This is a genomic window from Pantoea sp. EKM21T, assembly GCF_011800405.1.
Classification (GTDB): domain Bacteria; phylum Pseudomonadota; class Gammaproteobacteria; order Enterobacterales; family Enterobacteriaceae; genus Pantoea; species Pantoea agglomerans.
Genome location: NZ_JAALFV010000004.1, coordinates 230,687 through 343,304, shown reverse-complemented (window position 1 = coordinate 343,304; position 112,618 = coordinate 230,687). Strand labels below are relative to the sequence as shown.

At 50.4% G+C, this 112,618-nt stretch carries 124 protein-coding genes, 1 tRNA gene and 2 pseudogenes (1 of these 127 only partly in view); 66 read left to right on the top strand and 61 right to left on the bottom strand.

Annotated features, from left to right (window positions below; genetic code table 11):
* Positions 1–1,175: the 3' portion of an NCS2 family permease gene (locus HFD87_RS10570; RefSeq protein ID WP_212685931.1), read on the top strand. 124 nt of this gene lie to the left of the window's left edge; 1,175 of the gene's 1,299 nt are visible here — the last part of the coding sequence; its start codon lies beyond the left edge, outside the window; its stop codon occupies positions 1,173–1,175.
* A gap of 603 nt (positions 1,176–1,778) precedes the next feature.
* Here the strand turns inward: HFD87_RS10570 and HFD87_RS10565 are convergent.
* Together HFD87_RS10565 and HFD87_RS10560 are read right to left on the bottom strand one after the other, a co-directional pair.
* Complete coding sequence (locus HFD87_RS10565; protein ID WP_167423386.1) at positions 1,779–2,297, bottom strand: hypothetical protein; 519 nt, start codon at positions 2,295–2,297, stop codon at positions 1,779–1,781.
* A 101-nt stretch (positions 2,298–2,398) separates the two neighbouring features.
* Complete coding sequence (locus tag HFD87_RS10560; protein ID WP_167423385.1) at positions 2,399–2,599, bottom strand: hypothetical protein; 201 nt, start codon at positions 2,597–2,599, stop codon at positions 2,399–2,401.
* Between the two features lie 294 nt (positions 2,600–2,893).
* Between HFD87_RS10560 and HFD87_RS10555 the strand changes: the two genes are divergently transcribed.
* Positions 2,894–3,187 (top strand): hypothetical protein, encoded by a 294-nt coding sequence (locus HFD87_RS10555; protein ID WP_167423384.1) that lies wholly within the window; start codon positions 2,894–2,896, stop codon positions 3,185–3,187.
* Between the two features lie 1,201 nt (positions 3,188–4,388).
* The gene (locus HFD87_RS10550; RefSeq protein ID WP_124890062.1) at positions 4,389–5,933 is read left to right on the top strand and encodes a methyl-accepting chemotaxis protein; all 1,545 of its coding nucleotides are present in this window, start codon (positions 4,389–4,391) and stop codon (positions 5,931–5,933) included.
* A 103-nt stretch (positions 5,934–6,036) separates the two neighbouring features.
* Here HFD87_RS10550 and HFD87_RS10545 read toward each other — a convergent pair whose 3' ends face one another.
* The gene (locus HFD87_RS10545) at positions 6,037–7,491 is read right to left on the bottom strand and encodes an AMP nucleosidase (protein WP_010670874.1); all 1,455 of its coding nucleotides are present in this window, start codon (positions 7,489–7,491) and stop codon (positions 6,037–6,039) included.
* A gap of 466 nt (positions 7,492–7,957) precedes the next feature.
* Here HFD87_RS10545 and HFD87_RS10540 point away from each other — a divergent pair, with 466 nt between their 5' ends.
* The 6 genes from HFD87_RS10540 (at position 7,958) to HFD87_RS10510 (ending at position 25,962) form a co-directional block, all read left to right on the top strand.
* The gene (locus tag HFD87_RS10540) at positions 7,958–9,367 is read left to right on the top strand and encodes an EmmdR/YeeO family multidrug/toxin efflux MATE transporter (RefSeq protein WP_010670873.1); all 1,410 of its coding nucleotides are present in this window, start codon (positions 7,958–7,960) and stop codon (positions 9,365–9,367) included.
* A 196-nt stretch (positions 9,368–9,563) separates the two neighbouring features.
* Positions 9,564–10,676 carry a beta-propeller fold lactonase family protein gene (locus tag HFD87_RS10535; RefSeq protein ID WP_167423383.1) on the top strand — a complete coding sequence of 371 codons (1,113 nt, stop codon included), beginning with the start codon at positions 9,564–9,566 and terminating at the stop codon, positions 10,674–10,676.
* A 147-nt stretch (positions 10,677–10,823) separates the two neighbouring features.
* Positions 10,824–10,979, top strand: coding sequence for a hypothetical protein (locus HFD87_RS10530; RefSeq protein WP_010247735.1), 156 nt, complete (start codon positions 10,824–10,826; stop codon positions 10,977–10,979).
* 412 nt (positions 10,980–11,391) lie between these two features.
* Positions 11,392–13,059: a ShlB/FhaC/HecB family hemolysin secretion/activation protein gene (locus tag HFD87_RS10525; protein WP_167423382.1), complete on the top strand. Its 1,668-nt coding sequence runs from the start codon at positions 11,392–11,394 to the stop codon at positions 13,057–13,059.
* 15 nt (positions 13,060–13,074) lie between these two features.
* Positions 13,075–25,578 (top strand): hemagglutinin repeat-containing protein, encoded by a 12,504-nt coding sequence (locus HFD87_RS10520; RefSeq protein WP_243207475.1) that lies wholly within the window; start codon positions 13,075–13,077, stop codon positions 25,576–25,578.
* Positions 25,579–25,962 carry a hypothetical protein gene (locus HFD87_RS10510; protein WP_167423381.1) on the top strand — a complete coding sequence of 128 codons (384 nt, stop codon included), beginning with the start codon at positions 25,579–25,581 and terminating at the stop codon, positions 25,960–25,962.
* A gap of 240 nt (positions 25,963–26,202) precedes the next feature.
* On the opposite strand, the gene HFD87_RS10505 is transcribed toward HFD87_RS10510, so the two are convergent.
* Together HFD87_RS10505 and HFD87_RS10500 are read right to left on the bottom strand one after the other, a co-directional pair.
* Positions 26,203–26,367: a hypothetical protein gene (locus HFD87_RS10505; RefSeq protein WP_167423270.1), complete on the bottom strand. Its 165-nt coding sequence runs from the start codon at positions 26,365–26,367 to the stop codon at positions 26,203–26,205.
* Positions 26,364–26,594 carry a SymE family type I addiction module toxin gene (locus tag HFD87_RS10500; protein WP_167423380.1) on the bottom strand — a complete coding sequence of 77 codons (231 nt, stop codon included), beginning with the start codon at positions 26,592–26,594 and terminating at the stop codon, positions 26,364–26,366. Before HFD87_RS10500 ends, HFD87_RS10505 begins: the two co-directional genes overlap by 4 nt.
* Before the next feature lie 300 nt (positions 26,595–26,894).
* On the opposite strand from HFD87_RS10500, the gene HFD87_RS10495 reads away from it, so the two are divergent.
* Positions 26,895–27,683 (top strand): VENN motif pre-toxin domain-containing protein, encoded by a 789-nt coding sequence (locus HFD87_RS10495; protein ID WP_167423379.1) that lies wholly within the window; start codon positions 26,895–26,897, stop codon positions 27,681–27,683.
* 96 nt (positions 27,684–27,779) lie between these two features.
* Entirely contained in the window at positions 27,780–28,112 is a 333-nt protein-coding gene (locus HFD87_RS10490) for a DUF6572 domain-containing protein (RefSeq protein WP_167423378.1), read from the top strand.
* A gap of 469 nt (positions 28,113–28,581) precedes the next feature.
* On the opposite strand, the gene HFD87_RS10485 is transcribed toward HFD87_RS10490, so the two are convergent.
* Together HFD87_RS10485 and HFD87_RS10480 are read right to left on the bottom strand one after the other, a co-directional pair.
* Positions 28,582–28,962: a YidB family protein gene (locus HFD87_RS10485; RefSeq protein ID WP_010247730.1), complete on the bottom strand. Its 381-nt coding sequence runs from the start codon at positions 28,960–28,962 to the stop codon at positions 28,582–28,584.
* A gap of 26 nt (positions 28,963–28,988) precedes the next feature.
* Entirely contained in the window at positions 28,989–29,249 is a 261-nt protein-coding gene (locus tag HFD87_RS10480; protein ID WP_167423449.1) for a GlsB/YeaQ/YmgE family stress response membrane protein, read from the bottom strand.
* A gap of 157 nt (positions 29,250–29,406) precedes the next feature.
* Here HFD87_RS10480 and HFD87_RS10475 point away from each other — a divergent pair, with 157 nt between their 5' ends.
* The gene (locus HFD87_RS10475; protein ID WP_115765480.1) at positions 29,407–29,664 is read left to right on the top strand and encodes a LysM peptidoglycan-binding domain-containing protein; all 258 of its coding nucleotides are present in this window, start codon (positions 29,407–29,409) and stop codon (positions 29,662–29,664) included.
* A gap of 245 nt (positions 29,665–29,909) precedes the next feature.
* Here HFD87_RS10475 and HFD87_RS10470 read toward each other — a convergent pair.
* The 3 genes from HFD87_RS10470 to HFD87_RS10460 form a co-directional block, all read right to left on the bottom strand.
* A tRNA-Asn gene (locus tag HFD87_RS10470) sits at positions 29,910–29,985 on the bottom strand.
* 103 nt (positions 29,986–30,088) lie between these two features.
* A complete protein-coding gene (gene mtfA / locus HFD87_RS10465; RefSeq protein ID WP_171820333.1) occupies positions 30,089–30,865 on the bottom strand; it encodes a DgsA anti-repressor MtfA in 777 nt (258 codons plus the stop codon).
* Between the two features lie 179 nt (positions 30,866–31,044).
* The gene (locus tag HFD87_RS10460; RefSeq protein ID WP_010247721.1) at positions 31,045–31,722 is read right to left on the bottom strand and encodes a hypothetical protein; all 678 of its coding nucleotides are present in this window, start codon (positions 31,720–31,722) and stop codon (positions 31,045–31,047) included.
* 611 nt (positions 31,723–32,333) lie between these two features.
* On the opposite strand from HFD87_RS10460, the gene HFD87_RS10455 reads away from it, so the two are divergent.
* Entirely contained in the window at positions 32,334–33,038 is a 705-nt protein-coding gene (locus tag HFD87_RS10455) for a phosphohydrolase (RefSeq protein ID WP_010670862.1), read from the top strand.
* 71 nt (positions 33,039–33,109) lie between these two features.
* Complete coding sequence (locus HFD87_RS10450) at positions 33,110–33,391, top strand: Arc family DNA-binding protein (protein ID WP_010247717.1); 282 nt, start codon at positions 33,110–33,112, stop codon at positions 33,389–33,391.
* A gap of 356 nt (positions 33,392–33,747) precedes the next feature.
* Here HFD87_RS10450 and HFD87_RS10445 read toward each other — a convergent pair.
* Positions 33,748–34,011, bottom strand: a pseudogene (locus HFD87_RS10445) (DNA cytosine methyltransferase); the annotation flags it as partial.
* Positions 34,012–34,354: 343 nt separating this feature from the next.
* The gene (locus tag HFD87_RS10440; RefSeq protein ID WP_167423376.1) at positions 34,355–35,185 is read right to left on the bottom strand and encodes an HNH endonuclease; all 831 of its coding nucleotides are present in this window, start codon (positions 35,183–35,185) and stop codon (positions 34,355–34,357) included.
* A gap of 420 nt (positions 35,186–35,605) precedes the next feature.
* On the opposite strand from HFD87_RS10440, the gene dcm (HFD87_RS10435) reads away from it, so the two are divergent.
* Complete coding sequence (dcm, locus tag HFD87_RS10435; protein ID WP_305848813.1) at positions 35,606–37,015, top strand: DNA (cytosine-5-)-methyltransferase; 1,410 nt, start codon at positions 35,606–35,608, stop codon at positions 37,013–37,015.
* A gap of 43 nt (positions 37,016–37,058) precedes the next feature.
* On the opposite strand, the gene HFD87_RS10430 is transcribed toward dcm (HFD87_RS10435), so the two are convergent.
* From HFD87_RS10430 to dcm (HFD87_RS10420), 3 genes and pseudogenes are all read right to left on the bottom strand, one after another.
* Positions 37,059–38,519, bottom strand: coding sequence for a hypothetical protein (locus HFD87_RS10430; protein WP_167423375.1), 1,461 nt, complete (start codon positions 38,517–38,519; stop codon positions 37,059–37,061).
* Positions 38,519–40,684, bottom strand: coding sequence for an ATP-binding protein (locus tag HFD87_RS10425; RefSeq protein ID WP_167423374.1), 2,166 nt, complete (start codon positions 40,682–40,684; stop codon positions 38,519–38,521). Before HFD87_RS10425 ends, HFD87_RS10430 begins: the two co-directional genes overlap by 1 nt.
* 227 nt (positions 40,685–40,911) lie before the next feature.
* Positions 40,912–42,009, bottom strand: a pseudogene (gene dcm / locus HFD87_RS10420) (DNA (cytosine-5-)-methyltransferase); the annotation flags it as partial.
* Between the two features lie 189 nt (positions 42,010–42,198).
* Here dcm (HFD87_RS10420) and HFD87_RS10415 point away from each other — a divergent pair.
* The 5 genes from HFD87_RS10415 to HFD87_RS10400 all read left to right on the top strand — a co-directional run bounded on the left by HFD87_RS10415 (position 42,199) and on the right by HFD87_RS10400 (position 44,464).
* Positions 42,199–42,678, top strand: coding sequence for a very short patch repair endonuclease (locus tag HFD87_RS10415; RefSeq protein WP_010247714.1), 480 nt, complete (start codon positions 42,199–42,201; stop codon positions 42,676–42,678).
* A 52-nt stretch (positions 42,679–42,730) separates the two neighbouring features.
* Positions 42,731–43,006, top strand: coding sequence for a hypothetical protein (locus HFD87_RS10410; protein ID WP_010247711.1), 276 nt, complete (start codon positions 42,731–42,733; stop codon positions 43,004–43,006).
* A gap of 10 nt (positions 43,007–43,016) precedes the next feature.
* Entirely contained in the window at positions 43,017–43,928 is a 912-nt protein-coding gene (locus HFD87_RS10405) for a DUF808 domain-containing protein (RefSeq protein ID WP_033758176.1), read from the top strand.
* 33 nt (positions 43,929–43,961) lie between these two features.
* Positions 43,962–44,093: a hypothetical protein gene (locus tag HFD87_RS23070; protein ID WP_003854444.1), complete on the top strand. Its 132-nt coding sequence runs from the start codon at positions 43,962–43,964 to the stop codon at positions 44,091–44,093.
* Between the two features lie 191 nt (positions 44,094–44,284).
* Positions 44,285–44,464 (top strand): YodC family protein, encoded by a 180-nt coding sequence (locus tag HFD87_RS10400; protein ID WP_010247703.1) that lies wholly within the window; start codon positions 44,285–44,287, stop codon positions 44,462–44,464.
* A gap of 85 nt (positions 44,465–44,549) precedes the next feature.
* Here the strand turns inward: HFD87_RS10400 and HFD87_RS10395 are convergent, their stop codons facing one another.
* The 3 genes from HFD87_RS10395 to HFD87_RS10385 form a co-directional block, all read right to left on the bottom strand.
* On the bottom strand, positions 44,550–45,770 hold the full coding sequence (locus tag HFD87_RS10395; protein ID WP_010247700.1) for a glycosyl transferase: 1,221 nt from the start codon (positions 45,768–45,770) through the stop codon (positions 44,550–44,552).
* A gap of 30 nt (positions 45,771–45,800) precedes the next feature.
* The gene (locus HFD87_RS10390) at positions 45,801–46,592 is read right to left on the bottom strand and encodes a mannosyl-3-phosphoglycerate phosphatase-related protein (protein WP_159226519.1); all 792 of its coding nucleotides are present in this window, start codon (positions 46,590–46,592) and stop codon (positions 45,801–45,803) included.
* A 352-nt stretch (positions 46,593–46,944) separates the two neighbouring features.
* Positions 46,945–47,178 carry a DUF2525 domain-containing protein gene (locus HFD87_RS10385; protein ID WP_010247694.1) on the bottom strand — a complete coding sequence of 78 codons (234 nt, stop codon included), beginning with the start codon at positions 47,176–47,178 and terminating at the stop codon, positions 46,945–46,947.
* A 315-nt stretch (positions 47,179–47,493) separates the two neighbouring features.
* Between HFD87_RS10385 and HFD87_RS10380 the strand changes: the two genes are divergently transcribed.
* Together HFD87_RS10380 and dsrB are read left to right on the top strand one after the other, a co-directional pair.
* Complete coding sequence (locus tag HFD87_RS10380; protein WP_167423373.1) at positions 47,494–47,652, top strand: YqaE/Pmp3 family membrane protein; 159 nt, start codon at positions 47,494–47,496, stop codon at positions 47,650–47,652.
* Positions 47,653–47,714: 62 nt separating this feature from the next.
* Positions 47,715–47,909: a protein DsrB gene (dsrB, locus tag HFD87_RS10375; RefSeq protein WP_010670857.1), complete on the top strand. Its 195-nt coding sequence runs from the start codon at positions 47,715–47,717 to the stop codon at positions 47,907–47,909.
* Positions 47,910–48,017: 108 nt separating this feature from the next.
* Here dsrB and HFD87_RS10370 read toward each other — a convergent pair whose 3' ends face one another.
* From HFD87_RS10370 to fliF, 15 genes are all read right to left on the bottom strand, one after another.
* Positions 48,018–49,724 carry a methyl-accepting chemotaxis protein gene (locus HFD87_RS10370; RefSeq protein ID WP_159226518.1) on the bottom strand — a complete coding sequence of 569 codons (1,707 nt, stop codon included), beginning with the start codon at positions 49,722–49,724 and terminating at the stop codon, positions 48,018–48,020.
* Positions 49,725–49,865: 141 nt separating this feature from the next.
* Positions 49,866–50,501, bottom strand: a complete 636-nt coding sequence (rcsA, locus tag HFD87_RS10365) for a transcriptional regulator RcsA (protein WP_010247685.1) — start codon at positions 50,499–50,501, stop codon at positions 49,866–49,868.
* A gap of 628 nt (positions 50,502–51,129) precedes the next feature.
* On the bottom strand, positions 51,130–51,915 hold the full coding sequence (gene fliR / locus HFD87_RS10360) for a flagellar biosynthetic protein FliR (RefSeq protein WP_010247683.1): 786 nt from the start codon (positions 51,913–51,915) through the stop codon (positions 51,130–51,132).
* Complete coding sequence (gene fliQ, locus HFD87_RS10355; RefSeq protein ID WP_003854466.1) at positions 51,915–52,184, bottom strand: flagellar biosynthesis protein FliQ; 270 nt, start codon at positions 52,182–52,184, stop codon at positions 51,915–51,917. Before fliQ ends, fliR begins: the two co-directional genes overlap by 1 nt.
* Positions 52,185–52,210: 26 nt before the next feature.
* Positions 52,211–52,942, bottom strand: coding sequence for a flagellar type III secretion system pore protein FliP (gene fliP, locus HFD87_RS10350; protein WP_010247675.1), 732 nt, complete (start codon positions 52,940–52,942; stop codon positions 52,211–52,213).
* Complete coding sequence (fliO, locus tag HFD87_RS10345; protein WP_010247672.1) at positions 52,942–53,340, bottom strand: flagellar biosynthetic protein FliO; 399 nt, start codon at positions 53,338–53,340, stop codon at positions 52,942–52,944. Before fliO ends, fliP begins: the two co-directional genes overlap by 1 nt.
* Positions 53,341–53,351: 11 nt before the next feature.
* Positions 53,352–53,759, bottom strand: coding sequence for a flagellar motor switch protein FliN (fliN, locus tag HFD87_RS10340; RefSeq protein ID WP_033788434.1), 408 nt, complete (start codon positions 53,757–53,759; stop codon positions 53,352–53,354).
* On the bottom strand, positions 53,752–54,759 hold the full coding sequence (fliM, locus tag HFD87_RS10335; protein WP_003854473.1) for a flagellar motor switch protein FliM: 1,008 nt from the start codon (positions 54,757–54,759) through the stop codon (positions 53,752–53,754). Before fliM ends, fliN begins: the two co-directional genes overlap by 8 nt.
* A gap of 4 nt (positions 54,760–54,763) precedes the next feature.
* Positions 54,764–55,252 carry a flagellar basal body-associated protein FliL gene (fliL, locus tag HFD87_RS10330; protein ID WP_033778945.1) on the bottom strand — a complete coding sequence of 163 codons (489 nt, stop codon included), beginning with the start codon at positions 55,250–55,252 and terminating at the stop codon, positions 54,764–54,766.
* Positions 55,253–55,379: 127 nt separating this feature from the next.
* Positions 55,380–56,648 carry a flagellar hook-length control protein FliK gene (locus tag HFD87_RS10325; protein ID WP_167423372.1) on the bottom strand — a complete coding sequence of 423 codons (1,269 nt, stop codon included), beginning with the start codon at positions 56,646–56,648 and terminating at the stop codon, positions 55,380–55,382.
* A complete protein-coding gene (gene fliJ, locus HFD87_RS10320; protein WP_003854478.1) occupies positions 56,645–57,088 on the bottom strand; it encodes a flagellar export protein FliJ in 444 nt (147 codons plus the stop codon). The genes HFD87_RS10325 and fliJ overlap by 4 nt, the downstream gene beginning before the upstream one ends.
* A 28-nt stretch (positions 57,089–57,116) precedes the next feature.
* Positions 57,117–58,478 (bottom strand): flagellar protein export ATPase FliI, encoded by a 1,362-nt coding sequence (fliI, locus tag HFD87_RS10315; RefSeq protein WP_010247655.1) that lies wholly within the window; start codon positions 58,476–58,478, stop codon positions 57,117–57,119.
* Positions 58,478–59,173 carry a flagellar assembly protein FliH gene (fliH, locus tag HFD87_RS10310; protein ID WP_010247652.1) on the bottom strand — a complete coding sequence of 232 codons (696 nt, stop codon included), beginning with the start codon at positions 59,171–59,173 and terminating at the stop codon, positions 58,478–58,480. The genes fliI and fliH overlap by 1 nt, the downstream gene beginning before the upstream one ends.
* A complete protein-coding gene (gene fliG, locus HFD87_RS10305; protein WP_010670853.1) occupies positions 59,166–60,158 on the bottom strand; it encodes a flagellar motor switch protein FliG in 993 nt (330 codons plus the stop codon). The genes fliH and fliG overlap by 8 nt, the downstream gene beginning before the upstream one ends.
* Positions 60,155–61,894 (bottom strand): flagellar basal-body MS-ring/collar protein FliF, encoded by a 1,740-nt coding sequence (gene fliF, locus HFD87_RS10300; RefSeq protein ID WP_010247649.1) that lies wholly within the window; start codon positions 61,892–61,894, stop codon positions 60,155–60,157. The genes fliG and fliF overlap by 4 nt, the downstream gene beginning before the upstream one ends.
* A gap of 232 nt (positions 61,895–62,126) precedes the next feature.
* Here fliF and fliE point away from each other — a divergent pair, with 232 nt between their 5' ends.
* Positions 62,127–62,438 carry a flagellar hook-basal body complex protein FliE gene (gene fliE / locus HFD87_RS10295; RefSeq protein WP_003854485.1) on the top strand — a complete coding sequence of 104 codons (312 nt, stop codon included), beginning with the start codon at positions 62,127–62,129 and terminating at the stop codon, positions 62,436–62,438.
* Positions 62,439–62,469: 31 nt separating this feature from the next.
* On the opposite strand, the gene HFD87_RS10290 is transcribed toward fliE, so the two are convergent.
* The 19 genes from HFD87_RS10290 to HFD87_RS10200 form a co-directional block, all read right to left on the bottom strand.
* The gene (locus tag HFD87_RS10290; RefSeq protein ID WP_167423371.1) at positions 62,470–63,750 is read right to left on the bottom strand and encodes an Arm DNA-binding domain-containing protein; all 1,281 of its coding nucleotides are present in this window, start codon (positions 63,748–63,750) and stop codon (positions 62,470–62,472) included.
* Between the two features lie 30 nt (positions 63,751–63,780).
* Entirely contained in the window at positions 63,781–64,029 is a 249-nt protein-coding gene (gene xisR / locus HFD87_RS10285) for an excisionase family protein (RefSeq protein WP_033758164.1), read from the bottom strand.
* Between the two features lie 100 nt (positions 64,030–64,129).
* Positions 64,130–64,360, bottom strand: a complete 231-nt coding sequence (locus tag HFD87_RS10280; RefSeq protein ID WP_167423370.1) for a hypothetical protein — start codon at positions 64,358–64,360, stop codon at positions 64,130–64,132.
* Positions 64,357–64,563, bottom strand: coding sequence for a hypothetical protein (locus HFD87_RS10275; RefSeq protein WP_167423369.1), 207 nt, complete (start codon positions 64,561–64,563; stop codon positions 64,357–64,359). Before HFD87_RS10275 ends, HFD87_RS10280 begins: the two co-directional genes overlap by 4 nt.
* Positions 64,564–64,617: 54 nt before the next feature.
* Positions 64,618–65,190, bottom strand: coding sequence for a hypothetical protein (locus tag HFD87_RS10270; RefSeq protein WP_167423368.1), 573 nt, complete (start codon positions 65,188–65,190; stop codon positions 64,618–64,620).
* Positions 65,187–65,429, bottom strand: coding sequence for a DNA polymerase III subunit theta (locus HFD87_RS10265; protein ID WP_167423367.1), 243 nt, complete (start codon positions 65,427–65,429; stop codon positions 65,187–65,189). The genes HFD87_RS10270 and HFD87_RS10265 overlap by 4 nt, the downstream gene beginning before the upstream one ends.
* Positions 65,426–65,614 (bottom strand): hypothetical protein, encoded by a 189-nt coding sequence (locus tag HFD87_RS10260; protein WP_167423366.1) that lies wholly within the window; start codon positions 65,612–65,614, stop codon positions 65,426–65,428. The genes HFD87_RS10265 and HFD87_RS10260 overlap by 4 nt, the downstream gene beginning before the upstream one ends.
* A gap of 99 nt (positions 65,615–65,713) precedes the next feature.
* Positions 65,714–66,124, bottom strand: a complete 411-nt coding sequence (locus HFD87_RS10255; RefSeq protein ID WP_167423365.1) for a hypothetical protein — start codon at positions 66,122–66,124, stop codon at positions 65,714–65,716.
* 93 nt (positions 66,125–66,217) lie between these two features.
* On the bottom strand, positions 66,218–66,499 hold the full coding sequence (locus HFD87_RS10250; protein WP_147789070.1) for a hypothetical protein: 282 nt from the start codon (positions 66,497–66,499) through the stop codon (positions 66,218–66,220).
* Positions 66,500–66,611: 112 nt separating this feature from the next.
* On the bottom strand, positions 66,612–66,842 hold the full coding sequence (locus HFD87_RS10245) for a hypothetical protein (RefSeq protein WP_167423269.1): 231 nt from the start codon (positions 66,840–66,842) through the stop codon (positions 66,612–66,614).
* A gap of 11 nt (positions 66,843–66,853) precedes the next feature.
* Positions 66,854–67,756, bottom strand: a complete 903-nt coding sequence (locus HFD87_RS10240; RefSeq protein WP_167423364.1) for a RecT family recombinase — start codon at positions 67,754–67,756, stop codon at positions 66,854–66,856.
* Positions 67,753–68,571, bottom strand: coding sequence for a PD-(D/E)XK nuclease-like domain-containing protein (locus HFD87_RS10235; RefSeq protein ID WP_167423363.1), 819 nt, complete (start codon positions 68,569–68,571; stop codon positions 67,753–67,755). Before HFD87_RS10235 ends, HFD87_RS10240 begins: the two co-directional genes overlap by 4 nt.
* Complete coding sequence (locus HFD87_RS10230; protein WP_167423362.1) at positions 68,571–68,882, bottom strand: hypothetical protein; 312 nt, start codon at positions 68,880–68,882, stop codon at positions 68,571–68,573. The genes HFD87_RS10235 and HFD87_RS10230 overlap by 1 nt, the downstream gene beginning before the upstream one ends.
* On the bottom strand, positions 68,879–69,019 hold the full coding sequence (locus tag HFD87_RS10225) for a hypothetical protein (protein WP_167423361.1): 141 nt from the start codon (positions 69,017–69,019) through the stop codon (positions 68,879–68,881). The genes HFD87_RS10230 and HFD87_RS10225 overlap by 4 nt, the downstream gene beginning before the upstream one ends.
* Positions 69,016–69,153, bottom strand: coding sequence for a protease FtsH-inhibitory lysogeny factor CIII (locus HFD87_RS10220; protein WP_167423360.1), 138 nt, complete (start codon positions 69,151–69,153; stop codon positions 69,016–69,018). Before HFD87_RS10220 ends, HFD87_RS10225 begins: the two co-directional genes overlap by 4 nt.
* 325 nt (positions 69,154–69,478) lie before the next feature.
* Positions 69,479–69,712 carry a hypothetical protein gene (locus tag HFD87_RS10215; RefSeq protein WP_167423359.1) on the bottom strand — a complete coding sequence of 78 codons (234 nt, stop codon included), beginning with the start codon at positions 69,710–69,712 and terminating at the stop codon, positions 69,479–69,481.
* Positions 69,713–70,998: 1,286 nt separating this feature from the next.
* Positions 70,999–71,352 carry a hemolysin XhlA gene (locus HFD87_RS10210; RefSeq protein WP_181955680.1) on the bottom strand — a complete coding sequence of 118 codons (354 nt, stop codon included), beginning with the start codon at positions 71,350–71,352 and terminating at the stop codon, positions 70,999–71,001.
* Between the two features lie 2 nt (positions 71,353–71,354).
* A complete protein-coding gene (locus HFD87_RS10205; RefSeq protein WP_167423358.1) occupies positions 71,355–71,816 on the bottom strand; it encodes a hypothetical protein in 462 nt (153 codons plus the stop codon).
* A gap of 33 nt (positions 71,817–71,849) precedes the next feature.
* Entirely contained in the window at positions 71,850–72,530 is a 681-nt protein-coding gene (locus HFD87_RS10200; protein ID WP_167423357.1) for a LexA family transcriptional regulator, read from the bottom strand.
* A gap of 114 nt (positions 72,531–72,644) precedes the next feature.
* On the opposite strand from HFD87_RS10200, the gene HFD87_RS10195 reads away from it, so the two are divergent.
* The 14 genes from HFD87_RS10195 (at position 72,645) to HFD87_RS10130 (ending at position 78,730) form a co-directional block, all read left to right on the top strand.
* Positions 72,645–72,878, top strand: a complete 234-nt coding sequence (locus HFD87_RS10195; protein WP_167423356.1) for a transcriptional regulator — start codon at positions 72,645–72,647, stop codon at positions 72,876–72,878.
* Positions 72,879–72,994: 116 nt separating this feature from the next.
* On the top strand, positions 72,995–73,267 hold the full coding sequence (locus HFD87_RS10190) for a CII family transcriptional regulator (protein WP_078805207.1): 273 nt from the start codon (positions 72,995–72,997) through the stop codon (positions 73,265–73,267).
* Positions 73,268–73,304: 37 nt separating this feature from the next.
* The gene (locus HFD87_RS10185; protein ID WP_167423355.1) at positions 73,305–74,144 is read left to right on the top strand and encodes a ParB N-terminal domain-containing protein; all 840 of its coding nucleotides are present in this window, start codon (positions 73,305–73,307) and stop codon (positions 74,142–74,144) included.
* Between the two features lie 46 nt (positions 74,145–74,190).
* Entirely contained in the window at positions 74,191–75,051 is an 861-nt protein-coding gene (locus HFD87_RS10180; RefSeq protein WP_243207474.1) for a replication protein, read from the top strand.
* On the top strand, positions 75,048–75,752 hold the full coding sequence (locus HFD87_RS10175; protein ID WP_167423353.1) for a replication protein P: 705 nt from the start codon (positions 75,048–75,050) through the stop codon (positions 75,750–75,752). The genes HFD87_RS10180 and HFD87_RS10175 overlap by 4 nt, the downstream gene beginning before the upstream one ends.
* Complete coding sequence (locus HFD87_RS10170; RefSeq protein WP_158001807.1) at positions 75,745–75,897, top strand: hypothetical protein; 153 nt, start codon at positions 75,745–75,747, stop codon at positions 75,895–75,897. Before HFD87_RS10175 ends, HFD87_RS10170 begins: the two co-directional genes overlap by 8 nt.
* On the top strand, positions 75,894–76,106 hold the full coding sequence (locus HFD87_RS10165; RefSeq protein WP_167423352.1) for a hypothetical protein: 213 nt from the start codon (positions 75,894–75,896) through the stop codon (positions 76,104–76,106). The genes HFD87_RS10170 and HFD87_RS10165 overlap by 4 nt, the downstream gene beginning before the upstream one ends.
* Complete coding sequence (locus tag HFD87_RS10160; protein WP_167423351.1) at positions 76,103–76,300, top strand: hypothetical protein; 198 nt, start codon at positions 76,103–76,105, stop codon at positions 76,298–76,300. The genes HFD87_RS10165 and HFD87_RS10160 overlap by 4 nt, the downstream gene beginning before the upstream one ends.
* Positions 76,272–76,706 (top strand): recombination protein NinB, encoded by a 435-nt coding sequence (locus tag HFD87_RS10155; RefSeq protein ID WP_167423350.1) that lies wholly within the window; start codon positions 76,272–76,274, stop codon positions 76,704–76,706. The genes HFD87_RS10160 and HFD87_RS10155 overlap by 29 nt, the downstream gene beginning before the upstream one ends.
* Positions 76,703–76,927 (top strand): protein ninH, encoded by a 225-nt coding sequence (locus tag HFD87_RS10150; protein WP_078805217.1) that lies wholly within the window; start codon positions 76,703–76,705, stop codon positions 76,925–76,927. The genes HFD87_RS10155 and HFD87_RS10150 overlap by 4 nt, the downstream gene beginning before the upstream one ends.
* On the top strand, positions 76,902–77,102 hold the full coding sequence (locus HFD87_RS10145; protein ID WP_163851667.1) for a hypothetical protein: 201 nt from the start codon (positions 76,902–76,904) through the stop codon (positions 77,100–77,102). The genes HFD87_RS10150 and HFD87_RS10145 overlap by 26 nt, the downstream gene beginning before the upstream one ends.
* A 119-nt stretch (positions 77,103–77,221) precedes the next feature.
* Positions 77,222–77,383 (top strand): protein NinF, encoded by a 162-nt coding sequence (locus tag HFD87_RS23165; protein ID WP_371742433.1) that lies wholly within the window; start codon positions 77,222–77,224, stop codon positions 77,381–77,383.
* A complete protein-coding gene (locus tag HFD87_RS10135; RefSeq protein WP_167423348.1) occupies positions 77,358–77,966 on the top strand; it encodes a recombination protein NinG in 609 nt (202 codons plus the stop codon). Before HFD87_RS23165 ends, HFD87_RS10135 begins: the two co-directional genes overlap by 26 nt.
* Positions 77,963–78,730: an antitermination protein gene (locus HFD87_RS10130; RefSeq protein WP_167423347.1), complete on the top strand. Its 768-nt coding sequence runs from the start codon at positions 77,963–77,965 to the stop codon at positions 78,728–78,730. The genes HFD87_RS10135 and HFD87_RS10130 overlap by 4 nt, the downstream gene beginning before the upstream one ends.
* A 180-nt stretch (positions 78,731–78,910) precedes the next feature.
* On the opposite strand, the gene HFD87_RS10125 is transcribed toward HFD87_RS10130, so the two are convergent.
* Positions 78,911–79,402: a hypothetical protein gene (locus HFD87_RS10125; protein WP_167423346.1), complete on the bottom strand. Its 492-nt coding sequence runs from the start codon at positions 79,400–79,402 to the stop codon at positions 78,911–78,913.
* Positions 79,403–79,668: 266 nt separating this feature from the next.
* On the opposite strand from HFD87_RS10125, the gene HFD87_RS10120 reads away from it, so the two are divergent.
* From HFD87_RS10120 to HFD87_RS10005, 24 genes are all read left to right on the top strand, one after another.
* The gene (locus tag HFD87_RS10120; RefSeq protein ID WP_167423345.1) at positions 79,669–80,001 is read left to right on the top strand and encodes a hypothetical protein; all 333 of its coding nucleotides are present in this window, start codon (positions 79,669–79,671) and stop codon (positions 79,999–80,001) included.
* A gap of 144 nt (positions 80,002–80,145) precedes the next feature.
* Positions 80,146–80,388: a phage holin gene (locus tag HFD87_RS10115; protein WP_167423344.1), complete on the top strand. Its 243-nt coding sequence runs from the start codon at positions 80,146–80,148 to the stop codon at positions 80,386–80,388.
* 3 nt (positions 80,389–80,391) lie between these two features.
* Positions 80,392–80,901 (top strand): lysozyme, encoded by a 510-nt coding sequence (locus tag HFD87_RS10110; protein ID WP_305848812.1) that lies wholly within the window; start codon positions 80,392–80,394, stop codon positions 80,899–80,901.
* Positions 80,885–81,355: a lysis protein gene (locus tag HFD87_RS10105; protein ID WP_167423343.1), complete on the top strand. Its 471-nt coding sequence runs from the start codon at positions 80,885–80,887 to the stop codon at positions 81,353–81,355. The genes HFD87_RS10110 and HFD87_RS10105 overlap by 17 nt, the downstream gene beginning before the upstream one ends.
* A 39-nt stretch (positions 81,356–81,394) precedes the next feature.
* The gene (locus tag HFD87_RS10100) at positions 81,395–81,646 is read left to right on the top strand and encodes a bacteriocin immunity protein (RefSeq protein WP_167423342.1); all 252 of its coding nucleotides are present in this window, start codon (positions 81,395–81,397) and stop codon (positions 81,644–81,646) included.
* A gap of 200 nt (positions 81,647–81,846) precedes the next feature.
* On the top strand, positions 81,847–82,056 hold the full coding sequence (locus HFD87_RS10095; RefSeq protein WP_167423341.1) for a hypothetical protein: 210 nt from the start codon (positions 81,847–81,849) through the stop codon (positions 82,054–82,056).
* A gap of 38 nt (positions 82,057–82,094) precedes the next feature.
* A complete protein-coding gene (locus HFD87_RS10090) occupies positions 82,095–82,730 on the top strand; it encodes a putative metallopeptidase (protein WP_167423340.1) in 636 nt (211 codons plus the stop codon).
* 31 nt (positions 82,731–82,761) lie between these two features.
* Entirely contained in the window at positions 82,762–83,217 is a 456-nt protein-coding gene (locus tag HFD87_RS10085) for a DUF2280 domain-containing protein (protein ID WP_167423339.1), read from the top strand.
* Complete coding sequence (locus HFD87_RS10080; RefSeq protein ID WP_167423338.1) at positions 83,214–84,467, top strand: PBSX family phage terminase large subunit; 1,254 nt, start codon at positions 83,214–83,216, stop codon at positions 84,465–84,467. Before HFD87_RS10085 ends, HFD87_RS10080 begins: the two co-directional genes overlap by 4 nt.
* Positions 84,468–84,638: 171 nt before the next feature.
* Positions 84,639–85,988, top strand: a complete 1,350-nt coding sequence (locus tag HFD87_RS10075) for an anti-CBASS protein Acb1 family protein (RefSeq protein WP_167423337.1) — start codon at positions 84,639–84,641, stop codon at positions 85,986–85,988.
* A complete protein-coding gene (locus HFD87_RS10070) occupies positions 85,924–86,898 on the top strand; it encodes a phage minor head protein (RefSeq protein ID WP_167423445.1) in 975 nt (324 codons plus the stop codon). Before HFD87_RS10075 ends, HFD87_RS10070 begins: the two co-directional genes overlap by 65 nt.
* A 13-nt stretch (positions 86,899–86,911) precedes the next feature.
* On the top strand, positions 86,912–88,186 hold the full coding sequence (locus tag HFD87_RS10065; protein WP_167423336.1) for a hypothetical protein: 1,275 nt from the start codon (positions 86,912–86,914) through the stop codon (positions 88,184–88,186).
* Positions 88,186–88,638 (top strand): hypothetical protein, encoded by a 453-nt coding sequence (locus tag HFD87_RS10060; RefSeq protein ID WP_167423335.1) that lies wholly within the window; start codon positions 88,186–88,188, stop codon positions 88,636–88,638. Before HFD87_RS10065 ends, HFD87_RS10060 begins: the two co-directional genes overlap by 1 nt.
* Before the next feature lie 14 nt (positions 88,639–88,652).
* A complete protein-coding gene (locus HFD87_RS10055; RefSeq protein ID WP_167423334.1) occupies positions 88,653–89,750 on the top strand; it encodes a major capsid protein in 1,098 nt (365 codons plus the stop codon).
* Positions 89,751–89,759: 9 nt separating this feature from the next.
* The gene (locus tag HFD87_RS10050) at positions 89,760–90,059 is read left to right on the top strand and encodes a hypothetical protein (protein ID WP_167423333.1); all 300 of its coding nucleotides are present in this window, start codon (positions 89,760–89,762) and stop codon (positions 90,057–90,059) included.
* 57 nt (positions 90,060–90,116) lie between these two features.
* Entirely contained in the window at positions 90,117–90,518 is a 402-nt protein-coding gene (locus tag HFD87_RS10045; protein WP_167423332.1) for a hypothetical protein, read from the top strand.
* Positions 90,519–90,683: 165 nt separating this feature from the next.
* The gene (locus tag HFD87_RS10040; protein WP_167423331.1) at positions 90,684–91,031 is read left to right on the top strand and encodes a hypothetical protein; all 348 of its coding nucleotides are present in this window, start codon (positions 90,684–90,686) and stop codon (positions 91,029–91,031) included.
* 1 nt (position 91,032) lies between these two features.
* Positions 91,033–91,401 carry an HK97 gp10 family phage protein gene (locus HFD87_RS10035; protein WP_167423330.1) on the top strand — a complete coding sequence of 123 codons (369 nt, stop codon included), beginning with the start codon at positions 91,033–91,035 and terminating at the stop codon, positions 91,399–91,401.
* Entirely contained in the window at positions 91,398–91,790 is a 393-nt protein-coding gene (locus HFD87_RS10030; RefSeq protein WP_167423329.1) for a hypothetical protein, read from the top strand. The genes HFD87_RS10035 and HFD87_RS10030 overlap by 4 nt, the downstream gene beginning before the upstream one ends.
* Before the next feature lie 18 nt (positions 91,791–91,808).
* On the top strand, positions 91,809–92,555 hold the full coding sequence (locus tag HFD87_RS10025; protein WP_167423328.1) for an Ig-like domain-containing protein: 747 nt from the start codon (positions 91,809–91,811) through the stop codon (positions 92,553–92,555).
* A gap of 49 nt (positions 92,556–92,604) precedes the next feature.
* The gene (locus HFD87_RS10020; protein WP_167423327.1) at positions 92,605–93,279 is read left to right on the top strand and encodes a DUF6246 family protein; all 675 of its coding nucleotides are present in this window, start codon (positions 92,605–92,607) and stop codon (positions 93,277–93,279) included.
* 43 nt (positions 93,280–93,322) lie between these two features.
* Positions 93,323–96,754 carry a tape measure protein gene (locus HFD87_RS10015; RefSeq protein WP_167423326.1) on the top strand — a complete coding sequence of 1,144 codons (3,432 nt, stop codon included), beginning with the start codon at positions 93,323–93,325 and terminating at the stop codon, positions 96,752–96,754.
* The gene (locus HFD87_RS10010) at positions 96,751–97,251 is read left to right on the top strand and encodes a hypothetical protein (RefSeq protein ID WP_167423444.1); all 501 of its coding nucleotides are present in this window, start codon (positions 96,751–96,753) and stop codon (positions 97,249–97,251) included. The genes HFD87_RS10015 and HFD87_RS10010 overlap by 4 nt, the downstream gene beginning before the upstream one ends.
* Complete coding sequence (locus HFD87_RS10005; RefSeq protein ID WP_167423325.1) at positions 97,251–97,721, top strand: DUF1833 family protein; 471 nt, start codon at positions 97,251–97,253, stop codon at positions 97,719–97,721. Before HFD87_RS10010 ends, HFD87_RS10005 begins: the two co-directional genes overlap by 1 nt.
* 46 nt (positions 97,722–97,767) lie before the next feature.
* Here HFD87_RS10005 and HFD87_RS23160 read toward each other — a convergent pair whose 3' ends face one another.
* Entirely contained in the window at positions 97,768–98,031 is a 264-nt protein-coding gene (locus tag HFD87_RS23160) for a hypothetical protein (RefSeq protein WP_167423324.1), read from the bottom strand.
* Between the two features lie 61 nt (positions 98,032–98,092).
* On the opposite strand from HFD87_RS23160, the gene HFD87_RS09995 reads away from it, so the two are divergent.
* Together HFD87_RS09995 and HFD87_RS09990 are read left to right on the top strand one after the other, a co-directional pair.
* The gene (locus HFD87_RS09995) at positions 98,093–100,576 is read left to right on the top strand and encodes a host specificity factor TipJ family phage tail protein (RefSeq protein WP_167423323.1); all 2,484 of its coding nucleotides are present in this window, start codon (positions 98,093–98,095) and stop codon (positions 100,574–100,576) included.
* 56 nt (positions 100,577–100,632) lie between these two features.
* Positions 100,633–102,507, top strand: coding sequence for a hypothetical protein (locus tag HFD87_RS09990; protein ID WP_167423322.1), 1,875 nt, complete (start codon positions 100,633–100,635; stop codon positions 102,505–102,507).
* 25 nt (positions 102,508–102,532) lie between these two features.
* On the opposite strand, the gene HFD87_RS09985 is transcribed toward HFD87_RS09990, so the two are convergent.
* From HFD87_RS09985 to HFD87_RS09965, 5 genes are all read right to left on the bottom strand, one after another.
* A complete protein-coding gene (locus HFD87_RS09985) occupies positions 102,533–103,570 on the bottom strand; it encodes an acyltransferase (protein ID WP_167423321.1) in 1,038 nt (345 codons plus the stop codon).
* Positions 103,571–103,690: 120 nt separating this feature from the next.
* Positions 103,691–105,727, bottom strand: a complete 2,037-nt coding sequence (locus HFD87_RS09980) for a hypothetical protein (RefSeq protein WP_167423320.1) — start codon at positions 105,725–105,727, stop codon at positions 103,691–103,693.
* On the bottom strand, positions 105,720–106,742 hold the full coding sequence (locus HFD87_RS09975; protein WP_167423319.1) for a glycosyltransferase family 2 protein: 1,023 nt from the start codon (positions 106,740–106,742) through the stop codon (positions 105,720–105,722). The genes HFD87_RS09980 and HFD87_RS09975 overlap by 8 nt, the downstream gene beginning before the upstream one ends.
* Positions 106,739–107,116: a GtrA family protein gene (locus tag HFD87_RS09970; RefSeq protein WP_243207472.1), complete on the bottom strand. Its 378-nt coding sequence runs from the start codon at positions 107,114–107,116 to the stop codon at positions 106,739–106,741. The genes HFD87_RS09975 and HFD87_RS09970 overlap by 4 nt, the downstream gene beginning before the upstream one ends.
* Positions 107,117–107,507: 391 nt before the next feature.
* Complete coding sequence (locus HFD87_RS09965) at positions 107,508–108,611, bottom strand: acyltransferase (RefSeq protein WP_167423318.1); 1,104 nt, start codon at positions 108,609–108,611, stop codon at positions 107,508–107,510.
* Between the two features lie 611 nt (positions 108,612–109,222).
* On the opposite strand from HFD87_RS09965, the gene HFD87_RS09960 reads away from it, so the two are divergent.
* Both HFD87_RS09960 and HFD87_RS09955 read left to right on the top strand, forming a co-directional pair.
* Positions 109,223–109,546 carry a phage repressor protein gene (locus tag HFD87_RS09960; RefSeq protein WP_167423317.1) on the top strand — a complete coding sequence of 108 codons (324 nt, stop codon included), beginning with the start codon at positions 109,223–109,225 and terminating at the stop codon, positions 109,544–109,546.
* Positions 109,547–109,929: 383 nt separating this feature from the next.
* A complete protein-coding gene (locus tag HFD87_RS09955) occupies positions 109,930–110,271 on the top strand; it encodes a hypothetical protein (RefSeq protein ID WP_033758052.1) in 342 nt (113 codons plus the stop codon).
* A 177-nt stretch (positions 110,272–110,448) separates the two neighbouring features.
* Here HFD87_RS09955 and HFD87_RS09950 read toward each other — a convergent pair whose 3' ends face one another.
* On the bottom strand, positions 110,449–110,805 hold the full coding sequence (locus HFD87_RS09950) for a hypothetical protein (RefSeq protein WP_033769404.1): 357 nt from the start codon (positions 110,803–110,805) through the stop codon (positions 110,449–110,451).
* A gap of 457 nt (positions 110,806–111,262) precedes the next feature.
* Between HFD87_RS09950 and HFD87_RS09945 the strand changes: the two genes are divergently transcribed.
* Positions 111,263–112,150 (top strand): benzoate transporter, encoded by an 888-nt coding sequence (locus tag HFD87_RS09945; RefSeq protein ID WP_167423316.1) that lies wholly within the window; start codon positions 111,263–111,265, stop codon positions 112,148–112,150.
* Between the two features lie 38 nt (positions 112,151–112,188).
* Here the strand turns inward: HFD87_RS09945 and HFD87_RS09940 are convergent, their stop codons facing one another.
* Positions 112,189–112,389, bottom strand: a complete 201-nt coding sequence (locus HFD87_RS09940; RefSeq protein ID WP_010247636.1) for a hypothetical protein — start codon at positions 112,387–112,389, stop codon at positions 112,189–112,191.
* Between the last annotated feature and the right edge of the window lie 229 nt (positions 112,390–112,618).

Below are 112,618 nucleotides of genomic sequence, written 5' to 3'. Positions count from 1 at the left end.
GCGCAACCGGCATGGACAAGGGCGCGGTATTTGTCGCCACCTGTCTGGCGGCGGCGATTGGCTGCGTGCTGATGGGGCTGATCGCCAACTATCCGATTGCGCTGGCTCCGGGTATGGGACTGAACGCCTTTTTCACCTACACCGTTGTGCTGCACATGGGCTACACGTGGCAGATTGCGCTGGGCGCGGTGTTTCTCTCGGCGGTGATTTTCTTCGCGATGTCGCTATTTAAGATTCGTGAATGGATTATTGCCAGTATTCCGCTGCCGCTGCGCGCCGGGATTGGTGCCGGTATCGGGCTTTTTCTGGCGCTGATTGCGCTGGAAGGGGCGGGTATCGTGGTCGATAACCCGGCGACGCTGGTGGGCATTGGCGACCTGACTAAACCGGGTCCGCTGCTGGCGATGCTTGGCTTTGTGGTTATCGTGGTACTGGAAGCGCGTCGGGTGACGGGCGCAGTGCTGATCGGTATTCTGCTGGTGACCTTTATCTCCATGGGCATTGGTCTGTCGCCCTTTGCCGGGGTCTTCTCTGCACCGCCGTCGATTGCACCGACCTTTATGCAGCTGGATATTGCCGGCGCGTTTAACGTCGGCCTGATCAGCGTGATTTTTGCCTTCCTGTTTGTTGATGTGTTTGATAACACGGGCACGCTGCTGGGTGTGACCAAACGCGCCGGTCTGGCGGATGAGCAGGGTAACGTGCCGAAGATGGGCCGTGCGCTGATTGCTGACAGTGCGGCTGCGCTGTTTGGTTCACTGCTCGGCACCTCGACCACTACCAGTTATGTGGAATCGGCGGCGGGCGTGAGTGCCGGTGGCCGTACCGGCCTGACCGCGATTGTGGTCGCCGTGCTGTTCCTGCTGGCCCTGTTTTTCTCGCCGCTGGCCTCCAGTGTTCCGGTTTATGCCACCGCGCCTGCGTTGCTGTTTGTAGCGGTGCTGATGGCCTCGGGCCTGGCAGAGATTGACTGGAAAGATATCACCACCGCCGCGCCGGTCACCGTGACCGCGCTGACCATGCCGCTGACCTATTCGATCGCCAACGGCATCGCGTTTGGTTTTATTACCTGGACGCTGGTGAAGTTGCTGAGCGGACGTGCGAAAGAGGTGAATGCGGCGCTGGTGATCCTGTCGATTCTGTTTGTGATTAAGCTGGGATGGTTGAGTGCTTAGTTGTTGCCTGGCGGCAGGGGGGGGGCGCTTAGCAGCGGGCGGATTTCGCTGTGCAGCGGGCTGGCTATGAGCAGGTTACGCCTGCCCAGGCGATGGGGCGTCTTAGTTCACTTAGCCGCGCGTTAGCGCTGAGAGGGTTACGCCCGCCAGACGTATGGGAGTTTCAGATCACTTAGCCGCGCGTTAACACTGAGCGGGCATCGTCCGCCAGTCTATGGGGCAGGCGGTGTCTGATACACTGCGAAACATTGCAATAGAGCGCATATGGCGGAGTTGTCGTTATTCACGGCTGTTCTCGTTTGTGCGTTTAAATTATAAAAGCATTTCACTTGTGGCGTTTGTTGTTACTTGTTACTCCATTTCAGCGGTGTATTTAATTCCATTATTTCTCACATCATGGCTATCAAAAATCCGGGGCTCCACTTTACGCCAGCTCTAAGCTGACTTTCCCTGATGGCAAAACAAGAGGGGTTTCATACATAGTTAGCGTTGACAGGATCTCTGAGCGTTTTAGTTAGTTCAGGTAAGCTGATTTTAATGTTGAGCTGACGGAGCTGACGGAAAGTTTTCTTACGCTAAATCAGAGTTATTAAAATGCCTGTTTTAGCTGTGAATTAACCCGTGATAATTGCTGTTCTGGCCTGTTTTATAAGCCGGCTGCCAGGAGAGAAGAGATATTAAGGCGTGGTTGAATTTAGTCGCCGCCATCTCCCCCGTCACCACCGTTACCTCCCGCACCGCCGTCACCTCCCGTGCTGCCACCATTCCCTCCGTTCCCCCCTGCGCCACCAGCACTACCATTGCTGCCATCCCCTCCATTTCCACCGTTTCCGCCATCTCCCCCCATACTGCCGTTTCCTCCATTCCCGCCATTGCCTCCGGCCTGGCCATTCTGTCCAGCACCTCCGTTCCCGCCATTTCCGCCGCTTCCTCCCAGGCCGCCATTTCCGCCATCACCGCCATTGGCTCCGGCACCACCGTTTCCTCCTGACCCTCCATTTCCTCCGATACCTCCGTTTCCCCCTCGTCCTCCATTTTCACCCGGACCGCCATTGGCCCCGGCACCGCCGTTCTGACCCGGTCCGCCATCAGAACCTGCAGCGGCATCAATGAGAATGACATTATGGTGTGTACTCAACATATCCGTTTTGTACTCAGCATGCGCATACGGAATGATGATTAGCGAAGCTAACAAAGTGATTGTTTTCATTTGAAAATCCTTTTCAGAAAACTTTCTCCACCGGTCCCTCCGTTACCACCCGCACCGCCCGCACCGCCTGCGCCGCCCGCACCACCTGTGCCACCCGCACCGCCTGCGCCACCCGCACCGCCTGCACCACCTTTACTTGATGTATCGGGATTATCGGCACTCCCACTATTGCCACTATTGCCACTATTGCCGCCATTGCCGCCATTGCCGCCATTACCTCCTTTTCCTCCGTTAGTACCTTCTCCCGGAACGCCTCCTTTGCCTCCCGCGCCTCCGTTTTCACCATTGCCTTGTTGTCCGTCTTTGCCTGCTGAGGGCTGGAGGGAGGTATTTGAAGATGAAGTATTCATGTCGCTGGCAGTCTGAGCCAGCGAGTAAAACGGACATGCCACTGTCAGTACGGTGGCTAAAAATAATGGGTAACTTCTGGTAAGTTTCATGTGCTGTTCCTGTGCTAACAGTGATAATGCTCCTGCTATAACGGTTACAAACAGGAGCTTTTTAGTTAATGGACGCCAGACTATCAGTCTCCGCCGCCATCACCGCCGCCATCACCGCCACCATCACCTCCTCCATTACCACCGCCGTTGCCTGCATCATTTCCGTTACCGTCACCACTCCCGTTAGCATTCCCGGTGCCGTTATTACTGTTATTACCCTGATCAGAACCGTTGCCGTTTTTACTGCCGTTATCATTATTGGAATTATTACCATTCTGGCTGGCGTTAGCGGCGCCATTACCATCACTTCCGCCAGCACCTCCGGCGCCTCCAACACCTCCGGCACCACCTTGCCCGCCTAACGCGCCTCCTGCACCCCCCGCGCCACCTGCGCCGCCGGCACCTCCCGCACCAGTAAGAATGAAGGAAAACTTAGAGGTATTGACGTCAATGTTTGCTGCACTGATATCAAATTGCCTGGCCATACCCTGAGCGGAGTAGAATAAAACCATACTCGCTAACACAGTCATATTTTTAACTTTCACAATAAATCCTCTTTAAGTGAGTAATTAAATTTATTATCTGCGCTGCCAAAGGTATGTTAATTTTCCTCAAATACTTCTTGTCAGTCTTCCTCCATTTTGGGGTTTCTTTATGCGTCCTTTATTTTATTTTATGTGAAAGGCGGGAATACATTGCCAGTATGTGGCACTAATTTTAAGAAATAGCTTCTACAGTCTGCTGTTATTTATATTGCACAGCAATTATGGAGTGACAAGCTCAATAATGATGTTTTTTGTTGCTGTGTATGTTTTTATATTTCGTCTGCAATATGCTTCAGTTATGTTACGGTTTTTAATTTCATCTGTTACTGCAGCTGATGCGTGGGTCAGGCAAACCTATTTCTCTCTGCGATTGCCCGGGCTATCCGTTCGTATCAAGGGCTGATGATGGAGAGTTTATTCGTGATGCATATCAGACCAGGGCTATCGTGCAGACGGGCACGCTCATCAACGCACTCAGGGCGTTTTCTGCCTGAAGGCTGGATTGCTGCGGCCGGGCTGAAGCATCCTTATGCCGATCTGTTCTGCCATATTCTTCGAACTAATAAAGCATTCATATCCTGCGAGACGTCACAGAACCGGCCCGCGTTTAAAGTGATGTACAGAAGTTCCTGACGTTATTTATAATTATAATTTATGTATTCCTGGTTTTTATTTCGGTGTTTTTTGCATGCGAAAAGCATCCAGGTTGTAGCAGCCTTAAAAGCCGCGCCTGCAAGGGTTAAATGAAATTTTTATGACATGCAAACCAGTGTAGCGTAACGCAGTAATAAGTTAAGACAACGGTATGCATAAGGGTTCTGATTGTTTATAACGCACAAAAAAACGATTTCTGGTTGAACTGGAAAGCATCAAAGCCTGACAAATTTATGAGTTTTTGTGATGCTTTGCAGCGGTGCCATTAATTCTGGTTAATATTATTTATGTGATAAATATTCATTGAAGTTAAAAAAAGAGATGCCGATAGATCTATATCGCCGCCCCCCTTCAAGGAATTTTAATGAAAATCTCTACGCGCCTCGGTTCCGGATTTGGCACGTTAATCATCTTTTTCTCCATATGTATCGTTGTCGCTATTCACTCTTTATATCAGGCTAAAAGCACGCTTGAGTCAGTTGTTCAGGGTGATATGAAAAAAACAAAATTAATCAATGAACTTACCCTGGCGCAGCGTGATATGGCGATAACCGTCAGGAATTTATCACTCTTTTCAGATCAGGCTCTTATCCAGGAGCAGTCTGATCGTCTGGTTAAACTGAAGGCTAAATTTGCAGCCAGCAGGGATCAACTGAATACGATGATCAGCCAGTCTGGCGATACGGAAGAATATAAAGCCTTTGCGAAGATCAGTGACAGCGAGAAAAATGCTCTGGATGCCTTCAGTAACACTGTTCCGCTGGCACTGGCTAAAAAAAGTGATATCACCGTTAAGTATCTGTTGGAAAAAGTCAGACCCGCTCAGGTTCCGCTGCTTGAAGGTCTTACCCTGATGAGTGAAATCCTGGCAAAGCAGTCGGATGACTCAGTTATTCAAAACGCGAAAAATACCGAAAGAGCCTACATCATCCTGGTGACGCTTTTAGTTGCGGCTATTTTGTTCGGCACGGGCACCAGCATCTATCTTATTCGTAAACTCATGAGCGAGCTTGGCGATGAACCGAGTACAGCGCGGAAACTTGCTAATGCGATCACTAATGGGGATCTGACCACACCGGTTAGCTTGAAGAAAAATGACACTCTCAGTCTCATGGCCTCTTTAAACAGCATGCAGGTTCGGTTACGGGATATCGTTTCAGAGATTAAATCAGGCTCTTCTTCAGTCGCCCTTTCTGCGAATGAGATTTCTGAAGGAAACAATGAGCTTGCATCCCGCACTGAACAGCAGGCCGCTGCCTTGCAGGAAACGGCTGCGAGTATGGAACAGCTCACCGCTACGGTACAAAATAACAGCAAAACTGCCAGGGACACAGCCAACTCAGCGAGAGATACCGCCTCGATTGCAAAACGAGGGGAAACGGACGTCAAACGAATGTCAGATACGATGAGTGATATTTCAAAAAGCGCGTCTAAAGTCAGAGATATCACCGCCGTCATCGAAAGCATCGCATTCCAGACTAATATTCTTGCCCTGAACGCAGCCGTTGAAGCGGCACGAGCGGGAGAGACGGGAAGGGGCTTCGCTGTCGTCGCGTCTGAAGTCAGAACGCTTGCACAACGTAGTGCGACTGCCGCAAAAGATATTAAAGCGTTAATAGAGCAGGCTGTCGGACAGGTTGAATGCGGCGTCACTGTTGCCAGTGATACGGGTTTGAGTATTCTCAAAGTCGTGCATTTAGTGGATGAACTGGCTGAATCCATGGATGCTATTGCGCTGTCGTCGGCTGAACAGATGCAGGGGATTTCTCAGGTGAGTATTGCAGTCAGCCAGATGGATGGGGTGACGCAAAATAACTCTGCTCTGGTAGAAGAATCATCAAGTGCTTCTCAGTCTCTCTCTGAGCAAGCGCAGTCTCTCAGGCTGATTGTAGAGACCTTTAAAGTATAAATTATCCCGGCGCTGACATGCGCATTGGGTAAATTCCAAAGCAAGAGGCCGGTACTGCCTGTCAGCAGTACCGGCCTTATTCCTCGCATCAGCCGGCTAACGCTTACCTGAAAGGCGGCTCATTAAAGGTACGCAACTTACGCGAATGCAGCTTATCGCCCTCGGCGCGCAGCAGCTCAACAGCGTGAATACCAATCTGCAGATGCTCCGAAATCGCCCCTTCATAGAAACGGTTCGCCTGACCGGGCAGCTTAATCTCACCGTGCAACGGCTTGTCTGAAACGCACAGCAGCGTGCCATATGGCACCCGGAAACGATAACCCTGTGCGGCAATAGTGGCGCTTTCCATATCGACCGCCACCGCACGGCTCAGGTTAAAGCGCAGTGCCGAAGCGGAGTAGCGCAGTTCCCAGTTGCGGTCGTCCGTGGTCACCACGGTGCCGGTACGCAACCGCTGCTTCACCTCTTCGCCTGGCATGCCGCTCACTGATTTGGTGGCGTCATACAGCGCGCGCTGCACTTCGGCAATGCTGGGTACCGGGATATCAGGCGGCAGCACGCTGTCCAGCACGTGATCGTCGCGCAGATAGGCATGGGCCAGCACATAATCACCAATCCGCTGGCTCTCGCGCAGACCGCCACAGTGACCAATCATCAGCCACGCATGTGGACGCATCACCGCCAGATGATCGCAGATGGTTTTGGCATTCGACGGGCCAACACCAATATTAATCAGCGTAATACCGCGACGATTCGGCGAGGTGAGATGCCAGGCGGGCATCTGGTGCTTCTTCCACGCCAGATCCGAGAGCATCGATTCACTGTCAGCGGTGTCGGCGGTCAGCACCACATCGCCCGCGCAGGCCAGGCTGTCGTAAGGGGTACTGGGATCGCGCACCTGCTCGATCGCCCAGCGCACAAACTCATCAACATAACGGGTGTAGTTGGTGAACAGCACAAACGGCTGGAAGTGCTCTACGCTGGTGCCAGTGTAGTGGCGCAGGCGGGCCAGCGAGAAGTCGGTTCGCAGCGCGTCGAAGTGCGACAGAGGGGATTTTGCATCGGCGTGGAACAGGCCATCGGCGGTCTCATCGCCAATCTGTGACAGCTCGGTGGTCGGGAAGTGGCGCGCAATACCGGCGCTCATGGTGCGATCCAGTGACAGGTCGGAACCGTCGATCACGTAAGGATAGGGGATCTCCTGACTGGAGGGCCCCACGTCGATCTCCAGCTGATACTCCTTCTCCAGCATCTGAAGCTGTTCCGAAATATAGTGGCGCAGCAACGCCGGGCGGGTGATGGTGGTGCTGTAACTGCCGGTGTGGGTGAAACGTCCCCAGGCACGCGTACGGTTCTGCTGCGGACCGTCGCCGCGCCAGGTGATGCGCAGCTCCGGGTAAACAAATAGTCCCTGCGCCCGCGCGGTGGCATCGGGCAGCGTGCCGTTTTCGGTAAAGGCTTTAATCGCCTCGCGCAGCGCATCGACGGCGCCATCGTACAGGCGTTCAAGTTCATCCAGCGCCTGCTGGCTGGTCAGGTTTTTCCGTAGTGTCGGCATGGTTTCTCCTTCCATTTTTTTTCCGCAATTTGCCCCAAGCTTAGCGGGTTTGTTGCGGAGATTGGTGAAGAATCTGTGATCGCCGTTTTTTTGCGCCAGCGAAGCGCGAATTCTGAGCAGTGCTGTTTTAAGTGAGGATCCGCTGCACTGAAATCCAGTAAGAAAATCTTTACTATCAGAAGGGGTGGTTCGCCACGTTTGAATGCGTTACCGATGAGGAGATGGCGGAAAAACCGCCAGCAGCAAAGCATGGCCAACCGATCATAACGTCAGGGAAATAATCAGGTTTGCTACAGCGGGCGGGGCAGTGAGGCAGATTGTGCCGTGGCGGCATTAAAAAGTTTGTAACCATGATTAATTTGCACCGGAAAGACTTTGCATATTTCTCTGCCCACTATCATCATTAGAACTCCTGTCCAGTCTCTTCTGATTTGGTAATCCTTTGCAAAATCCCGGCGTAGCAGTGATGCAGGCGATCAAGCGCACGGCGTGGTACCCGAAACGCCGTTCGTATCGCACGCTCTACTGGCGTGAGATATCGCCATTAGCAGTGCCTATCTTTTTCGAGAACGCCTGTGTGCTATTGATGGGCGTACTGAGCACCTTCCTGGTCAGTTGGCTGGGAAAAGAGGCGATGGCGGGCGTCGGCCTGGCCGACAGCTTCAACATGGTGATCATCTCGTTCTTTGCTGCCATTGATCTCGGTACCACGGTGGTGGTGGCGTTCAGCCTGGCAAAACGCAACGGCAAGCGCGCCCGTGCCGCCACGCGTCAGTCGCTGGCCATGATGACGATACTCGCCTTTGTGCTGGTCATCGCCATTGAGTTCTGGGGCCATCTGATTGTCGATGCGATTGCCGGTGCCGCCGATCCAAAAGTCAAAGCGCTGGCGCTGAGCTATCTGCAGACTTCCGCCTGGAGCTATCCGGCCGCCGCCATCACCCTGATTGGCAGCGGGGCGCTGCGCGGTGCAGGTAATACCAAAATTCCGATGCTGATTAACGGCGGCATGAACATCCTCAACATCATCATCAGTAGCGTGCTGATTTATGGCTGTTTCTCGTGGGACGGTTTAGGGTTTATCGGTGCCGGGCTCGGACTGACCATCACCCGCTATATCGGGGCGATCGCGGTGATTTACGTGCTGATGATCGGCTTTAACGCCTCACTGAAAATCACGCTGTCGAGCTATTTCCGGCGCTGGAACAGCAGCATTCTGATGGAAGTTTTAGGTATAGGCGTGCCTGCCAGTATCGAGTCGGTGCTGTTCAACGGCGGTAAACTGCTCACACAGGTGTTTGTTGCCGGAATGGGCACCAGCGAGATTGCCGGTAATTTTATCGCTTTTTCTATCGCCTCACTGATCAACCTGCCAGGCAATGCGCTGGGTTCGGCTTCAACGATTATCACCGGTACCCGTCTGGGCAGGAATCAGGTGTTCCAGGCGGAACGCCAGGTGCGGCACGTCTTCTGGCTGGCGACGGTCTGCCTGACCGCGATGGCCCTGCTGACGGTGCCGCTGGCCGGGTTGCTGGCACGGTTTTATACCAGCGACCCGGAAGTAATTAACGTGACGAAGCAGCTGATCTGGCTTAACGCGCTGTTTATGCCGTTATGGGCCGCTTCCTGGGTGCTACCTGCCGGTCTCAAGGGCGCACGCGATGCGCGTTACACCATGTATGTGTCGATGTTCAGCATGTGGGGCGCCCGCGTGGTGGTCGGCTACCTGCTCGGTATTGAACTGGGGATGGGCGTGACCGGTGTCTGGCTGGGAATGTTCCTCGACTGGACGGTGCGTGGCATCTTCTTCTGGTGGCGACTTAACAGCGGCAAGTGGCTCAACCGCTATCGAAAAATGATCGCGAAAACCGGTTAGCGCGTTGTTAACGCCTTTCACCCGCCGTGGGGAAAGGCGTCTTACCTCTTTCAGCACCATTAAAAATAACATCTCCGTCACATCTCCAGACTTTCGAACCGAATTTCAGACAGTTGCACAAAGCCAGCCTTCTCAGACAGGGTTAGCGTAATGCCTGCTGCGCAATGATGCAGACACTACTTATCAAGGTGACCCTATGATCCGTCTGAAAACGGCGCTGGCACTCCTGCCGCTGCTGTGTAGCGCCCCGTTATGGGCGACAACCTTTGTCTATGTCTCCAATGCTGAATCCGGCACCGTTTCCCGCTATCAGCTCAGCGAGGCGAATGGCAGCCTGCAATGGCGTGGCGATACGCCTGCCGGTAAAAAGATTATGCCGCTGGCGGCCAGCCCGGATGGTAAACGGCTCTATGGTGCGCTGCGGAGTCCGCCTTATTCGATCATCAGCTGGCGCGTCTCGGGTCCGCACGGTGACTTGCAGAAACTGGCGGTGACGCCGGTTGCAGCCAGCTTTCCGTGGATCACCACCGACAAAAGTGGGCGCTATCTGCTGGCTGCCTCCTATGACAGCGATATCGTCACCAGCAACCGGATTGATGACAAAGGAGTTGTGACACCCCAGGTCACGGGCGAGGTGAAAACCGGGCCGCATGCCCACTCGGTGATCACCGACGTCAGCAATCATTCCCTCTACGTCGGCAACCTTGGCGCAGATCGCGTGCTGCAATATGCCTTTGCCGATAACGGCGCGATAACGCCGCTGGGAACCGGTTTTGTTCAGGGCGAGAAGAACAGCGGCGCACGACATTCGGTGATTTCGCCCGACAATCGCTTCCTCTATAACCTCGCGGAGATGAGCGGCACCATTACGCAGTTCCGTCGCGCGGCGGATGGGTCGCTGACGGAGCTGAAAACCTGGCCGAATGCGGTGGCGAAGAAATATAACCTGCAGCATGGCGAGCAGCGCCCGGCGGGCTACAGCGATCCCACGCCGCGTATCTGGGCAGCAGACATCAAAATCACGCCTGACGGACATTTTATCTATGTCACCGAGCGCACCTCCGGCACCGTCAGCGGCTACCGGGTTGATAAACAGTCGGGTGAACTAAAGCTGATCGGCAGCTGGCCGGTTGAAAAACAGCCCCGCAGTATTGCGATTGATGCGCAGGGTAAATGGTTGATCGTCAGCGGGGAGAAGAGCGCGGTGATTGGCAGTTACGCTATCGATTCCGCCAGCGGTGAACTCAAACGGGTTGCTGAAGCCCCGGCTGGTAAAGGCGCGAACTGGGTGACGCTGATAAGGCAGTAACCGTTTTGAGCCGCTGGCATATGGCACTGGCTAAACAGATGCGGGCTGCTTATGCCATTTCCGGCATAAGCAGCGCAGAAATTTTTGGTTCTGATCGGGCGTGTAAGCGGGTTTACTCAGGGCATCAACTGATGCGGAGAGCCTGAGATGAAACAGAAACTGATAGCCTGGTTTGAACAGCTGCTGAGCGGCCCTGTGGCGAGTGACCGTGTGCATGATATTAACGTGGAACTGCTGCTGCCGCTGAGCCAGCTGTATGGACTGGAATATTATCCGGCAGTGCATCGCTACCATGAAAAATAATGGTTGTTGTATGTTGTCTGGTTAAAGGCCCGCTACGTTGCGGGCCTTTTTGCATCTGTAGTGCGCGAGTCATTTCAGCCAGCAGGCTTCACCACGAAAAACAGCAACATCATTATTTTTTATCCCACTTAAAACACCAGCGCCGTTATATGAATGAGTAATCCGGCACGGATCTATATTCATTAGCGCACGTCTTAACATCCATTCCCTTAACACTCGTAAATGAGCTCCGCACATAGAAAGTGGCTAAGTCATTACAAATTTGGCTTATAAAACGTTTTATCACCGCTAATTTTAGTTTTTGTAAAACCATATCATTATTTTAAGTCAATAAGGAACTTCCGATTGTTAAGGTGGTAATCTGCACGCCTGTACTTACACAAAACTTACAATAAGCGTTGTTAATCCTTCGATGAAAATGCCTGAAACAGGGAAGTGGCTGGTTTTCGGAGCCAGTTTGTTTATCAGCAATGTCATGGCTGCACCGGTCACGCCGGGTGATCTTGACGTTATTCAAAACCAGCAGCAGCAGCGGTTGCAGCAGGATCAGCAGCAGCGTGACGCATTAACACAGGCGCATCAGGTTGAGCTGCAAAAAACCGAATCGGCGCCAGCCAGCGGCCCCTGTTTTGAAATCAACCAGATTTCACTGCAACAGGCGAGCTTAATCACGCCTGATACACAGAAGAGACTTGTCGCTCCCTATATCAATCAGTGCCTGAGTCTGGACCGTATTAATCAGCTGGTACGCGCCATTTCAGAGTGGTATGTCCAGCGCGGCTATATCACCAGCCGGGCCTTCCTGACAGAACAGAACCTTTCCCACGGGACGTTAAATATCACCGTACTGGAAGGAAAGCTTGAGGCGATTCATTTGCAGGGTGCCAGTGCACGTCAGCTGAACATGGCGTTCCCGACCCGTGCAGGTCGTATTTTAAATTTACGTGACATTGAACAGGGTATGGAGCAGATAAACCGGCTTCGTACTACGCCGGTTCAGATTGAAATCATCCCATCGACTCAGCCGGGCTATTCCATTGTCAACCTGACCAGCACACCCGAGTTTCCTCTGACGCTGGGGCTGAATATGGACAATAGCGGCCAGCGAAGCACCGGCATTGGTCAGCTTTCCGGCTCGCTGGTGGGTAATGACCTGCTGGGTGTTGCCGATCGCTGGTTTGTCAGCGGTGGTCGCAGCAGCGCTTTCAGCGACTGGCGCGATGCGCAAAATTTCCAGGCGGGCGTCAGCGTGCCTTATGGCTATGGGCTGCTGGATTACAGCTATAGCTGGAGCAACTATCACAGCCGCTTTAACGCCAATAGTTTCGACTGGTATAGCAACGGCGACAACATCTCTAACCGCCTCAGCGGCTCGTGGGTGCTGTTCCGCAACGGGCAAATCAAAACCGGCCTTCAGCTTGGTCTGAACCATTACGTCAGCCATAACTGGCTGAATGAGACCCTGCTTGAAAGCAGTAGCCGCAAACTGACCAGTCTGCAGATCGGTTTTAACCATACGCAAAAAATTGCAGGTGGGGTGGCCACCCTGAACCCGATGCTGAGCCGCGGGATGGCGTGGTTTGATGCGGAAAGCGACAAGGGTAAAAGCGACGATTTTCCGAAAGCTGAATTCCGTAAATGGAGCGTCAGCAGCAGCTATCAGCGGCCTGTCACTCAGAAAATGTGGTGGCTCAGCAGTTTTTACGCTCAGTGGTCGCCGGATCGCCTTTATGGCAGCGAACGCCTGACGATTGGTGGCGAGAACTCGGTTCGCGGCTACAAGGAGCAATACCTTTCCGGCGATGTTGGCGGCTATCTGCGTAACGAACTGAATTACTCGCTGTTTACCCTGCCTGCAATCGGCGAGGTCAGCACCACCCTGGCACTGGACGGCGGGTGGCTCCAGAGCGACAAACAGGATCGCTACGCAGCAGGCACGTTGTGGGGCAGTTCGCTGGGACTTGGCACCCGTAACGCGCATGTCTCCACTCAGCTGTCGCTGGGTATCCCTGTCAGCTACCCCAATTATCTTGCGCCCGATCGCCTCAGCGTTTACGCGCGTGTTGGACTCGTTTTTTAAAAAAAGGCCCCGATTATGGATGATCAAATAAAGCTTTCACTGCCGCGTCGTCTGCTGAGCTATCTCATCTGTTCGCTGATCGCGTTTCAGCCACTGCTGCCCGCCTTTTCTGCGGCGATAGCGCCCGTCACACCAGGAACAAAAGTCGATGCTGCCGGGAATGGCGTGCCGGTCATTAATATCGCGACGCCGAATGCGGCGGGCCTGTCGCATAACCAGTATCAGAATTACAACGTGGGCCAGGAAGGGCTGATCCTGAACAACGCAACCGGCCGGTTGACGCAGACCCAGCTGGGTGGACTTGTCCAGAACAACCCGAACCTCAAAGCTGGGCAGGAAGCCCGGGCCATTATTAATGAGGTGGTGGGTGCCAACCGTTCACAGCTGCAGGGCTATACCGAAGTAGCGGGCAAAGCGGCCAACGTGATGGTCGCTAACCCTTATGGCATTACCTGTAACGGCTGCGGCTTTATCAATACGCCCAACGTTACGCTGACCACCGGTAAACCGCAGCTTGATGCGCAGGGCAATCTGCAATCGCTGGAAGTGACGAAAGGCGCAATCAGCATTGAGGGTAAAGGACTGGATGGCAGCCAGGCTGATGCTGTCTCGATCATCGCACGCGCAACCGAAATCAACGCAGGCATCCATGCCAAAGATCTTAATGTGACGCTGGGCGCAAACCGGGTCGGTGCTGATGGCAGCGTGACACCCATCGCGGGCGAAGGTGCTGCGCCATCGGTCGCCGTAGATACCGGCGCGCTGGGCGGCATGTACGCCAACCGTATCCATCTGGTTTCCAGCGAAAACGGCGTTGGCGTCAATCTCGGCAATCTTAATGCCCGTCAGGGCGATATGGTGCTGGATGCGCAGGGTCGCTTAAGCATCAACAATAGCCTGACCAGCGGCACCCTGACTGCAAAAGGCAGCAGCATCACCCTGCAAGGCGAACATAAAGCCGGGGGCAACGTCGCGCTGACAGCGCAGCAGGATATCGCCTTAAATGGGGCCTCGCTGGGCAGCGACGCCTCGCTGGATCTCAACAGTCAGGGCAATATCACGCTTAAAGGCAGCAGCGTTAAAGCAGGCCAGAATGTACGTCTCAGCGGTGCTAACCTGAATGTTGATAACAGCAGCAGCGGTAGTGCGGTAGACACGCTGCAGCTCTCTGCCACCTCTCAGCTGGACAATGCCGGTCAGCTCGCCGCCGCAAAAACACTCGATATTCAGGCTGCACAGATCACTAATAGTGGCAGCCTGGCCAGTAATGGTGACGTGCAGGTTCGCACTAATACTCTGCAACAGAACGGTAAGCTGCTGGCTCAGGGTAAAAATACTTTGGCTGTTAGCGGACAGCTGACTAACCGCGATGAAATCAGTGGCAGCAGCCTGAACATTCAAAGCGGCACTCTTGATAACAGCGGCAAACTGATCAGTACGGGTGATGCCACGATCACGGCTAATCGTCTGAATCAGGACGGGATCTTCTCCGCACAGGGCAACGCACTATTCAGTGTTGCGGACACCTTCAGCAACAGCGGCAATCTGGTCAGTCAGCGTCTGCAAATCGATGCCCCGACCCTGAATAACAGTGGCGAGATGATGAGTCATGGCGATGCCGTGATTAACAGCGATACGCTGCAACAAAACGGCTCCATCACTGCACGCGGTGACGCGCAACTGACCGCTCGTGGCAGGCTGGAAAATCAGGGGGCCATCAGCAGTCAGAACGCACTCATCCTGAACAGTGCACAACTGCGTAACATGGGCTCGTTAACCGCACCGAATCAGACGCTGACCGCCGGGCAAATCAGTAACGGCGGCCTGCTTCAGGGCTCTAATCAGCTCTCTTTACATGCCGGACAGCTGGATAACCTTGCTGCGGGTACGATCAGCTCCGACAACGATTTTGCGCTCGATTTGCCACAGCTTAATAACAGCGGATTGATCACCAGCGGCAAAACACTGGTTGTCAGTGGCGACCAGCTGAACAACAGCGGGGAAATCAACGCTGCCAGCCTCAGCGCCCGGTACGGGCATCTGGATAATCAGCTGGGTGGCAAACTGCTGGCCAGTGATCCACTCCAGCTGCACGGCGATGTACTGACTAATCAGGGCATCATCGCCGCCGCAACGCTGAATAGCGATGTCAGCCAGATCAATAACAGCGGAACGCTCCAGGGCGACGAGGCAGTATCGTTGCAGGGCAGCGGGTTAACCAACAGCGGCACGCTGCTCAGCGCAGGCCAGCTGAATGTGCAACAGCAGACGCTGGACAACAGCGGACTGATGCAGGGCAAACAGCTGACACTGAATGCTGACCGCTGGCAGAACAGCGGCAATGCCCTCAGTGAAGCCGACGCCGACCTGCAAAGCGACACGCTGGTCAATAGCGGCAAGATTCTGGGACAACAGAGCATCGCGCTGAAAGCGAATCACACTGACAACAGCGGCTGGCTGATTGCCCAGGCGCTGACGCTGCGGGGCGACCTGATTAACAGTGGCCTGATTCAGGGCAATCAGCAGATTACGCTGGAAGGCGACCAGCTGGATAATCAGCAGGGCGGACAGTTGCTGAGTGACGGCACCCTGAACGGCAACATCACTTCACTGAATAACCGCGGCGCAATGCAGGCCGATCAGATGGCGTTAAACGCGAAGGCGTTGCAGAACAGTGGCACTGTTCGCGCCGGAAAGGCACTGACAGCCCAGGTCGGGGGTGTGCTGGATAACAGCGGAAGCCTGATCAGCCAGCAGCAGATGAATTTACAGGCTGGGGAGATCGATAACAAAGGCACACTGGCGGCAGATAACCTCAGCCTGCATGCGCCAGTGCTCAGTAACGGCGGTCTGCTGCAGGGCAACAGCACCTTAACGCTGGATCATCAGCAACTCCACAACCTCCATGGCGGCCAGTTAATCGCCGGAGGACCGCTGACGCTGACGTTAGATCAACTGGATAACGACGGGCTGCTGCAGGTTAACGGTAAGCTTTTGGTCAACGGCAACCGTCTCAACAACAGCGGACGCCTGCTGAGCGATGACCTCGACCTTCAGATTGCCGATACGCTGAATAACAGCAGCACGGGACAGATCGTGACTGGCCAGCAGGCCGACCTGCAGGCACAAACGCTCAGTAACAGCGGCCAGATTGCGGCCCGGCAACTCAGCGCCAGCGGTAATACGCTGGAAAACAGCGGGCTGCTTCAGGGCGACACGCTACTGGATCTCGGATTTGCTCAGACCCTCAACCACAATAATGGGCAGCTGCTGAGCGGCGATCGACTGATCGTCAAGGGCGGTAGCGTGGTCAATGATGGCAGCTGGCAGGGCCAGCAACTCGACGTCACGCTGGATTCTCTCGACAATCGCGGCAGCATCAATGGCATCAGCGCTTTGCGCGGTAACATCGCCAGCGATCTGATCAACAGCGGCACGCTGATCAGCCAGGGCAATAGCGACCTGAATGCCACCACGCTGCGCAACAGCGGCAAAATAATGGCGGACCGCCTGGGGGTGCAGGGCACCAGCCTGAACAACGACGGTCTGTTACAGGGCAACACGGCGCTGACTGCTCAGGCTGATAACATCACGCAATCTGCCGGTGGCAAAACGCTGAGCGGCGGAACACTGACGCTTAACGCGGGTCAGCTCAACACCCAGGGGACGCTGCAGGGCGAGCAGGCAACGGTTAACGCTGACAACTGGCTGCATCAGGGTTCGCTGCTGGGCAGCAAAGATCTGAACGCCAGCATCAGCAATGAACTGCATAACACCGGCTCGTTGATGAGTCAGAACACCGCACAGGTTACGGCGAACACGCTTAACAACAGCGGCTCACTGCTCAGTGAAGGGGCGATGGTGCTGAACGGTGCCGCGCTGAATAACAGCGGATCGGTGCAGGGCAAAACCCTGACCATTTCACCCGCCAGCGTCATTAATCAGGGCAGCCTGATTGGTCTGCAGGCATTAACGTTTGCCGCTGCGCCACAGGTGGCCGGGCGAATGCTGCTCAGGGCGCTGGCCGCGCCATCACGTCAGCTGATCAATAATCAGGGCGGATCGCTGCTGACGCAGGGCACGCTGAACATCAACGGCGGGGACGTTGTGAATAACGGCAGCTGGCAGGGACAGCAGATCCTGCTGAATGCCCGGCAACTGAACAATAATGGCGCGATCCAGAGTGCGGATGCGCTGCAACTGATTCTGGCGGATCGCCTTGATGCGGGCGCTGGCAGTAAGATTTCAGCGAATGGCACAGCGGCACTGCAGGCACTGACGCTGACCAATCAGGGCGAATGGATTGCCAGAAACCTGACGCTACGGGGCGACACGTTAAACAATAACGGCGCAGTGACCGGTGTGGAGGCGCTGGCTGTTGGCCTTAACGGTGCACTGACTCAGCAGCAGGATAAAACGCTGCTCAGCGCAGGCAGGCTGACGCTTCAGTCCTCCTTGCTTAATAATGCCGGACGCGTGCAGGGCGGCGACCTGCAGATCACCACGGGCGCGGTTGATAACAACGGGCGCTTACAGGGTGATAACAGCCTGCTGGTCAATACCGGGGGGCGCATCACCAATGGCGGCAATGGCGCCATTATTACGCAAAACGCCCTGACGCTGACCGGACCTGAACTGTTCAACTATGGCCTGATTCAGGGCAATGGCAACGGTGTCGCGACAATAACCGGTTTAACGCAAAACGATGGCCGGTGGCTCTCGGGTGGCGCGCAGACATTGAACACGCCGCAGCTGAATAACAACAGCTGGTTACAGGCGTCGCAGCTGATTCTCAATGCCACCAATGCCAGCAACAACGGTACGCTGCTGGCCGACGCCCAGGGCACGCTGACCGGCAATGGCTTCAGCAACCAGGGCACGGCCCAGGGCGGCAACCTTGAGGTTAATTATCAGCAGGTAAACAACAGCGGCACGCTGCTGGGTAACAACCGGCTGAGTGTGATGGGCGCTCAGGTCAATCAGCAAAGCAGTGGTCGCCTGTTCAGTGGCGGCAATTTGCTGGTTCACAGCAATGGCTTTGATCAGACCGGTCAGGTGGTGGCGCTGGGTGATGCCACGCTGGAGATCGCGAATGGTTTTACCGGTCGCGATGTGCTGGCTGCGGGCGGGCGACTCTCCGTCAGCAGTAATGGCGCGATAGACAACCAGGGCACGATGCAGGGTGGGGCGCTGACGCTGAGTGCAGGCGGCGATCTCACTAATAATGGTCAGCTCACTACCGGTTCGGGTGACAGTACGTTAAGCGGCAACCGCATCGCCATGAACGGGAATGGCAGTCTGCAGGGCGGCGGTAACATCAACTTAGCCAGCCGCAGCGATATCACTGTTGATGGTTTTACGGGTACGTTGGGCAATCTGACCCTCAGCGCACCGGGCAGCATCGTCAATAACGCGCTGCTCTATGCGGCCGGCAATCTCTCTCTTTTTGCCAACAGTATTCGTAACCAGCGTGCCGATATGCTGGCAGGCGGCAGTATGTGGCTTCAGGGCGACGCGGCGGGGAACGCCAACGGCGAGGTAGTTAATAACTCCGGCACCATCGAAACGCAGAACGGCGATATCACGATTAATACGGGACATTTGCTGAATGAATGGGAATCTATTACTGTTGGTAGTGTTTCTACAGAATACATAGCTAATGACTATTCTTCTTTTTCTTCGTCCGGTCCTTTAGGATATCGTGCTTCACCCGGGCTTTACGCATTGCCTGTGGAAATTTTTAATAAAGGCGAGATTAAATATTTCTTTCAAGATGGAGTGAATTCAGATTACTACACAATTATACCTGTGCCAGTCAATCTAAATAAAGATAAAGAAGCTATTTTTTCACGTTCAACTTCAACTACAAGGGTTACTGGTCAGGCTGGTAGGATCAGTGCTGCACATGATATTTATGGCCAAGTAAATACATTAGACAATCTTGGAAGCTATATTCTTGCAGGGCATGACTTAATACTAAAAGGTTCATCTCTTAATAATCAATCTTATCTAACAGGGGTGCAGACTGTATGGAGAAAGTATACACCTTTAAATCAGGGGAGTGTTTACGATTACATAAATATGCTCACACCAAGTGACATGACCTTTATAACAGATGATATTGATTATGGTAGAGAAAGATACAAAGGTCGCAAGGAAGAATTTGAGAGATTTATTTATTTTACCGCAACTGATATTTATCGCACTGAGAAGGGAGCATCAATTCGTGGCGTTATCGATGCGAGTGGTATGCTCAATACAAATTTCAATACAGTTTTCAATAATAGTGATGCTTCAGAGGTTAGAGGAATTATCTCTCTTACGTTGCAACGGCCAACCATTGCTCCAATGCAACAGTCACTAATTACTGATGCAGTACAAGGCATTGATCTAATTACATTTGATAGGTTTAAAGTAGGTAGTCCTTCATGGATAAATGAATTGAATTTTGTATTGGAAAAAATCAATGATGACATCAGCTTTGAAAAACCCGAATATAATAAATCAACCTTAAAGGAACATGTAAAAAATAATATCGATTTATCTACTATTGATAATAAAAGTCAGTTGGAAAAGAATTATTATTCCTTATTGACTCGAGATGCAACTCCTGTTCAACGCTCTTCGGTTAACATCAATTCTTATCCAATCCCCCAAGTGAATAATGGTTATTTTACATTTTCTGAAGACGAAAAAAATCCTTACTTAATTATTACTAATCCAAAACTCAACGGACTTGGACAGCTCGATCAAAGCCTGTTCGGCGAGCTGAACGCGCTGTTAGGCAAACGACCCGGCAACGCGCCGCAGGAGACGCGCACGCAGTATACCGACCTCAACACCTTCCTCGGCTCGTCCTATCTGTTGGATCGCCTGAACCTGAAACCTGACCACGATTACCGTTTCCTCGGCGACGCGGCGTTTGATACCCGTTACGTCAGCAACGTGGTGCTCAACCAGACCGGCAGCCGATACCTGAACGGCATTGGATCCGAGCTCGATCAGATGCGCTATCTGATGGACAACGCGGCGGCGGCGCAGCAGTCGCTGGGCTTGCAGTTTGGCGTATCCCTAACCGCCGACCAGTTGGCCACGCTGGATAAAAGCGTGCTCTGGTGGGAAGCCAGCACGGTTAACGGCGAGACGGTGATGGTGCCGAAGCTCTATCTCTCGCCGAAGGATGTCAGCCTGCAAAATGGCAGCGTGATTGCTGGTAATAATGTCTCGCTGAAGGCGGGCAACCTCACCAACAGCGGCAGCAGCATCGTTGCCAGAAACGATCTGGCACTGGAAAGCGATAACCAAATCGACAACCTCAGCGCAGGCCTGATACAGGCCGGTGGCAATTTGCAGCTGAGCGCGCTCGGTGATATCAACAACGTCGGCTCCACCATCAGCGGTAAAACAGTGGCGCTTGAGAGCGTGAACGGCGATATAAATAACCTCACCGCCACCAAAGAGTGGTCACTGAATGCTGGTAACGGCCGCGGCGCCAGCAAATCCTATACCGAAACTCTGAGCGGGCCAACGGCGAGCATCACGTCACTGGATTCACTGAGCCTCAAGGCGGGCAACGATATTGCCGTCACCGGCGCTAACCTCAAAGCGGGTGGCGATCTGCTGCTGAACGCCTGGAATGATATTGCTATCACCGGGAACCAGAACGTCACTGGCAGCGCGCAATCCGGCTTCGGAAACCGCTGGCAAAAAGTTGACCCAACCAGCATAACCACCGTCACCACGGTCGGCAGCCAGATCGCCGCAGGCGGCAATATGGCGATGCAGGCGGGCCACGATCTGACGGTTACCGCCAGCAACATCAGCGCAGGTAAAAACGCGGCGATGGCAGCCGGTAACGATCTTAATCTCAACAGCGCGACGACCAGCCAGAATGATGTGAAGGGCAAACGTGAAACCCATTCAACCGGTCTGGATCGCACGACGCTGACCAGTGGCGGCGATTTAGTACTTCAGGCCGGACGCGATCTCAATAGCCAGGCGGCAGGCATTGCTGCAGACAAAGACGTGACCTTACAGGCGGGGCGTGATGTCAATCTGCTGGCGGCTGAAACCGGTTCTGGTAATAGCTACAAATCCGGCAAGAAGGTTGAGATTAATGAGTCGGTACGCCAGCAGGGCACTGAAATTGCCAGTGGTGGGAGTACCAGGCTACTGGCGGGCAATGACATCACAAGCCAGGCCGCAACAGTCACAGCCAATAAGGATCTGGCGCTGCAGGCTGGACAAGACGTCAATATCACCACTGCGACGGAGAGTGATTATGCCTACCGTGAAGAGACCAAAACCAAGAAAGGTTTCCTGAAAAAGACCACTACTCACACCATTCAGGAAAACAGCGACACCCGTGAAAAGGCTTCACAACTGAGCGGCAACACCGTGTCTGTCATTGCCGGAAACGACCTGACCGTTCAGGGCTCGTCTGTGGCCGGTGACAAAGGCGTCGCACTGAGTGCAGGCAATGACCTGAATATTGTTACCGCCACCAATACTCAATCTACCTACAGCCTGAAAGAGAAGAAGAAAAGCGGCCTGATGGGTGGCGGACTCGGTCTCAGTTACGGTAAGCAGACTGCTAAAAGCGAACGTCACGGCGACCAGGTCACGCAGAGCGATGCGCGAAGTCTGGTGGGTGCAGGTAACGGTGTGGTCAGCATGACGGCGGGTAACAACGCGCTGATCAAGGGAAGCGACGTTATTGCGGGCGGCCAGAATGGCGAGATCAGCGTGACGGCGAAAAACATCGCCATCGTGTCCGGGCAGGACCTGGTGCGCGAAACCGCGAAGCAGGCGTCGAAAAGCAGCGGGTTTGGTCTGAGTCTGAACTTAACGCCACTGGACACCGTGCGCAATCTGCGTGACATCATGAACAACACCAGTTCGGTGTACGAGCAGATGAAGCAGACTGGCAATGAGTTGGGCGCCAGTTCGCTGGATTCTCCGGCGCCGGGACTGACCTATGGCCGTTCAGGCAGTAAAGTCAGCCAGAACAGCGAGAGCATCTATCAGAGCGGCAGCACGCTCAATACCACCGGAAATCTGCTACTGAAGGCCCGCGGCGATTCAGATACCCACACCGGCAACATTCTGGTTGAGGGCAGCAGCCTGAACGCCGGTGCCAGAGCCTCACTGGACGCTACCCGTAATATTGACATCACCACAGCCTCTGACAGCCAGAAGGCTGCCAGCAGCAGTAGCAGTAAGAGCTGGTCGGCAACAACATCAGCTTCAATTGGTGCGCTGGCACGTAGCGGCGGCGGGTCGCCAAACAATGGTTCGGCAGGGACTAATTACGGCTCGAAAAACAACCAGATGAGCGGTGACAGCAGCATGCTCGCGCAACACACTTCTGCGATAACCGCCGGCAGTATTGATGTCACCAGCCATAAAGGTGATATCGCAATCAGCGGTTCAACCCTGACCGGCACCACCGGCGTCTCGCTTAACGCGGAGCAGGGTAAGATCAGCGTCGTAGCAGGCGAAGACCGCCAGCAGGCATCGACCTCCGGGTCTGACCACGCTATAGGCGATCTGGGCGGCGATGGTTACAGCGGAACGGTTGGCGTGGGTCATAACAGCTGGAAAAACGCCAGCACGGGCACGCAGCAGAACACCGTACGCAGCGGTATCGTCAGTACGCTGGGTAACGTTTCGATTAATGCAGGCAAAGACGTTAACCTGCAGGGGGCTGACGTTTATGCAGGCAATTCGCTGAGCGTCAACGGTGAGAACATCCACCTCGATCCGTCAAAAGACACGCACGAAGGCAGCAGCAGCAGCAAATCCTCGCAGTATGGCATCACCGCGCAGGTCTCCGGCTACGGCGTGAGCATGGCGCAGGCGGCGGACAAGGTGGCTCAGTCGCACAAAGAGAGTGATGATCCGCGCCTGCAGGCCATTTATGCCGCGCAGGCGGCCATGACCGCGCTGTCGGCTTACAACCAGAACACCGCAGCCGTCAAAGTCACGGTGAGCGCCACTGTGGGTAGCAGCCATCAGTCCGTGGAACAGAAAAGCACGCAGCAGAGCGGCAGTGTGCTTAAGGCGGGCGGCGACGTAGCAGTCACGGCTAAGCAGGACATCACAGGCGAAGGCGTAAAAATCAGCGGTGATAACGTCTCGCTGAATGCGGGGCGCGATATCGCCCTGAACAGCGCCGAGGACAGCAGCAGCCAGCAGTCAAGCAGCGGTGGCAGCAAATACGGCGTCGGTGTTGGCTTCGGCCTGGGCGGCAGCCAGAACGGCTTATCCCTTGAGCTGGCTGCCAGCCAGAACAGTGCAAACGGAAATGGCAGCAGCATTACTCATCACAACAGCGAAGTGTCCGCAGCGGGCGATCTGACGGTCAAAGCGGGTCAGGACGTCAAGCTGAACGGAGCAAACCTCAACGGCAATCACGTTGACCTCAACGCGGGCCGTAACCTGGAAATTGCCAGCCAGCAGGATCGTGCAAGCTACGACAGCCATCAGAGCTCATCAGGCTTCAGCGCCAGTATCTGCATACCGCCTATCTGTGCGGGCGTACCGGTGCAGGGCAGTGCCAGCATGAGCGGCAGCAAAATTTACAATGATTTTGATTCTGTACAGCAGCAGAGCGGGATCAGCGCGGGTGATGGCGGCTACAACATTTACGTCGGCAACCATACCCAGCTTGATGGCGCGATCATCGCCTCATCTGCAACGCCGGACAAAAATCACCTCAGCACCGGGACGCTGGGCTGGACGGATATTGAAAACCACGCCAATGCGGGCGGCAGCGGCTTCAGCGCAGCTGTCAGCGGCAGCATGGGAAAAAACACCACTCATACATCTGACAGTTCAGGGAACGACACATCAAAATCTGGTCAGTCCCAGCAGTCGGGCGATAACTCGCTGCCCATGGGCACGCTGCAGCAGACGAAAGACCGCGCCAGTTCAACCACCTACAGCGCCATCTCACCGGGAACGATTGAGATCCGCAATCCGGATGCGCAGAAGCAGGATGTGTCCCAAATCAGCCGCGACACCGCCGCGGCGGAGAATGTGCTGAAAGATAAGTTTGATGTGCAAAAAGCAGAAGGCAGCCTTGCCATCCAGCGCGAAATGGCCGTACTCGGACAGCAGGCGATTCAGCAGACCTTTGATGCGTTGAAGAAGCAGGAGAAGGAGCAGGAGAGAAACAAGCTTAAAAACGATGCTGCGTTCAATAAGCTTTCAGAAGCGGATCAGAAAAAAGCACTCGATAAAATCGATCAGAATGTTGAAGAGAAGTACGGTATCGGGTCAGAACTGCAGATTGCGGCACAGGCTATCAGCGGGCTGTTTGCCGGGCTGGCGGGCGGTAACGTCAGCGGCGCGGTGGCGGCAGGCGCCGCTCCATTGCTGGCGCAGATGGTCAAGCAGGTATCGCAGGGTAACGAACCTATGCGCGTGCTGTTGCACACGCTGGCGTCAGGGCTGATTGCTAAAGCGCAGGGTGGCAGCGCCATTGGAGGCGCAGCGGGTGGACTGACTGCAGGAATGCTCAGCTATAACGACGCGCTCAGCCACCTGCTATACGGCAAGGATGCTTCGGAACTGTCAGCCGATGACAAGATGCTGATTGCCAACATTGTAACCCTGGCAGGCGCAGCAGCGGGCGGTGCGGTTGATGGCAGCGCTGGGGTGGGTAGCGGTGCGTTTGCGGGCAAGATAGAGGTGGATAATAACTCGCTTTCCGGTGACAAAGCTCGGGAGTCTGTTAAGCAGATTGCTGGAAATATGAAGGATCAGGTCAGGAACAAGCTTGGCGAAGGTACACTCTCTGCTATCGTTAACAGCATTATCGGTGCGGCGGCGGATACTGGTGATGCGGTATTAGGTGGGGCAGATTACGGTGCTGATGCAGCAATGGCGCTTACCTCCTGCGCAATGGGTGATAGCTACTGTACCCAGGCATTGAGCGATCTGGCGGGTAAAAATCAGGCTGCGGCAGATACGCTGAAAGCTCTGATGAAGAGTGAAACCTGGGGAGCTGTTGCTGGGCAGGTGAAAGAAGCTGCTCAAGGTAACCAGCTTGCACTGGAAGCAACAGGTGGAATGTTGGCGGGGCTGTTCCTGCCCGGGAAGAAATTTCCTGTTGGATTTGTTGTTAAGGCTGAGTCTATTGCTGCTGATATAGGTAAAACTGGTACTGTATTTGATTCTATAAAAGGAACCCAACCTGTTTATCCTGGTTCTGTCATACCGAAATCTTTTGAAATGACACTGCCTAACGGTCAAAAAGTGTGGGTACATGGGAATGCTACAGAACACATGGCAGAATATGCTGCATCTAAAGCCTTAACAAATACGCCAGAAGCAGTCAGACTTGCCAGTCAGACAGAACTCAGAAGTTTTCAAGCTGCGTTAGATACCGCGACTAAGGACGGTATGTCATATGGGCGTATAACTGTCGATGGCTGGCAACTGGAAATCAAACCTCCGCGCGCTGCTGGTGAGTTGCCAACAGTCATTCACGCTCGTTATCTAGGAGCAAATTAAGTGGATATAGAAATTACAAGTCCGATCAATATCATGTTGGACGTAATAGAACTTGATGAACATATTCCATCATTAAAATTTAACCTGGAAATTCAAGTGGATAAATTTAGTTATAGCTTGAATGTCAGTTCTAATACATGGATTGAATGTCAATGCTTTGATGAATTTATCGCCAATGTGCGGAATGGTGATATAGCTCATCTTAAAGATATGAATGGATGTTTTGAGTTGATTTTAAATCCAGTTTTAGGATGGCTTGAATGGTCATGCGCTAAAGAAGATCTGCATGGATATACTACAGTATCAAAAGGCAGAGAAAAGTTAACGGACGATGCAAAGTCTGCAATCTATGCAGCGTTTAATAATTATCCAAAATGGTGGTGACTGTTAGATCAGGCCTAAGGTACTAAAATTAGTAACCCCGACGAATGGCCGGGGTTACTGCATCTAAGCCCTAAAATCATCACTTCCCGCTGCTGCAACCGGAGTACACCGGATGCGGCGATCACTACCAGTGATTCAGCGCTGGCAATGTCGGACTCTGTAAGTCAGTCGCTGCAAATAATCACCTCACCGTTCTGCCATATCCAATCCGCTCCTATATCTTGCCGGTTCTGGCTGATCTCACACAGTTATACTCAGGTGGCCGCATCGGTGGGTGTAGTGATCCAGAGTGTGCTGCTGAAGCGTCAGTTGTAACGGGGTGCTGCTGGTAAATCCTAATACAACCAACGCGCCGCCTGCCAGTATCAATTCCGGGATCGGCTCAGGGGTAAAGGTGATGTTCATGCGTTTCCCTCCATGGCGGGAGCGATGCGAATAATCAACTGACCCGGCTCGGTGATCACCTCGATTCGCTGGCCAGTGGTAAAGCCCAGCGGCTCCAGCCAGCGGCCTTTAATGGTCAGCTGTGGCAGCGGGTTCGGCTGGCCTCTATTAGGCCGGTATCCAACTTTATAATAATGCGCGGCGGTTGTGGCCGTGCGGGTTCCTGACTTATGATGCATGTCAGCCATAATTAACTCCCGTATAGTTAGTTGTGGTCAGCGGCTGCTGCGGGTTGCCGCCCGCTTCAGCCGCGCTAAAAATGTCTCGTTAAGTGCTTCCTGTTCCGATTTAACCTGTTTAAATATACACCTTCTGCCGCATAAACTCGCTGAAAGCCAGGTAATAAACTGCGAGGCGCCTCTGTAAAACGGATTATTTTTTTTCCGAGCTGTATTTCACTTATCCCTTCTTCCTGAAGTGCTTCAGCGCGAGGAAAAAATCAGGCCTGATCGGCAGCTATTCTATCGCAGCCGTGACGGACGAGCTGGGTGGCCAGAGTTATCCTCAGTTCAATGTATCCCGGCCAGCAGGCCAGCGAACTGACGCAGGAACAAAAGCAGGTTGTCAGCGCACTCGGCCAGCTGGCTGCGCAATTGTCGACGGGAGTGGCTTCTGGTTCTGTTGAAGGTGGCATTCAGGGGGCGGTTGCCGGGAAGAATGCTGTTGAGAATAATACGCTAGGAAATGATGAAGATGAAATACAGAGTCTACACGGCAATCGCCCAATACAAATCATCGACGTCAATCCATTACATAAAATAGGCCTACTTACTGAGAATGGAGAAAGAGCTTCTGTCGGAGGTATAAGTAAAGGGGATTTGAAAGCAATTTCAGCAGATTCTGCAAAGTTACCGTCGGGTTATGCTGCTAACTCTACAGGAAGTATTGTTGGTCCTAAAGGTGGCATATACTCTTACACTGGCAAAACGGATTCGACTGGAAATGCTGTTTATTCGAATAATAATGGCTACTTTACTTTCACAAATGGTGTGAAGTCTAATGCCGCATCACCTAATGCCCCGACTCAGGTGCGCCAAAATTATGAACAGGGAAAAATATTTGAAGATAACGTCTACCAGGACCACAGTGCTGACAAGTCGGCTTCAGCCCGGGAGATAACAGTAAAACCTGAGAGTGGAACCAGTGTTAGAATCGATATCCTCAGTAAAGATAAAAATGATAATATTGCATGCATTGAATGTAAAAGCTCAGCTGGTGCACCATTAACCCCTAATCAGAAAGTGGGTTCTCCTGAGGTTAAAAAAGTGGTGCTATAGTGGTAGGAGCAGGTAAGCCCGGTTTTGAAGGTGGATCTCAAATACCACCAACAAAAGTTGAAATTATTAGACCGGATAAAAAAAGCAGGATTAAATATGCCTATACAAGATGTAAAAAAGATTGACTCTATTGGTATACCGAACGATAGCCAGGATACCGTAAGCTTGGCAATTTCAGACCATCTTGTATGGGATGAGCCAATTGAAGAGCATTTATACACACTACAGGAAAAAATAAATTCCTATGTGGCCTTTATCGAGAGTGGTGAAATATATGATGCTTTTCCTGAATCAAAAGGAAAATCGCTAAAAATAATTGAGGTGTATTTTAAATATGATCTTCCAGAACAGGCTGTTTATTTCCTGAAGCAGGTTTCTGATATACTTAAAAGTATAAACATAGGCCTAAAATATGAGGTGTTACAATAATGCCTCTCGCTCTGCATAAGATTTTTCAATAGGTTAATTAGTGAAACTGATTAAAAAACAGGTTGTAAATGGTAATTTTTCGCATCACAAGAGATCACGGCCCTTGCGTCGGGATTTTTTAATTGTAGTCACTAATGCTCTCCTCTTATTATAAACAGTTTTCTAGACAGTCATAACTTTTAATTATGCTGCGCGGATGATAACTGCTTCTTAAACCCACTTGCTTTTGATAATAAGTTCGTCTTTATTCTGTATACAATCCACTCCCATTTCCTGAAAATGCTTGCCGCGTGCGATATTCATTTACAGTGCAGGTTTATAAACAAAATTAATTCTTAGGGTTTTGCTTCATATTACGGCAGGATTTTGTTTAGTCTATGTGTTTAACAACTTTATTCAATTCTCCCAAACACAAAAGATAAAAGCCCATACTTTCGCAGCAGGCTTTTATCTTTCACTAGCATCATGCTTAGTGCATTAACTGACTCACCAGTCCGGTAAGATCGGCTTTTTTATCCACGACGCCCGCCGTTGACGCTTTATCCACCAGCTGCGGCAGATATTTCGCCAGCAGATTCAGTGCATCGCTGGTGTTGATGCCCATCCGCGCAGCCAGCTGCTCAATCGCCTCAGAGTTAATCATCTTCTGCACCAGGTCGCTGCTCAGCGCCACGTTCTGCTCATCACCCAGCCAGGAGTTAACCACCTCACTGTACTCGCCGCTCTGCAGATGACTCACGATAGTATGTAAACCGCCTTGCTGCTCAACCCACTCCAGCACACCTTTCACTTCCTGACTGGTCTGATTATTCAGGCCGCACATGGCCAGTACTGTTTCCAGTAAACTCATTCTGTTATCCTCTTTATCTTAATCTGTTAAGACTGTTCACACGCTCTGATTTTATGAATGACAAACAGCACAATAATTGAACCCACGGTGGCAATAGCAATGCTGTAAATATTGAAGCCATTGACCTTGCCAAAACCCAGAGCGGTACTGACTACACCGCCAATCAGCGCACCGATAATACCCAGAATAATGGTCATGAAAATGCCCATATGTTCTTTACCTGGCATAATACATCTGGCGATAATGCCGGCAAGTAATCCGAATACAACCCATGACAATATACCCATCATTAATATCCTCTGTTTTTATATTAATTACAGCAACGTTTAGCAGTGGTTTAATCCATGAATTAAAAGCGGGTGTATCGTACGCCGCGTAGTGTTTGTCTGGCAATCCTGTTTTCTTTATCAAACTAAACATATCAGAAACGATAGGGGAGTAAATATGAGCATTCTGGATAATATTAAAAATATAGGCGATGAGTTGTTACATGCTGTGGATAAAAATGTTGAAGATAAGTCTGTCACCGCCGCAGGGAGTAATCGTACATATACGGTTAAATCAGGCGACACGCTCAGCGCCATCGCCAAGCAGTTTTACAATGATGCATCCCAATACATGAAAATCTTTGAGGCGAATAAAAACCTTCTCAGCAGCCCGGATAAAATTGCACCGGGTCAGGTACTGACCATTCCTGATTAATAATTCGTCAATAGTATGAGCCAGCTGGCGCAAATATTGCCCGGCTGGTTTTTTATTTAAAGCCAGCTTGTCATTACACCATGACAGGGTTGCGCCAGACAGCCTGCGTTGATCCAGACTTAACGGTGGTCTCTGTAATAGCAGCCGCAGACGAATTGAGATGAACAGTCAGACAGGTAGAGAAAATTGGGGCCGCTGAAAAGCAAAAAGCCCGCTCAGGTTTCCCTGAGCGGGCTTTTCTAATCTGGCTCCTCTGACTGGACTCGAACCAGTGACATACGGATTAACAGTCCGCCGTTCTACCGACTGAACTACAGAGGAATCGTGTGAACGAGGCGAATATTAACGGCGTCGCTCTAAGGTGTCAACAGCAAAAAATACATTATCATTCAACTGGCTAGCTTTAACGCAAAGCGATCGTGATTTAAGCAGTTTGCGCAGTGTCAGCGGCGATTCTGGCCAGGGGATCCTGCTGGTAAAACTGGCGCAGATGCTGATACATGGCGGGAAAGCGTTCGGCCAGCAGAACCGGAGCCGTAAAGAAATATTCAGAGAGCACGGCGAAGCACTCAGCGGGATCGCTGGCGGCGTAGGGATCGATCGTGGCGGCCTGCTCACCCACCAGTTCAACTTCACTCTCAATCTCCGCCATCGCGGCACGCAAATCCTTCTCCCAGAGTGCGACGTCACGCAGCGACATGACCGGAATACCGCTGGTGTAACCGCTGCCGCGGGCATCCAGCTTGTGCGCAACTTCGTGGATCACCAGATTAAAGCCGGAGAGATCGAACGAGTCCTGAATATCGAGCCAGTTCAGTACGACCGGCCCCTGCGTCCAGCTCTGTCCGGCGTGAACCGCAGGCGCGCTGTGAACCAGCCCATCGTCATCCTGCCACTGATCGTCGACCTCGAACGGCTCGGGATAGATCAGCACATCGTGGAAACCGTCCAGCCACTCCAGGCCCAGTTTCAGCACCGGCAGGCAGAACAGCAGGGCGATCCGCACACTGCGCAATTCATCCAGTTGAACACCGTCGAGCGGCACCAGCTTTTTCTGCTGCAGAAAGCGCTGCGCCAGCTCAACCAGCGCCTGCTGTTCAGCCTCATCCAGCTGGCTGAATATCGGCTGCGCCAGCCCATGCTGCCATGGCAGCGCGGCCAGGGTGGCGTCGTTATGCGTTTTCCAGGGCCATTTAAACATCGCAACTCCCGCACAGAACTGGACTATTTCGCTATCCTGACGCGGCAGACATAAAAATGCCAGCATCGAAAACACCATGCTGGCACTGTTCATCTGGCGACAGGGCTAAGGGCCGTCTATTCAACCCGTTAGCACGGTCGTTGTCTGTGATTCAGCCCGCAAAGCGTGGGGCCGGGGCGTCAGTTGCGCTCAATACGATGAAATTCAATCACCCACACCCAGGGATTCACTTCCCAGCTGGTCGCACCATACTGTTTTTCCCAGGCTTTGCGGTACGCCTCTTTGGGCGATTCAGAATTGACGTTCATGGTGAAGAAGTTGTTGAGGAAGTGCGAATCGGTCTGTACGCCTTCCGCCATAATGTCATCTTCACTGATGTCCTGAATTTTCTCGGCGCGCACGCCGGTAATCTCCAGATTGATGCGGCTGGCCCAGCGCGGCATATGAATGGCGGTTTGCCATCCAAACTGTTCTGCTTCCGGCGTGCTCAGTGCATGCTGGCCCAGCTCGTTGCTGTCTGCACGATACTGGCAATACTCTGGCTGGCGGAAGGGCGTCGGGTCGCGTTCATAATCGGCCAGATACTGCTCGGGTACCATCGGGCCACGCCAGGTTTCACGCACCCAGAGCACGTCACCCGGTTTACCGTAAGGACACTGATAGCTGATGTCCGTCATCGACATCATTTTATAACCATGCAGATGATTAGCACTCACATCGAAAGCGTGTACGCCCTCGTGATGATCCTGTCCCGGACCGAAAGCCTGAGTTTTCATAATGCGCCGGGTTTGCGTTTGCTGGCCAACCAACAGGGCACGAACACGCTGTTCGGAAAAAAGAATCGGCCGTTCTTTCATGGATTACCTCTTTTTATTAGTAGAACCCGGTTACTGCTGTAAAAGTCCATTTGCTTCACATCTGATAGTTATCATAAAAGCTTTAAATCATTTTGCTTAATAATTTGTCGGCTGACTGTCACTGTATAATTGTCACTTTAGTAGTTAAAAACCAGCAAAATGCAAAAAGCGCACCAAAGCTTATCACGCAACTGGCAAAAAGCGACGAATAGCCCGGATACAGTACGTTATAACCGTAAAAATAGGAACCTTTTCAGACTTTTTCACCTGTCATAACGTGCAGTTTTACACTTAATCGCGTGACAAAAAAACGCTGAGCGTGGGGCAGGAAATTGGTTAAGATCGAACCAAACATTACGCCTGTTAAACTAATTTTCTTAGCAGCAATTCACTGAGGAAAGACTGAAAACAGCCGAAATTGCGGTTATTGTGTAACAGAGATGCTATACAGATGATCCAGATCTCATTTTTCTGCCCGGAATCGCTGGCAGCGCTGCTCTTTTCAACTGCACTGTAAAAAAAGTGTCATTAGCCAGTCGCTATGATGGCTTGCCGTTTGCGCACTGATCGCGACAGAAAAACTGCTGTCGATCACTACAGGGAGATAGATTATGTCACTTACACTCTGGCAATCTCGCTATGAAAGCTGGTTTCAGGCGAACTGGATCCACGACGACGGCGCGCACGATATCGCCCATCTGCGGCGTGTATGGATGAGCGCACAGCGAATCATGAACGGCACGCCCGCTGATCCGCTGGTGGTGCTGACCGCCTGCTATTTTCACGATGTGGTGAATCTGCCGAAGAACCATCCGGAACGTCATCTCGCCTCTACCTATGCCGCGACGGAAACCCAGCGCATTCTGCAGCAGGACTTTCTCGATTTCCCGGCTGAAAAGATTGATGCCGTGATGCATGCCGTTAAAACCCACAGTTTCAGCGCCGGCATACCGCCTCAGACGCTGGAAGCTAAAATTGTACAGGATGCTGACCGGCTGGAGTCGCTGGGCGCGATCGGGCTGGCGCGGGTCTTCTACACCGCTGGTGCGCTGAATCGGCCATTATTCGACAGCCAGGACCCGCTGGGTAAAGATCGCGAGCTGAATGATGTTAAGTGGACGCTGGATCATTTCCAGAAGAAGCTGCTGCGTCTGCCGGAAACCATGCACACTGAAACCGGCCGCATGCTGGCTGAGCATAACGCAGATTTCCTGGTACGCTATATGGCTAAGCTTTATGCCGAGCTGCAGGGCAATCTGGTGGGAATGGATGAGGGTGTGCTGCGGGACTTCACACCTTTGCAAACCGAATATTAAATTTTTGTGACAGTGTATTAATCGAAACGGTCATCCGGTAGCGTGTAGCAATAACAAAAAGGAGCTGCCCGATGACTGAAACTGTTAATTTAACAATTAAAATTGATCCTGAGCTGAAAGAAACGATTAAACAGCTGGCGCTGGAAAATCAGATTTCGATGAGCCAGGAGATTGTGCAACGTTTGCAGGCCAGTCTGGAAACGCATCCACATCCGGCGATTGATAATCAGGACATCACTGAAGAGGGGACTGAGGGATCCAGTGCCGCTGACGTGAAGACCGATGCACTAAGTGCAACAGAGCTGAAGCAGATTCGGCTGCTGCTGAAGAAGCAGAGCAAGAAGAAGAAATAAAACAGAAACCCGTCGCCAGACGGGTTTTTACTTTGGAGAAAGGCTGGACCTTTTCGCTGTGAGACTGTGCCTGCGAAGGGAACACGGTCAGATCGGAAAGACGCAAAAGCCGTCATCCATGACATGCTCGGCCCGCGCGATTACGCACCTCATCCCTGAGGTGCGCCCATATCTGGGCCAACGCTTTGCGTTGTTCAAAAACGCTCCCGGCGTTTTTGTCCCTGGCGCGGGACGCTTTCCTATTCTGACCGTGTTCCCTGCGAGTTAAGCTTATTTGTTGCTGTGAGACTCGCCTGATGTGAGTTCTTCATCAGCCTGAAACCCGTCGCCAGACGGGTTTTTTTATTTCACGGTGCTTACGACTTCAGCTGACGGATATGTGGCAGTAACAGCTGAGCCACCGCTGCAAACACAGGCACTACCACCGAGTTACCAAACTGCTTATAAGCCTGGGTATCCGAAACCGGAATGCGGAACGGCTCGCGGCCTGGCACATCAAAGCCCATCAGGCGGGCGCACTCGCGCGGGGAAAGACGGCGTGGCCGACGCGCCATGTTACCGGCATCCTGAAACTCCGCTTCGCCCAGCGCACTGTCCCAGCCGCGATCGATCATGATTTTTTAGCGATCTTCATTATTAGTCAATCTCACTATAGACACAACTATTATTAAATAGTCAAAAATCCATTACTTAAGTTGAGTTCCTATAATGACACAAAATTAAAGGGAGGGAAATTAAGTTAGACTTTTAACTATCGTATGAAAATATTATAAAATTTCTATATAAAAAGTTAATTTGTTATCAAAACTAGAGTTTTTTGAAGGTTGTAATTATTAAAGTATGAGTTTTATACTATTTCAAAATGATTATCTCATTATCTAATTCTCAGCCCGAACGGAAGTGTCGTACTTAATGAAGAGTTTTATCTAAAGATATAATGTAACCAATTGAATTAACAAAGGGTTACTTTATCAATCTTTTTATATTTAAATATAAGCTCTCGGAAAGCTCCTGAGCATTATCACCATAATGCAAATTTTTGTGGCAGTTTGGGCATAATGCAACGCAATTGTAAATGGTATCAGGACCTAAAATTGAGAGAGGTATTACATGATGAACTTCCAGATATGGAATTCCGCTAATTTTGAAGGGCGAATTATTACCACAAAGTTCACAAATTCCATTACTTTGCTGTAATATCCAAGCCTTAACAGAGGGATCGCGGAAGTAGACTGTCTGATGTATATTCTTACTTTTTGGCATTATTGAGCCTTTAGGAACAGCTAAAGGCATTTTAACTAGCTTACTAACTCTTTTAATTAACACCATTTCATCTTCAGTCGATTCAAAAAGAGTTTTATTATCGCCTAATATAATTGATTCCCAAAAGTCAATGCTGTTGATACCCGACACAGTAATCATTATTCGTTTAGTTCTGTTTCCAGAAGGGTTTTCTTTTTTACCAACTTTACTGAAATAGGCTTGGCATCTACCTAACTCTTGTCTTATTTCAGAAGGACTACTATCGATCAAAGAAAATAAATCACTTGAATGTATTTTTCGCAAAGAAACGGATTTTATGTTTTTTCTTGCTGGGGTTGAAGCTAAATATACTTTAATATGGCTTATGTCAGCCTGGATTAGTCGTTCGATTATGTACTCGAGTGAAATGTTATAATCTTTATTCCTTGTGATAGGTCCTTGTGATTCTAAAATTAAACCGAAAATTCCATCTTCCTCACCAATCATGCATTCTGAATTAAGTACGATGCCATTGTTATCTAAAACGTACATTTTTTGCCTCGGAAGGTTAATTTTATTATATTATCTATGTTTTTACAAACGATAACAATGAGATTTTAATCCTCTTAATAAAAAACAAAAGCATAAACATTCTTTATGTATGCGAAGCTATAAATTTAATTTATTTTATGTGTGGTTATACTAATTGTAAGTTACAAGTTTAAAGCATATAGGTTTAACTTATTGGGGAGCTATCTAATTAAGTATTAATTGCCATAACTTAAGACTATATTTTTAAGGACCTAGAGAGGCTTGAATTACCTAAAGTCTTTGTTCTTTAATATAATAAATTTTTTTCGTTAATAAAATATAATATTTTCAATATTTATACGTCGTGTATTTTACATTTCTAGAATATTATGATTAACTTAGCATCAGGGTGTCACTCATTTTACCCAGCAAGGCGTAAAGATGTTAAATATCAATAGTTTATATGCTGGTTCAGCCAGCGCTAATGAAGATACATACTATGAAAATATGCGAGAACAGCTTGATTTTGTTAAATCTTTGCTTGAAGTCTATAGTCAGAATGATGTAGCTCAAACCTTACGAGCTGCTTCTAAAAAAGAATGGTCCAGGGAAACACTTAATCGATGGTTAAATGGTAAATGCACACAAAAATTACTGTCATTTTGTGAGCTGAATGCTCTTAAATCAATGCTACCACAACCACCCCCAAGCCATCATAGATATGAATTTAAGTTTATAGACTTGTTCGCAGGTATTGGTGGATTGCGCAGTGGCTTTGATAGCATTGGAGGTGAATGTGTTTTTACTAGCGAGTGGAATAAGTATGCTGTAAAAACTTACAAAGCAAACTGGTATTGCAACCCCGAAAAGCATATTTTTAATCGTGATATAAGAGAAGTGACTTTAAGTAATAGAACTAACCTCCCGGAAGAGCAGGCATATAGTAATATTGAAAAATTAATCCCTGATCACCATGTTCTTCTGGCTGGATTTCCATGTCAACCATTTAGCTTAGCAGGCGTAAGTAAAAAAAACTCATTAGGAAAAAAACATGGATTCGAGTGTGATACTCAAGGCACATTGTTTTTTGATATTGCCAGAATTTTATATGTGAAGAAACCAGCTATATTTGTACTTGAAAATGTTAAAAACTTAAAGAGTCACGACAGTGGAAAAACATTTCAAGTTATTTTAAAAACATTAAATGACTTAGGGTATGAAATTAGTGACGAGAAATATTTGAATGAGAAAGATCCAAAAGTTATTGATGGTAAAAACTTCCTCCCTCATCATCGCGAGCGAATCGTAATTGTTGGATTTAGAAAGGATTTAAATATTGCACATGATTTTACTTTAAGCAATATTTTTAACTACTTCCCCGTTAACAAACCAACAATAAAAGAATTGTTGGATGAAAAAGAAAATGATAAATATATTTTATCTAAAACACTCTGGAGCTATTTATACCGCTATGCAGAAAAGCATCGTGCTAAAGGGAATGGTTTTGGGTTTGGTCTTGTTGATCCTGAGAATCCCAGCAGTATTACTAGAGCTCTTTCCGCACGTTACTATAAAGATGGTTCGGAAATATTAATTGATCGTGGTTGGAACAAGGAAATAGGTGAGTTAGATTTTAATGACATTCATAATATGCATAAAAGGCCAAGGCGTCTAACTCCAAGAGAATGCGCAAGGATAATGGGATTCGAAAAACCGTTAGAGGAAAAATTCAAAATACCTGTCTCTGATACTCAAGCATATAAACAATTCGGGAATTCAGTTATCGTGCCTATGTTTTCGGCAATAGCAGAAATGCTCTATCCGTTAATAATTAAAGTTGTAAATAAATAAATTAACAAAGCCCAGGCCGTAAGGAGTGGGCTTACTATTAATATTAATCTCTAAGTTCAACTACTCCTGGCCTAGTTGCTTGCTTAATAAACCAGCTTCTAATGTCTGCAAGCATATTTTCTCTAATTCTCAAAGTCTGCATGCTATTCAGGCATGTTTGAGTTTTGTTTGTAGGTATTGAAAAAACGAGTTTAGCATTTAGCACAATCCTAAATACAGGTGTAATAGAAGAGCCATTTGAAAATTTGGGCAATAAAATTAGGTTGTCATTTATAAGTCTACTTCCGAATTCATCTCTCTTCCGGATATTTCCTGTTTCATCCCGAGTAGTTTGTATAAATTTACAGAATTTAGAGTCTTGTTCATTTAATAGAAGCCCAACAATATATTTATTCCACTCGGCTTTATTGTTAGCATGATCGCATGGGGGCGTAATGTCTAGGAAAATTAAATGTGATCGAGTACTCACCTCACGTTTAACTGAAGACTCTTCAGTAAGGAATTCAAAAAAGTTCTTTCTTTTAAATTTTGATAGTTGTTCCGTTGAATTAAACGTTTCCGGGAACGAGCTAATTTGTGAGTTTAAAACTCTAGAATCAACATCATAAAGCATACCTGGTTTATGAGTTCTGTTAATTTTTTCAGAAGTATCAAAGTGAATAGCCTTATTAATTGCCTCTTTCCATTTACTAAGCCCACTCATATCTAAATCGCGATTTTCTTGAGCGTTTTGTATCACTTTAGTAAAATCATCAACGTTATTTGGTATCTGATTCTCAATTTTATCCTTAATAATATCGCTTAAAGTTTCACTAGCCCCAGAATTTAAAGCAATAGGGCAGGTACTTTTACCCGTTGCTGATGAAGCAATATTATCGAGTATTTTGTGCAGTACTTTATTGCTTTCAATATGACCATTTGCAATAGTTGTAAGTTCTGTTAAAGCTGAATATACGGCTTTTTTAGCCGCTTGTTCCCACCCAATTAGATACTTTAAACCATGCCTTTCAGAAAGCTTTACTTCAATTAAATGATGAAGTTCAGTCAAAGATTCATTAGTTGGTTCTGAAACAGGATTATGATCGTTACCAGGAGTAAAAATAGATTTATTTATTGTAATGTAATCAAATGGGCGTAATGCAACCGGTAATTCATTTTGTAAATGATTGAATAAATCTTTAGGAAAGTCAGAATCACTCTCACTTTCAGCCCAGGTTGACCATGTTATTAGTAGCCACGGTCCATTATTAACATCTAATAAATTTTGTATGGTGTCAGTTGCAGCATCAAAATCGGTTGCGTTGGGGCTTGAAGTGGATATTAAAGATAGATCTTGAAAAATTGTTCTCACTCCAGAAATTTTTTCGTGGGAATCATCCCATTCTTTACTAGAGTCATAACAGTAAAATATGCTCGGAATAAAATTTTTATTAAGATAAGCACTAATGAAGTTCCCATCGCTTTCTTTATCATCAATTATTAATGAAATTGATTTGAAAAACATTATTTGCTGTCCTTATTAAAAACGAGAGCCAAACAGGCACCATTTGTTACTTTAGGTAATTCAATAGTGTGAGTTTCCGGAAACAACAATCTTCCGGAGTGTGCCTTCATCACCATATCAGCATAATATAGGCCAATACCCATTCCTGCCGGTTTTCGGGTAAAGAATGGCTGAATTAATTCATCACCACTATCTATAAATCCTGGGCCGTTATCTGCAATTATTATCGCAGGCCCTTCAAACTCTGAACTTAACCCAATCCAAAGATAACGCTCATCTTCAGAATCACTATCCATCCAATAAATAGCATTATCGATTATATTAACAATCGCGCTCGTAAACATCCTTCTAACGCCAGTAATATCGAAGTCAAGATTTGCGCTGTTATTAAATCCTGGTAGAAACTTAATATTATGTCTTTTAAAACGTCGTAATTGAGTGTTAACACACTGGGTTAAAAGTTTGGAGGCGGAAATTTTTTCTTTTTCTTTTTTGCTTACCATGTACATTGCGCCTTGCAGCAATGATACTAATTCTTCTGAGATGCTCTCTAATCGCTTGTTATCAACACCTTCCATTATCGCCATATGGAGATTGCGAATCCCACGTTCTAACTCATGAAATACTGTTGTTAAGCCTAAGCCAGCACCAGCTGAGGAAAGCATAGCATCTCGAGTTTCTTTGAAGGATACAATAACTTGGCTTACCAAAGTTTCGACTTTTGGAGAAGTGTTTTTATCAGAAATAACTTCCTGCTTTAGTTCATCTAAGAGTTCCTCAGTACTCTTCCTTTTATCAGAACCTCGAAAATCACCACCGGGCTTTGTTTCAATAGCTTTTTTTAAAATTCTTTTATCTTTATTTCTTTCTGCTTCAAACTGCGCCATTACAGATAATAATGCATGTATGAATTCATTATAAGCATTATTCTCTACGAACCCTTCACGGTTTGTTTTTTCTTTTAATGCCAAACTTTTATCAAGTTCAAGATGTATCTCACCTAATAATTGCTGGTTTCCCATTCTTTTTGTGGGATTTTGAATTCTTCGATGGTCTAGCCCTAACCAATCATCGCCGGGCTCTCCATAGTTATAAACGCGAAGATTATCTCGATAGACTTTTAACCCTCCCTGGGCTTTGAGATACTCGCTGAGTCCACCTGTTTCGTCTTTTAAATATCTATTATATAAAACTCTGTCTAGGTCAAAACCTAGTATTTTTCCTTCTATAGGACCTATACCACATTCAATAAGAGAAAATCTTTCATCTCTGTTTTTTTTCTTTCTGGATTTTTCATTTATTGTAGGTGAGAATCTAAAAAACTCTGGGTTATCAAGATGTACCTCTACAGTTCTAGGCTCAATCAAACCACTATAGTCGGCAATTAATGCTGGGTAAGGATTGAAATTATAGGAATAAGTTAACCCATTATCATCAACTTTGAAATTAAACTCAAAGAGTGCTTGTGAGATTACCAATTCAGGATCAAAAAGATCATCAAGCCACTTCGATTCGGGATTGAGGTTAAATTCAACAATAAAGCTATCGTTATTATTTTCCTTTTTAAATAAGTTGGCTGAGGTCATTGAAGAAACTGCACGATATAGACGCCGTACATCACCTCTCTTCCATTCTTGTTTAAGATCACTTATGACTATTTTCGTTCCTGTTTTTTTTGATTTTTTTATTTCTGGAGGGCTTGTTTCAATTGAAATATAAGCTTCATCTAAATACTCTGACTTGGAAAACTTATCCCAATCAATTTCTACCGTGACAACTTCCTCATCAATAGCACGAGTAGACATTAATATTTTTTTGCCTAAACGATGCACTGCAAATCGACCAACACCTTTTTCACCAACAGGCAAACGACCTTTTGCAGTTCGCTGCCCCCGCTCTCTAAAAATAGATTTATGACCATGTGCAGGTTCCATCCAAATGTCAAGAACTGTCTTTAAATCCATACCAATGCCATCGTCAACTACTTCAATACTAGCATTTTCAGTATTGATGTTATTTAGCGATAACTTAACGTATGAAGCATCTGCATCATATGAGTTTTTTATTAACTCAAATAAAGCTAGAGTATGGTTTTTTATTAGTTGTTCGCCTAAAAGCTCCATGATTCTAGCTTTAGGCCTAAATGCCTTCTGTACATTAGCCATAAATTACCTTTCATAGCATCAATATTTGATATTCAGCCATATATCTTAATTAAACATGGCGCTGTGGGTGAAAATTATACATGCTAATATTAGTATGTGTAAATGTTCATTTCAACGTAATTGACTTCGTTTTGATATTTTGCGCATATAAAAATTTGAAATGAAATTATCAAAAAACTATATTTTTCAGAAAGATATTGAGAGCATGTTAGTTTCATTAAATTGTGTTTAAAAAACCGCGCTGACAGCGTACGCACACAGCAGTCAGGATTACGCGGATCATTGAGGCCAAAGCCATTGCCTTTGGCTTTATGTTTTTTCGCATACTGGTAGAGGTAGCGCCACAGGACCGGTGACAGGATATATTTGTCGTCCGGCGCGCTCTCCAGCAGGCTCTGCAGGCTGGGTACCTGCGCCGGGTAGAAACGGCGGATATCGCGCAGCGTAAAATCCTGCTTTTTCAGGTCACGGCGAATACCCACCAGCACAATGCGTTCGCGATGCTGCGGCAGGAAGTGACGCGCATCGATCACTTTGGCATCCGGGCTGCTGGCACCCGCATCCGCAACGTCATACCCCAGCTCATCCAGCGTCTGCATGATAATGGCGAAGGTGCGGCCCTTGTCGTGACTCTTGAGGTTTTTCACATTCTTCAGCACAAAGAACGGCGGCTTCTTGGCAGCAAGGATACGGGCCACATCGAAAAACAGCGTGCCCTGCACCTGACACTCAAAGCCATGTGCACGGCCCAGCGCATTTTTCTTGCTGACGCCCGCCAGCGAAAAGGGCTGGCAGGGAAAACCGGCCAGCAGCACCTGATGATCGGGGATCGCCGCGTCAATCGCGCGGTATATCGCTTCATCGTCGGTCAGACCTTCCGGCTGGGTGACCTGGCGGATATCGGTATTGAAGTGATGCTCCAGCGGATCGCTGTAGTGGTTGGCTTTGTAAGTGCGGACCGCCTCTTTATTCCATTCACTGGTGAACACGCACTTGCCGCCGATCGCCTCGAACCCCTTACGAATGCCGCCAATACCGGCAAAGAGATCGATAAAACGAAATTCAGGATTATCATAATGGGCGGGACGGGACGGCAGCAGCCCCTGTAACAGCGACAGTTCCGCTTCACACTACGGTGGAAGGGCGGTTTTACCCTGACGAATCCGGTTCAGGAGTGCCGGCGTCCAGCAGGAAAATCCTGCCTGCTGCAGGCGGGCCGTGAGATCACGAACCGAATAGATTGCCAGCACCTGCTGAAAGAGTTCAGACGCATCAGCAGATGAAAGTGCAGCAGAGAGTGGTTCAGCGAGGGCGGCGGGATGCATGCGTTTTTCCTTAACAGTAAGGTGCCTATGCTATCACTCCAGACGCTGTGAGGAAATTGCCTGGATGTGCCCTGTGTCAGCCCCCGGAATGTTCTGTTTTTGCGGCACACGGTGTGAAGTCGTCGGGCGGCGGCTTTCGCTTTTCGTGGCGCAGACTAAAGTTGAAGTACCAGCAAAAAAGGAGAGGTTATGGCTGATGTTCACTCCAGCGAAATACGCAGCAAAAATATGCGTGCCATTCGCGCTCAGGATACGGCCATTGAGCAACGTATTGCGCTGCTGCTGAAAGATCGGGGATTCAGCTTCCGCGTGCAGGATAAAAACCTGCCGGGACGGCCCGATTTCGTTCTGACAGAACATCAGGCAATTATTTTTGTTCATGGCTGCTTCTGGCATCGTCATCACTGCTATCTGTTTAAACTGCCGGCGACGCGCACAGAATTCTGGACCGGCAAAATCAACAGCAACGTTGAACGTGACCGGCGTTATGTGCGCCAGCTGCAGGAGAGCGGCTGGAAAGTGCTGATCATCTGGGAGTGTGCGCTACGTGGCAAACTGCGCCTGACGGATCAGGACCTGCTGGAGCGGCTGGAGGAGTGGCTGCTGGCGATGCCGGAGAGTGCCGAAGTCGACCATCAGGGCATTCATCATTACAACGCCGATTGCTAATCACAGACATAATTGGTTAGATCTGCGCTTTCTCCGTGGCCAGGAGCCTGAAATGAGCAGCATAAAACTGACGGTAAAACGCCTTTACCAGATTCGTGACGAGCGGATGGTGAATACCAAAGCGACCGCGCGGGTTTACTGCGGTGACAGGCTTGTCGCCACGGAGGAGATTACCGGCATGACCGAAAGCCCGGTCAGCAAATATCTGCATGCTGAAGGAGCAGCAGGCGAGACGGTGCGGGTAGAGTGGGATTGTGAGGGCATCGCCGAGATGACCGTTACGGAAATTGAGCGCTGCCCATGTTGTCAACATAACGAACCAGACTAAGGATAAGATTTTGGCGGGAACCAGTTTACTGACTTTACTTGATGATATTGCAACACTTCTGGACGATATTTCCGTCATGGGGAAAGTGGCGGCGAAAAAGACCGCTGGCGTACTGGGCGACGATCTGTCGCTGAATGCTCAGCAGGTCAGCGGCGTAAAAGCCAACCGTGAGCTGCCGGTAGTATGGGGCGTTGCCAAAGGATCGTTTCTTAACAAACTGATCCTGGTGCCACTGGCGCTGATTATCTCCGCGTTTGCGCCCTGGCTGATTACGCCGCTGCTGATGATTGGCGGTGCCTATCTCTGCTACGAAGGCGTGGAGAAGGTGATGCACAGTCTGCAGCATGACAAGCAGAGCAAATCACCGGAAGCGCGTCAGCAGCGACTCGATTCGCTGGCGAATCAGAATGCGGCAGAGTTTGAGAAGAAGAAGATCAAAGGCGCGGTGCGCACCGATTTCATTCTGTCAGCCGAAATTGTTGCGATTACCTTAGGCATCGTGTCGGAATCACCGCTGCTCAACCAGGTGATTATCCTGGCGGGCATCGCTATTCTGGTTACGGTAGGCGTTTACGGCATCGTGGCGGCTATCGTCAAAATTGATGACTTTGGATTCTGGCTGCGTGAAAAACCTTCACGCCTTGCGCAGGGGTTGGGTAGCGTGCTGCTGACTGCCGCGCCCTGGCTGATGAAGATCCTCTCGGTGGTCGGCACCATCGCCATGTTCCTGGTCGGCGGCGGTATTGTGGTGCACGGCATCGCACCGCTGCATCATCTGATCGAGGAAGTCAGCAGTGGCTTCAGCGGCTGGATCGCCATGCTGCTTAGCAACGGCGCCAACCTGGTGCTCGGCTTTATCATTGGGTCGATCGTGCTGTTAGTGGTCAACCTTATTGCCAGAGTGCGCGGAAAATCGGTATAAAGCGCACTGTGATTTACGGTCAGGAGAAGGACGATGAACGACGACATGTTTGAATTTGATATCGACGCACAACTGGAGCAGGCTGAAGCGAAAGCAGAGAAAAAAGCCAGCGAAGTGCCGGATGATCTCGGCGACGAAGCCGATTGCGAAGGCTGTAAAATCTGACGTCAGCGTCAATACTTCATCAAAGCGGATAAGTTTTTTTATCCGCTTTTTTTATTTTCCGCATATCCAGCTGATTAATTCCGAATTTGCCCTTTTTTTGCGTGCCTTAACAGGCAGGAACGTTATTCGCCTGCTATAAAGAAAATAATCACTCAGGTTAATAACACTCAGGTTAATAAAAGGAGCGCATCATGGTTTTCGCAATCAGTGAAGAAGTACAGCATAAGGAAGAAGGGCAGACGATGGTGGTGACCGGCTACGCGAGTGGCATGGTGGAGTGTCGCTGGTATGATGGCTATGCCGTGCGCAGCGAAGCCTTTCGCAGCGATGAACTCTGCGCTCTGAATCCTGCGCAGCAACTCGCGGGCTGACAGTATCAGGCCTGTGGGTTCTGCGACCCGCCAGGCCCGGTTTCTGCTTTTTCTGGCCCGGCACACTCCCTGTGCCGCCCTGTTTTCAGACGTTACCGTCGTTATCTTCTTCAACCGCCTGATAGATCCGCTGCAGCACATCCGGGAAGGCTGACTGGACGCGACTCCAGCTCGGTATAAACGGCTTATCGTTAGGACGCTCAATAAACGCCTGACCCGCTTCCAGAATCGACTGGGTAAACATCTCTACCGCTGCCTCTTCCACATGCTGATCAAACTTCAGCCCGTTCATCGCCGCCTCGTGGTTATAGGTCTCCATCATATCCAGCGCATTACGATAATAGGTTGCCTTCAGCACCCGGAACGAGTCGCTGGTCAGCGGCACACCCATGGTGGCGAGCTTACGCAGCAGTGACTGGACGATATCGCTGCTCATGCGCTTCAGGCCGCCGGTGCCGTCATCTTCAGCCAGCGGCTGATGCTTGTGATCGTAGTTATCGGCGATCTCAACCTGGCACGACTGGCGGGTGGTGTAATTACGGTAAATCTCTGACAGCACGCCAATCTCCAGCCCCCAGTCGCCGGGGATTTTAATCCCGTTCAGCACATGCGTCCGCATGGCGAACTCCCCGGAGAGCGGATAGCGGAAGCTCGACAGATATTCCAGGTATTCTGAATGGCCATAAACTTTCTGCAGCGAGCGCAGCAGCGGCCCGACCAGCAGACGTCCCACGCGGCCATTAAGCTTGCCATCCGCGACGCGCGCATAGAACCCCTTACAGAATTCATACTGAAACGCCGGGTTCGCTACCGGGTAGAGCAGGCGTGCCAGCATTCCGCGCTCATAGGTGACGATATCGCAGTCATGCAGTGCCACACAGCTGGTACGGTCTGACGCCAGCGTATAGCCGGTGCAGAACCAGACGTTGCGACCTTTGCCGGGATTAGTGGGTGATAAACCCTCTTTATCCAGCTCGGCATCAATCGCCTTCAGACGCGGGCCATCGTTCCACAGAATGCGATGCCGTTGCGGCAGACGGGAGAAAAACTCGCGGGCAAACAGGAACTGGTCGCGGTCGGCACGATCCAGCCCAATCACAATTTCATCCAGATAGGGCACTTTAGCCAGTTCATCGACGATTTTCGTCAGCGCCGGGCCTTCAAGTTCGGAAAACAGCGATGGCAGGATCAGCCCCATTTTGCGTTTGCGGGCAAAGCGTACCATCTCTTTTTCCAGCGACTCCACGCTACGGTGGGTGAGGTTGTGAAAGTTGGTGATTACGCCATTCTGATAAAAGTCACTCATCGCATCATCCTTTTAATGCCCGTGGGCAGCTCATTGAGGTTGAGTCAAAAAATAGTCCAGTCCTTCACGCCAGCCCTCAGGGCCATGGTGAGCCGTGTGATAGATCTGCTGCTGATCGGATCGGCTGAGTGTCACCGGTGTTTTACTGTAGCCCTTAATCACGACCGCATAATCAACCGCATCCAGCATCGGCGCATCGTTAGGGCCGTCACCCAGTCCAATAGTGACGCGTGCCTCACCGGGTGAATGCGCCAGCAGCCAGCGCAGGGCTTCGCCTTTGCCGCTGCCCGCAGGCATTACATGCCAGAAACGCCCGCCCTGGGTCAGCGCCAGGCCCTGTGCACGCAACGCATCATGGAACTGCTCAAACGCCTCGTCACTGTCGCGCCAGACAATCACTTCTGACGCATCGCGCTGACGCGACAGTTCTGCATCCGCCTCACTCAGGCCGGTCATTGCGGCCACTTCCGGATCAGAGAAGTCATGAAAGCCGGTAAAACGGTACGCTGTTTTCAAGGCAGCCAGCCGCTGGCAGATAGCGTCATAGGTCAGGGTGTTATCGGGCAGGCGGATACGCTGCTGATCATGCGTTTGCACCACGGCACCGTTTTCAGCAATAAACGGTGAACCGCTGATGCCAAGCCTTTTTTGCAGCGGAATAATCTCGGCTGCCGTTTTACTGGAACAGATCACCAGCGGAACAGCGTACTGCTTTAGCGTGGTGAGCCATTCGGTGGCCGCATCCCAGCGATAGGTATGATGGTCGAGTAACGAACCATCCAGATCGGTAATTATCATTAACGGCTGGTGGAGATCGGGCATTTACAGGCTCCTTTCATCACATTCGCGGCTAAAGCGGCGATTTTTCAATATTATAGTTGAATATGGCTCACACTTTTTTTCCTGCCACGCTGGCTGGAAATCCAGGATAATTCTTAAAACGAAACCGCAGTAAAAGTGGGTATGCAAGAAGTGTGCAGGGCTAAGTGACTGGCGGGCGCGGTGTTTTTGGTAACAGTCGCTCCATAATTACCCGATCGGTTGCAGAAACGTGCATATCTGATGCTTGTTTCGGAGTCGGGAAAGGGTAATCTGCAGGGGTGTTAAGAATTCCCTGGTGTAACGAATTGATTTTTTACCCGGCCTTCCCGCCGGGTTTTTTTTGAAATCGATTTCAGCGGTTCGCTTCATAGGCGCGATAATCACAAATATCAATTTCAAACGCCTCTGCCAGTTCGCTATAGGAGTGGAAAACCCGGCCTTCTACTTCCAGCCGTGGCGTCTGATCCTGCTCCATATACTCCCGTACCTCTCCCGACGTTCTGGCCTGAATCGCCGCCAGTAAACCTTCGACATCAATCTGCAGATCGGATGGCTGAGCATCGCCGTGCTGTTTTTCGTCTGTCATTTTCTGACTCCTGAGAGCAAACAGAGTAATCAGTATAGAACGCAGGGCAGAAAGGCGGGAGCGGAAAGATCGCAGGCAAAAAAAAGCCCGCGCTGCGCGGGCAAAATCCTTGTTACTTTCAGGTTGGCTGCACCTATGGGGTGGTGCAGTGAGAAGAGTTTAAAGGTCTGACGCGTAAGAAGTCTTGCGGTGAAATGTTAAGGAATTGCAAAAGTTCCTCCTTACTCAGATTTACCTGACTTTTCGACTAAACAGAGCAGAATCAGCTATAGTTAGCGATAAAGCTGATTTTTATCAATACCTAAAGGAATGGTTATGGACATCTTACGAATTATTATCGCTATTCTGCTGCCACCACTGGGCGTGTTTATGCAGGTCGGTTTTGGCAGCGCCTTCTGGCTGAACATCCTGCTGACACTCTGTGGTTATATCCCCGGTATCATCCACGCCGTCTGGGTCATTGCCCGTCGCTAACGCGCTGCATCACCACGGTTCTTCGTTTAGACTGTAATCAGTCAATAATCTGGAGAACCGAAATGAAGGTAAATGACCGCGTCAGCGTCAAAACCGATGGCGGCCCGCGTCGTGTTGGCACCATTCTGGCTATGGAGCCGTTTAATGAAGGCACCATGTTCCTGGTGGCGCTGGAAGATTATCCGCTGGGCATCTGGTTTTTTAACGAGACCCACCAGCCGGATGGCATTTTCGTGGAGCCTTACCACGAAGCCTGAGCCTGACGCGCAATAAAAAAGCCGCCTTTCCGTTTGCCGGAAAGGCGGCTTTTTGCTGTCGGAGATTACGCGGCTGACATCAGCCGCTGACGTTTAACTGCTATGACCTCAGAAGGTTTCCCAGTTATCGCTGCCGCCCGCCAGCGCCGGACGGGGTGCCAGAGCCGGTGTCTTTAAGGGTGAAGAGACGCGTGCAGCCACACCTGCGGTTGCAGGGGCGTCCTGCAGGCGGAATGCCGCGACCGCCTGCGTCAGTTTACCCGCCTGATCTTCCAGCGAGGCCGCTGCAGCGGAGGCTTCTTCCACCAGTGAGGCGTTCTGCTGAGTGACGTTATCCATTTCGGTGACCGCCTGGCTCACCTGCTGAATACCGCGGCTCTGCTCGTCCGACGCCGCCGCGATCTCCGACATAATATCGGTAACGCGTCGTACGGCTTCAACAATCTCACCCATGGTGCTACCGGCTGCGCCAACCTGATGCGAACCGTCATTGATCAGCGTGACGGACTCAGCAATCAGCGATTCAATCTCTTTAGCCGCCTGCGCACTGCGCTGGGCCAGATTACGCACTTCGCTGGCCACCACCGCAAAGCCACGACCCTGCTCACCGGCACGCGCCGCTTCTACCGCCGCATTCAGCGCCAGGATGTTGGTCTGAAACGCAATACTGTTAATGACGTTGGTGATCTCAGCGATTTTTTTCGAGCTGCCGGAAATATTGGTCATGGTTTTCACGACGCTGTTCACCAGCTCGCCACCGCTGCGCGCTTTACCCGAGGCATCCGCGGCCAGCTGGCTGGCGTGATGCGCATTCTCGGCGTTCTGCTTCACCGTAGCGGTAAGCTGTTCCATGCTGGCTGCGGTCTGCTCCAGTGCCGCAGCCTGCTGCTCGGTGCGTGAAGAGAGATCGGTGTTGCCGGCTGAAATTTCGCTGGAGCCCTGATAAATCGCGACGGCGCCTTCACGCACCGTACCAACGGTGGTCACCAGCGCCTGCTGCATCAGTTGCAGGTTATGGATGAGCGTACCAATCTCGCTCCGGCCATGGGGCAGGGGAGCGGAGGTCAGATCACCCTGCGCAATGCGTTCGATACGCAGCACCGACTGACGCAGCGGACTAATTACCACGCGGCGCAGGAAGACAAAGGTCAACAGCACCAGCACCAGGGCGGCACTGAATGCTACGGCCATGGAGATAAAGCCGATGCGCGACTGTTGATCGGCCTGGGCGGTAATGGCATTGGCGCGATCAGTTCGGATCTTGATCGCCTTCAGCAACACCGCGTTATAGTCGTCATCCAGCTTGCGGGTTACATCGGTCTCCTGAGCAATGATGCCCTCAAAGCTGCCCTGTTTACCGGATTCAATCATCGGTATCAGGCCTTTGTTAATGTAATCGTTGAAGCGAGCCTGCAGCGTGGCATCCAGTTCCATATCCGCGGGCGTCTTAACTTCACGTGCCTGATAAATCGCGAAGCCATCTTTTGCCTGCTGGATCCGTTTTTCGGCGGCGGCAATATTGGCGCGAAACTCGTCCATTTCACCAATACGCGCGGCGGCACCGGCCTGAATAATGGTCAGGCGCGCAGTACGCAGGTGGTTTGAACTGTTAGAGAGGCCCATACGAACCTGAATTTCGTCCGTGGCATCATCGAGGGAGTGATTGCCGGAAATCAGAAAGTAACTGGCGACACCAATACAGAGTGCGAACAGCAGCAAAATGCCGCCGAAGATCAGGCTAAACAGCGGCACCAGGCGGAGATTCTGCCAGATGCCTGCGCTTTTTTGTCCATTATTATCTCGTGCAGTGTTCATATCCTTGCTCTCTTGAGGCTGTTGTTATAAGGCATAACATCGGCAAAAGAGCGTAAAGGCTTAGCGGTAAGAGTGAGATCTGGATCGCAATTCCGGGCAAAAAAAAACCGGCCAGAGAGGCCGGTTCTTCAGATGTTATGATCAGCGGATATTAACGTAAATACCTGAAGTCACATTATCCGTTAAACGCACCACATGATAAATAACCTGCTTATTATGGGTTTTGATTTTGCGTTTAATATTACCTTTGTGTGACGATACCGTTTTGGCCTTAATTTGCATTTTATCTGAGATCTGGATGGTATCATGACCTGACATCCACATCTTCAGCATGTTTGACTCAGTCTGGCTCAGCGTTAATGGATGTACATCCATGCCCGAAGAGATACGCGCAGACTGGTTAAGCTTCTTCTGCAAATAGGTGCTGAGTAAGGAATCCAGGGTCGATGTCTTCATCGATTTTGATGTAATAATCAGGTTCTTACGAACGTAGAGATATTCCTCAAAATGGATATTGCTAATCGCCATGAATATAAAGAACAGCGTATCAGGATGCTGCGTAATAATGCTGCGGATACGTTCACTGGAATCGGATTCATGAATGAAACAATCTTCATTAATAAAGACGACACCAGGATTTAATTGCTCACATTTTTGCTGTAGTTGCTCAATATCGGAGACAGAAGAGATATTCTTCTTCTTAACTCCTTTTAAAGACATGTAGTCTGATAATCCCAGGCGTGTGTAGTTGCAGGAATCCATAATAATAGTTGGCATAATAGCGACCCTCACCAATTTGTTATCCGTTTAAATCAACGATGAATACGCGTTGCGGTACGAGAGAGATTTCTTAGGTACTTTTTTATTCTGCTCGTGCAGTTTGGCAACAGGCAAACGCCCGTAAAAGTCTTCATCCCTGACCCGTTCTGCAAAAAATTTGTGCTGCCATGACGTCACACATTCTCCGGCCATGGCGGGGAATGCCAGTGAAATGTCGGAGGTTAAGTAAGACTCATTTTTTTGGGAGCCAGGTCACTATCCTTGAAAACGCGGAGTTTTCTGATAGGACAATTCTCAAAAACATTTGTTTTACGAAAGTGTGATGTCTCAGCGTGCGTTGACAATGCCGGAAAAAACATTTTTTAACAAGAAAAATCACTTAAAGATTTTTTTCTTGTAAATTCAGTGTCTTGTCGATTTTGCCTGCACATTCACAGTCTGACCGCTCCTGTGAACCACCCCACTAAAATACGCGAAGCCCGGTTTAATAAGAATTATTTTCAGACTCTCCGCACGTTTATCAGAATTTCCTTAGTTGCATTCTGGAAAACATGGTTCGGAAAATGCACGGATGGTTTTGCGATACTTAAGTATCGTTATGCAAAGATAGTTAGAAACTTAATGTTCAGGGACGGGATAGTTCTGTCAGGAACACGGCGAGTAAATCAAATACTTCACCGAACAAATGCTCACAGAACGGGGCTAGCAGAGGCATCAGCAAGCTGATGGTTAAAATTCCGACTGATAAGGTAATCGGGAAGCCAATTGCGAAGATTGATAACTGTGGTGAAACACGGTTTAACAAACCCAGTACCAGATTTACCATGAGTAACAAAACGATTAAGGGCAGCGCTAACATCATGCCATTAAGGAAAATTAATCCGCCAGATTTCACCAGCGCCATAAACGCATTGGCATTTAGCGGCTGACCGCCAATCGGCAGCGTATGAAAACTGTCCGCCAGCAGCGAGATCAGCCACAGGTGTCCGTTAAAGGTCAGGAACAGCAACATCGCCAGCATGTCGAGAAAACGGGCCAGCACCGGCATGTTAAGACGGCTGCCAGGATCGAAAAAGGTGGCGAACGAGATGCCCATCTGCAGACCAATCACTTCCCCGGCAAGGCGCACGGCAGCAAAAGCGAACTGCATGGTGAAGCCGAGTGCAATACCAATCAGCATCTGCTGAATCAGCAGCAGGAAGCCTTCAGGGGAAAACAGGGTGACATTGACCGCAGGTAACAGCGGCATCAGCAGCCAGGTGATCATTACCGCCAGACCGATTTTGACACGTTTGCTGACGGATCGTTCATTGAGGATCGGTGCGGTGGCGAATAGCGCCATGATGCGCACCAGAGGCCAGAAGAACTGGCTGACCCACTGAACCAGCTGGCTGCTGTCGAGAGTAATCATCAGCCGATGATGTAAGGCAGGTTGGTAAAGACGGTGCGGATATAGTCCAGCAGCAGATTCAGCATCCACGGGCCGGCAATGATACCGGTGGTGGCAACCGCCAGAATCTTAGGAATAAAGGATAAGGTCTGTTCGTTGACCTGGGTCGCGGCCTGGATCAGGCTGATCAGCAAACCGCTGACCAGTGCGGCCAGCAGCAGCGGGGCGGCCAGCATCAGGGCGACGCGCATCGCTTCCTGTCCCATTACCATTACTGATTCGGGTGTCATGTGTTGCTCCGGTAAGAAAAGGGGGATCAGGAGTAGAAGCTTTGCGCCAGTGAACCGACCAGCAGTTGCCAGCCATCGACCAGAACAAACAGCATCAGTTTAAACGGCAGCGCGATGGACGCTGGCGGGACCATCATCATCCCCAGCGCCATCAGCACGCTGGCAACCACCAGGTCGATGATCAGGAACGGGATAAAGACGGTAAAGCCAATCTGGAAAGCCGTCTTCAGCTCGCTGGTAACATAGGCGGGCAGCAGAATACGCATTGGCACCGCTTCAGGACCGGCAATCGGGGCGGTATTCGCCAGACGGGCAAACAGGGCTAAATCCGCTTCACGGGTCTGACGCAGCATAAACTCGCGCAGCGGCTGGGCACCTTTATCAATCGCCACTTCCATGCTGATCTTGTCCTGGCTGAACGGCAGATAAGCATCCTGATAAATCTTGTCGAAGGTCGGCGCCATAATAAAGAAGGTCAGAAACAGCGACAGTCCGAGCAGCACCTGGTTAGGCGGCGCAGAGGGCGTGCCCAGGGCGTTACGCAGTAAACCAAACACAATGATGATACGGGTGAAGCTGGTCATCATCAGCAGCACGGCCGGAATAAAGGTCAGCGCAGTGATAAAGACCAGCGTCTGTACCGGCAGTGACCAGCTCTGACCGCCATTCGGCAGCGAGTGACTCACCAGACCCGGCAGCTGGGCATGGGCAACCGGTGCCAGTAACAACAGTGGCAGTAAAGGAAGCAGTCGACGCATCATTGTGGTTTTCCGGGACGTTTAACCAGGTTCTGTAACAGCTGACGAAAATCCTGTGGCGCACTGTTAACCGGCGTCACAGAGACCGGTTCACCCGGCGGCAAAGTATGCAGATGGGTAATCTGCTGTGCAGTGACGCCCAGCACCAGACGCGCATCAGCGGTATCGACAATCACCACCCGCTCGCGCTGGCCCACTGAGACGCTGGCTGTGAGTTTAAGCTCCTGGCCGCTGACCTTTTTCGGCGCGAAGCCGACACGGCGTGCCAGCCAGGCGCAGGCCAGAATCAATAAGATAATCACGGCTAACACGCTGCTGACCTGGGCCAGCATGGAGCCGGTCGAGATCGCCTGAGCGTGCGGTGCAGCCGGTTGCAGCGTTTGATTCTGGCTATTCATAATGTGACTCTTTAGCGACTCAGACGACGCATACGTTCAGATGGGGTGATGATGTCAGTGATGCGCACGCCATATTTGTCGTTCACCACCACCACTTCACCCTGAGCAATCAGGTAACCGTTGATCAGGATATCCAGCGGCTCACCCGCCAGGCCATCCAGTGCCACCACTGAACCCTGCGCCAGACGCAGCAGCTCTTTGATGGTCATTTTGGTGCGACCCAGTTCCACGGTGAGTTTCACCGGGATATCCATAATCAGATCGATATCCTGCAGCGATCCAGCGACGTTGCCGCTGTCGAATGATTTAAAGACTTCGTCGGTCTGCGGCGCACTGGCGCTGCCGACCTGCTCATTCATCGCTTCAGCCCACAGATCGTCCGCAGAGATATCGTCAGACGGTTTATTACTGTCAGTCATGGGGCTGTTCCTCGTTCAGCGAATTCAAAATCGGGTTAATCAGGTGTTCGACACGGAGCGCGTACTGACCATTCATCGTGCCATATTGGCTGGTTAAGACCGGGACGCTATCGACATGGGCGATAATGCGTTCCGGCTTCTCAATCGGCAGCACATCACCGGGCTTCAGCTGCAAAATCCGTGACAGACGCAGTGAGGTTTCGGCAAAGTGCGCGATCAGTTCCAGCTCAGAGTGCTGCACCTGTTTGACCAGGTTGTCGCGCCAGTGGTTATCTTCCTGACGTGAGTTTTCGAGCGGTGGGTTCACCAGCAACTCGCGCAGCGGTTCAATCATTGAAAACGGGATGCAGATATTAAACTCACCCACCAGGTTACCAATCTCCACCTGGAACGGCGTGTTAACCACGATGTCGTTCGGTGAAGTGGTGATGTTGGTGAACTTTACCTGCATCTCTGAACGTACATACTCAACGTCCAGTGGATAAATGGCCTTCCATGCGTCGCTGTAACCATCCAGCGCCAGCTTCAGCATGCGGCGAATAACGCGCTGCTCGGTATGGGTAAACTCACGGCCTTCGACTTTGGTCGGAAAACGTCCGTCGCCACCAAACAGGTTGTCGACAGCGATAAACACCAGGCTCGGTGAGAACACCACCAGCGCGGTGCCGCGCAGCGGCTTCAGGTGGATCAGGTTCAGGTTGGTTGGCACCGGCAGATTGCGGGCAAACTCGTGATACGGCTGAATCTTGATCGCCCCGACGCTGATATCCGGGCTACGGCGCAGCAGGTTAAACAGCGCCATACGGAAACTACGGGCAAAACGCTCATTAATAATCTCCAGCGCCTGCAAACGCTCGCGAACCACACGGCGCTGGGTGTTCGGATCGTAAGGACGAATATCGCCTTCCGGTCCGTTTTGTTTCTTTTCTTCTTCCGCACTGCCGCTGTCGCCGTTTAAAAGGGCGTCAATTTCAGCCTGGGAGAGAATGCTATCGCCCATTGATTCACCTCAAAATGAAGGCAGTAAACAGCACATCGTTTACAGCCTGCGGAGGTTGACCTTTTACCAGCGGGGGTGTCAGCGCCTGTTTGACTTGTTCAACAAGCGCCTGCTTTCCTTGCTCTGTCGCCAGCGCTGCAGCGCTCTGACGCGAGAGCAGCAGCAGCAAACGGCTGCGCACCTCAGGCAGATAGTCGTTCATCCGACGCCGGGTATCCTCATCGGCCAGACGCAGGGTAAAGCCTACGTAAAGCACGCGGTCGGGATCGTTGTCGGGATTGACCAGGTTAACCGTAAATGTATCAAGTGCAAAAAAGACCGGAGCGGGAGGCGGTTCAACTTTCGCCACCTCAGGCTTATCGCCCTCATGTTTATTCATCATTCGCCAGACTGCATAGCCTGCCACGCTGCAAGCGGCCAGCGTCAAAATGAGCAGCACTGGTATTAAGAGTTTACGTTTGCTGCCTTTTTTTGCTTTCGCGTTATCAGACATGGTGCAGTTACTTCCTGTGAATTATGGGCAAGCCTCTCGGCTCACGAGACAGATTATCCGCGTCTTAAGTCAAACCAATGGGTAGAAAAGACGCGGGTTTTACGCTTACCTTCAGCGTTTGCTGCTGTCAGGCGAAAGTGTCGACGGCGCTGTTGCCGTTAACGCGAGCCTGAAGGGCGGCGGGAACGGCGATCAGCGTAATGTCGGTGTCACTGTCCTGGGTGAGGGAGAAGCGGCCATGCTGTCCATCGCGGCGCGCCTCCTGCTGCTGCTGGAATTGCTGGCCCTGCGCGGAACTGTCACTGCTCACCTGACTCTCGCCCAGGTTGATACCGCTCTCTGCCAGCGCGCTGCGCAACTGCGGTATCGCGGCTTCCAGTGCTGCTCTGACGTGGCTATGGCTGGAAACCAGATTAATTTGTGCCTGGTCGTTATCCAGTTTCAGGCTGATCTGGATAGCGCCAAGGTCTTCCGGATGTAAACGCAATTCCGCGTTCTGCTGGCCATTGCGACTGAACATCACAATCTGCTGACTCAGCGCCTGCTGCCACTCGTCGCTGCCCAGCTGTGAGTTCAGCATCGGCGTTGACGGTGTGCTGGTGGTCGCGGAGGCGGTCACCGGCGCAGGCAGGCTGCTGGCGGTGGCGATTGGCGTAGCATTGATCGCGTTATCGCTGGCGCTGGCTTTAATCGCAGCCTGATCATCCTGCTTAACCATGTTGCTCAGCGCCTGCTGGAAACTGCTGTCGAGCGTCAGGCCGCTACTGGTCGCACTCTGCGCCGTGTTGTTACTCTGGCTGGCGGCAGTGGTGACGGCAGGTTTGCTCTGTACGTCGCTTCTGGCGTCAGACTTTTCATCTTCGCCCGGTGCGTGGCTCTGCTGCGCGCTGTTCAGCAGTTGCATCAGCGAGCTCTGGCTTTTCCGGCCGGTATCGGTCTGGGCGATCATCTCGCCCGCTTCACTGCTGACCGGGGTCGACGTGGTGGCTGTAACAGCCGCTACACCCGGTAACATGGCGAACAGCGCCTGCATATTCTGCATATCGCTGGCGCTTAAGGGTGCAACGTCCGGCTTGTCTTTATCATCGGCTGATTTTGACCCACCTTTAATATTTTCCGGCTTAAACAGAGCGGTCAGCGCAGCAGGATTTTCCAGTGCTGCCATCAGGGCATTTAGCGGGGCTTTCGGGCGGGCGTCATCGGCAATTTCTGCTTTGACGTCAGCGGATTGCGCCGCTTTTCCCTGCTGTTTAGCCAGGCCGAGTAACTGGTTTCCCAGTGCGGTCAGAAAGTCCTGCGGCAGGGCATCGGCACCCGCAGCAAGGTCAGTTGAGACTGAGGGTTCTGCGTCGGTTTTTACCGTCGCTTTCATAGCAATGTTTGGCAGCGTAATCATTCACCTCTCCTCGATGCGGCCCGTTGGGCAAATTCGTCCATCCGTTTCTGATCGAGACGGTTTTCCTGTCGTAATGCATTTTCTGCTGCGCGCGTAATCAGCGTCTGATAGGCGTTAAGCCGTTGCTGTTTGTCACGCCAGTTGATCAGCGCCTGTTCCAGCCGCTGATTCCAGTTATTAAGCTGGTTGCGGTGCTGCTCAATCGCTTTTTCCAGCGTCTGAATAAACTGGTGATAGTTGGTCCAGCGGGTGCTGGCGATGCCCGACGACATGTCATCGTTGAGCTTGTTGCGATATTCGTCCTGATAGTCGAGCAGCATCGTCAGCTGCTCGTTCGCGGCATGCTGGCCGCGACGCATATCGCCTAAATAGATGGCAGCGCGTTCGAGATCCTGCTCCGCTAAGTCGCGCAGCGTATCGATGGCATTTGCAGTTTTCATTGCCGTTACCTCGCGTTAATTCGTGTGACTAGCCAAACAGCGCATGCAGATGCAGGCTGGCGTCGTCGTAATCACTGCGCTCAAAGATGCCCTGTTGCAGGAAGGCTTCCATCTGCGGATAGAGCGTGATCGCTTTATCAAGCATCGGATCACTGCCCGCGGCATAAGCACCGACGCTGACCAGATCGCGGTTACGCTGGAAGCTGGAGAGCAACTGCTTAAACTGGCGCACTCGCGCATAGTGGTTCTCATCGATCAGCGAGGTCATCGCACGGCTGATCGAGGCTTCTATATCAATGGCCGGATAGTGACCCGCTTCGCCCAGCCGACGCGACAGCACAATGTGGCCGTCGAGAATGGCGCGCGCGGAGTCGGCGATCGGGTCCTGCTGATCGTCGCCTTCGGTCAGGACGGTATAGAAGGCGGTGATCGAGCCGCCTCCGTCGATGCCGTTACCGGCACGCTCAACCAGGGCAGGCAGTTTGGCGAATACGGAAGGCGGATAGCCTTTGGTGGCCGGCGGCTCACCAATCGCCAGCGCGATCTCACGCTGCGCCATAGCGTAGCGGGTCAGGGAATCCATAATCAGCAACACATGCTGGCCGCGGTCGCGAAAATCTTCTGCGATACGCGTGGCGTAAGCGGCACCCTGCATACGCAGCAGCGGCGAAACATCGGCCGGGGCGGCGATCACCACCGAACGGGCGCGGCCTTCAGCGCCGAGAATGTTCTCGATAAAATCTTTGACTTCGCGGCCACGTTCGCCAATCAGACCGACTACGATGACGTCCGCTTTGGTGTAACGCGCCATCATGCCAAGCAGCACGCTTTTACCCACGCCCGAACCGGCGAACAGGCCCATACGCTGTCCGCGACCGACCGTCAGCAGGGCGTTGATCGCTCGCACGCCGGTATCCAGCACGTCGGTGATCGGCGTACGCTGCAGCGGGTTAAACGGCGGGGTGTTCAGCGGCGCGCGATAGCCGGTATCCGGAGACGGCAGGCCGTCCAGCGGTCGCCCGCTGCCATCGAGTACGCGGCCCAGCAGTTCCGGCCCCAGCATCATCTGTTTGCCTGCCTGCGGGTTCTCTCCGTTCTGGCGCGCATAGACCCGCGCACCCGGTAAAATGCCGTCCACTTCTTCCAGTGGCATCATCAGCAGCTTCTGACCGTTGAATCCCACCACTTCGCTTTCAATTTCACTGATGGTTTTGCCATCGTTGCGTTCGATTACGCAGGTCGCACCCAGCGGCAGCTGTAAGCCGGTCGCTTCCAGCACCAGGCCGGTGGCGCGAGTCAGGCGGCCATAACGGCGCACCGGCTGCACCTGGGCGATGCGTTTCTCAAAGGCATCGAGCGAGCCGAGCCAGCGATTCAGACGAGTGGTCATTACAGTTCTCCCGGTGCGGCAAGGCGGCAGAGTTCCTGCCAGCGCGTCGCGACGCTGGCATCCAGGTCGCCATCTTCTGCGCTGAGTTTGCAGCCGCCAGGATGCAGGGTGCTGTCAGCGATCAGCCGCCAGCCGTGCAGATCCAGCGTCGGCCCCAGGGTCTGCTCAATGCGTTGTAAGTCATCCGGGTGAACGCGCAGTTGAGGTTTGCCGCTGAACATCGGTTCCTGCTGCAGTAACCCCTGAATCTGGCGCAGCAGGGCGGTGCCATCCACCGTGGTCGCCTGACCAATCACCGAACGTGCCGCTTCCAGCGCCAGTTGCATCAGACGGGCCGCAATCACGCTGTCCAGCGATTCAAGCGTGTTCTGGAACTCGGTTACCAGCTGCTGCATACGCGCCTGAAGGGGCGCCTGCTGCTGCTGGGCATCGGCCAGACCCTGCTGAAAACCGGCGTCGTAGCCGGCTTTCTGGCCTTCGGTCACACCCTGCTGATAGCCTTCGTTGTAACCCTGGCCCTGTGCCTCTTTGCGCATCTGCTGCTGCAGGCGTTCGAGCTGCTGTTGCTGCTCATCAACGCCATCTTCAGCTTCGTAAATTTCTGGCTGCAGCTCCGGTTCAGCAGGCTCATCGAAACGGCCTAAATCCGTGGGCTGCCACAGCTGCCAGGGGCGCGCAGAAAATGCATCAGACATAAGTTTCCTCGCCACCACCAATCACCATCTCGCCTGACTCGGCCAGGCGGCGTACCACCAGCAGGATCGCTTTCTGTTCGTTTTCCACTGCGGACATACGCACCGGGCCACGGTTGGCCAGATCGTCGCGCAGGATATCCGCCGCACGGGCTGACATGTTTTTGAGGAACTTCTCGCGCAGTGGCTGTTCGGCACCTTTCAGTGCAACCAGCAACTGCTCGGACTCCACTTCCTGCAACAGACGCTGGATGCTGCGGTCGTCCACTGCCACCAGGTTTTCGAACAGGAACATCTCGTCGATAATTTTCTGCGCCAGTTCGCCATCGAAGTCGCGTACGGCTTCGATAACCGCCTCTTCCTGCTGCGTTTTCATCAGGTTGATGATCTCGGCTGCGGTTCTCACGCCGCCCATCTTCGCACGCTTGAGGTTGGTGCCATCCAGCAGGCCGTTCAGTACTTCTGTCAGTTCGGCCAGCGCGGCTGGCTGGACACCACCGAAAGTGGCGATACGCAGCATCACGTCGTGACGCAGACGTTCGTCGAACAGCGCCACAATATCGGCGGCCTGGGCACGCTTGAGGTGGACCAGGATGGTGGCGATGATCTGTGGATGCTCGTCGCGAATAAGGTCGGCAGCAGCCTGCGGCTCCATAAAGTTGAGCGTTTCCATGCCGCTGGTGGTGTCGCGCGTTTCGAGAATGTCCTCCAGCAGGCTGGAGGCGCGCTCTTCGCCCAGTGCCCGGGTCAGCACCGAACGCAGGTATTCGTTGGAGTTCAGGCTCAGCGCCGCGAACTGCTCAGCATCCGCTTCGAACTCACGCAACACTTCAGTCAGCTGTTTATGCGACACCTGACGCATGTTGGCCATCGCGCCGCTCAGGTGCTGGACCTCACGCTGGTTCAGGTGTTTGAAAACTTCCGCGGCGCGCTCTTCGCCAATGGTCATCATCAGGATGGCGCTTTTTTCGGTTCCGGTCAGACTCATAGCTCTTTACTCATCCATTCGCGAATTACCAGCGCTACAACGCGCGGATCGTTTTCTGACATGTCGCGGATGCGTTGACTCATCACTTCTGCGCTCATGCGGTTGTTAGACTTACGTTCCTGATCCAGCTCATCTTTGCTGAGCTGCACATTAAAGGCTTCTTCTTCCGGTTGCTCAGTCGCACGGGCAGCAACGGCTTCCGCGGCGGCTTTCTCTGCGGCCTGCTTGCGAACCAGATGCGGACGAACCAGTTTGCGGTAGAGGATGAAGGCTACCAGAGCAATCAACAGCCACTTACCGGCATTCATCAGCTGATCAAAGAACGACTGCTGTTGCCAGAAGGGCAGATCGGTGGTCACTGGTTCAGTAGTGTTGAACTGCGAGTTCACCACGTTGATGCTGTCGCCACGGTTCTGGGAGTAGCCCATCGCTTCGCGGGTCAGATCTTCAATCTGCTTCAGCTGCTGTTCGTTCAGCGCAACCGCTTTACCTTTATCATCTGCACGGAAGTTCACCACGACCGCAACCGACAGGCGCTGTACGTCGCCAACGTTGACCTTGGTATGACGAATGGTGCGATCCAGCTCGTAGTTCACCGTGTCGTCACGACGCGAGTTGGTCGGTCCGGCACTGGCCGCTGCGGTGCTGGTGGTCTGGTTAGCGTTATTCGCCGCGTTGTTCTGACCGTTAGCATTCTGACCATTGGCGTTCTGGCCATTGGCGGCATTGTTGTTCGGCGTCGTCACTGGCGCAGTGTTAGCTGGCGCAGGCTGGTTAGAGAGCGCGCCCGGCACGCCGCCCGGATAAGGGCTGCCTGACTGGTCGCTGGTGCTGGTCTGACGCGAACGAATCGCTGAGTTCGACGGGTTAGCGTTAGGCTGATATTTCTCGTCGGTTTGCTCGGCGGTGTCGAAGTTAATCTGCGCGGTAACCTGCGCATGCACATTGCCCTGACCGAGAATCGGATTCAGGATCGCTTCGATACGTTGCTGGTAGCGTGCTTCAACTTCAGAGGCATACTTGAGCTGTGCATCATTCAGGTCGCGACCGGCGGAGTCAGAGCGGGTCAGCAGGCGACCGGTCTGATCGACCACGGTGACGTTGCCCGGCGGTAAACCGGCGACGCTGCTTGAGACCATGTGGGCGATGGCCTGAATCTGGCCTTCATCCAGTGCACGGCCAGGCTGCAGGGTTAAGGTGACAGAAGCGGATGGCGCTTTCTGCTCACGCACAAATAAGGTTGGTTTTGGCATCGCCAGATGAACACGGGCGCTTTTAACCGGGCCGAGTGATTCGATGGTACGAGCCAGTTCGCCTTCCAGCGCGCGCTGGTAGTTAACCTGCTCGCTGAACTGGCTGATACCGAACTTCTCTTTATCCAGCAGCTCAAAACCCACCGAGCCGCCTTTCGGCAGACCCTGCTGAGCCAGACGCAGACGCAGCTCATGCACGTTCGCTTCCGGCACCATCAGCGCGCCGCCATTTTCGGCGAAGCGATAAGGGATGTTCATCTGCGTCAGCTGCGTGACGATGGCACCGCCATCTTCATCTGTAAGGTTGTTATAAAGGACGCTATAGCTGGGCTGCTTCGCCCAGAGCACCATCGCGATCACTATCGCCACAACGGCGGCGGCAGCGACGATTAAAGGAATACGCGGATTTGCGCGCAGGCGAGCGAGCAGGTCACCGAAGCCTTTCTTTTCTTGTTCTGTTGTGGCGGCTGTACTCGCATTCATGACCGATTCCTGCCTGACGTAATTGACCGGGTAAGTTGAGATGGCAAAACAGACTCCCTGACCTGCGTAGATAAAATTTCCACTTCAATGCCAGGCATTATTAGGTGATAAGGAAAATTCGATGGCTGGATAAGGTAGGGTTTTTGATGTCATTTAGCGGCTTTGTCTCATTGACAACGTGCTAACTTTTCCCCACAGAAAAAATATCATCCTCCTTTATAAGGTATCGTTCATGTCCATTCAGGCAATTGACGGCGTACTGCAGCAGCTTCAGGCGACCTCACTGCAGGCCAGCAACCGCAGCAGTGAAGCCCCTAATCAGATCGATTTCGGTGCAACTATGAAAGCGGCGCTGGATAAGATCAGCGAGACGCAGACCACCGCCCGCACCCAGGCGCAGGATTTTGAGATGGGTAAACCCGGTATCGCGCTTAATGATGTGATGGTCGATCTGCAGAAATCATCAATCTCAATGCAGATGGGTATTCAGGTCAGGAACAAGCTGGTGTCGGCGTATAGCGAAATTATGAATATGCAGGTTTAGGCGGGTAACTGTCTGAAGCTGTTAAGGTTTATCATACTGCCACTTTAGTGGAGCACGTATGTAGCACAAGATCGCTCATTTTCGTGTTGATGAGTGATAGCTGGTCAGTATTGTTCTCTGACATCCAGGCGCCATAAACCCGGTACACCATCTGCGCATCGGAGTGACCCATTTGCGATGCAACGTAGTTCGGGTTTGCGCCTGCTGAAAGAGCCCAGCATGCGAACGTATGACGTGACTGATATGCTTTCCGGTGGCGAAGGCCTGCACGCCTAAGTGCGCCGGTCCATATCTGTCCGAGTGACTCTGTTGAGTAATATGCTCCCGATCGGCCATTTACTGCGTTCACGCAGGGATTGAACACGAACGTCTTCTGCTCCTCAATTCTCTCGCCATACTCCCTGGTATGGAAAGTGAATGAGGTCTGAGGATACATTCGGGTCATCTCCCTTTGATCACGCAGAATATCAACGGCTGCATCTATCAGGCATATGACACGGTTCCCGGCTTCTGTCTTTGGCGGTGTGAATAAACCCTGCGGCGTGAGGTTGCGGCTGACTGTCAGCTTCTTCTCTTCAAGGTCGATGTCCTCCCATGCCAGCGCGCATATCTCTCCGTGACGTAATCCCGTCAGGATAGCGAGTGCCCACATGTTTGCCGTCTGGCGTGTTGAGCATGCAGCGATGAGGCGAGGGTACTCTTCACGCGTAATCGGGTCCGGCCTCTTATTAGACTTCTTCAGAGGCTTGATGCCCGTCATGGGATTTCCCTCTATATATCCGTTACCGTGAGCAAAGGCGAAAATGGCTTTCAGGTCTGCCATGCTGGAGTTAACCGTGGTTGCCGTCCTGCCTTTCTTTTCTATATTCATCTTCCTGCCGGTAAAGTAGCTGCCACTAAGCAGTTCGATGCGCAGATTGAGAATATCTTTCTGCCTTATTGACCGGATATCCCTTCCATTACCGATGATATCCAGTGTCACCCTGACGCGCCGTTCTGTCGTGACATACGAGCTATTGGCCCAATCCGGCTTTTTAAGCTTCAGCCATAAATCCACCACATCCCTGATAGCCACCGACTTTGACGATGAAGTCTCGTTCTTAAATAGTGGTGAATCAGGAAACTCATTTCGGTAATCAAACGTCCCTGTCTTAATGCGGTAGACGATGTTGCTACGCAGCTCGCCAGCCATCTTCCTGTTTTTGGGTGTATCGAGAACCCCGATCGCCTCCCACCGTCTTTGCCCCTCATACATGAACCAGATTCGAAGGTGGTTCTTGTTGGGAGCCACTCCTGTCGGATATCTAGACATACGCCTTCTCCTGTTGAAATGAATCTGCATTTAAGCAGATTTCTTCCTGGCAATCGCGGCTGGCTGGTTATCAATCCACTTCTCGATCGCCTTCCAGTCGTAAAAGCACATGCTGTTATCCCGCGGCGCGCCATCGGGCGAAACGTGCTTATACTCACGCCCCTCCATCCACGACACTTCACGAGCCGTTTTGATGGTGTTTTTCTTCATGCCGGTGATGGTCATTAGCACCGATTCAGAGACCCACTTGCTCGGCATCAGCTGAACAACGTTTTCCATATCTACTCCTTAGGCGGCCAGAGCCACGCAATAATCAGGGCAATAAAAAGGGCGAGGTCAGTTAAGAGCTCGCCCGGTTCGATTTCGTCGTATGTGGTGTTCATTTTGCAGAGGCCGCTTCCTTATCCACCTGGCGCACGTAATAGCTCAGCCATAGCTTGGCTGGAAACGTATCCGGTGGCAGGGCGGTGATTGATTTGGCGTGTTTATCGAGGAGTGTCGTGATGATGCGGTCGTGTTCTTTCTTGGGCCTGCCGTCTATGGCTTTGATAATTTCGCTCCTGCACTTACGTGCTACGGCCCTTAGCACGTTCTCTGCTACCGGCGTCACGCCACCCTGCGATGCTGCTTAGCGCGCTCAATGCGCTCATGGTCGCTGCGGCAATCCTCATCGCAGAAGCATCCCGTTGTCACCGCCTCTTCGCAGTAATAGCAGGCACCGGTAAATGTCATTTCCGGATGCCTGCGGTTAGCTAACGCGATATTGCGCTCCAGCTCTTCAAGCTCAGCGGCCTGGTCTAATTCGTCAGACATGTTCTACCTCCGAAATTTGGGCGTAAAAAAACCTGCCGAGGCAGGTTTATGTAATTAAAGTATATAAATAGTGGGTATGTGTATTGCCCCCAAAGACAATGCTATGTGTATAACAAGCCAAACGATCAGCGCGATAGCAATGAGTGCTACGAAAGTAATCAAAAACCATCTAATTCGTGTAAACCATTTTTCCCCAGCCTTTACCCTTTCCCATTCCTCCTTTAGTACTAGGCCTGCGGTATCGGTAATGTCATTCATGGTGCCATCTGGTGGCCTTATTTCTTGATTGTTAAGTATTTCATCCATTATTAGGTAAAGCTTTCTCTCAGACACAGTTCTTTTTTCTTTATCTGCATTTAGGCGGAGTTTTATTCTGTTCGCACTTTTTCTTAGCTCTAAGGCATTCTCAAAATTTAATTTCCCAGCATCTTCACCTAAACCAGAAGAGCTGACTTTGGAATCTAAGAATCCTTTCCATGCCCCGATTAGCCCCACTACGTCTTCTCTTAAACCATCAATCCATGCCTGCCTAAATTCTGAAGTTTTATTTTCCTTGGAAATAAGCATCCCTAAAAATGCTATAAATCCTGTAATGGAAGCTGCAATAATCACACCCCAAGGGTTCATTTTCCATCCTCCTTAAAATAAACCGGGTCAGTGCCGCGCGGGAACTGCAGCGCAACGTTCCTGTAATGCTGCAATCTCTCTTTGAAATACTCTCTCATTGCTGCAGGCTGCTGCATCTCCACTTCATGCGCGATTACCGGCTGATTCATACGCTCCTTGTATGCGACTCCTGACGCGGCTAAATCCACGTTGATCCTGTCGCGATCTTCTCTGCTGCGTGCTGCTAAGTTGTGACTCATGATTTATCCTCGCTGTCAGCGGTTCTTCCTCGATGTTTGCGTTGTTCATAAGGAACCCGCAGGGCATCAAAAGAAGGCACTGTGCCGTTTTCAAATCTCTCGGCATTTGCTTTTGCCATGGCTCTATGTGCCCACTTATTGCCAGGCTTTCTTGGCTTAGTCCCTTTTTTTTCATCATTAGACATAGCGATGTCCTCCTGTGGGGAGTATATCGCTATAAATTAATGCAGGTTACTTATAAAAAAACCGCCAGAAGGCGGCTGTTTATAAGAAATTTAAAGGGATTAAATTCCCATGCGATACTCTTCGTACGTACGAGGTTCCGAGTCACCTTCTTTACGGAAAGAAAGCAGTTCTTTCTGCCGATTCGTAACATAGCCCAGTGTTTCGGTAAGCTGGCGTCGTAAAGTAGGATGCATTTGAGGAATGCTGTTATCGCCCAGGCCAGCCTCGATCTTGTTCATGATTTCGAGAGCAAGGCCAATTTCCTCTGCATCAATCAAAATATTGACGCGATAACCCTCACGGGTCTCTTGCTCGCTGCCTAACTGTCTTGTCAGTTTATCGACCTGTTTGGCATAGGCGTCCAGCTGTGCCTGCACATCTGCCGGGATTCCCCCATTTTTTTCAGCCAGCGCTTTAAGGGCCTTGATGTTATCGATCGCCTGTTGCGCCAGGTCTGTTGCAGTAGTCATATTTGGCATCCTTTTAAAAGGTAAAATCAAAAGTTCAGTGAGGTTAAAAGGCCGACTTTCATCGGCCTGAAAAAGTCAGTTACTGACTACCTGTTACGGGTGTTCGTACTGCGCAAAAGTACGTGGCGCTGGGTCACCCGATTTGCGGAACATAGCGTTGTTGTCTTTCCGCTCTTTCAGATACATCAGGGTCTGTTTAGCCTGATACTGATCGGCCGCAGAGAATGAACCCAGCGCGCCAGCATTGCTTGCCGCTACAACTTTGGTCAGGATTTCGATACCCCAGCCGACAGCTTCTGTGGTGTCCAGAATCGCAGAACGATACAGGGTATTGAGGTCTTGCAGGTCTTCGAATTCTTGATCAGTATGAGACATAGTAAATCCTCTTTTGGTTGAGTGAGTTAGGCTGTGAATTCACTCAGCAACCTTACTCTCACCACCTGATGAAGACCAGTAAAATGCTGTGTTTATGTACAGTATATTTGTGTCATAAATTTGGCTTAGTACCACCGTTAGCTTTGCTGCGCTCTTCCAGAAAACGTATCCGGCTGCGACTGGCTCGTTGGCGAACGGATTCGTATGAGCGGTTAAGTTGTCTGGCTATAAGTTTGGGTGGGATGGTTGCTGCGAGTTCTTTCAGAAGGCCTATCTCATCGGGTGACCAGCGGCGGCCAAGAGTTAACTGATTGCCCCGACGCCGGTATTCAGGTGATTCCATGTTGTCTCCTGTTATTTGCTGAGCGCCTCTTCGATTTCTGCTTTACGAAGCAGATAAACATCGGTGGCCTTTTCCAGCGTTTCAGCCTCGCTTGCCAGCATGCGCGCCGCGTATTTGTAGCAGCGGTCAAGCCCCGCAACGTTTTCAGCCTCAGCGGCTGCGATGGTGAAATCGGCAAGCAGTTCATCCGGCGTGCGCACTGCTGTGCTGGTGTTCGTCGCCGGGTTAATTTCGCGCTCGGGCTGCTGCGTTTCAGGCTTGCTGTTAATCAGGTTATTCAGGTCAGCGCGGCTGCGTGCCGGTGTGACGTCGCGTTCCGCACGCTGCGCCGGCTCAAACTCGTCCGGCGTGTAGACACCGAGAATCACGTCAGGGCAGTACAAGCGCGCCCAGTATTTAACAGCCAGGTATGCCAGCTGCTGCTTTGGTGCTGTCTTCCAGAGTGGAGAGTTGCGCGTGGTGACATATTCCATATAAAGCGGCTCACCCCAGGTGATTTCCGTCTCACCCTTCAGCACTGCGCCGACTCGCACAGACAGTCCGCGCTCATTCGATGCGTTGGCCGCACCCGGTTTAAACTTTTCCCAGTCGCCGCCGTATTCGTACTTGAAGCGCCCCTGAACGGCGGTTGAGCTGGTGATTACCGCGTTTACCAGCTGCGCCTCATAACCCAGCGTGCCGTTAACCAGATGCGTTTTCTGCGCCACCGCGTAAGGATTCATTCCCCACTGAGCAGCCTGTAATGCGATCGCCAGACAGTCAGCAGGTTTACCTGAAAGGTGAGCAGGTACAGTTGCTTTACCCTGCGCCATAACTTCCGCAAACGCCTGTAACTTCTGCAGGCCGCTCGGGCTGAAGATTGCCGCTTTAGTGTCGGCCTCATTGACCGGCGCGGTGATGATGTCGTTGCTCATGTGTAATCCTTTCTCTTAGCCCACTCCGGGCGTGTAATTTCTTCAATGCCGCCCCAGTTACCTGACAGCATGCATTCGTGATAGGCCGTAAGGTCGCGCCGGAACAGGTCATAACCTACCGCCACGTCATCCTCACCAAGCTGAAACACCCGCACCGGATAGCGGCCGCAGTCGATCGACTCGCTGACAGCAATGAAAACGAAAAGCGGATATTCGCCGAAATGCTTGCTGAAGCCTTCGCGGTAGTAGGCGTCCTGAACGTGATAGCGGAACTCTTCGACGTGGCGGGCGAAGCGGGACATATCGGCCACTTTCTTCACATCGACGATGACAGGCTGACCTGACAGGAATTTATCTGGCCGGATACGGCAAAGTTCGCCGGTCTGTTCGTCATTCCAGTAGATTGACACTTCCTGATGACCTTCAGCTTCAAGCAGCCACCGGGCTGCAGGATGGGCGAGGGCGCTTGCCCGCATCAGCTTCAGCTTTCGTCCCTGCTCAGCATCCATTACTGTCATGCCACTGTTTGCACAATCTTTCAGGAACTGCTTTTCATCCTCCTTGCCGGCTGTCGTGCGGCGGTTGAACTCAGGAGCAACAATGAAACGCCTGTCGAACTCTTCAGGCTCCAGCAACAGGCAGTGCAGCGCTGTTCCCATATCGAGTGCGGCTTTCTTCTCATCATCTTCCGGCGCTTCCTTGCGCCACTTGAATATGGCCGGATTAATGGCAATATCATCCAACTGGGATTTGCTGATACCCGGACCGCCGTGGTAGTCCTCGTTACTGATGTCGTAGTAGATGCCAGGCTGCATTACGCCGCCTCCTGATTCCCATGCTTGTTCCGGTAAATCCCCGTCGCCACTTCACGCCGTGCAACCCGCACCATGGCCTCACGCAAAAACTCCTCAGCGGCTTCGTGCTGCTCGTCGTCTTCATCAAACATCTCAATAGCCGGGTAGTCGTAATGCTTCGTCAGGAAAGCGCACAGAGCAGGCATTAACGGGTTTGTCTTGTGGCGCTGCATCTGAGCATCCACTTCAGCACCGATGCGCTCCAGCTCGCTATCAGGAAGGCTGTCGGCGATATCCTGCACCTCATTCCGTGCCGTTCTGCTCAGTCTCATTTCCGCTCTCCCATACCGAGGCTTCTCAGCATCAGGTTGATGAAGGTGAAATCCTTCGACTTCTCCAGCATCTCGCGCTGGCGCTCTAACTCGCTCTGCTGCTTCTTATACTGCTGTGCTGATGCTGGCGCGTTCATGGTTGGCCTCTTTGATTCAGAGTGTTGATAAGGTTGCGCCAGCCAGTGCGGAGGCGGCGGGTAATGGTGTCGAGCAGTGATTCGTTTAGCTGAGCAGCGCCCACGATGGTGCCGCCCGCGATGGCATAGTTCATCGTGGGTTCCTTGCTATTGGTTAGGTTGGGGTCAAAAAAATGGCCCGCGTTGAGCAGGCCACAAGGATGAAACGACTCTTTCTAAGGCTGGTAGCGGATTCAGTGAATAAGGTTTGCAGCGTCGCTCAATGGCTTGTCAGCGGCAATAAAAAAGGCTGCGGATTATGCAGCCTCAGTAGTCACAAGAATTATCTTGTCTATGTTGTCCATGTTGATCTTCAAGGCCAGAGCCTTCCACGCATCGTCTTCACTCAGTGCTTTTACTTGATGACTCTCAATTTCCCCAAGCCTTCGCACTGAGAAAGTGTATTTGGACATATGTGTTTTACCTCGCCGTTACCATGTCTTTTGAGTTGCGATAGCTCGCTGCAAAAATAGCTATCTCCGGTAAGCACTGTGATGTGCTCTCATGCCTGTCACGCAGAGAAGGGGAGATAACTGCCTTCTCGATGCGACTGATGTGCTGCGTTCCTGCAACCTGCTCACGCTCAGCTGCACGTTTTGCCCTGCGGCGATTTCTGGCGTTATCAGAGGCCAGAATGGTCATTACGATTGTCATGTGTACCTCCGGTAATTGGCTTAGGTACTGGCGCCGGAACCTGTGACGTTTCCGGATTTCAAGTCGCTTCATAGGTCGGCCCGATGTACTGCTAGGCCTAAGCTCCACGACACGCCAGTCCAAAGCCAACTTCACTTTGGTTCCCCGCATTTCGGCGGAGACAAACCCCATCAATGTTAAAGAGCGACCCAACATCCTGTTGGTTAGTGCTTCATGCTGATGGGATTTAATTTAGCTTTATGCTAAATGAATGGCAATAGCAAAATGCTAAATAAATTAATCGTGGGATTTAGCTAAATGATTTAGAAAGGAATTTATTTTTCAACGGAGGGGGATCTGCGGGCACAAAAAAACCCGCGTTACACGGGCGTGATTTGTTCAAGTGGGGCAAACCATCTGTCAGCATTAGCTGACGCCAGAGAGAGTACTCACAATCTGATAATTAGGAAATAGATGTTCAACAATTTGTTACGCATAGCACCTTTTGCAGGCACTCTCGATTAGAGATGAAAGCTTAGATTGCCATGGGGAGTGCGGGTAAGCATTGTCACGAGCAAAAAAAATACCTGCACCCGAGGCGGGTAGCAGGTACAAATCGCGGTGAAGCTGAAACTCTTAAGCGGCCTCTAAACGCTGTGAACAAGATGCCTGACGAGCCGGCCATGCATCTCATCAGCCGGTGGTAGGAGCACTAGCCGTCTCACATCGCGCTAAAGGTTAGAAGCCGACAAATGTATGACAAGCGTAAGCGGCAGGCTTTTTGTTGCAGACATAAAAAAAAGCCCGCCGGACGCGGGCTAATCGTTACAAAGAATTCAATAGAGAAGCATTTGAGCAACGGTTTTGCTCAGTCAGATCATCGTCAAAACTGGCAGAAACTTTAGTAAGCAGGGTGGAGGGGGCACAAAGATCGCAGGCAAAAAAAGCCCGCTCGGCGGCGGGCTCTTAGCTTTTTGGTATCAGCTTGAGTATCTGACGGAGTTGATTGCAAGCTTTCCAGATGTCGTCCTGAGTGTCGCCATCCCATTCGGGCGTCATTGCTCTTTCTGCTTGAAAATACCGCAATCTGATGTGAATCTCTGCGATTTCGTCCCGCCCGCATTTAGAAGCGATTCGGTGAAGACTCTCAAGGGGTGTTGGCTCCCAAGGCTTCAGGTTCAGTCGTTTTCGCTTGAAGAGTAGTGATAGTTTTTTGCTCATAAGGTAAGTACATAAAAGCCCGCTCAGTGGCGGGCTATCTGGAAGGTAAAGGATAAACAGGACGCATTGTTCAGGTGATATAAAATTTATTTGAGCACCAAGCCGTTAAGGGCATCTAAAATTTTAGATACATAGCTCCCAAAAATGTATGCGCAAAAGGCAAATACTGTAGAAACTACTATTCCGGTTGCCTTGAAGGTGGTTTTCATTGTGGTAATTCCAGTTTCAATCCCACCCAGCCTTGAATCGATTGAAGCGACATCCTTCTGAAGCTTTTCAATGTCTCTCTGTATGTAGCTTACGTCAGATTCAAGCTTCGCAACTCGCGCATCAAGCATGCTACCTCCTCCTCCGTCGCCATTACCAAGAGGTATATTATGGAGCATGCTATCTTGCTCATCAATTGGTTGTTTAGTATTTATATCAATGGCTCGGACCATGATTAATCCGTTCTTTTCATTTCGTTATTCATCCAATCCTCGGCAAGGGTAAAGTAGCCGAAGCATTCATCCAGCATTTCCTTATCAGATGATTGGGCCTTTCCAGCATAAAGGCGTGCTTTAATTGTATATAACCCAGGCCCCGGCAGAACCATATCTTTAAGGAGATTGATAGAAATTGACACAAAGTCATCACGATTAGATACGGCGGTAGTAACTAATCTTGAGTCTTCGAATGGCACATCTTCAGGAGAAAGAGGTTTTCCATCAAAAAGCACATCAACATCATAGCTATACGCTCTTTTGCTATTTAGAATCAGCCCAACTGAAACATAAAACATCATCTTTGCCGGAAATTGACTTACCTGCCATCCGATGTCGGGAAAAAAGGGACCTGATGCCAACATGCCAACGCGGATAAATGTCGGATAAACAAATGCTATTTTTGGGTGGTCTTCATTCATAATTTATCCAAAGGTTTCTTCAGTCACTAAGCCTTAGACCAGCCGCATTTTTGTCTCGATCGCCACGCCCAGCACTTTACAGTTCCCGTTAACCGGCACCATAGGCCACTGAGGGTTCAGCCCCTTTAGGTACTTCTGGCTACCGTCGATGATGAGTTTCTTGAACGTGGCTTCATTGTCGTCAGTCAGCTTTGCTACAACCAAGCTGCCATTCACCGCTTCACGACCTGTATCAAACAGAACGTAGGTTCCTGCTGGGATGCTTAGCCCAATCGGAGCCGTCATCGAATCACCTTCCACCTGCAACCAGAAAGCGTCTCCCTGCGTATGTGCGTCAGATTCAAGCCACATATCGACATCCTTAATCGTATAGGGTTCACAGGCTTCATCCCATGCGCCAGCCTGAACCTTGCTCAAAACGGGGTAGCGCGCAGTCGGCTTGTAGTCTCTGGGGTTAGAGACATTGGCATCAACCTGTGGCTGATCTTCGTGTATAGAGTCAAGCCAGGCATTGGGCAGCTGTAGAGCCACTTCAATTTTCCTCGCCATCTTATCACCGATATTTCTGACGCTATTTTCACCAAGCAACTGACTGAATTGGGATGCGCTGATACCCAAAAGCTCTGCGAATCCAGCCTTTGTATTGCCATCGTTCTCAAGGTGCCTCTTCAGGAGGTTATTGAGATTGGTTTTTCTGATGCTTTTATTTTCCATGGCCTGATTCTCACACTATTTAGCAATGCGATAAATATGCATATTGCTAAATAGTGCTTGTTAGTTATTTAGCATAACGCTAAACTCAGCTTTGAAGTTAAACAGGAGGCACCAATGGGTAATGAACTGCTCCGCTGGCGCAAGGAATCTTCAGCTGAAGACTGGATCAGCCTTGCCGTACTAGCGAAAACATCTGTTGGCTACCTCGACCAAATTGCATATGGATTCCGCCGAGCATCACCAGGTAAGGCCCAGGCAATTGAGGAAGCCACAAAGAAATTCACCGATTACAAGCCGGTGAAGAAGGAAAGCTTAGTCTTTGCACCACAGCGCGCTACGGCCGCTTAAGCAACACCGCTCTTTAAAACTCTGACCCCGCTCCCACCGAAATGTCGGAGCAAAACTCAAGTGACTTGCTCACCGCAATGTCACGCAATCATTTACCTACACGGAAATTATCAATCATGGAACACGCAAGAAATAGCAAGTTGATCAACGAAGTAGAAACAGAATTACGCAGCCGCCTGACTCACAAAGGCCAGCGTGTTCTGGCTGATGAGGCCGGATGGCATGAATCGAAGGTAAGCCGTTTAAATCTGCGCGATATGGCGACGGTTTTCGTGCTGCTGGAGAAGGTGTGGGAAACGAGCCTGATTGCAGAAGTTGCCCGGCAAGCGGTTGCAGCTGCGATGGGAAAAGAAAAAGCCCCGAACTGCGGGAACAGTTTCGAGGCCTGATGCACGAATCTTACTGGATCAACGTACAGGAGTAATTATGAGTTCTTTATTATCGCTTTACAAGGCAAAAGAGAAAAACGGCACGGAAACAACGGTTAAGAAAACGTTTCTGGTGCCACTGGCTGAGCTTTACGTCGAGCCAGGCTACAACGTCCGTGAGATCGACCAGGAGCACGTCGCTGAATTCCGTGACGCTTTCATTGCTGGTGAGTTTGTGCCCCCGCTAGCGGTTCAGGTTACAGAGCAGGGCATCAAGATTATCGACGGTCACCACCGGTATTACGGCGCGAAAATGGCGTCAGAAGCCGGACACGAAATACCGCGCCTTGAGTGCAAGGACTTCTCAGGTTCCGAAGCTGATCGCATTGCTTTCATGGTCACCAGTTCACAGGGTAAAGCTCTGTCTCCTCTGGAACGTGCGGCAGCATATCAGCGCCTGCTGAATCAGGGCTGGACGCCTGCTGAGATTGCCAAAAAGGTTAAGCGCTCACCAGCTGATGTGGATCTGCACCTTCAGCTGCTGGAGTGTGGCGAGAGCCTGATCGCAATGGTGAAGGCGGGCGAAGTGGCCCCAACCACTGCAATTGCTTTATCACGTGAGCATGGCCCGAAAGCAGACGCTGTTGCACAGGCGCAAATGCAGAAGGCTAAAGCCGCCGGTAAAACGAAGCTTACCCGCTCAGCAGCCATTCCTCAGTTCAGCGCAACCAAAGCACGCCGCCTGGCTGAATTACTGGTTGATGCAGAGTTCGATCGGGATGGTGGTTTCGACAGCCTGATTCTCTCTCATGGCACCACTGAAGAGATAAAGCGGATTCTCGCTGATTATCGCTCAGGCATTCCTTCTGACGGGGGCGGCGATGAATCTTGCGCATGACAACGTATCACCAATCAGGCCCGCTCTCAGGGCCGTGGAGCAACGTGTGGCAGATACAGACGATGGATACACGCGTCTGGCAAACGAGCTGTACGAAGAGCTGATAGGGGCCAACCTGACCAGGAATCAGGCGAAGGTTGCGCATGCTGTTTGCCGGAAGACATACGGCTTCAACAAAAAGATGGATCGCATTGCTGACAGCCAGATTAGCCAGATTACCAGGCTGCCAAGGCAGAAGGTAAACAAGGCAAAAAACGAGTTAATTCAGATGGGTGTTCTGGTCAGGGAAGGCATGCTAATTGGTCCGAATAAGAACCTCACTGAGTGGAAAATTCCTGAGTGTCACCAAGATGGTGTCACTGTCACCAAATCAGTGACAAAAAGTGTCACCAAAACAGTGACAGAGGTGTCACCAAAACAGGGACACACAAAAGACACTATTACAAAAGACAAGAAAGACATTAAACATACGTCAGAGAATTCTGGCGAATCCTCCGACACACCCCTGAGTAACCTCCCTGTCATCCGTCCTGAAGCAGCAACCCATTCACCGAAAGGTGACAAGTGGGGAACTGCTGACGACCTGAAGGCAGCCGAGTGGATGTTCAGCAGGGTGAAGATTATTACTCCAACTGCAAAAGCCCCAAACTGGCCTGCCTGGGCTAACGAAGTCCGCCTTCTGAGAGGAGCGCTGGATGTCACGCATCACGACATCTGTGAAACCTTCAAGTGGGCCAACGCCGATCACTTCTGGCAGACCAATATCCTCAGCCCTGCAAAACTCCGCGCCAAGTGGGACACACTCCGGGCGCAGATGAGCCAGCCAGGGCGTAACCGGCAGTCAGTGCCTCAGCAACCCGCTCAGCACTGGAACAGCCGCGAAGCTTGGGAGAATGAATTCCTATGAGAAATCTCGTATCAGCAATTCAGAACCGTGATGCAGGCGCACTGGCTCGCATTGCAGGAGATGGGCCGCGCCCGGTTGAGCGTGGAGTGCATGAAGACGTTGAGCGACTGGTCGACGCTTTATTTTCGAACCTGAAGCAGGTGTTTCCGGCATCGGTCAGCACTGCGTGGCGTAACCCGAACGACGAAGCCGCAGCAAAACGCCAGTGGATCGCCGCGTTTGCCGAGAACGGTATTCACAACAAGCAGCAGCTGTCAGCAGGCATGAAGCTGGCCCGCGCCAGTGGCTCACCGTTCCTGCCATCACCCGGCCAGTTTATCGAGTGGTGCAAGCAGGGCGAACATCGCGCAGTCGGGCTGCCAGCCGATGAGGAACTGTACGACATGTTCCGCCTGTACTGCCGGGACCGTGGCATTTACGACAGCAGCGAGGAGTTCCCCTGGGAAAGCCCGGCCTGTTTCCACATGGTGACAGCGGTCTACAACCAGATGCGCTCATTCAACCTGACGGATACAGAGTGTCGCAAGCGCTTGGGCGATGAGCTGCGCAAGATGTCCCGCCGCATTGAGGCTGGCGAAGTAATCCCGCCGCCACGCAAGCAGATTCCTCAATTGCACATTCCGACCGGCAATGAGAAGGCACTGGATCATCTCGCTGATATCCGCCGCCGCTATGGGCTGAAAGGTGGACGCCATGACTGAGATGAACCGCATCCGCTTTGAGCGCCTGTATCGCAGCGTGCACGGCGATAAACACAACCTGACCCGATCACATCTTGGCTATCAGGATGCCGTGGTAGACCGGGCGTTTTTCTTCTGGCTTGAAGGCAGGGAGAGCGCCGCATGACACAGGTAACTCAACTGGTAATAACACCACCGCTGATGCGGCAGGCGCGCAACCTGCAGCTGGCAATCATCGACCTGGCTAAGAAGCGAGACCTGAAGCCGGAGCAGTTTCGGGCGCACCTGAACGCTATCGACATGCTGGCGCGTGAAGCACATGACCTGATTGTCGATGCTGAATTTGAGCAGCAGGGCTCAAGGAGCCGCAAGTGAGCAACGTAATCCCTCTTAAGAAATCCACTTATATCCTGCCAGATGATGAGTTCGAATCACTCCTGCAGGAAGTAATTAACCACGGACGCAAGTTCCATGACTTCACCTGCTACCAGGCGGTGATGCGCAAGGTGCTGTGCGACGCATTAAAGCGAGAAAAACGTGATGGAGACTCAACGCTACCTGTTGCGTGACAGCAACATCCGACAGAATTGCATCAGCGCCATCCAGCAACTCCCCGCCAATCCCGACAAACCTCTGCAGGTAACCATCCAGGAGGACACCAGAAGCCTTGCGCAGAATCGCATGCTTTGGGCCTGCCTGCATGACGTATCAAGCCAGGTGGTCTGGTACGGGAAGAAACTCGACGCAGAGAGCTGGAAACACATCTTCAGCGCCAGCCTGAAAGGTCAAGAGACGGTGCCGGGTATTAATGGCGGCTTTGTAGTGCTGGGCCAGTCAACAAGCAAAATGCGCGTCAGTGAGATGCGAGATTTAATCACCTTAATCCATGCCTTCGGTGCCGAGCAGAACGTCAGGTTTAGCGACGAGTCAGCGCGCGCGGCTGAGTGGGCAGGGAGATTCGGGAGTACAGCATGACACCACAGGTTACTTCCATTCCTCAGCTGCTCATTGAGACCCGAGGAAACCAAACAGCAGTTGGCCGGGCGATCAAATCTACTCGCACAACAGTCAGGAAATATGCCCGCGACTTTAACTGCCGGTATCACGTCGTGGTCAATGGTGTGTTGATGGTCAGTCAGGGCGATCGTGGCCTTCACAAAAGGAAAAGCAATGAAGAAAACATGGTTCACCCATGACCCTGTAGATACAGACACTGCAAATGAACTCATTTCCCGTTACAACGCCCGCAACATTCACACCCAAAAGACACTCGCCGCCGATCCCCGCTTATGGCTGGTTAGCGCGCTGTTGCCAGAAGGTAATCGCGAACCACGAAGAGACAAAACTTATGAGAACAAATGCTGGGCGTAAGCGTTGTTGTAGCTGCAGTACTGTGCTGACCAGTGAAGATAAACACCGGTTCGGAGTTAGCTGTGAAATCTGCGAAGAGGATATCTGGTATTACGAGCACCTCGACTATCTGCCAATTCATGCCGCATGGCGATATACCTGCTATCAACTGCGCTGGCTGTGGCATACCGCTGGCTACGGACGAGACATATGCCTGCGTCCGCTGCTGCGCCGGCTGGATGCAAGACGACAACATCAGAATGCACGGAGGGGGCGATGAGGAAAGTCAGGCGAAGATGTAAGAACCCTGATTGCCGCGAATGGTTTCACCCGGGCTTCTCAAATCAAACGTGGTGCTCACCAGAATGCGGAACCGTAATAGCACTGGCGAAAAGAGAGAAGGACCAGCATAAGGCGATACAGGAAGCAGAACGACGACGAAAAGACGAAGCTCAGCAGGAAAAGCGCCATACCAAAATCCGCAAGTTAGCAGTAAAGCCACTCAGTCACTTCCATAAACAAACTCAGTCAGCCTTCAACGAATATATCCGCACTCGCGATGCCGCCGATCCGTGCATCAGCTGCGGACGATTCCACGAAGGAAAATATGACGCTGGGCACTATCGAACTCGCGGCGCTTCACCGGCTACTCGTTACGAAGAAACCAATTGCCATAAGCAGTGCGTACCCTGCAACCAACACCTTTCCGGCAACATCGAAAACTACACGCCAAACTTGATTAAGAAAATCGGTAAGGCTGCTTTCGATCGCCTTATGGGTCCGCATGAGCAGAAAAAGTGGACGCGGGAAGAGCTGCAGGAGCTGGCTGCGCACTACCGGCAGAAAACCAGAGAGCTGATCAAACAAAGGAACGAAACACCATGAGCCTTGAAGCGACAGTAAAATATCACTTCCCAAAAACAGCAAGTTTTGCGGGTATGCCGCCTGCAACAGCTTCAGATGCACTATCAGGTACTGACTACATGGCTGCCATGGGAATGACTCAGAGCCGGGCGCCGCTTGGTTATGCTGCATTCATGGGTAAAGTTGGAGTGAGCGCTAACGACGCCCGACGCGCCGTATCGTTATTAACTGAACATGCACTGAGTACCTGCGATAAGGTTGCCGCCTTACGCAAGCTAGACACTGATATTAAGCCAGCCGTTATGCAAACTCTCGCAACTTATGCCTACATGGATTATTGCCGCAGCGCTGCCAGCGTCAAACCCTGCGAATGCTGCCTGTCCAAAGGGTTCATTGAGGCTGATGTGTTCAACATGAAGTCACCGCTATCAGGAGGCTCAACCAGAAACGTGAGAGAGGTTGTACGTGTTCTCTGCAAGACCTGCAACGGGAAGGGGGTCGTATCATCAGCGTGTCGTGACTGCAGCGGGAGAGGTCGGGCGGTTGACCGCAAGCTGACTGAAGAGCAGGGTGTGCCGGTGATGGGTGACTGTAAGCGATGCTGTGGCCGGGGTTATGTGCGCATACTGTCAACTGATGTGCATCGCACAGTTGAGGGAATAACTGACTCGATATCGCTCGATACCTGGAAGAAGTCGGTAAAGCCCTTCTACGACAACCTCATCGGCAAGATTGAGATTGAGGAATCCTACGCTAACGCCTCGCTGAATAAGGTAACCAGATAGTGCAATCATAAATAGCTCATTATTTTATCGCGGGCTATTTACTTTTCCCGAGGCTGGGGATATGATTCCTAACAGTTGAAGCTGCGCGCTGTTGTTTGACGCGATAACTTAACCCAGTCAGTTCCTTCGATTTGTGATAGTCAAAGAGCCCCGCGGTTTCACCAACCGGCGGGGCTTTTTTCATGATAAAAATGCTCCAGCTGCTGCTCCAGCGATGGTTGTCACCAGTGGGTGCTCTAAAAACTTTTTAAGCAATCCTTTTGCTTCTTCTTTTTCCGCGGCTGAAGCGGATGATTTCTCAATGGTATTGATCATGTTCTGAATGTTCTCGCGGAATTCCATCCGATTATGGTCTCCAATCTGAACATTACTATTGCTGCCAACGTTAATAGTTTGATGCTTCAATGTATAAGACTCTTTGCTCGGAATCGGTTTAACCTTCAGCTGATAGTGAGGCCCGTAACCAGCAATGCCTTTGTTGAAAAAAGTGCATTGATTTATATGTTTAACCTCTTCTTTACCGCTTGGCAACAGACGCATTACCTGATCGCCATCATCAATGTCAGCCATTTTGTCATCAACAATAACGGTCTCACCTGCAAAAGTCGCTTTGTAGGGACCTAAGCGGCTGCCGTCTGGCTTGAGAATATATGCTTCTTCCTTTGTGAACATAATTTTTTCCTCATCAGATTGATTTTCGTTTGCTGCACATCTTTTATACGACAGTTTTTCTTAAGTATCTAACGATTTTCATCTGCCTGGGAGGCCTTCAAATGCCTCCACACATTGAGCCGTAACACGTGGGCCTCGCTCCACACATAACCAAATTACAAAGGTCAGCCATAGAGCTGGCCTTTTTCGTTTCTGATTTCGAAAACATTTCTGACATAACTTGTTGTCGCTTAGCATGTAAAACTTTCAATCAAAGAGGTTAAAGCATGCAAAGCACAAAAACTTATTCGATACCCCTCGGTAATGTTTCGCCATCAAATCTTGATGGGCTGTCCGCATTGTTTGAAGAGTACTCTTCATATTTTGATGAGTACCTTTTGGCAAAGTATGGCGGTGATAGGCAATATCAAGTAGTGGATGGGTCATTCGAAATTACAGGTGCAACAGAAAACTTTATTGAATTCATTGCAGTAGTAAACTATTTCTCCGGATGCAAAGACCAAGATCATGATATTAATGTAGGCGGAAGTGCTTATTATGAAATCACTAATGGTCATTTAAACGTCAGTTTGGATGAGACAGTCTGGAATCAAGAGTAAATTTCATTTCAAAAGCTCACTTCGGTGGGCCTTTTTCGTTTTTCGCTCCTGCCAATTAACCTCGACTCTCACCTTTCCCTGTGTGGCAGCGGGCGATCTTTTCTTCTGACTACCTACAGCACCGCCCGTAATCACGGAGGTGATATGAGTATCGATATGAGCAAACTGGCATCAGGCGCAGCTTACGGCGCATCTGCCGGGACAATCGCTAATGGTCTGTTGACCAGGCTGAGTCCCGATGAATGGAGTGCTGTAGGCGTGCTGGCCGGTATTATGGTCGCGCTGTTCACGCTCGGCATCAACTGGTACTACAAACGCAAAGCAACGCTGGCCCAAATCAAGGCTCTTCAGCGCTGGCCGACTGCACCAGATATCAACGAGGATTAACCTATGGCTATGTCAAACAGCCTGCGCAATAAGCTTATTGCTGTCGCAGGTGGCGGAGCTATGGCTATCGCTACGGTATTCCTCGGCGGAAAGGATGGGGTAGAGGGCAGGGTATACGAACCCTACAAAGACGTAGCTGGCGTCTGGACAGTCTGCGATGGTCATACCGGTACCGACATCATCAGGGGCAAAAAGTACACTGACCGGGAATGTGATCGCCTGCTATGGAATGACCTGCAGCCGGTCAAAAAGTCCGTAGACGGTTTGGTAAAAGTCCCACTGGGTGAGTATCAGCGCGCCGCTCTTTATAGCTTCACCTATAACGTTGGCACAAACGCGTTCTCTAAATCGACGCTGCTAAAGCGTCTGAATGCCGGTGACGTTGATGGCGCATGTGAAGAGCTTCGTCGATGGATTTACGCTGGCGGCCAGAAGTGGCGGGGGTTAATGAACCGTCGCGATATGGAGCGCACTATGTGCCTGGCGGAGAGTGCCGATGACCTCAAAGGCTAAAGTGCTCGCCGCGCTCATTCTTCTGATTCTGCTGCTTTTAGCCACCTCAGTAGCGTTCGCGCTCTATTACCGTGGCAATGCCATCGACTACAAATCCCAGCGTGACACAGCAACCAGTAACCTCAAACTGGCAAAAGACACCATCACCGATATGCAGGCGCGTCAGCGCGATGTGTCCGCACTCGATGAGAAATACACAAAGGAATTAGCCGATGCTAAAGCCACTATCGATCAGCTGCATGATGATATTGCTACTGGCAAGCGCCGGCTGCAGCTCAACGCCACCTGCACGAAGCAATCCACCACCGGCTCCTCCGGCATGGATGATGCAGCCACCGCCAGACTTACTGACACCGCTCAGCGGGATTATTTCACCCTCAGAGAGCGAATCGAAGTTGCCGGAAAGCAAATAGCCGGATTGCAGCAATACATCATAGAGCAGTGTTTGAAGTGATTTTTTGAGATAGCATTACCTCAACTATGAGGATGCTCTATGAACGTAAAGCCAAAATTTGAAGACTATACAGAAGCAGAATTCACCAAACTTGTGAGTGAAATCTGTAACGCAAAGGGCGGCGAATCTTATCAGGATAAGTTACTGGAAAATTTCATATCAGTAAGTGAGCACCCAGAAGGTTCTGACCTGATTTATTACAGCGAAGACGAAGACGCAACCCCCGAGAAGATTGTCGCCGCTGTTAAAGCATGGAGAAAAGCCCACGGTAAGCGTGGCTTCAAGTCATAAATTATAAAGCCTCCTCACGGGGGCTTTTTCATGACCATCACAAGGCGCATTTGCGAGTGCGCCTGATGATGAATCTCTCAGACAAGGGATAACGGTTAGCCACGCTGTGAAGCGTTGCGAAGCTGGAACCATAAATTTCGCTTCACTAAGAATATTCTTAGGGCTAATGTATGACCTCCATTTATGAAAAGGAGGTTGTGATGTTAGAAGGTTATTTCGGTACCGCTGTTAGTTCTGTGAATACGCTGGAACGTAGGCAAAGGGTAAAAGCTGTAGAAACGGCAGTTGACATTATTAAGGCTACTGTATCTACAAGCGGCAACAATAGAGATGCAAACTATGAACTCCAGCAAGCATTAAAATATCTTGAACCCTTAGCCGACGCGATTCAATCAGCTCTAAGCAAGTAATTATAGCCGCCTCCGGGCGGTTTTTTATTGGAGTGAATATGGCAAGCCAAGACAGCAATCTAAGCAGGCCATACCCTCCAACTGAATTCGTAGAAGAATTCTCTCCCTACATCAAACTCATGCCCGCCACTGGAATCCACGAGTGGGTCACTGAGCAAATCCTTGATGGTAACGGCAGCCTTCACAATCCCGACCACTCACACCTGATTGATGCTGACATTGCATTCATGTGGGCTGCGTCTGCCTTCAGCAAAAAAGGTCGCACCGTACTCGGTCAGGCTGAAGAGGTAGCAATGCGAGCAGGTGGCTGGCAAAAAGCCAGGATGGAACAGCAGATGTATGAGTGGTTCGGTCATAAGCCGGATTACATCATCACCCTGGCAGCAGATTTCTGCGCTGAATGCAGCGACATAGAGTTTTGCGCGCTGGTTGAGCATGAGCTTTACCACATAGCTCAGGACACTGATGAGTTCGGCGCACCTAAGTTCACCCGAGACGGACAGCCAAAGCTCTGCATGCGCGGCCACGATGTAGAAGAGTTCGTTGGTGTGGTTCGCCGATATGGTGCCAGCGCTGACGTACAGGAAATTATCGACGCTGCCAGCCAACCGGCTGAGGTGGCAAAAATCAACATAGCCAGAGCGTGCGGCACCTGCCTCATGAGACTGGCATAACGCTTTATTCCGATTGTCATGGAGGTAGCCTGTGGCAGCATTATCGACAGAGGTTAAAGCCTTCATCGTGCAGTCTCTGGCGTGCTTCGAGCCGCCTACAAAAGTCATTGAGCTTGTAAAGGCTGAATTCAACGTTCAGGTATCACGCCAGCAGGTATCTCAATACAGCCCCGGCAATGCGATGGCGGCTAAGTTGAGCCAGAAATGGGTAGACCTGTTCGAAAGCACTCGTGCACGTTTCCAGACCGAAATAGCCGATATACCTATTGCCAACAAAGCCTATCGCCTGCGCACCCTCGACCGGATGATGAATAAGGCTGAGAGCATGAGAAACATGGCGCTGGCGGCCACGCTAATTGAACAGGCCGCAAAAGAGTGTGGTGATGCTTATACCAATAGGCAGAAAGTGGAGCACACCAGCCCTGATGGCAGCATGACACCCAAGCCTACAGTGATTCAGCTTTTACCCGTTGAGCCAAAAACATGAGTGAAGCCGTTCAACTCCCGATACCTGCCAAGCTTGCTCCACTGTTCACTGCAGGCGGTAAGCGTTATCGCTGCTCACACGGTGGCCGCGGTAGCGCAAAGACGCGCACGTTTGCCCTTATGACAGCCGTAAAGGCTTATCAGGCAATGATGAATGGAGAGAGTGGCGTAATTCTCTGCGCGCGTGAGTTTATGAATTCACTCGAAGAATCAAGCATGCAAGAAGTAAAACAGGCGATCCTGTCTGTGCCGTGGCTGGCCTCTAACTTCGATATTGGTGAGAAGTACATTCGCACCATCGACAAATCGGTGACGTATGTCTTCGCAGGCCTCAGACATAACCTCGACAGCATCAAATCGAAGGCGCGCATCTTGCTGTGCTGGGTGGACGAGGCTGAATCAGTCAGCGAGATAGCCTGGCAGAAACTCAGCCCAACTGTTCGTGAAGAGGGTTCAGAGATTTGGGTTACATGGAACCCGGAGCGCGACGGTAGCGCCACTGATAAGCGGTTTCGCAAAGAGGCTGGCGAAGACTGTGTCACCGTCGAGATGAATTACACGGATAATCCGTGGTTTCCCGGCGTGCTGGAAGGCGAGCGACTGAACGACCAAAGAAGACTTGATCAGGCAACTTATGCCTGGGTGTGGGAGGGTGCTTACCTCGAAAACTCAGATAAGCAGGTGCTGGCTGGTAAGTATCGTATCGCTGAGTTCTCTGACACCTTATGGAAAGAGGCGGAGCGCCTTCACTTCGGTGCCGACTTCGGATTTGCCAAGGACCCTAACACACTTACGCGGTCATTCATCCTTCATAACCGGCTCTACATCGAATACGAGGCTTACGGTCAGCAAACTGAGCTGGACCACATGCCAGCACTTTACGACGCCATTCCTGGATCTCGGGAGTGGCCTATCAAAGCTGATTCAGCCCGACCGGAAACAATCAGCTACCTGAAGCGTCAGGGATTCAATATTTCTGCGGCTGAAAAGTGGCAGGGAAGTGTTGAGGATGGCATAGCCCACCTGCGCGGCTTTGATGAAATCATTATCCACCCACGCTGCAAGAACGTCGCAATTGAAGCCCGTATGTGGTCTTACAAAACCGATCGCATTACAGGCGAGGTGTTGCCAAAACTGGCTGACGGATTCGAACACTGCTGGGATGGCATACGCTACGGGCTAGATGGTCATATCAAACGCAAAGGCCACATGGCAGGAATGCTGCTGCCAAAGCGCCTGCAAGGGAGGTAGCCATGACAGAATATCGCTGCTGCGCATGCGGAAAAGTCATCAGGTTCGAACGTGTTAAGCCTCTGAATTACACCCCAAGACACTGTCGCACTCTAATGCTGAGGAAGATCGATTCATTTACTCCGGCCAAAGGGCCAAAAATCCCGCCGATTAAACGCTAACGGACAAACCATGACTGACAAATTATCACTAGCCGTCAATCACGCGCTGAATGACGTCAGGCTTGCCCGTGCGCGCGCCATGGCATTCAGCCCCGGTATGGGACTGGATGCGAAACGTGAAAGCGCATGGTGCGAATACGGCTTTAAAGAAGACCTGACGTTTTATGACCTGCACAAACTCTATCGTCGTGGCGGCATTGCTTACGGTGCGGTGAATAAGCTGGTATCGAACTGCTGGAGAACAAACCCGCAGGTTGTCGAAGGAGAGCAGTCTGACGAATCGCGCGAGCTTACTGCCTGGGAGAAAGCCAGCAACCAGGTATTCACCCACCGCTTCTGGCGAGCATTCGCTGAGGCGGATAAGCGTCGATTGGTTGGTCGCTGGGCAGGCATCCTGCTACACATCAAAGACAGCCGGAAATGGGAACAGCCAGCTGTAAAAGGGAAGGCGCTACAGAAGATTACACCTGTATGGGCCAGCGCGCTCAAAGTTGGAAGCCGAGACAATTCCGGCACCATCACTATGTGGCAGTACACCGAATCACTTTCTGATGGCAGCACAGCGCAACGCAACATCCATCCCGATCGCGTGCTGATTATCGGTGACATGTCTGATGATGCTATCGGCTTCCTTGAGCCTGGCTATAACGCCTGCGTCAGTCTGGAAAAGGTAGAGGGTGGTTCAGGCGAGTCATTCCTTAAGAACGCTGCCCGGCAGCAGAATATCAACTTCGACAAGGAGGTTGATTTCAATAATCTGGCTTCGATGTATGGCGTAACGGTCGATGAGCTGCAGGAGCGCTACAACGAAGCAGCCCGTGAGATTAACCGAGGTAACGATACGCTTCTCATCACTCAGGGCGCGCAGGTCACCTCAATGGTCAATGCGGTTTCTGACCCGTCACCGACCTATGACGTCAACCTGAAGACATTCAGCGCCTCTGTAGACATGCCGTCGCGCATCATTGTTGGCAATCAGTCTGGCGAGCGCGCCAGCACGGAAGACCAGATTTACTTCAATGGTCGCTGTCAGTCACGCCGCGGTGACCTGTCATTCGATGCTGAGGACATGGTCGATAAACTTACTGCCCTGCAGATCATCAAGGCAGTTAGTAAATTCAGCATCGTCTGGGATGAGCTGAACGAGCAGTCTTCATCAGACAAGCTGGATAGCGCGGTGAAGATGAGCAACATCAACCAGACATCTCTGGCCTCGGGCGAGCAGGTGTTTACGGTTGATGAGATTCGTGTGGCTGCAGGTTATGAGCCAGGCGGCGGCGAGCCATTACCAGAGGATGAGGAAGGTGGCGAAATTCAAGAAGAAGCCGAAGCCAGCAATCCTGCCCGGCAACAAGCTTGACCCGACCGGCGTTGACCGCCTTGAACGCGGCGCGATGCGAGAATACGGAAGGCGACTTAAGCAAATCAGCGCGCGATACATCGACCTCCTCAACCGCATCCCTGCAGAGCCAGCAGTAAACCAGCGTTACACCTTCCAGTTAGATCCAACCATGCTTTCGATGCTGTTGCAGAACGGCGATTCACTCGTTGATGAAATCTTGCTGCAGGGAGGCGAGTTCAATCCGTGGCTTTTTCAGGATTACGTGTCGCCAACTTATCAGCGCGGCACGGCGCAGGAGTTCGCCAACCTTGCACAGCAGTCGGCAGCCTATGAGGCATATCGCGGCAGCATTCAGGAAATCCTTCTTAGTGATGCATATCAAAACCGTCTGGTTCTGGTTAGAGCGCGCACATTTGAAGAGATGAAAGGCCTGTCTGCTGACGTGAAGCAGAATCTTTCACGGGTGCTGACTGATGGCATTGGGCGTGGGCAAAAACCGAAAGAAGTCGCCAGGCGCATACGTGACCAGATAGGTATTGAGCAGGGCCGGGCCAACCGCATTGCCAGAACGGAAATAACCACAGCCCTCCGGCGTGCCAGATGGGATGAGCACGACTCAGCCAAAGATGATCTGGGCCTGAACGTCATGCTGCTTCACCTGTCTGCCCTGAGCGCCACAACGCGCCGGACGCACGCACTACGTCACGGCAATCTCTACACAACAGAAGATGTCCGCGACTGGTACAGCATCAACGGCAATGCGATCAACTGCAAATGCTCTCAGGTCACTGTGCTGGTTGATGAGAAGGGCGTGCCTCTCAATTCTTCTGTAATCGATATCGCCAAAAAAGAGTTTACCCAGACATGGGGCAAGCGCATGGCAACCAACAAATCACATCACTGCTGCGATCTTAAGCACGCGGCTTAATCGAGAGATAACCATGACTATGCAGGTAAACGTCACCACTAAGGTGAACAGTCAGGCTATTCGCCGTGAAACCTACAACGGGCGGTCTCACCTGGTGCTGCCAAGTTACACGCTGCCAGCCAACGTAGTGATGAACGGCGGCCTGTATCCGGCATCTGAAATCGACGCACATTATCAGGGGCTGGAAGGCACGCTGGCACCGCTCGGTCATCCGACTGTAGACGGCCAGTTTGTCTCTGCCTTTTCTCCTGAAGGTATCAACGCCGGTCACATTGGCGCATGGAACCGCAACGTTAAGAAGTCCGGCAACCGCGTTTATGCGGAGAAGTGGGTTGATATCACTGTAGCGAACCAGAGCGAAGGCGGCCGCGAGCTGCTTGAGCGTGTTGCTGCTATCGAGCGTGGCGAAGACGTTCCGCCGATCCACACCAGCGTTGCCGTATTCCTCGACCAGCTTGAAGCCAGCGCTGAACAGAAGGCGCAGGGTATTGAGTGGGTCGCCAGGATCAACGCAATGGACCATGACGCCATCCTGCTGCACGAGGTTGGCGCAGCGCAGCCCGAGCAGGGCGTTGGCCTGATGGTTAACGCAGACCAGGCTAAAACGCTGCAGAGCAATTCCGGCGCGCTGATTGGCGAATCATACCGTGAGCGTGAGCGACGCCTTGAGCAGGCTGCACGAGATAAATTTGCCACTGGCCCGGATGATTACGCGTGGATTGCTGACTTCACCGATTCACAGGCGATTGTCATCCGTAACGGCGGCGATGCGCAGGTTTACGGTTACATCACCGAAGGCGGCAAAATCACCTTTGACGATACCGGTTCAAAAGTAGCGCGCCAGGAGTCATGGGTCGCAATCGTGGCCAACAAAGTTAAATCCCTTTTCACACCGCAGGACGCTCCTGCAGCAAACCACCAAACGGAGGGCGATATGCCTTTAACCAAAGAAGAACTGGAACAGATCGGCACTATCGTCAGCAGCGCAATCGCTGCGAACAACGAGGCGTCACTGAAGCCAATTACCGAAGCGCTGGCAGGCATTCAGGCCAATCAGAAAACACTGTCCGACTCCCTGACCGCTAACTCCCGCGCTGAAGAGAAAACCAAGCGTGATGCTGTCGCTGCAGTCCACGGTGAAATCGTGGCAAACGCATTGTCAGGTGAAGCTCTGGAAGCGATGTTCAAATCACTTGGCGAAGCTGCCCCACTGGGCACCAACACTGCCAAAAACCCGCCTGTGACCGGCGCGCCCGATCCGGCCACTTACTTCGGAGGTGCTGCGTAATGGCACGTTATCGTCGCGTTAACATCGACGGTCAGTCTCTGTACAAGACCGAAACCCGCGTTACTGCTGCAGCTCTGCTGCCGGGTACTGCGGCTGTCATCAACGACGACAATGAGTTTGCGCAGGCTACCGCGCTGGCTGGTCGTCTCTACATCATTGATGTCGCTTACCATCAGGGGCTGAAAATCACCCAAGCAGTTCCGGCTGGCGATTCAGCAGTGGGTAACTACGTCGAAGAAGGACGTGAGCTGGCTCTGCTGTGTGTGCCTGGCACCTACGGCAAAGACGACCCGATCAAACTCGGCACGAATGGTCAGTTCACCAAAGCGACATCTGATACCGATTCGGTTATCGGCTACAGCCAGGATGAATCGACTATCGCCGCAGGCTCTGCCGACTTTATCCGCGTGCGTATGCGCGTCGGCACCGTTGCCGCAGCTGCTGGCGCTTAATCAGGAGAATAAGAATGTATTTTACCGCTGAAACACTGGCTGCTAACAGCCGACTGCGCGGACACTGGAACGAGCTGTGGGCGAACCGTGACATCTTCAACGCTCAGCACGACATGATGGTTAACGCGTTTCGTACGCGCATGACGCATGACATGCTGGCAGCGAATGCCATCGGCGGCTTTACCCGCGAGTTCTGGGCTGAGATTGACCGCCAGATTATCCAGATGCGCGATCAGGAAGATGGTATGGAAATTATCAACGACCTGATGGGTGTGCAGACCGTTCTTCCGATCGGAAAGACTGCGAAGATGTATAACGTATCAGGCGATATCGCAGATGACGTATCCATCAGCATTGATGGACAGGCACCATATTCTTTCGACCACACCGATTACGATGGTGATGGAGACCCGATCCCGGTGTTTACTGCGGGCTATGGCGTCAACTGGCGTCATGCCGCTGGCCTGAGCACTGTCGGTATCGATCTGGCGCTGGATTCTCAGGCTGCCAAGCTGCGCAAGTTCCATAAAAAGCGTGTTGATTACTACCTCAATGGTAGCGATGCAATCTCTGTCGATGGCATGAAAGGTCAGGGCATCCGTAACCATCGCAACACATCCAAGATCAACCTTGGCAGTGGTGCTGGCGGCGCAAACATCGATCTGACCACAGCTACCCCGGCTCAGATGCTGGCCTTCTTTGGTCCAACTGGTGCCTTTGGTCTCAATGCACGCCGGAACAAAGTGGCTGCATATGACAAGCTGTGGGTGAGTGCTGAAATTTGGGCGAACATGTCCAAGCCTTACACCATCGAAGTTGGCAGCGGCTCTAACGCCTTTGTAAACGGCACCGTGCTGGATGCGATTGCGAAATTCATTCCTGCCAGAGAAATCACGCCGACCTTCGCACTTACCGGTAATGAATTCTTCGGCTACCAGCGCCGTCAGGACGTCATTTCTCCGCTGGTTGGTATGGCTGTTGGTACTGTTCCTCTGCCGCGCCCGATGCCGCAGAGCAATTACAACTTCCAGATCATGTCTGCTGAAGGCTTGCAGATTAAGAAGGATGGCGAAGGCCTGTCCGGCGTTGTCTACGGCGCGAACCTCGCATAAGGAGCAATCATGGCTGAGAAATACGAAGTAATTAAGCCGTGGCACGGCGTGGAAAAGGGTGCTGTGGTGCAGCTGGAAAAACTGCACCCGTCACTTAAATCACACGTCCGCAAGCTTTCCGGCAAAGCATCGGCTGAGCTGATTCCGGCTACGCCTAATGCCACATCAGACAAGCAGGCCCGCAAAGATGCGATCACCAAGCGTCTGGATGAGCTGGGTATTGAGCACAAAGGCAACCTGGGCGCTGACAAGCTGGCAGAGTTGCTTCCGGAAGGTGAGCTGGAAAAGCTTTTCCCACCTGCTGAATAACGACCGCCGCGCTGGCGGTTTTTTTATGCCCTGTTCCGGCAGGGCTGAGAGGTATTCATGGTTACCCAGGAGCAGGCAAAAGAGTATCTGGTGATCCAGGGTATTACGCTGCCAGATTTTATTCTCGCGGCGCTGGTTGAGCAGGCAAACAGCATTCAGGAATGTCTGGATGCTAACTATCCGGCGGCGACCGCATTGCTCATTCAGATGTACCTGTTAGGACTGATGGGGCTGGGGCAGGGCGATAAATATATCAGCTCTCAATCAGCCCCGTCTGGCGCGTCGAGGTCATTCCGATACGGCTCATTTGCAGATCGGTGGAAAGGTTCGCTAGGCCTCCTTCGTGGTCTGGATAAAAACGGATGCGCAACCGCTCTGATTCCTCCAGACCCAACTCAGCAGGCATTTGCAGGTCTCTGGATCGCAAAAGGCGGATGCATGTGTGGTGATAAGCGATGAGCTGGCTACCTGCAACACAAGCGCCCAAGGCATTCAGGCGGGTATGGGTGAAAACCAACACAGGTGAACAGACCACAGGATACGTTAACGATGCTGGCGAGTGGCGGATTAACTGCGCTCGCATCGCTGCTGGAAAGCCCACTGTAATCAGCTGGAGGGAATGACATGTCATCTTTAGCCAGTTGGTCATATACAGCGCAGGCGACCATCTGGAAGCCTTTGGGGCTGGATGAATACGGCGATTCTCTTGGCTGGTCTGAGCCACTGGTAATTGCCTGCGACTATCAGGGCGGGCTGAGCAAGCGGTTAGGGGCGATAGGCGGCGAGAAGGTGGTTAAGAACACCATATGGACGGAGTACGCACTGGCAGATACCGGTGATTACATCCTGATTGGTGCGTCGAGCAATCCAGACCCGATCGCAGCGGGCGCTGATGAGGTTATGCAGGCGATTCGCTATGCGGACACCTTTGAGCGGCTGACTGATGATTATGCAATCCTGACGGGGGTCTGATATGGGAGTAAAGGTCCGCGGCATCCGCCAGGCTCAGCAGAATCTCAACGCACTGATTGGAGACATTCAGGGCAGGAAAGCGGTGAGGGCACTGCAGAGCGCATTAATCATCGGATCATCACAGGTGGCGCTGTACACGCCTATCGACACCTCCACGCTCATCAACAGCCAGTATCGAGAGTTGGACATCAAAGGTACGAGGTTAACCGGGCGGGTTGGCTACTCGGCTAACTATGCGGTTTACGTGCATGACCCTAACGTGCCGCAGACATTCCGCAGGGCGACAGCTCAGAAGGAGTTCCTGACTAAGGGCTTCATGGATACCCGCGACCTCATCGACCGCACCATTAAAAAGGAGATGAGTCTGTGAATCCTCCGATGCATCAGCGCGTTAAAAATCTTCTTATCAGTGCCGGCCTGACTTCCGGGTATTCGGTTCAGTCACTCATCTGGACTGATACAGGCAACCTGAAGCAGCGGTTCATCGTGTTCCGGCCAAATGGTGGCACTCCTGTAGATAGAGATATTGGCTCGGAGCATTACGTGCTTGTTGACCTGATCACCGGCAAGTCTGCAGGTGACTATGCAAAGTCAGAGGCAGACGTGCAGGCCATCATCGACTACGTGCAACAAAACCCCATCAGCGACTCCTGTGTCGGCCAAATCACCAATATGGGTGGCATACCATCACCAATCCCCACCGCAGAGGGGCGTATGGTCTGGCGCCTGCAATTTGCCTGTTCTTACGGCGAAAGTTAATCAAAAGAGGAATTACCCATGGCAGCAAATTGCCCAACGGACAACACAAAGTTGTTTGGCCGTGCCATTGTGCTCGAAGTAGCTGATGGTTGCGCCGATGCAGTACCGCAGGAGTCAGAGTGGAAGGCTCTGGCTGCAGGCACCAGTAAAGGCTTCGACTTCTCGCCTAACAGCGTGACGTCAGATGCCGATGATACCAAAGGCTATGTTGAGAACATCGTAACAAACGCTGACTTCACTATCTCATTTGAAGGTGAGGTGCGCCGCAACGATAAGCTTGACCAGTATGGTGTTGGTCGCCTGATTAAGTATTTCAACACTGAGGTTCAGGCAGCGCGCCAGCCTACTCTATGGGTTCGCATGGAGTTCGGGCCGATCACCTTCCAAGGGTACATGCTGATCAACGCATTGAGCTCTGACGGCGGCACTAACGACATCATCACCTTCTCCACCGAGTTTAAGGTGGCGGCAGCCGATACCATCCAGGTGGTAGATACCGATGACAGCGTTCCTGCTACAGGCGTTACCGTGACTCCAGCGACTACCTCAGTCGTAGTTGGTGCAACTCGCCAGCTGACCGGCACTGTGTTGCCTGCAGATGCAACTGACAAGTCCGGCACATGGACCACCTCAGATGCTACGAAAGCAACCGTCAGCAGCACCGGTCTGGTTACTGGTGTGGCCGCCGGCACCGCAACGATCACCTTCAAGTCGAACGACGGCAATTTCACAGGTACCACAACTGTAACGGTTACTGCTTCGTAACCATTCCAAAGGGCTGGGTTCAGCCCTTGATAATGATTATGGGGATCACATGACGCCGTATAAAGAGATTGGTGAGTGCCTCATCACTGCTGGTGAAGATGAGTATTTCTTCCGTCCTTCATTCGCAGCAATGAGTCGAATCGGTGAGCCGCAGGAGATTGTCCAGGCATTTGCCGACCTGCATAGCGATGAGCTGACGCCACTTGTTGAACGAGCAACAGTAGCGTATGGGCATGTTCCCGCATGGTTAATTGAGCACATACGAAACAGCAGTTACGGCAAGAGGGCGCTTATGGCTGCCATGACCGTGATGGAAGCATGCTGCGAAAGTGATTTATCGGCGCTTATCGGTGAGTTCCGCCCGGCCAGGACGAAAGGCAGGTCATTTAAGCGACGCATGGGGCTGATGGGTGACTTTGAATTGCTGCTAATAGCTCAGTCACTCATAACACATGGCATCATCGGTAAAGCAAAGGTTCGCCAGTTACAGCGCCACGAAAGCGGCAAGGCGACGACAGAGTTTAACGCCTTTGACTATGTCAGCGCGGCTCGCAATCATTTCAATATGACACGCTCAGAAGCCGAGCAATTAACGATGACCGAGTTCCAGCATATGCTTGCAGCGAAATACCCTGACCAGAAGGGATTCACGCGGGAAGAGTACGATCAGGTTGCGGATGATTATCTTGCCAAAAAGGCGCGAAGACTCGCAAAAATAAAATAGCCACTAACCGCTTCGGCGGTTTTTTTATGCCCGGAGATAAGCAATGGCAGGTGAGCAGCAGGTTGGCAACATCGTCTATGAAATAGAAATGAACGTCGCCAGACTTATCGAGGGTCAGCGCCAAGTAAATGATCGCCTCAACAAGCTCGACCAGGGATTCAATAGCACTGCGAAAGCAGTCGGAAACACAGAGAAATCATTTACATCATTAACTAAAGTTGCCTCTGCTTTGGCTGCTGCCATTTCTGTGCAACAGATTGCCGAATATGGCAACGCCTGGGTCACGGTAAACAACAAACTGGCCAACTCCGTTCGCGCCAATGAGCAACTTGCTGATGTTACGCAGCGAGTCTTCAATATTTCTCAGGATACAAGGTCAAGCCTGGAAGCAACGGCAACCCTTTATGGGCGACTTGAGCGATCAACAAGGAGCGCTGGGACCAGCACGGCCGACCTGATTAAGCTAACGACGACCATCAACAAAGGTCTTACCGTATCTGGTGCAACAACGGAAGAAGCCAGCTCCACCATGACGCAGTTGTCTCAGGCGCTGGCGTCTGGCGTTCTGCGTGGCGAAGAATTCAACTCAATCTCTGAAAACGGCAGTCGCCTGGCTGTTGCTTTGGCTGATTCACTGGGCGTGACTATTGGTCAACTACGTGGCATGGCCGCACAGGGCAAGTTGACGACCGAGGTAGTGGTCAATGGCCTGTTGAAGCAAAGCGATGCTATTGCGAAGGAATTCGCGAACACCGCACTGACTATGGGGCAGGCATTCACTGTCGCCACAAACAACATCACTAAATTTGTCGGCGAAAGCTCAAGCGTCAGCACGTCAATCAAAATATTTAACCAGGGCGTTATCTCTTTAAGTGAGAATCTGGATGTGGTCGCCAACGTGGTTGCTGCCGCCGCAGTTATTTTTGGCGGTAGGTTCACAGGCGCTTTAGCGATGGCAACCAAAGCAAGAGTGGATGACGCATTGGCGGCCAGGGCACAGGCTGTTGCTACAGCGCAATCCACTGCAGCAACAGCCACAGCATCCACTGTAGTCGCCAGAAAGGCCCTTCTGGATAAAGAAGCCGCCCTGTCTTCGCTTGCACTTGCTCAGGCTGAGTACAACGTTGCTAAAGGTTCTTCGGCAGAGGGCTTTGCCCTGCAAAACCTTAATGCCGTAAAATCAGTGGCTATTCAGCGATCTGCCGCATATGCAGAAGCCCAGATTGCGCAGGCTTCCGCAACGCGAACAGCAACAGCCGCGGCAGTGACTGCAACAACCACGATTAAGTCTCTTGCTAGTGGCGCGCTAGCCCTTATTGGCGGCCCGGTTGGAGCGGCCGTAATAGCAGCTGCTGGTATCTTCTACTTCTATCAGAAGATGCAGCAGGCGCGGCAGGAAAGCATCGATTTTGCTGACAAGCTCGATGGCGTAATTGCCAAAATGAGAAGCATGAGTCAGGTTCAGCTTGCTGCTGAAATCGACAACGCCAGCAAATCAATCCGTGCTCAGGCTGATGCCTTAAAAGACACCCAATCCACGCTTGAGGCTAACGAGCTTCAGCAGTCTCGACTCCGTCGCACTCTCGGATCTCTTGAAGAGGGAAGCCTTCTTTATAAAGTCACGCTCTCCGAACTGGCTAATGTACAAAGTGAGCACACTCAGTTGCTGGCGCAGAACGAATCAGCACAAGAAAAGCTCAGCCAGACCGTCAGTAAAACGGGCATTCTCCGCGCTCAGATGAATGGCACTTTCGCTCAGGGAATCGACTTACTGAAGCGTGACGGTGACGCTGCTGGCGTGGCTAGCGGGCTGATGAATCAATTCGGACACGCAATAGACTTTGCCAGTCGCGCAAAGGATAAGTTTAACTCTACCAGTCTGGAAATACCCCGCAGCGATAAAGCTGATGCATATAACAAAGATCTGGAGGATGAAAACACCCTTCTCGCTATCACTGACAAGCGCTTCCGCGCAGTCACTAAAGCCCGCATGGAGGCCGGAGATAAAGGCGGAAACCAGAATCAGGTAAATGCAGCAGGCCAATTAGCTGGGGCGCAATACGACCTTCAGGCTGCAGAGGCAGCCAGGAATAAAGAAACGAAGGACGGCCTGGCTGCCGGTAAGAAAGCTGAGACTCAGGCTGAGTCAATAGCGCAGAAACTGGCTAATCTGAAGCAGCAGTCAGAGCTGGCTGGCGATTCAACTCGCGAACTCAGCAGAGAGCAGGCAATCCTCACTGCTCAACAGTCATTGGGTAGTGCGGCAACGCAGAACGATATCAGGCTTGCTGGGCAATATGCCGCAGCTAAGTGGGATACCGGCAACGCAATCCGGGCGCAGGCAGCAGCAGAAAAGCTGCTCCCCGAAACAAAGGCAGATGCCAGTTATAAGCAGGATGTAGCTGACCTGCAGACTGCATTGTCAGCTAAAAAGATTAGCCAGGAGCAGTACAACGAAACATCAGAGCGTCTTGAGCAGGAGCATCAGGCGAATCTGGCAAAAATCCGCTCCGAACAGGCTGTAACCCCTCAGCAAGTAGCCGCAGGAACCGTAGACCCGGTTCAGGCTCTGGCGAATGAGAATGCCCAGAAACTTGCGCTGATTCAGCAGTTCGAGAATCAGAAGGTAATCACCGAGCAGCAAAGCCTTGCTCTCAGAAACTCTCTTAACCTGCAGTATGACCAGCAACGCACCGCCGCCATGTGGCAGATGTGGCGCAATCAGAGCGCAGGTAACGAGGCTGTCGCGGCTTCATTCGACTCCATTGCTGGTAATGCATCCAATGCATTTACTGGCATGGTTACGGGCAGCATGAGTGCTGAAGAAGCCATGTCTTCGCTGGCAAGCAATGCATTGAATAGCCTGATCAACTCCTTCGTCCAGATGGGTGTTGAATGGGTTAAATCGGCCGTAATGGGTTCAACCGCGCAAATCTCAGCAACTGCAGCGACAACATCTGCTTCGGTAGCAGGGATTGCAACCACTACAGCAGCCAGTACAGCATCAGCTGCGACTACCACAGTTGCATGGCTGCCAGCGGCGGCAGCAGCTTCAATCGGCTCATTTGGTGGCGCGGCGGTCATTGGTATCGGTGCCTTAATCGCGGGAATGGCTTTGGCAGGCGGATTAGCTGGCAAGCGTAAGAACGGCGGCCCAGTATCGGCAGGCTCCATGTATCAGGTAGGTGAGGGCGGCATGCCTGAAATCTATCAGGCCAGCAGTGGTAAGCAATACATGATCCCCGGTGATAACGGCTCAGTGATTAGCAACAAAGACATGACGTCATCAACTGGCGGCTCAGGTGGTGTGGTTATCAATATCCAGAACTACACGAGCGCTACGGTTGATGCTCAGGCCAGTAACACAGGTGGCGGTCTAACTATTGACGTCATCGTTGCAGACCTAAACCAGGGCGGACCAATCCGGCAGGCTATCACCCGCAACACAACCGCATCAGCGAGGGCTACAGAATAATGGCTATTGATTATCCTGACTGGCTCCCGCTGGCACAGAAGTCTAATAAAAACGTCACCAATGATACGGGGTTCCGCACTGACCAGCCTCAGGTTGGTGCGCCAATCTTCCAGAAATTGACTGACGACCTTAAATCCTCATTCAGCCTGACATGGATATTCACACGCCATCAGCACCGTGCCTTTTACCAGTGGTTGCGTAGTCCTAACTACCTGGATAACGGTAATCAGTGGTTCAGCATGAGGCTATCGACCGGGACTGGCGATTCCGGGCTGGAGGTTCAGGAGCTTCATTTCACCGCTTATCCAACATGGAACCAGAGCGGGTCTGTGTTCACCTGGACGGGCAGCGTAATTGCCAGAGAAATGAATAACTCAGATGACGAATTTGACGATATCCTGGTTGAGCTTCCGCCGCCATGGGGTAGCTGGCTGGACATTGTCGTCACTGGTTATCCCGACGGGCGGGATAAGGAATCATTACCAAGGGTGCCTTAATGCCTACTTTCAGAGAATTCAAAAGCCAGCGGCCCAACCGGGTGCTGTTCGACACGCTGACGTTCTATAACCAGACATTCGGCTACATCAGGCTGGTAGACAAGCAGGTGTTCCCCAAAACCTTTGCCGGCCAAATCTATACACCATGTCGCATGGAAATAAACGAAAGCCAGCAGAACAGCACTCCTGTTATTGATTGCAGCGTCAAGTTTAGCCGGCTTGCACAGGACTTTAAGCAGCAACTTAAGCTCTGGCGGGGGTATGCGCGCATCACTCCAATCTCGGCCACATACCAGCGTTTTGATTCGGCTGATATGAACACGCCACTCAAGCCATGGACGCTCTACGTCAATGACGTGAGCATGGATCAGAAGGATGTGACCGTTACGTTGACGCTTAAAAACCCGCTCAACAACAACGTTGGCAGGCTGTACACGCCAGAGGAATTCCCGGGGTTACAGAATGCTTAAATCTGAGTTCATTGAGAAGGTGTCGGGGGCTCCATGGCGAGACAGGTCATGCACCTTTGATGCTATGGATTGCTGGGCGCTGGTAGTTCTCTATTACCGCCATGTAATGGGCGTAGAGATTCATCATAAGCCTGACTACGAATCCGGCGCTGACTTCCTGACGTGCTTTACGGGAGAAGTAGTTTACTGGCGGCAAACGGATATCTTCAGCGACAGCGGGATCTTTATTGCCTGGTACGGCAGCCAGCCTGTTCACGTCGGGCTTACTCTTGATGGCCGGGCTTTCCACAGTCGCGGAGAGAGTGGGCATGTGCGCTCAGACAGCATCCGAACAATACAAAAACTATTCACGCGCGTGGAGTTCTATCAGTATGCCAATTGTCCAGATTCAGCGTGTTCCGGGGCTGCCAAAAGAGAGAGTTAAAGCCCCTGCGGGTGTGCCGTTCAATGAGTGGCTTGCAGGCCAGAATCTTCATAACGAACTACGCATCAGCGTTAACGGTCAGGAACTGCGGGACGATGATGATATGGGGTTCAGCCTGCAAGAAAAAGACCGGGTTATCATCTTCGATCAGCCAAAATCAGGCGATCTTGCTAAAACCCTCCTTAATCCGCTCGAGCACTTCAACCCGATCAAGTTTACTCAGAAAATCATGAGTGGGCTCATTAAGCAGCCCGGAACAGGCAATATCGGGCAAAGCAAAACTTCATCGAATAACAGCCTTAAGGGTCAGTCTAACCTCGCTCGTAATGGTGAGGCAAAGCCTGACAATTACGGTCTGATTAGGGCTTTCCCTGACCTGATTCAGGAGTCTCTGTTCGAGTATTCAGGCAACCTCAAATACCTCACCGAGTTCATGAACTTTGGTATTGGAAGATACACCGTCAGCTCGGTAAGATATTCAGAAAGCAACCTAGGCTCTATGGCGGGGGCATCGTTTAATGTATATAACCCAGGTGATGTGATCGGCACGATAAATGAAGGCTATCAGTTCGATGACGTTGACGGGCAGGAGGTTCCCGGCAAGAACGAGTCAGAGGATTTCCCAATTGAGAGCGCCACTGCCAGCACTGTGATAAGCGGAAGCTACTCCGGCGGACAGATACTAATGAAAATCGTCAAGCAATCGAGCTTTGACTACTTCATGGGTTTAACCTTGCCTCACGCTGTTTCATTTGTAGTTAACGCCACATATCCCACGGCTAGCGGAAGTGTAACCCAGGATTTTACATTATCTGGCAACCTCATCTCCGCAACTGAAACGTCTGACGGGGCGGTTATAGCACCCACTTATTTCTATAACTTCGTAATAGATAGTATTGAGGGATCAAACGCCTCATACATATCAATTGCGACGATAAATACAACCAAGTTTATACTGAACGACAATCAGGCATTGGCGATTGGCCCCTTCTTTTCACCAGTAGAGTCCTCTCAGCTCTGGCTGCATACTCAGTCAGGGCTGGGCGGTAAAAGTGAGACTAACTGGCAGGTCACGATATGGAAAGTGAACGACGACAACGTTCAGATACCGGGCACCACGCAACGATTCTCATACCGGCAAACGACACCTCATCAATCCACATCTGACACCTTTTATCGAACAGATAAGCTGGTACCGGCTGGAGGTTATGGAAGATATGCGGTGACATTCCAGCGGACAGATAATAGTGGCGACAACAGCAAGCTAAAGGTTGAAGCCATCCACGGCGTGAATACCCGCAATAACGTCAGCTATCCTAATGACACTCTCGTGCGCGTTACGGTCAGGCAGACTGAGAACGCAACCAACGCGCGGGACAGGAAGTATAACGCCCTCATCAACCGCCACGTTATCACCTACAACCTGATCACGCAGAAGGTCGATTACACCATCAGGGCGTCGAGAAAATTTGCAGATATAGCGCTGCATAACTGGCTGGTTATTGGCGGCCAGCCAGAAAGTTCAATCGATATTTATGGCCTTTATCAGATTCAGGCTGAGCTTGATGCTCGAGATCAGAGGCTTGGTTATTTTGACTACACATTCGATGATGAGGATGTGTCGCTCGGTCAGAGGATGGAAACGATATGTGATGCGGCTGGGGTAAGTGTTTACTGGGATGACAGCGTTCTTTCTTTCACACTTGATGCGAAAAGAGCTGTGCCGGCAACCGTTTTCAACCGGTCCAATACTGTTGATGCGGGATACTCTCTAAGTTATGACATGACGCTTCCTGGGGGGTATGACGGCGTTGAGGTTCAGTACCGCAATCCAACCACCAACAAGCAGGCCTACATACGCTACCGGGTTAGTAACAATCAGATCGAGTTAGGCCAGCCAGTCAAAGCTAAAAAGTTGGAGATGATGTATGTGCGCGATGGTTTTCAGGCTGATTTTCGTGCCCAGAAAGAGTGCCGACGGTTGCTTTATTCCAGAATGAGCATGGCGATCACCACGCTATCTGACGGTGAGTGGGTAAATGTGGGCGATATGGTTCAAGTTCCTGACACCTACGACACCAATCAACAGGCTGGCTATATTATTTCGCGCAGTGGGATTTCATTTGAAACCAGCGAGCGAATCAACTTCACCGGCTCGATGTATGTGGTCATTACTGATTCCCTGGGCAACTCGTCTGCTCGCTATCCTGCATCGCCTCGCCCAGATACAGCCTTTGGTTTCACCGCGGCTATCCCACAGATGGCACTGAACATCTTTGACGGCTATGACGTTCAATCTCCTTCGCGTTATGTGATCGCAACGACAGAAGAGCTTAATGCCACTCAGTGGGTAATAAGCGAAAAGCAGCCAAATAGCGATGGGACAACAGCTCTAACCCTCGCTGAATATAGCGATTTGATTTACCCCTAAGCATCCGTCATCCACCGCAAGCCAGCCTTAGCGCTGGCTTTTTTAATGAGAAAAATATGGCCACTCAACCCACTCAGCTGCCTGTTCCAAGTGAGTCACCTCGCGATCTGAAATTTAATTCCGCGAAAATTGACGAGTTTGTGACCTCTTTAGAGCGGCAATATATTGATCGATTCGGAAGTAAGCATTACACGATTGAGGGTCTAAGGTGGCTGGCTCAATATGCTATATCTCAGTTTGGCTATGTTACCCTTGATTCGTTCCAGGCAGGCGCGACTATCACTCTACCTAACCAAGTTCTGCGCGATACAAGTAATGGCGAATATTATCGGTGGGATGGAGATTTGCCAAAGATCGTAGCGGCTGGGTCTACACCTCAGAACTCAGGAGGTATAGGCGTTGGAAAGTGGATCTCTGTGGGTGATGCATCGCTCAGGGCGGAACTAAAAAAAGCTACAGGTTCTCAGTTGATAGGAGTTAATCCGTCCGGGACTCTTTCAGACGCGTTATATTTTGTGACTCCGGAGATGTTTGGTGCTGTCTCCGACGGCGTCAACGATGATAGGGTCGCTATAAATCTTGCGATAGCTACCGGCAAGCCTGTAATGATGCAGGGTTTTTATAATGTCAGCTCTGGGTCTATCAATATTCTTGCTGGAACCAGACTCATCAGCAAAGGCGGCCGCATAACTAGCACCTCCAAAACGGCAGCAATGATCTATGCAGTTAACGTCGATGACTGGAATATTGAGGGAAGACTGTCTCTTATCGGTAATGGTGCCATTGCTGAACAAGGGCAGATCGGCATCCTTGAAAGTGGCTGTCAGAACTATCGTGTTGATAATGTCACTGCATCCGGCATTGCCGGCCGTGCCTATTATCAGAATACCGTAGGGACCTGGGAGGCTCCGAGGGGCAATAAAGGTTCTTGGACAAACTGCTCGGCTTATTATTGCTATGTAGGACGTGAGGATATTGCTAATAACAACAGCAATAATCTGATGAACGAATTTACTGGCTGGATTAATTTTAAAGCATCAGGTTGTGAGATCGCATCACGCACGTCAGCCGGGAACTGCCAGTTTATTGGCGGAATGCTTGTTGACAATGCGGAGGGTTTCACATGTCCCGAGGGCGGCACCAATACTACTCACGGACAAGTTGTAGGCATGACCATTGCCCACAACACCAGATATAACGTCAATATGGTGGCGCAGACCGCTGGTATGACTTTCAGTGGCTGCAGTATTTATGGCGACTCACCCACTGTCGGAGCTGTGCGCCTGGACAGATGCCGTGGCGTTAAATTCGTCGGTGGTAATTTCGAAGCGAGTATTTACAACGATGGCCCTGGCACAAACTTCGTTCTTGGATGCTATAACAATAATAACTTTGCGTTCTTCAGATCCGGTAGTAACCCTGAGGGTATAGTAATTACTGACCTCTACGACCAGAATGGATACTCATCACGTAACGATGTTTTCTGGGGCCATTCGGAAGCAACGCTTACCGGTAACGCGCTTTACAGTTACATGGTCAGTAACTATGCCGGGCGCATCGGATTTAATTTCACCACTCGAGATCCGCAAAAAACGCTGGACGTCACCAATGCTGCAACAATGGGTTATAAGTACTGCCGGATTGCTGGTCGGGTTGGCATCAGTACGAAAATACACATAACAGGCATGACGGCAGGAGCAACAGCTTACCTCACCCTGGTCAGGGTGAGGGCGGGTGTAGCTAATGAGGATGTTTGTTATCAGGTCATCCCGCCGTATACGACGACAGCTGTTGCCGGATGCATGAATACCGAAGTGAACGTCATGGCAGGAGATGCGTTGTTCATTAAGATTACGCTTTCTTTAGGCGACGGAACGATCTCAGCATCGCGGACAGAGTTTGCTGCGCATTATATAGGTGGCGCTGGTTAAATATGGGGGCCGAAAGGCCCCGGTTTTAAGAAACTAATTTTTTGAGTACGGGGACTTTATAAAAAGCCAGGTAAAAAGCTATGCAAAACAAGTAGCTTCCTATAATTGAAATGGCAATTGCTAGAGCTAAATTAATTTTCAGGTCAACCAAATGCTGTAAAATTATCCATGTTGGTATTAAATGCAACAAAAAAACACAAAAGCTGCTTTTGCTTAACAATGTAAATGTTTTAGGGGCTAAGTTAAAAATTGAATCACCATATTTATTAAGAATGCAAAATGTCGGAACGCTACAGGCGAAAATAAATATGGAAGAATACCATCCTATCCCATCCCCGTTCATTTTGTTCAAATTTTTAAGGTACCCCTGAGTATACAGAGATAAGCTGAGCATAATTATAATAGAAAGGAATAAAAGTGGCGCGTTGAATTTTAAACTCATCCTATGGCTTATAAAATATCCTGTTACTACATAAGAAATAAAACCATTAACAGGATCGACATTTAAAGGTGCTGAAAATAGCCTATAAGAAAAAAGCGTATCAGAGGATATTGGCAAATAGAAAAAAACGACACTCAACATGATAAATATAAGGATTTCATTATCACTCATCACATTAAGCATTTTTGATAAAAACGGCATAGCTAAATACATGGCAGTAATGCTATATAAAAACCAAAGTTGGTATGCAGGACCAGTATCGCCATGAGAGAGCTTGTTTATTGTCGAACTAAAGTTGATCGGTTGATTGTTTATCAAGGAGTGAGAGGCGTTAATAAGTAACGTATAAAAAATTATAAGCATGCAAAATTGTGGTATTCTTTTTAAATAAAAATCCATTACCTTAACATCTTTTAATCTGGGTATTAGTAATGATCCGGTTATCATAAAGAAAAGTGGTACACCTAGCCTGCCAATCAAGTGAAAAAATTGCGAGGCATACCATTGATTATCATTTTCTAAACCTGATTTATATACACCTTCATCAACATTATGAATAATCAGAACCATCAGTATCGCTATGAATCTAGTAACTTCAAGCCATCCAATACGTTTATCCATTTAAGATTGACCACTCATTAAAATGTGTAAATTAAATGTAGCATTTTAGATAATGCTTTGGTAAAAATTTACGATAAAATTCAAGGCCTCGCTTGTGGCAAGCGAAGCCTAATATGCTTTCTAATCACTCGAAATTTCTATCGAATCGCACGCAGAGTTAAGATGTTTAGACACGCTCAACTTACTTTCGATGCCTTTGAAATCAGCAACTTGCAAGACATGAGACCTACCATTATCCACATGAATCGTTTTTGTTTGATGGCCGGGCGCGGAGATACTTACATCAACCCCATCAGCATTTTGACAGCTAGTATTGACAGACTTAATAATCAATCGGTTAACTCCGCGGAGATTCCAAGAAAAAATGGTTGGTGTGTTTTCCCCCGGGTGAGCCCCTACCTTACCATCATAAGATATGCCATAGCTTCCCCACTGATCTCCGGCGTCAACCTGAGTTGAAAGATATGTGAAAGGAAGCCCTTTATTTATAACTCCATTCCATTGAGGATAGCTTTTGAAAAGCAAATTAAAAAATTGGTCTACTTCTTCAGGCTTATAGGGGCGTACTCTTTGATAAATAACAGCATTCACGCCATTGGCCAAAGTATAGTTTTTTTCAAGCTTTACCATGGCATTGCCAATGCTTTTGCCATTAAGTATTTGATCTATTGGAGCTGTAATGACCTGTTGACCCGAGGATTTCAAATGAATTTGCGGAGGTGAGGTAACGACGAAGTAATCAGACATTAATGAATCAATTCTCATCCCGTCTCGCAAATCAACCTGAGATGCATAAGAAAGGCTCTTCGATAAAGATAATCCTGAGATGGTATTCAGCATGTCATCATTGAGAACGCTATTGGAGGCAAATACTGTAACTTTCTTTCCATTTTCAGTCAGCTTCCTCAAGTCATTAACCAAATTAAGATAGTTGTCATAATTATCAACTAATAAAGGATAGGACTTTGTCGGCAGGAGTTCCTTGCACCAGTCAGGATAAAAACGAGTTGTATGATTTACTGATACTCCAAATATATATCCGTGCATTCCTAAGAATAATGCGATGAATAGATATGCACCTCTTTTGTTTCTTATTTGGATCATAATAAATTTTATGCCTAGGGTACATATAATCAGAATCCAAAGAGAAAAAGGCAAGCAATGCTGAACACCTGGAGCTTGAGTCTTGGTAAAAAGGAAAAAGCTGAAGATTAAGTTAAATAAAGAGAAGTATATCAATCCTTTTTCTTTTTTATCTTTGCAGTAAAATGCAGAGATTAACCCTAGCGCAAAGAAAGGTAGTAAGTAAACACCTGTGCCATTGACAAGTGTCCTTATTGATGTTCCTATCGACGCTTGGTATGCCTGATAAATATTTGCATAATCTGTATGTACAATTCGCTCAAACAATTCATGCTGAAAATACAATACAAACCCACATGAAAAAAGGCCGGAAATGGTAAAGTTAATTAGCAAGTTGAATATTTTATTTTTTTCTAACTTTAATCCATTGAAAATATAGTAATTTAATAAAGGAATGCTGAAGTATAGTGAAACGACCGTAAAAGCATACCATCTCCTGAACAGGAAAGGCCCCCAAAGAATTAGCCCAAGTAACACAGGTAATGCTAAACTTATTTTGCTAGAAAAGTTTACTTTTGATGAGAGTATTACAGCCGCCAAAACAAATGTTAACCCAGAAATGTCTGGGTAGCCTTTTAGTGATGGAGCCCAAAATGAAACAAAAAATAATGGAATAAATAATGTTGTCAGATGCCATAATAAATTGTCTATGCGATTTTTTTCTGTGAGATTAATGCATAGAATATGAAACAGGTATATGACTGGAACAAGATAAAACAAGTTAAGCAATTCAATGAATAGCAGCCTAGAGGAGATATTTATGTCACTGAAGAGTGCAGGGATTACTATTGGTAAAATATTGTAATCATCGCTCATGACAGAAAGCGCAACGATATTTAAGGCATCGTTTGGTTTATGTGCCAGCAATGCAACAAAGTTCTCCCATGAGCGCCAGTAGCCATTGAAATCCCAATAGTAAATACTTTGCTCATGTCTTATGAAATATAATGTTTGTAGAGCAATAAATATAGGGATGAAAATCCATGCGCTTAAAATAACCCCTCTTTTAAACATTTTTCTCACCCACCTTTTCGTCAACAAAATACTTTGGTCTGTTTTTAGACTCCATGTATATTTTACCTACGTATTCACCAATTATACCTAAAGATAGCATTTGAACACCGCCTAAAAAGAATATTGCTATCGTGACCGATGCCCAACCTTCAACTGTGTTACCATTGAATTTTTGGATTAGGGCATAAATGGCTGAGATTATGGAGATGCCACTAATTAAAAAACCAAGAGCAGTAATAACTCTTAGTGGGGTAATCGTTAGCGAAGTAATTCCATCGAGTGCTAACCCAAGCATTTTCTTTAAAGGATATTTTGATTCGCCGGCTTCTCTTGCCGAGCGTGAATAGTAAACCTCAGAAAAAGAAAAACCAACTAATGGAACCAAACCACGCAAATATAGGCTTTGCTCCTTATATGATGTTAAAGCTTTTTTAGCTCTTCTGCTTAACAACCTAAAATCAGCATGATGAGGGATCTGTTCAACCCCCATCCACTTCATTAACCCATAGAAAAGTGTCGCCGTTTTTCTTTTAAAGAATGTATCAGAAGCTCGATCATCTCTAACGCCATAAACTATATCACTTCCATTTAAATAATTTAAAACCATTGTTTCAATTACTGATGTGTCGTCTTGAAGATCTGCGTCAATGCTAATGCTTATATCACTTTCACACTCATTCAGGCCAGCAAGAAGTGCAACCTGATGACCTTTATTTCTGGATAATTTAAGGCCTCTTACTTTAGATGAAGACTTTGCTGAATTACTTATCAACTTCCATGTGTTATCTTTGCTTCCATCATCTATAAATAGAATATGACTGTCATTGCTAATTAAACCTCCATCGATAAGCTTTTCCAGAATTAAATTAATCTCCAATAAGCACCTCTCAAAAACCTCCTCTTCATTATAGCATGGTACAATGATAGTTAGTGATGGCGTAGGTCTTTTGAATTTTTCAATCGATTTGTGATCAGTTCTACCCTTTACGGTTGTTTCAACTCCGAAATATTTCATTTCATAACCCACAATTTATTAATTAAAAAACCAGCGGTTGTATATATAAACATCCCCACTAACTGAGATGCGTATTCTTTTTGAGGAAATGCTGATAGAAATATCTTTATTGCTATTAAGTTGAAAACCCAACAAGCTAAACACGCAATTAAAAATTTAGCAAAGCGATTAGCAGCCATCGGCGTTGAAAACGTAAAAATCGAATTGGCTAAAAAACTAAATATTATGCCAGCTAAATATCCTGATATATTTGCAGCATATAGGCCTACATCAAAGTGCATTAACGTAAAAATAATTACTGCAGTAACGGCCGTATTCGCTAAGCCAACCATGGCGTACCTAATAATCTGGCTTCTAAAAAAAAGACTAGACATTCCCGTAACCTTTAGAAAATTTAATGAATTTTACCATTCTTAGCTAATATGACAAGAAATTTGGTTTAGAAAGTATAGCTTTTTGACTTGTTTAATCGCGTATGACATTGATTTACCATATAGAAGATTTTTACTTATGAACATGTTGATAAAACGAGCCCCATGTATCTAAAAAAACTGAACGATAGCCGTTAGCTAAAACGTAACCTTCCTTTGCTGTGTCTATATACAGTAATTTTCAGGGCAACGCTTTGCTACGCGATTATGAAATCACCGCAACTTTACAAATCCGTGAGCCGTTTCACCTTGACCAAAACTACCGAACGATATTACTGTTTATCCATGCAGTATTTATCAGCGGAGGGTTTATCATGGCGAGAAGTAGTAGCATCTATTTTTTGTAGTTGGAAACCCAACCGTATCTGAACTTGTTTTCAATGAATCTATAACTCAGCTCTGCAAGCAATAAACTTCCAAAGAGAAAGAGAGCTACATGTGCAACTGACTCAAGCCAAGTGGTGCTCTTTACATCATACAAGAAAAATCTTCCCACTAAGACCAACACGATGAAGTGAGTAAGATAAATAGAATATGACCGGGATCCGATATAATCGCAAATGGCCCTAATGTATACACCACGAGCAAAGAAATTTACGTTCAAGCTTGCCAATAGTACAAAAATTCCAGATAACAGTGCGGTCAATCCGGTTTGATAAAATACTACAGGATTCGGATTGGTGAAAAATGCAAGGAAAAATGTTAATGATATGAATGTTAGAGCTGCAACCCATGCTCGACTGGAGATGTAGTCTCTAATAAAATAATTGATATTTTTATGGTTCAAAACTGCAATTATAACACCCAGCGCAATAGCATCCGTTCTGACGGGCCACGCGAGAGGGGTTTGACTATTTAAAGTCCTCGGTATAAAAAACTGAATCAGGAAAGCCCCAAGCATGAAAAAACACAGTTTTTTGTTATTCATTGAGAAGAGTATTAGTGGCAATAAGAGATAAAACTGATTTTCTAATGAAAGGCTCCAGTAAATGCCTAGATTCCCACACGTACCTTCTTGCCTACACATGGGGAAATACATGTTTTGAGTCTGAGTGATAGAGAAAAATGCTGACTTAAGCATATCAGATGGCGTAAGGAAGGCATGGTATTTTTCAAGAGCAAAAGAAAGAATTATCGAAACTATAATCCAGAACATGGCTGCAGGCATGAGCCTCCATATTCTTTTTATGTAGAATTGCCTTGCTTCACTTTTAAAGCCGTCAAAGTCTAATTCAATTAATTTTTTATCCAACAAGCCTTTTGTAATAAGAAACCCAGAAACACAAAAAAACAAATCAACACCGCTGCCGAATTTACTTACACTTATCACTTTAAAGTAAAAGGAGTCTGGTGCCAGAATGCCCGGAATGTGAGCAAGTATGACGAATGCAATAGCAAGAGTTCTTAGAACCTCAATATCGTGATTTTTTTTATCCATAAATAAACATGTCTCTTGCCAAAATAAGGATATTTAAAGCTTCATTATTCGGCTTAATGTTGGAGAATTACATCATAATATCAGTAGATGATACCACCAGATGCATAAATGTCACACCTCGCTACTATGAAAATCTAGCGAAGATACTGGCACAAAAAAAGCCCGGCGACCGGGCAATGACTCAGCCGCTCCTGTCTGAACAGGCTGCGGGGTGGGTGATTTGAGATTAGTCACTCACCATCGCAAGCGCCAACTAAAAACCCTGCACCATCAACCCCTTTACAAATCTGTGCACCGCTCCGCCTTGATCAAATCAACCGATCGACATTACTGTTTATCCATACAGTATTTATTAGAGGAGGATTTATCATGGCGAGAGAGAGCGATATACACGCAGCGTTCGCTGGAGCGATAACGCAGGACAGCAGAGGGCGGCAGATTGTCACTACTGCGGCATTCCAGAAACGACTGGGCGACGTGAATCACGTATGGACGCTGGCGGAGTGCAACCGGTGGATTCGCCGGTACCAGAACTTCTTCTTCGAACTGGTCACAGAGGAAAGCGAGAATAAGACCTGGTCGTTACGCAACATGGGATACGTGAGGTAACTATGGGATTTCCATCACCAGCGTCTGATTACATAGAACGGCGCATCGACCTGAACGATGTGCTGATGCCTCACCGGAACAACATGATCCTGATTGAGACGCCTGACGGGTTCGTGCTGGCTGACAAATCTCTGAAGCCCGCGCCGGGCGACAAAATCGCATTCCAGATAGGCGAGTACCCGCAACTGGGCAAATTATTCACAACAGGGATTATCACTTCGGACGGAGAGACGATCGACGGAGAGGGCATGGAAGGGATTGTGGTGCTGGGGAAAGTGACGGCCGAGGTAGTGTCTGTCTATGAACCGTTGCGGCCGACGATTTAGCCGTAGCACACATGTAGCACAAAAAAATACCGCAAATCACCTCAAAACCACCATGACGGCAGCTTGTGACTTGCGGTATGTCTCTGTAAAACCACGCTTCAACGCACAGCAACCTGATATGCTAAATATTCAAAGTGAAATTATGAATATGCAGGTTTAGTGAGCTGATTCCGCTGAACAAGGCACGCCTGCGTGGCAGTGGATTAGGGTATTGGGTTGCCAGCATCAAGGCCGATCCCTTTGCTGAGTCTATGACCCTGTACTGGCGATAATGCAGGTGTCATTGACTATACTGCTCTTTATTACGAGCCGTGCAGCAGGGAACTCACTCTTCGGTGCAGACGACCCGACCCCTCATCACCTATCAGCAGGACGCCAGCCCAATGCTAAAAAAACTTATCCTTATCGCATCGTTAATCAGCTTATCGGTTCCAGCCTTTGCTGCCACGCAGTGCGGGCCGTTCTATCTTAAACCTGACAAGAGCGGCTGGTTCTCAGTGAATGGAGAACGCGCAAAAACGCAGAAAGTCACTTTTGCGAAAGAGAAGGGCGATTACGACAACGCGACCGTCAAACTGCTGGTGAAAAACAGCAAAGCGCCGGGGATGGTGGATATGGAGCTGACGAACCGTGAGGGCAAAGGGCTGTTAAGAGCTGAAATCGTCCGCACCAGCCAGAGTCAGATCCGCATACGAGGTGCCTATGATTGCGAACCGGCTAAATAGGCTGAGCTTTGACTGCACACTCCTGAACATGGCATAGCCCGGAAGCGGGCGTGATAAAAGCCTTAGAATAGAAGAGTGCGAAAGATTGTCAGGCCAGCGCTTGTGCTCGGGCTGGTCTGACAACTTATTCTGTCTCCTGGTCGTCCATCCTGCATCACATTCATGCCGACGCGGCATTTAACGTGATGTTTTGCACCGCGCGATCATCCCTGAAACTGCTGTGCTGATATCTGATGCTTTTGGAGCATAGTAAAATGTCGCACTGGTCTGATGATGGCTGAACTTTGCAATTTCAACCCAGGCCACGGTTTCATCATCCTGCTCAAGATTATATCGCTTCGTGCCATCCGGCAGAGGTTCATCCTGCTCCAGATAGAGTCTTTGATCCTGTGCCGCTACGCTAAGGCAGGATTCAACCTGAAAAGGATGACCGTCGAAATAAGCGGTTTTTGTTGTTGGATGTAATCCAACCCGTCCCATATCTACGCATCCGCCCATCAGACTTATGCTCAGGGCAATAATGATCTTCTTCATTAACTAAACCATCATAGTTATTTTGTTGACCAATAATATCCGGATATTGATCGTATCGCTCATTTTAATCAAAAATCTGCGCTTAATATTGCTGGCGTTACGGACTATATGTAACATTCTGCGCAACGCATTGTGATGTAAGCAACGGACAGGAACTCAGTAGCCCGCATCAGGTGACTCATGCTGTCTGCTGGTGTTAACCGTTGTCAGGTAAATATCACTCTATACCCGTTGCTCATCATATCGTTAGTCTGCTTTGAGGTGGATGCCCGAAAATCATTGCCTGCAGCCTTTGTTAGCCAGTTTATTATAAACATGGATAGTTTTACGCAGTAAATTACACACACATCAGGTTCATTAAAAATCGGCCTCAACAAAAGGCGTTATACCTCTGTTGTGTTACGCATGTTGAGGTGTCCTGATGAAAATCCTTACTACTTAAGTGCCTCTGAATATTATGATTTATGACTGTTTTTTGTACTACGATGAAGATATCTTGCTTGAGATGCGTCTGAACACGCTTGAGCATGTTGTTGATCGGTTTGTCATTGTGGAATCGCGCTATACCTTTACCGGAAAACGCCGGGAAAAGCTTCATTTTGATATTGAGAAGTTCGATCGTTTCCGCGATAAAATTATTTATATTGTTAACGATATTGCGCCCAGATTTTATCAGGAAGCCTTTAAATCGAATAGTTCTCTGGTTAATGCGGGTGAGACTGATCCCTGGGAAAATGAAGCCACTGCACGTAATCAGATTATGCAGGGGCTGGCCGGCGCGCAGGATGATGATATTGTTATTGTGTCAGACGTCGATGAAATTCCCCGACCCGAGGCGATAAAAGCATTCAGTCATCAACATCTTTGCACGACGCTGCATCAGCAATATTTCAATTTTAAATTTAATGTCCGGGTTTTAAATGACGACGGCACACCGCGCTGTGCCACCCTGGCGAAAATGGTGACCTGTAAAACGCTGCGAGACTTTTTTATGGGGCAACCGGAATTGCTTCGCAATGTTAAGCGTCGTGGTACACCGATACGCGAGAACTGGTTGCGCTGGAAGTGGCTAAATTTCCGGACAAAAACCATTAAGAATGGAGGATGGCATTTTTCCTGGGTAATGAGCGATGAGCGCATCAGTGAAAAAATGTCTTCGATTTCTCATACCGAACGTAACTGTCCCGAATTTAACAATCCGGATCATATACGGCGCTGCGTTGAGAACAATATTGATATCTGGAACCGTCCGCGAAGAATGGAGATAGTGCCGGTGACATTCGAACATTTTCCAGCATGGCTGGTTGAAAATCAGTACCAGCTTGCCGATCTCATTAAATCTTAACGCTGACCAGCGCGCCCAGCGGGCGCGCCTCTCGCACATCAGCTTGCCTTGTAAGGATCTTTTTTGTCATCCTGGCTGTCATCATTTTTGCGCGGCACTTCGCCATGATCTTTCGGTGCATCAGTGGCGGGATGATCATCTTCCTCGTAAGCATTACCAGCGTTTGGCGCGGCTTCGGGCAGGCTTTTGCTGACATCACCTTCTTTCTTACGTTCTTCATTCGTATTGTGTTTAAACATAACTCTCTCCTTTTATTCCAGTCTCTTAAGTTTAGACCAGCACTGACATCCCGCATGCGCAGCGGATTAAAGAAGAAAAAAAAGCCCGCCAGCGGCGGGCTAATCGGAGTTTCTCTCATACTGAACACGTCATTTTTCGATGTTTGGGTGTGTACAGCAGGTTCATGCTAACCGGGAATCCCTGATGCAGTAATGGACAAACCTGCTATGTCGCTTGCGGCAGGTCACA

Bases quoted from the DNA above. Each gene is read 5' to 3' on its own strand.
- HFD87_RS10565 (WP_167423386.1), bottom strand. From the start codon at position 2,297: ATGTCATTCTCATTGATGCCGCTGCAGGTTCTGATGGCGGACCGGGTC.
- HFD87_RS10560 (WP_167423385.1), bottom strand. From the start codon at position 2,599: ATGGCGGCAATGGCGGCAATGGCGGCAATAGTGGCAATAGTGGCAATA.
- HFD87_RS10555 (WP_167423384.1), top strand. From the start codon at position 2,894: ATGGACGCCAGACTATCAGTCTCCGCCGCCATCACCGCCGCCATCACC.
- HFD87_RS10550 (WP_124890062.1), top strand. From the start codon at position 4,389: ATGAAAATCTCTACGCGCCTCGGTTCCGGATTTGGCACGTTAATCATC.
- HFD87_RS10545 (WP_010670874.1), bottom strand. From the start codon at position 7,491: ATGCCGACACTACGGAAAAACCTGACCAGCCAGCAGGCGCTGGATGAA.
- HFD87_RS10540 (WP_010670873.1), top strand. From the start codon at position 7,958: ATGCAGGCGATCAAGCGCACGGCGTGGTACCCGAAACGCCGTTCGTAT.
- HFD87_RS10535 (WP_167423383.1), top strand. From the start codon at position 9,564: ATGATCCGTCTGAAAACGGCGCTGGCACTCCTGCCGCTGCTGTGTAGC.
- HFD87_RS10530 (WP_010247735.1), top strand. From the start codon at position 10,824: ATGAAACAGAAACTGATAGCCTGGTTTGAACAGCTGCTGAGCGGCCCT.
- HFD87_RS10525 (WP_167423382.1), top strand. From the start codon at position 11,392: ATGAAAATGCCTGAAACAGGGAAGTGGCTGGTTTTCGGAGCCAGTTTG.
- HFD87_RS10520 (WP_243207475.1), top strand. From the start codon at position 13,075: ATGGATGATCAAATAAAGCTTTCACTGCCGCGTCGTCTGCTGAGCTAT.
- HFD87_RS10505 (WP_167423270.1), bottom strand. From the start codon at position 26,367: ATGAACATCACCTTTACCCCTGAGCCGATCCCGGAATTGATACTGGCA.
- HFD87_RS10500 (WP_167423380.1), bottom strand. From the start codon at position 26,594: ATGGCTGACATGCATCATAAGTCAGGAACCCGCACGGCCACAACCGCC.
- HFD87_RS10490 (WP_167423378.1), top strand. From the start codon at position 27,780: ATGCCTATACAAGATGTAAAAAAGATTGACTCTATTGGTATACCGAAC.
- HFD87_RS10485 (WP_010247730.1), bottom strand. From the start codon at position 28,962: ATGAGTTTACTGGAAACAGTACTGGCCATGTGCGGCCTGAATAATCAG.
- HFD87_RS10480 (WP_167423449.1), bottom strand. From the start codon at position 29,249: ATGGGTATATTGTCATGGGTTGTATTCGGATTACTTGCCGGCATTATC.
- HFD87_RS10475 (WP_115765480.1), top strand. From the start codon at position 29,407: ATGAGCATTCTGGATAATATTAAAAATATAGGCGATGAGTTGTTACAT.
- mtfA (WP_171820333.1), bottom strand. From the start codon at position 30,865: ATGTTTAAATGGCCCTGGAAAACGCATAACGACGCCACCCTGGCCGCG.
- HFD87_RS10460 (WP_010247721.1), bottom strand. From the start codon at position 31,722: ATGAAAGAACGGCCGATTCTTTTTTCCGAACAGCGTGTTCGTGCCCTG.
- HFD87_RS10455 (WP_010670862.1), top strand. From the start codon at position 32,334: ATGTCACTTACACTCTGGCAATCTCGCTATGAAAGCTGGTTTCAGGCG.
- HFD87_RS10450 (WP_010247717.1), top strand. From the start codon at position 33,110: ATGACTGAAACTGTTAATTTAACAATTAAAATTGATCCTGAGCTGAAA.
- HFD87_RS10440 (WP_167423376.1), bottom strand. From the start codon at position 35,185: ATGTACGTTTTAGATAACAATGGCATCGTACTTAATTCAGAATGCATG.
- dcm (WP_305848813.1), top strand. From the start codon at position 35,606: ATGTTAAATATCAATAGTTTATATGCTGGTTCAGCCAGCGCTAATGAA.
- HFD87_RS10430 (WP_167423375.1), bottom strand. From the start codon at position 38,519: ATGTTTTTCAAATCAATTTCATTAATAATTGATGATAAAGAAAGCGAT.
- HFD87_RS10425 (WP_167423374.1), bottom strand. From the start codon at position 40,684: ATGGCTAATGTACAGAAGGCATTTAGGCCTAAAGCTAGAATCATGGAG.
- HFD87_RS10415 (WP_010247714.1), top strand. From the start codon at position 42,199: ATGGCTGATGTTCACTCCAGCGAAATACGCAGCAAAAATATGCGTGCC.
- HFD87_RS10410 (WP_010247711.1), top strand. From the start codon at position 42,731: ATGAGCAGCATAAAACTGACGGTAAAACGCCTTTACCAGATTCGTGAC.
- HFD87_RS23070 (WP_003854444.1), top strand. From the start codon at position 43,962: ATGAACGACGACATGTTTGAATTTGATATCGACGCACAACTGGAGCAG.
- HFD87_RS10400 (WP_010247703.1), top strand. From the start codon at position 44,285: ATGGTTTTCGCAATCAGTGAAGAAGTACAGCATAAGGAAGAAGGGCAG.
- HFD87_RS10395 (WP_010247700.1), bottom strand. From the start codon at position 45,770: ATGAGTGACTTTTATCAGAATGGCGTAATCACCAACTTTCACAACCTC.
- HFD87_RS10390 (WP_159226519.1), bottom strand. From the start codon at position 46,592: ATGCCCGATCTCCACCAGCCGTTAATGATAATTACCGATCTGGATGGT.
- HFD87_RS10385 (WP_010247694.1), bottom strand. From the start codon at position 47,178: ATGACAGACGAAAAACAGCACGGCGATGCTCAGCCATCCGATCTGCAG.
- HFD87_RS10380 (WP_167423373.1), top strand. From the start codon at position 47,494: ATGGACATCTTACGAATTATTATCGCTATTCTGCTGCCACCACTGGGC.
- dsrB (WP_010670857.1), top strand. From the start codon at position 47,715: ATGAAGGTAAATGACCGCGTCAGCGTCAAAACCGATGGCGGCCCGCGT.
- HFD87_RS10370 (WP_159226518.1), bottom strand. From the start codon at position 49,724: ATGAACACTGCACGAGATAATAATGGACAAAAAAGCGCAGGCATCTGG.
- rcsA (WP_010247685.1), bottom strand. From the start codon at position 50,501: ATGCCAACTATTATTATGGATTCCTGCAACTACACACGCCTGGGATTA.
- fliR (WP_010247683.1), bottom strand. From the start codon at position 51,915: ATGATTACTCTCGACAGCAGCCAGCTGGTTCAGTGGGTCAGCCAGTTC.
- fliQ (WP_003854466.1), bottom strand. From the start codon at position 52,184: ATGACACCCGAATCAGTAATGGTAATGGGACAGGAAGCGATGCGCGTC.
- fliP (WP_010247675.1), bottom strand. From the start codon at position 52,942: ATGCGTCGACTGCTTCCTTTACTGCCACTGTTGTTACTGGCACCGGTT.
- fliO (WP_010247672.1), bottom strand. From the start codon at position 53,340: ATGAATAGCCAGAATCAAACGCTGCAACCGGCTGCACCGCACGCTCAG.
- fliN (WP_033788434.1), bottom strand. From the start codon at position 53,759: ATGACTGACAGTAATAAACCGTCTGACGATATCTCTGCGGACGATCTG.
- fliM (WP_003854473.1), bottom strand. From the start codon at position 54,759: ATGGGCGATAGCATTCTCTCCCAGGCTGAAATTGACGCCCTTTTAAAC.
- fliL (WP_033778945.1), bottom strand. From the start codon at position 55,252: ATGTCTGATAACGCGAAAGCAAAAAAAGGCAGCAAACGTAAACTCTTA.
- HFD87_RS10325 (WP_167423372.1), bottom strand. From the start codon at position 56,648: ATGATTACGCTGCCAAACATTGCTATGAAAGCGACGGTAAAAACCGAC.
- fliJ (WP_003854478.1), bottom strand. From the start codon at position 57,088: ATGAAAACTGCAAATGCCATCGATACGCTGCGCGACTTAGCGGAGCAG.
- fliI (WP_010247655.1), bottom strand. From the start codon at position 58,478: ATGACCACTCGTCTGAATCGCTGGCTCGGCTCGCTCGATGCCTTTGAG.
- fliH (WP_010247652.1), bottom strand. From the start codon at position 59,173: ATGTCTGATGCATTTTCTGCGCGCCCCTGGCAGCTGTGGCAGCCCACG.
- fliG (WP_010670853.1), bottom strand. From the start codon at position 60,158: ATGAGTCTGACCGGAACCGAAAAAAGCGCCATCCTGATGATGACCATT.
- fliF (WP_010247649.1), bottom strand. From the start codon at position 61,894: ATGAATGCGAGTACAGCCGCCACAACAGAACAAGAAAAGAAAGGCTTC.
- fliE (WP_003854485.1), top strand. From the start codon at position 62,127: ATGTCCATTCAGGCAATTGACGGCGTACTGCAGCAGCTTCAGGCGACC.
- HFD87_RS10290 (WP_167423371.1), bottom strand. From the start codon at position 63,750: ATGTCTAGATATCCGACAGGAGTGGCTCCCAACAAGAACCACCTTCGA.
- xisR (WP_033758164.1), bottom strand. From the start codon at position 64,029: ATGGAAAACGTTGTTCAGCTGATGCCGAGCAAGTGGGTCTCTGAATCG.
- HFD87_RS10275 (WP_167423369.1), bottom strand. From the start codon at position 64,563: ATGTCTGACGAATTAGACCAGGCCGCTGAGCTTGAAGAGCTGGAGCGC.
- HFD87_RS10270 (WP_167423368.1), bottom strand. From the start codon at position 65,190: ATGAACCCTTGGGGTGTGATTATTGCAGCTTCCATTACAGGATTTATA.
- HFD87_RS10265 (WP_167423367.1), bottom strand. From the start codon at position 65,429: ATGAGTCACAACTTAGCAGCACGCAGCAGAGAAGATCGCGACAGGATC.
- HFD87_RS10260 (WP_167423366.1), bottom strand. From the start codon at position 65,614: ATGTCTAATGATGAAAAAAAAGGGACTAAGCCAAGAAAGCCTGGCAAT.
- HFD87_RS10255 (WP_167423365.1), bottom strand. From the start codon at position 66,124: ATGACTACTGCAACAGACCTGGCGCAACAGGCGATCGATAACATCAAG.
- HFD87_RS10250 (WP_147789070.1), bottom strand. From the start codon at position 66,499: ATGTCTCATACTGATCAAGAATTCGAAGACCTGCAAGACCTCAATACC.
- HFD87_RS10245 (WP_167423269.1), bottom strand. From the start codon at position 66,842: ATGGAATCACCTGAATACCGGCGTCGGGGCAATCAGTTAACTCTTGGC.
- HFD87_RS10240 (WP_167423364.1), bottom strand. From the start codon at position 67,756: ATGAGCAACGACATCATCACCGCGCCGGTCAATGAGGCCGACACTAAA.
- HFD87_RS10235 (WP_167423363.1), bottom strand. From the start codon at position 68,571: ATGCAGCCTGGCATCTACTACGACATCAGTAACGAGGACTACCACGGC.
- HFD87_RS10230 (WP_167423362.1), bottom strand. From the start codon at position 68,882: ATGAGACTGAGCAGAACGGCACGGAATGAGGTGCAGGATATCGCCGAC.
- HFD87_RS10225 (WP_167423361.1), bottom strand. From the start codon at position 69,019: ATGAACGCGCCAGCATCAGCACAGCAGTATAAGAAGCAGCAGAGCGAG.
- HFD87_RS10220 (WP_167423360.1), bottom strand. From the start codon at position 69,153: ATGAACTATGCCATCGCGGGCGGCACCATCGTGGGCGCTGCTCAGCTA.
- HFD87_RS10215 (WP_167423359.1), bottom strand. From the start codon at position 69,712: ATGACAATCGTAATGACCATTCTGGCCTCTGATAACGCCAGAAATCGC.
- HFD87_RS10210 (WP_181955680.1), bottom strand. From the start codon at position 71,352: ATGGTCCGAGCCATTGATATAAATACTAAACAACCAATTGATGAGCAA.
- HFD87_RS10205 (WP_167423358.1), bottom strand. From the start codon at position 71,816: ATGAATGAAGACCACCCAAAAATAGCATTTGTTTATCCGACATTTATC.
- HFD87_RS10200 (WP_167423357.1), bottom strand. From the start codon at position 72,530: ATGGAAAATAAAAGCATCAGAAAAACCAATCTCAATAACCTCCTGAAG.
- HFD87_RS10195 (WP_167423356.1), top strand. From the start codon at position 72,645: ATGGGTAATGAACTGCTCCGCTGGCGCAAGGAATCTTCAGCTGAAGAC.
- HFD87_RS10190 (WP_078805207.1), top strand. From the start codon at position 72,995: ATGGAACACGCAAGAAATAGCAAGTTGATCAACGAAGTAGAAACAGAA.
- HFD87_RS10185 (WP_167423355.1), top strand. From the start codon at position 73,305: ATGAGTTCTTTATTATCGCTTTACAAGGCAAAAGAGAAAAACGGCACG.
- HFD87_RS10175 (WP_167423353.1), top strand. From the start codon at position 75,048: ATGAGAAATCTCGTATCAGCAATTCAGAACCGTGATGCAGGCGCACTG.
- HFD87_RS10170 (WP_158001807.1), top strand. From the start codon at position 75,745: ATGACTGAGATGAACCGCATCCGCTTTGAGCGCCTGTATCGCAGCGTG.
- HFD87_RS10165 (WP_167423352.1), top strand. From the start codon at position 75,894: ATGACACAGGTAACTCAACTGGTAATAACACCACCGCTGATGCGGCAG.
- HFD87_RS10155 (WP_167423350.1), top strand. From the start codon at position 76,272: ATGGAGACTCAACGCTACCTGTTGCGTGACAGCAACATCCGACAGAAT.
- HFD87_RS10150 (WP_078805217.1), top strand. From the start codon at position 76,703: ATGACACCACAGGTTACTTCCATTCCTCAGCTGCTCATTGAGACCCGA.
- HFD87_RS10145 (WP_163851667.1), top strand. From the start codon at position 76,902: ATGAAGAAAACATGGTTCACCCATGACCCTGTAGATACAGACACTGCA.
- HFD87_RS23165 (WP_371742433.1), top strand. From the start codon at position 77,222: ATGCCGCATGGCGATATACCTGCTATCAACTGCGCTGGCTGTGGCATA.
- HFD87_RS10135 (WP_167423348.1), top strand. From the start codon at position 77,358: ATGAGGAAAGTCAGGCGAAGATGTAAGAACCCTGATTGCCGCGAATGG.
- HFD87_RS10130 (WP_167423347.1), top strand. From the start codon at position 77,963: ATGAGCCTTGAAGCGACAGTAAAATATCACTTCCCAAAAACAGCAAGT.
- HFD87_RS10125 (WP_167423346.1), bottom strand. From the start codon at position 79,402: ATGTTCACAAAGGAAGAAGCATATATTCTCAAGCCAGACGGCAGCCGC.
- HFD87_RS10120 (WP_167423345.1), top strand. From the start codon at position 79,669: ATGCAAAGCACAAAAACTTATTCGATACCCCTCGGTAATGTTTCGCCA.
- HFD87_RS10115 (WP_167423344.1), top strand. From the start codon at position 80,146: ATGAGTATCGATATGAGCAAACTGGCATCAGGCGCAGCTTACGGCGCA.
- HFD87_RS10110 (WP_305848812.1), top strand. From the start codon at position 80,392: ATGGCTATGTCAAACAGCCTGCGCAATAAGCTTATTGCTGTCGCAGGT.
- HFD87_RS10105 (WP_167423343.1), top strand. From the start codon at position 80,885: ATGACCTCAAAGGCTAAAGTGCTCGCCGCGCTCATTCTTCTGATTCTG.
- HFD87_RS10100 (WP_167423342.1), top strand. From the start codon at position 81,395: ATGAACGTAAAGCCAAAATTTGAAGACTATACAGAAGCAGAATTCACC.
- HFD87_RS10095 (WP_167423341.1), top strand. From the start codon at position 81,847: ATGTTAGAAGGTTATTTCGGTACCGCTGTTAGTTCTGTGAATACGCTG.
- HFD87_RS10090 (WP_167423340.1), top strand. From the start codon at position 82,095: ATGGCAAGCCAAGACAGCAATCTAAGCAGGCCATACCCTCCAACTGAA.
- HFD87_RS10080 (WP_167423338.1), top strand. From the start codon at position 83,214: ATGAGTGAAGCCGTTCAACTCCCGATACCTGCCAAGCTTGCTCCACTG.
- HFD87_RS10075 (WP_167423337.1), top strand. From the start codon at position 84,639: ATGACTGACAAATTATCACTAGCCGTCAATCACGCGCTGAATGACGTC.
- HFD87_RS10070 (WP_167423445.1), top strand. From the start codon at position 85,924: ATGAGGAAGGTGGCGAAATTCAAGAAGAAGCCGAAGCCAGCAATCCTG.
- HFD87_RS10065 (WP_167423336.1), top strand. From the start codon at position 86,912: ATGACTATGCAGGTAAACGTCACCACTAAGGTGAACAGTCAGGCTATT.
- HFD87_RS10060 (WP_167423335.1), top strand. From the start codon at position 88,186: ATGGCACGTTATCGTCGCGTTAACATCGACGGTCAGTCTCTGTACAAG.
- HFD87_RS10055 (WP_167423334.1), top strand. From the start codon at position 88,653: ATGTATTTTACCGCTGAAACACTGGCTGCTAACAGCCGACTGCGCGGA.
- HFD87_RS10050 (WP_167423333.1), top strand. From the start codon at position 89,760: ATGGCTGAGAAATACGAAGTAATTAAGCCGTGGCACGGCGTGGAAAAG.
- HFD87_RS10045 (WP_167423332.1), top strand. From the start codon at position 90,117: ATGGTTACCCAGGAGCAGGCAAAAGAGTATCTGGTGATCCAGGGTATT.
- HFD87_RS10040 (WP_167423331.1), top strand. From the start codon at position 90,684: ATGTCATCTTTAGCCAGTTGGTCATATACAGCGCAGGCGACCATCTGG.
- HFD87_RS10035 (WP_167423330.1), top strand. From the start codon at position 91,033: ATGGGAGTAAAGGTCCGCGGCATCCGCCAGGCTCAGCAGAATCTCAAC.
- HFD87_RS10025 (WP_167423328.1), top strand. From the start codon at position 91,809: ATGGCAGCAAATTGCCCAACGGACAACACAAAGTTGTTTGGCCGTGCC.
- HFD87_RS10020 (WP_167423327.1), top strand. From the start codon at position 92,605: ATGACGCCGTATAAAGAGATTGGTGAGTGCCTCATCACTGCTGGTGAA.
- HFD87_RS10015 (WP_167423326.1), top strand. From the start codon at position 93,323: ATGGCAGGTGAGCAGCAGGTTGGCAACATCGTCTATGAAATAGAAATG.
- HFD87_RS10005 (WP_167423325.1), top strand. From the start codon at position 97,251: ATGCCTACTTTCAGAGAATTCAAAAGCCAGCGGCCCAACCGGGTGCTG.
- HFD87_RS23160 (WP_167423324.1), bottom strand. From the start codon at position 98,031: ATGCCCACTCTCTCCGCGACTGTGGAAAGCCCGGCCATCAAGAGTAAG.
- HFD87_RS09995 (WP_167423323.1), top strand. From the start codon at position 98,093: ATGCCAATTGTCCAGATTCAGCGTGTTCCGGGGCTGCCAAAAGAGAGA.
- HFD87_RS09990 (WP_167423322.1), top strand. From the start codon at position 100,633: ATGGCCACTCAACCCACTCAGCTGCCTGTTCCAAGTGAGTCACCTCGC.
- HFD87_RS09985 (WP_167423321.1), bottom strand. From the start codon at position 103,570: ATGGATAAACGTATTGGATGGCTTGAAGTTACTAGATTCATAGCGATA.
- HFD87_RS09980 (WP_167423320.1), bottom strand. From the start codon at position 105,727: ATGTTTAAAAGAGGGGTTATTTTAAGCGCATGGATTTTCATCCCTATA.
- HFD87_RS09975 (WP_167423319.1), bottom strand. From the start codon at position 106,742: ATGAAATATTTCGGAGTTGAAACAACCGTAAAGGGTAGAACTGATCAC.
- HFD87_RS09970 (WP_243207472.1), bottom strand. From the start codon at position 107,116: ATGTCTAGTCTTTTTTTTAGAAGCCAGATTATTAGGTACGCCATGGTT.
- HFD87_RS09965 (WP_167423318.1), bottom strand. From the start codon at position 108,611: ATGGATAAAAAAAATCACGATATTGAGGTTCTAAGAACTCTTGCTATT.
- HFD87_RS09960 (WP_167423317.1), top strand. From the start codon at position 109,223: ATGGGATTTCCATCACCAGCGTCTGATTACATAGAACGGCGCATCGAC.
- HFD87_RS09955 (WP_033758052.1), top strand. From the start codon at position 109,930: ATGCTAAAAAAACTTATCCTTATCGCATCGTTAATCAGCTTATCGGTT.
- HFD87_RS09950 (WP_033769404.1), bottom strand. From the start codon at position 110,805: ATGAAGAAGATCATTATTGCCCTGAGCATAAGTCTGATGGGCGGATGC.
- HFD87_RS09945 (WP_167423316.1), top strand. From the start codon at position 111,263: ATGATTTATGACTGTTTTTTGTACTACGATGAAGATATCTTGCTTGAG.
- HFD87_RS09940 (WP_010247636.1), bottom strand. From the start codon at position 112,389: ATGTTTAAACACAATACGAATGAAGAACGTAAGAAAGAAGGTGATGTC.